This is a genomic window from Streptomyces sp. NPDC053367 (genome assembly GCF_044545925.1).
Classification (GTDB): Bacteria; Actinomycetota; Actinomycetes; order Streptomycetales; family Streptomycetaceae; genus Streptomyces.
The window spans coordinates 344,247-459,589 of record NZ_JBITYN010000006.1 but is presented as its reverse complement, the minus strand read 5'-3'; the positions used below and the strand labels follow the sequence as shown (position 1 = coordinate 459,589).

The following is a 115,343-nucleotide window of genomic DNA, read 5'->3' as shown; positions in this document are numbered from 1 at the left end:
GGTCGTAGGCGAGGTCGAAGCCGAGGCGTTCGCCGTGGTAGGCGCGCAGCACGAGCGGGTAGTTGGTGGCGTCGCGGGACGACACGTCGGCCAGGCGGATCCCGGACCCGGCCGTGCGGGCCTCGTCGAAGGGGTAGTTCTCGAAGGCGACCATGCTGTGGAAGAGCGGGCTGCCGGACGGCACGTCGCTCAGCTGGGTCAGCTCGGCGAGCGAGGCGGCGGCGAACCGCCTCGACTCGGCCTGCGCGTCCTGCAGTTCGCGCAGCCAGTCCCCGGCGGGGCGGGCGGGATCGACGCGGACGCGGGTGGGCACGGTGTTGATGAACATGCCGACCATCGACTCGACGCCCGGCAGGTCGTCGGGCCGCCCGGAGACGGTGGTGCCGAACAGCACGTCGTCCTGGGCGGCGTAGCGCGACAGCAGCAGCGCCCAGGCGCCCTGGACGACCGTGTTGAGGGTGAGTCCGGCCTCGCGGGCGGTGCGCGCGAGACGGGCCGACGTCTCCGCGTCCAGGCCGGCCGTGTGCAGAGCGGCGGAGCGGGCCTGGTGGGCGTCGTGCAGGGGACGGTCGGCGGGCAGCGGGGTGGGTTCGGCGAAGGCGGCGAGGACGCCCTGCCAGTGGGCACGGGCGGCGTCGGGGTCTTGCTCCGCGAGCCAGCGCACGTAGTCGCCGAAGGGCCGCCGCAGCGTCGGCCGGGCCCCGGTGCCCGCGGTGAGCGCCGCGTACTCCTCGCACACCTCGGTCAGCACCTGGGCGAGGCTCCAGCCGTCCAGGACGAGGTGGTGGGACGTCCACAGCAGGTGCAGCCGGGCGTCGGGCAGCCGGACCAGGGTCAGCCGCATCAGCGGCGCCGCGGCGAGGTCGATGCCCCGGGCCAGGTCGTCGGCGCGCAGCCGGGTCAGGCGCTCGGCGCGTTCCACCTCGTCCAGCTCCCGCCAGTCGAGGTGGGTGACCGGCACCCGCACGTCGCGGCGCACGACCTGGAGGGGTACGGGCACGTCCTCCCACACGACACAGGTGCGCAGGGCGGGCGTGCGGTCGGTGACGCGCTGCCAGGCGACGGCGAAGGCGTGCGGGTCGGCGACGCCGTCCAGGAGCAGGCCGGCCTGGTCGACGTAGACGTCGTCGGGACCGCCGACCAGCCGGTGGAAGAGCATGCCCTCCTGGAGCGGGGTGAGCGGCAGCACGTCCTCCACGTCGCGGCCGTCGCCGACGAGCCGGTCCAGGCGCTCCTGGCCGAGGCGGGCCAGCGGGAAGTCGGACGGGGTGCGGCCGCCCGCGCCGGGCCGGGCGCAGTGCTCGGTGATCGCGGCGAGCGCGCCGGTCATGCCGTCGGCGAGGGCGCGGACGGTGGCCTCGTCGTGCACCTGGTCGCTGTAGTGCCAGGTGAGGTGGAGTTCGCCGTCGGTGACCACGGCGGAGACGTCCAGCAGGTGGTCCAGCGGTGTGTCCAGGGCGATGTCACGGCCGGGCGTCTCGCCCGCCGGGGCGAAGTCGCCGCCGTCGGTGGCCTCCCACTGGCCGTGGTAGTTGAAGCTGATCTGCGGCAGCGGTACGTCCTTGAGGGCTCGGGCGGCCGGGTCGGGCGAGCCGAGGCGGGCCAGGGCCTCGTACGTCAGGCCGTGCCGGGGCACGGACCGCAGCCGCTCCTTCACCGCCTTGAGGGTGGCGCCCCAGTCGGGCGCGCCGGACGGTCCGGCGGGCGCGAGGGTGACGGGGTACTGCGCGGTGAACCAGCCCACCGTGCGGGACAGGTCCAGCGTGTCGTCCTCGCGGCCGTGGCCCTCCAGCAGGACGGTCACCCGCTCGGCGCCGGTCCAGTCGGCGAGGACCCGGCTCAGCGCGCCGAGCAGCACGTCGTTGACCTGGGTGCGGTAGACGGCGGGCACCCGGCGCAGCAGCGCCTCGGTGGTGGCGCGGTCCACGCGCGCGTCGAGCGTGCGGACCGAGCCGGCCAGCGGGGTGCCGGGGCGGTCCACGGGCAGCGGGGTGCGGGGCTCGGCGGCCTCGGCCGTCCAGTGCGGCAGGTCGGCGTCGAGGTCTCCGTCGCGGACCCGGCGTGCGAGGTGCGCGGCCCAGTCGGTGAACGGCGTGGCGACGGGCTCCAGCCGGACCGCCGCTCCCCCGGCCGCCTGACGGTAGGCCTCGGCGAGGTCGGCGAGCAGGATCCGCCAGGAGACGCTGTCCACCGCCAAGTGATGTGCGGTGACGAAGAGTTGGGGCCGCTCGCCGGAGCGGGTGAACAGGGCGGCGCGCAGCAGGGCTCCGGTCTCGGGGTCGAGTGCGGCGCGCGCGGGCTCGGCGGCCCGTTCGCGCTCGGCCGCCGGGTCGGCGGCGCCGGAGAGGTCGTGGCGAGTGAGCAGCCCGGTGGCCGGGCCCTCGCCGGGGTGCTGGAGCCAGGTCTCGCCCGAGCGGGCGAACCGGGTGCGCAGCGCCGGGTGGTGGGCGGCCAGCGCCTCCAGGGCGCGCTCCAGCGCCGGGGCGTCGAGGTCGTACGGCAGGTCCAGCAGCATCGACATGCTGAAGTGCTTGAGCGGGCCGTGGGTGGCGAAGAACCACTCCTGTACGGGGGTCAGCGGCGCCGGCCCCTCCCCGGCGGGGCGCCGGGGCGCGGGCACCTGCGCGGTGCGCGCGGACGCGGCGGCGGCCAGGTCGGCGACGGTCTGGTGGCGGAAGACGTCCCGCGAGGTCAGGTGCAGTCCGGCCGCGCGGGCGCGGGAGACGGCCTGGATGCTGAGGATGGAGTCGCCGCCCAGCTCGAAGAAGTTGTCCGTCACGCCGACCCGGCGCGCGCCCAGCACCTCGGCCCAGATGCGGGCGAGGGTCTCCTCCTCGGGGGTGCGCGGGGCGACGAACTCCCTTTCCTGCTGGGCGCCTTCGGAGTCGGGCGCGGGCAGGGCACGCCGGTCGACCTTGCCGCTGACGGTCATCGGCAGGGCGTCGAGCACGGTGAAGGAGGACGGCACCATGTGGTCGGGCAGCACCTGCCGCAGGGCCGTCCGCACCTCGCCCGTGGCGGGCCGGGCGTCCGGGCCGGCGGGGACGAGGTAGGCGGCGAGCCGGACGTGGCCGTGCGGGTCGGTGACGGCGACGACCGCGGCGGCGGCGACCTCGGGCAGGTCGGTGAGGGCCGCCTCGACCTCGCCGGGCTCGATGCGGTGGCCGCGCACCTTGACCTGGTCGTCGGCGCGCCCCAGGTAGTCCAGGCGTCCGTCGGCGCTCCAGCGGGCCAGGTCGCCGGTGCGGTACATGCGGGTGCCGGGCGGGCCGAACGGGTCGGGCAGGAACCGCGCGGCCGTCAGTCCGGGCCGCCCGCTGTAGCCGCGGGCCAGTTGCACACCGGCCAGGTACAGCTCGCCGCCGACGCCGGGCGGGACGGGCCGCAACCGGTCGTCGAGGACGTAGGCGCGCACGTTGGGCAGCGGCCGGCCCACGGTCGGCCGGCCGTCGCCGGTTATCCGGCCGGCCAGCGCGTCGACGGTGCACTCGGTGGGGCCGTAGAAGTTGTACGCGGCCACGTCCCGCCGCGCCGCCAGGTCCCGCCACAGGGTGGGTCCGACGGCCTCGCCGCCGAGCATGAGGACGCGCGGGTGGTGGCGGGGGTCGGTGAGCAGCCCGGCGGGCAGCAGCTGGCGCAGGTAGGTGGGGGTGAGGTCGAGGAAGTCGACGCGGTGCTCGACGACGTACTCGACCAGGGCGGCGGCGTCCAGCCGGGTCGTCTCGTCGACCAGGTGCAGCGGGTGGCCGTCGGCCATCAGCAGCACGCCCTCCAGGGAGGTGTCGAAGGAGAACGACGCCGTGAGCGCCACCCGCAGCGGCCCGCCACCCGCCTCCGCGACGAAGCCCTCGCGGTGGCCCGCAAGGAGGTTCGCCAGCGAGCGGTGCGCCACGGCGACGCCCTTGGGGCGGCCGGTGGAGCCGGAGGTGTAGATGACGTAGGCGGTGGTGTCGGGGTGCGGGGGCGCCGGGGCGTCGGCGGCGCCGTCTTGCGTGTCGTCGGCCTGCCGCAGCGCGGTCTCGCCGGCGACGGTGCCTTGAGCCTCGTTCGCCTCCCGCAGCGCGGTCTCGTCGGCGACGGTGCCTTGCGCGTCGTTCGCCTGCCGCAGCGCGGTCTCACCGGCGACGGCGTCCTGAGCGTCGTCCGCCTCCCCTAGCGCGGTCTCACCGGCGACGGCGTCCTGAGCGTCGTCCGCCTCCCCTAGCGCGGTCTCACCGGCGACGGCGCCTTGCGCGTCGTTCGCCTGCCGCAGCGCGGTCTCACCGGCGACGGCGTCTTGCGCGTCGTCCGCCTCCCGCAGCGCGGTCTCGTCGAGGACGAGCGCGGGGCGGGCGTCGTCGAGCAGGAACCGCACCCGGTCCTCGGGCAGCGCCGGGTCCAGGGGCAGGTAGCCGGCGCCGGCCTTCCAGACGGCGAGGATCGCCACGATCATGTCGGCGGTGCGCGGCAGCCGGAGGGCTACCAGGCGTTCGGGGCCCGCGCCGCGCGCGACGAGGTGCCGGGCGAGGCGGTCGGCGCGTGCGTCGAGCGTCGCGTAGTCGAGGCGTACGTCACCGGCGACGAGGGCGGTGGCGTCCGGGGTGCGGGCCGCCTGCCGGGCGAACAGCTCGGGCAGGGTCTCCTCGGGGACCGGGCGCGCGGTGGCGTTCCAGTCGTGTGTCACCTGCCGCTCCTGCTCGGGCGAGAGCAGGGGCAGGGCGCCGAGCGGACGGCCGGGGTCGGCGGCGGCGCCGTCCAGCGTGCGCAGCAGCTGGTCCGCCATGCGTGCGGCGGTGGCCGCGTCGAACAGGTCGGTGCGGTACTCCAGGAGGCCGGTCAGCCCGTCGCCGTCGGGTACGAACTCCACGCTCAGGTCGAAGGTGGCGGCCCGCCGGGGCACGGCGACCGGGGAGGCGGCCAGGCCGTGCGGGTCCGGTGCGGTGGGCGGTGCCGGGTGCAGCAGGACCATCACGTCGAACAGGGGGTTGCGGCCGGCCTCGCGGGTCGCGCCGACGGCCTCGACCAGCCGCTCGAACGGCGTGTCGCCGTGCGCGAAGGCGTCGTTGACGGTGTCCGCGGCGGCGGTGAGCAGCTCCCCGAAGGAGCCGCCGGTGTCGACGCGGGTGCGCAGCGCGACCGTGTTCACGAAGAACCCGACGGCCCGCTCCAGGTCGGTGCGGCCACGCCCGGGGGTGAGCGAGCCGACGGTGATGTCGTCCTGCCCGGACCAGCGGGCCAGCAGGGCCTGGCAGGCGGCGACCAGGGCGGTGAACAGGGTGGTGTGCCGGTCGGCCGCGAGCTGCTTCAGGCGGGCGGTGGTGGCGGCGGGGACGGTGAAGGTGTGCACCGCGCCCGCGCCGGACTCCTCGCCGCGGCGGGGCCGGTCCAGCGGCAGTTCGGGGGCGACGGCCCCGGACAGCTGCTCCTTCCAGTACGCCAGGTGGCGGGCCGGCCGGGCGCCGGAGAGCTGCTCGCGCTGCCAGACGGCGAAGTCCGGGTACTGCGTGGCGACCGGCGCTAGGGCGGGCTCGCTGCCCTGGGCGAGGGCGTCGTAGGCGGTGCACAGCTCGTCGAGGACGACGCCCATGGACCAGCCGTCGGTGACGATGTGGTGGGCCGTCAGCAGCAGGACGTGCGTGTCGGGTGCCTCCCGCAGGAGCAGCGCGCGCAGCAGCGGCCCGGCCTCCAGGTCGAAGGGCCGCTCGTACTCGGCCAGCAGGGCCGCCTCCAGGTCGGCGCCGGCCGCTCCCGTGAGGTCGTGGACGGGCAGCGGGAGCGGCCCGGCGGGGTGCACTGTCTGCGCGGGGGTGCCGTCGTGCTCCTCGAACGTGGTGCGCAGGGCGTCGTGCCGCGCCACCACGTGCTCCAGTGCGGCGGCCAGGGCCGTGTGGTCGAGGGCGCCGGTCAGGCGCAGCGCGACGGCGCTGTTGTAGCGCGGGTCGCCGGGGCGCAGCCGGTCCAGGAACCACAGGCGCTGCTGGGCGAAGGACAGCGGCAGCGGGCGGGTGCGGTCGGCGCGCGGGATGGCCTGCCGGGCGGTGCCGGGGGCGCCCGCGGCGGCCCGTCCGGCCAGCCTGCGGCGGAGTGCTTCCTGGAGGTCCTGCGGGAGGGCCTCGGCACGGTTTCGCTTCGAAGACGTCATGGTCGTCCGGTCCTCACCGTTCTTCGTGGTCGCTGTCGCCGCGTGCGGCGTCTTCGAGTTCGCTCAGCACCTGTTCCTCCACCAGGTCCGCCAGGGCGGCGACGGTGCGGCCCACCAGGACGTCCCGGGGCGTGAGGTGCACGCCGAAGGTGTCGTTGGCGCGGGAGGCGATGAGCAGGGCGCGCAGGGAGTCGCCGCCCAGGGCGAAGAAGTCGTCCTCGGCGCCCACGGTGGTCTCCAGGGCCTCCTCCCACAGGGCGGCGACGGCCTCCTCGGTGGGTGTGCGGGGCGGTACGTGCGCGGCGTCGGGCTGCCGCGTCTCCGGGGCGGGTGCCGGCAGCGCGGACCGGTCGGTCTTGCCGTTCTCCGTGAGCGGGAAGCGGTCCATCGTCACGAACGCCGAGGGCACCATGGGGCCGGGCAGGGTGCGGGCGGCCAGGGCCCGCAGCTCGGCGCCGGCGGGCGGCTCGGCGCCGGGGGCGACCAGCACATGGGCCACCAGGCGCGGCAGCCCCGGCTCGTCCTCCCGCACGCTCACCACGGCGTCCAGGACCGCCGGGTGGCGCACCAGGGTCGCCTCCACCTCACCGGCCTCGATGCGGTGGCCGCGCAGTTTGAGCTGGTGGTCGGTGCGGCCCAGGTAGTGCAGTTCGCCGCGGGCGTCGCGGCGGACCAGGTCGCCGGTGCGGTACATGCGGGTGCCGGGCGGGCCGAACGGGTCGGCGGTGAAGCGCGTCGCCGTCAGGCCGGGGCGGTGCAGGTAGCCGCGGGCCAGGGCCGGTCCGGCGAGCCACAGTTCCCCGGGCACGCCGTCCGGGACCGGGCGCAGACGGGTGTCGAGGACGTAGGCGGCGGTGACCGGCAGGGCGCGGCCGATGGGCGGTGCCTCGCCGTCCGGTGCGAGCGGGTCGGACCAGGTTGCGACGACGGTGGCCTCGGTGGGCCCGTAGGAGTTGATCATGCGGTGGTGCGGTGCCCAGCGGGCGGCCAGCTCGGCCCGGCAGGCGTCCGCGCCGACGATCAGGGTGTGCAGGTCGGGCAGGGTGCCGGGGGTGTCCGGCGGGAGGGTGGCGAGCGCGGCGGGCGGCAGCAGGGTGTGGGTGATGCGCGCGTCGCGCAGGACACTGGCGAGTTCGTCGCCGAGCAGCGGTCCGGGCGGCGGTACGACGAGGGACGCGCCGTGCGGCAGGGACATGCACAGCTCCAGCACGGAGGCGTCGAAGCTGGGCGTGGCGAACGCCAGGACGCGGTCCCCGGCGCCGACCTGGTAGTGCGCGGCCTCGGCGGCGGCGAACGCGGCGAGGCCCCGGTGGGTGACGACGACGCCCTTGGGGGTGCCGGTGGAGCCGGAGGTGTAGATGACGTACGCCGGGTCGTCGAGGTGGAGCGGGCGGACGCGGTCGGGGTCGGCGGGCCGGTGGTCCGGCGCGCCGTCGGGAGGTGCGGCGAGCAGGCCGGCGACCTCCTCGGCGGTCAGGGTGACGGCGGGCCGCGCGTCGCGCAGCATCAGCGCGACCCGCTCGGCCGGGTAGCCGGGGTCCACCGGGAGGAACGCGGCGCCCGCCTTGGCGACGGCCAGCTGGGCGAGGACCATGTCCGCCGAGCGCGGCAGGACCAGCGCGACGAGGTCGCCGGGCCCCGCCCCGCGGGCGATGAGCCGGTGCGCCAGCCGGTTGGCGCGGGCCTCCGCCTCCGCGAAGGTGAGCGTCGACTCCCCCGACTCGACGGCGAGTTCGCCGGGCCACCGGTCGACGGCCGCCTCGATCAGCGCGGGCAGCGTCGCCGGGGACGGCGGCTCCAGCTGCGGGCGGGCGGGTCCGTGCAGCAGCCGGTGGCGTTCGGCCGGCGGCAGCACGTCCACGGTCCCCAGCGGGGCCTCGTCGCCGGAGGCGGCCAGGGCGGTCAGGGTGTGCATCAGCCGGGCGGCCAGTGCGTCGGCGGTGGCCTCGTCGAAGTACCGCGGGTCGTAGCCGAGTTCCACGGTCAGCTCGTCGCCGGGCGAGATCACCACGGTGAGCGGGTAGTTGGTCGCCTCGCGGGCGTCGAGGCCGTGCACCCGCACGCCGTGCGCTCCTGCGGTGGCGTCGCCGACCGGGTAGTTCTCGAACACGAGCAGGCTGTCGAACAGGGGTGTGCCGGCGGGCAGTTCGCTCCACTGGTGCAGGTCGGTGAGCGGCACGTGGTCGAAGCGCCGGTCCTCGGCGCGGGCGGCCTGCACCTCGCGCAGCCAGGCGGGGCACGGCGTGGAGTCGTCCACGGTGACCCGCGCGGGCAGGGTGGTGATGAACAGGCCGGTGATGGTGTCCGCGCCCGGCAGGTCGGCGGGCCGCCCGGAGACCGTGGTGCCGAAGCACACGTCCCGCTCGCCGCCGGAGCGCGCCAGCAGCAGCGCCCAGGCGCCCTGGACGAGGGTGTTGAGGGTGAGCCGGTGGCGGCGGGCGAAGTCGGTCAGGCGGGCGGTGCCGGCCGCGTCGAGCCGTTGCGACAGCCAGGTGCCCGACCGGGCGGCGGCGCCGGGCGCGGGCCTGCGGTCGTACGGCAGCGGGGTGGGCGCGGCGTACCCGGCGAGGGCGGCCTTCCAGTGCTCCTCGGCGGCGGCGCCGTCCCGGCCGGCCAGCCAGGCGGCGTAGTCCGCGAACGGCCGCCGGGCCGGCAGGCGGGGCTCGGTCCCGGCGGCGAGTGCGGCGTGCGCCTGGAGGACGTCCGACAGGACGTGGAAGACGCTCCAGCCGTCCAGCAGGACGTGGTGGAAGGTCCACACCACGCGCACCTCGTCCGGGCCGAGCCGGATCAGGGTGACGCGCAGCAGCGGGGGGCGGGCCAGGTCGATGCCGCGGGCGCGGTCCTCGTCGAGCAGGCGGCGCAGTTCGCTCTCCTGCTCCGCCGGGCCGAGGCCGCTCCAGTCGAGCCGGGTGACGGGCAGGGGGACGTGGCGGTGCACGGTCTGCAGCGGCACCGGGACTCCTGTCAGGGCGACGGCGGTGCGCAGCACGGGCGTGGCGTCCACGACGTGCTGCCAGGCCTGCGCGAGCAGCGCGGGGTCGCGCACGCCGTCGGCGACGAAGGTGATCTGCTCGACGTAGAGGCCCTCGCCGGGCTCGTCCATGCCGTGCACGACCATGCCGGTCTGGGTGGGGGTGAGCGGGTAGACGTCCGTCACGTCGTGGCCGTCGCCGACGAGCCGGTCGACGGCGGCCTGGTCCAGGGCGGCCAGCGGGAAGTCGGACGGGGTGCGGCCGCCCGCGCCGGGCTCGGCGCAGTGCGCGACGATCCGGCGCAGTTCCTCCGCCGTCTCCTCGGCGAGGCGGGCGACGGTCTCCGGCCGGTGCACCGCCCGGGAGTACGACCAGGTGAACTCCAGGCGCCGGTCGGTGACCCGGCCGAGCACGTCGATGAGGTGAGGCCGCTCCGCGGAGCGGTCCATGCCGCCGGTCAGGCCCTCGTGGGGCGCCCGCAGCAGACCGCCACCGCCGACGCCGCCGTCCTGCTGGCCGAGGTAGTTGAAGCCCACCTGCGGCAGGTCGGGGAGGTCCGGGCCCGCGGGGTGCAGGTGGCGCAGCGCGCCGTAGCCCACTCCCCCGCGCGGTACGGCCCGCAGGTTCTCCTTAACCGTCTTGAGCGCGGTGCCGAGGTCGGCGTCGCGCGGCACGTCAAGGCCGACGGGGAACAGGGTGGTGAACCAGCCGACGGTGCGGGAGAGGTCGACGCCCTCGAAGAGGTCCTCGCGGCCGTGGCCCTCCAGGGCGACCACCACCCGGTCCTGTTCTGTCCAGCGGGCGAGGACCCGGCCGAGGGCGGTCAGAAGGACGTCGTTGACGCGGGTGCGGTAGGCGTCGGGGACCTCCGTCAGCAGGCGCCGGGTCTCCTCGGCGCCGAGGCCCACGGTCACTGTCTCCTCGTCGGCGGCGGTGTTGCCGCCGGGGAGGTCCGCCGGCAGGGCGGTGGGGTGCAGGGCGCTCCAGTGGGTGACCTCGTCGTCGAAGCCGCCGTCGGCGGTGTGCGCGGCCAGGCGCCGCGCCCAGTCCCGGAAGGACGTGGTCTTCGCGCCCAGGTCGGGGGTCTCGCCGGCGCGCAGCGCCCGGTGGGCGGCCTCGAGGTCCTCGAGGATCACCCGCCAGGACACCGCGTCGACGACCAGGTGGTGGGCGGCCAGCAGCAGCACGGGCGGCCGGTCGCCGTCCCGGTGGCACAGGGCGGCCTTCAGCAGCGGCCCGTCCGCCAGGTCGAACGCGGAGCACAACTCGGCGATCACGTCGCCCGGTTCCTCGGGGGCGCGGTGCACCTGAAGGTGCGGTGCGGCGCCGGGCGGGGTGCCGACCTGCCGCCACCGGCCGTCGCCCGCGGGCTCGTACCGCATGCGCAGGGCGTCGTGCTGCTCCAGGACGGCGGCGAGGGCGGCGCGCAGCAGCGTCTCGTCGGTGCCGGGCGCGACCTCGAAGGAGACCGCCTGGGTGAAGCGGGCCGGGTCGCCGGTGAGGTCGTCGAACAGCCAGTGCTGTACGGGCGTGAGGGGCACGTCGCCGACGACGGGGCCCTGATCTGCGGTGGCGGTGGCGGGGCCGGCCGGTGAGGTGTCGACCGCGGCGGCGAGCTCGGCGATCGTCTGGTGGGCGAACAGGTGACGGGGCGTCAGGGTCAGTCCGGCGCGGCGGGCCGCGGAGACGATCCGGATGCCGAGGATGGAGTCCCCGCCGAGCGCGAAGTAGTTGTCGGTGGCGCCCACTTCGGGCACGCCGAGCACCTGCGCCCAGATCGCGGCGAGGGTCCGCTCGGTCGCGGTGCTCGGCGGGCCGGTGTCCTGCGGGGTGGCGGCGGACCACACCGGTTCGGGCAGCGCGCGCCGGTCCAGCTTGCCGGTGGCGCCCAGCGGCAGCCGCTCCAGCGGCACCACGGCCGCCGGGACCAGGTGGTCGGGCAGGGTGCGGGCGAGGAACGCGCGCAGTTCGGCCGGCGCCGGGAGGTCGCCGGCGCGGGGCACGGCGTAGCCGACGAGGCGCTTGTGGCCGTCGTGCTCCACGACGCGGGCGGCCACCGCGGCGACCTGCGGGTGCCGGGCCAGCGCGGCCTCCAGCTCGCCGAGTTCGATGCGGAAGCCGCGCACCTTCACCTGGTCGTCGGTGCGGCCCAGGTACAGCAGGTCGCCGTCGGCGGACCAGCGGACCAGGTCGCCGGTGCGGTACATGCGGCTGCCGGGCGGGCCGAAGGGGTCGGCGAGGAAGCGGCCGGCGGTGAGACCGGGCCGGTTGAGGTAGCCGCGGGCCACCCCGGTCCCGGCGAGGTACAGCTCGCCGGGCGCCCCGACGGGCACGGGCCGCAGGCGGGCGTCGAGGACGTAGGCGCGGGCGCCGCCGACGGGCCGGCCGATGGGCGGCACCCGGTCGGGGTCGGCCGGGTCGCAGGTGAAGGCGGTGGCGTAGACGGTGGCCTCGGTGGGGCCGTAGATGTTCATCACCCGGCAGCCGGGGACCGCCGCGCGCACCTGCCGCACGGCGCGGGCGGGCAGCGCCTCGCCGGCCAGGACGACGGTGTCGGCGCCCACGTGCACGGTGTCCTCGGACAGCAGCCGGCCGAGGGCGGACGGGACCGCGCTGAGCAGCCCGGCCCGCCACGGTCCGGACCGCTCGGCGAGGGCCAGCAGGTCGCGGACGACCTCCACCCGGCCGCCGGCCAGCAGCGGCGAGAAGATCTCGAACACCGACACGTCGAAGTTGAGCGAGGTCGACGCCACGACGTGGGCGAGTCCGCGGCCGGTGAACTCGGCGGCGGCCCAGTCGGTCAGCGCCACCACGGAGGCGTGCGGGACGACGACGCCCTTGGGCCGGCCGGTGGAGCCGGAGGTGTGGATGACGTAGGCCGGGTGGTCCGGCAGCAGCCTGCCGCGCCGCTCGCGGTCGCCGACGGGCGCGGCGGACGCGGCGGCCAGCCGGGCCGTCCAGTCCGGGTCGTCCAGGGCGATCCGCGTGTACGGGCCCTCCGGCAGCCGTGCGGAGGTCTCCGCGCTGGTGATCACCGCGTCGGGGCGTACGTCCTCGAAGAGGAACGCGATGCGTTCCGCCGGGTAGCCGGGGTCGACGGGCAGGTAGGCGGCGCCGCTCTTGAGGACCGCGAGGAGCGCCACGATCAGGTCGGCGGTGCGGGGCAGGGCCAGGGCGACGAACCGCTCCGGTCCGGCCCCGGCCTCGATCAGCAGGCGGGCCAGCCGGTTGGCGCGCCCGTCGAGCTGACGATACGTCAACTGCTCGGCGCCGCAGGTGACGGCGGGCGCGTCGGGGGTGCGGGCTACCTGGTCCGCGAAGGCGTCCGGGAGGGTCCGCCGCGGCAGCGGCGCCCCGGGTCCGGCGAGGCGGTCCAGCAGGCGGCGTCCGTCGTCCGGTTCGAGGGGGTTGAGGTCGGCGAGGGTGCGGTCGGCGTCGGCGGCGAACTGGGCCAGCAGGGTGCGCAGGCTCGCGCCGATCCCCTCGACGGTGGCCGCGTCGAAGGCGGCCGGGTCGTAGTCGAGGCTCACGGTGACGTCGTCACCGGGGGCGACGACCACGCTGAGCGCGTAGCTGGTCGGCTCGACGTCGCGTTCCTGCTCGACGGCGAGTCCGTGACGGGCCAGAGCGCCCGCGTCGAACGGGTAGTTCTCGAAGACGACGATGCTGTCGAACAGGCCGGTGCCGCCGGGGACTTCGCTCCACGACTGGAGCTGGGCGAGGGACACGAAGTCGTGGCGGCGCGACTCGGACTGGGCGGCCTGCAGTTCGCGCAGCCACTCCAGCAGGGGGCGGCGCCGGTCGACGCGCAGGCGGGTGGGCAGGGTGTTGATGAACAGGCCCACCATCGAGGTGACGCCGGGCAGTTCGGCCGGGCGGCCGGACACGGTCGTGCCGAAGACGACGTCGTCGCCACCGCCGTAGTGGTGCAGCAGCAGGCCCCAGGCGCCCTGGAGCACGGTGTTGACGGTCAGGCCGGCCCGCTGGGCGGTGTCCCTGAGCCGGGCCGAGACCTCCTTGCCGAGGGCCACCCGCACGGTGCCCGACGAGGACGCCCCGCGACCGGCGGGGCGCCGGTCGCGGGGCAGCTCGGTGGGTACGGCGAACCCGGAGAGGGTGTCGCGCCAGTGCCGTTCCGCGCGGGCGGTGTCCTGGCCGCCCAGCCATTCCAGGTAGCGGACGAAGGGGGCCCGGTCGGGCACCTGCGGGCGGCGGCCGGCGGTCCGGGCCGCGTACCGCTCGCACACCTCGTCGAACACCTGGGCCGCGCTCCAGCCGTCGAGCAGCACGTGGTGGAACGTCCACACCATGCGCACCCGGTCGGGGGCCAGCCTGATCAACGCGAGCCGCGTCAGCGGGGCCGCGCCGAGGTCGATGCCGGCCTCGCGGTCCGCGGCGAGCAGGGCGTCCGTCTCCTGCGCGCGGCGCTCGGCGCTCCAGCCGGTCCAGTCGTGGTGGGTGACGGGCACGGCGGCCCGCTTCTCCACCACCTGGAGGGGTTCGGCGGTCTCCTGCCACACCAGGCGGGTGCGCAGGATCGCGTTGGCGTCCGCGGTGTCCTGCCACGCCGCGGCGAGGGCGTGCGGGTCGGTGACGCCGTGCAGGACGACCTGCACCTGGTTGACGTAGGTGCGGCCCTGCGGGTCCAGCAGGCTGTGGAACAGCATGCCCGCCTGCATCGGGGTCAGCGGGTACACGTCCTCGACGCCGCGGCCGTCGCCCACGATCCGGTCCACGGCCGCCTGGTCGAGCCGGGCGAGCGGGAAGTCCGAGGGAGTGCGGCCGCCGGCCCCGGGGGCGGCGCAGTGCGCGACGATCTCCTCCAGGGAGCGCAGCATGCCCCCGGCGAGGGAGGCGACGGTCTCCTCGCGGTGGCGGCCGCCGCTGTAGTGCCAGGTGATCTCCAGCTGGTCGTCCTCGACGCGGGCCACCACGTCCAGCAGGTGCGGCCGGGGCGCGCCGGGGTCCTCGGCGCCGTCCAGGCCGCCGGGCACGGCCCGGACCAGCTCGGCGTCGGCGGCGGACCAGTCGAACCGGCCGAGGTAGTTGAAGCTGATGCCGGGCAGCGGTGCCCCGGCGAGGTGTTCGTCGCCCGCGAGGTGGCGCAGCGCGCCGTAGCCGATCCCGCGGTCGGGCACGGCCCGCAGCTGTTCCTTCACGGCCTTCAGCGCGGCGCCCCAGTCGCCGCCGGGCAGGGCGAGGGCGACCGGGAAGAGGCTGGTGAACCAGCCGACCGTGCGGGACAGGTCGAGGTCGTCGAAGTGCTGGTCCTCGCGCCCGTGTCCTTCCAGTCCCACGGCGACGGTGTCGCGTCCGGTCCAGTCGGCCAGGACGCGGCCGAGGGCGGTCAGCAGGACGTCGTCGACGCGGGTGCGGTACACGCCGGGGACCTTGCGCAGGAGGTCCTCGGTGCGCCGGCGGTCCAGGCGTACGGTCACGGCGCGCAGGTCGGCGACGGTGTTGCCGCCGTCGAGGTCCACCGGCAGGGGTGCGGCGCAGTACCGGGAGACGTCGGCCCAGTGGGCGCGCTGCGCGGCGAGGTCCGCCTCGCCGGTGCGGGCGGTGAGCCGCCGCACCCATTCCCGCACGGACGTGGTGCGCCGCGGCAGCCGCACCGGCTCGCCGGTCCTGGCCTGCCGGTAGGCCGTCTCCAGGTCCTCCAGCAGGACGCGCCAGGAGACACCGTCGACGATCAGGTGATGGGCCGTCAGCAGCAGGCGCGGGGGCCGGCCGCCGCCGGTGAACAGGCGCGCGGCGATCAGCGGCCCGGTGTCCAGGCGGAAGCCGGTGTGGGCCTCGTGGGTGAGGCGGGCCTCGGCCGTCGCGGCGGCCTCGGTGTCGTGGCCGCCCAGGTCGTGGGTGCGCAGCAGCTCCGGCACCTCGGTGTCCGCGGCGGTGTACTCCTGGCGCCAGGTGCCGTCGGCGGCGCGGGTGAAGCGGGCGCGCAGGGCGTCGTGGTGGGTCCACAGCGCGGCGAGGGCGGTGTGCAGGGCGGCGGGGTCGACGTCCTCGCCGGTCTCGACGACCACCGACTGGTTGAAGTACTCCGGGCGGGGCGGCTCGGCGTCGAGGAACCAGTGCTGGATCGGGGTGAGGGGCACCTCGCCCGTGACCGTGCCGGTGCCCGCGACGGTCGCGGCGGCGCCGGTCGAGGCGGCGGCCAGGGCGGCGAGCGTGGGGTGGCGGAAGAGGTCCCTCGGGGTCAGCGCGAGTCCGGCGGTGCGGGCCCGGGAGACGACCTGGATGCTGACGATCGAGTCGCCGCCCAGCATGAAGAAGTGGTCGTCGAGGCCGACGCGTTCCACGCCCAGCAGGTCGGCCCAGATGCCGGCGAGCACCTGCTCGGCCTCGGTGCGCGGCGCGCGGTGGGCGGTGTCTGCGGCCGCCGACCACTCGGGGGCGGGCAGCCGGCGCCGGTCGACCTTGCCGTTCGTGGTCAGGGGCAGCTCGGCGAGGGGCACGAACGCGGCCGGGACCATGTAGTCGGGCAGTTCCGCGGCCACGTGGGCGCGCAGCTCGGCCGTCTGCGGCACGGCGGCGCCGGGGGCCGGCACCAGGTGGGCGACCAGGCGTTTGCGTCCCTCGTGCCGCGACACCGACACCACGGCCTCGGCGACCGCCGGGTGGGCGGTGAGCCGGGCCTCGATCTCGGCGGGCTCGACGCGGAAGCCGCGGATCTTGATCTGGTCGTCGGCGCGGCCCACGAAGTGCAGGTCGCCGTCGTCGCTCCAGCGCACGATGTCGCCGGTGCGGTACATCCGTCCGCCGGGCGGTCCGTAGGGGTCGGCCAGGTAGCGGGCCGCGGTGGCGCCGGGGCGGCCGATGTAGCCGCGGGCCAGTCCGGCGCCCGCGAGGTACAACTCCCCCGGCACACCCGGCGGCTGCGGCTGCAGGGCGCCGTCCAGGACGTAGACGCGGGTGTCGTCGAGGGGGCGGCCGATGGGGAGCGCCGCGGGCAGGGTGTCACCGGCGCGGAAGGGCCGGCGGGTGGCGAAGGTGGTGGTCTCGGTGGGGCCGTAGACGTCGACGACGGTGAGGTCGGGGCAGGCGTCCAGCACGCGCCGTACGGCGGCGCCGGGCACGGCCTCGCCGCCGGTCCACACCTCGCGGGCGCCGCGCAGGCAGCCGGGGTCCTCCTGGGCGAACAGGCGGAACAGACCGATCGTCAGGAACACACAGGTGACGCCCTGTTCGGTGATCGCGTGGCGTACGGCGGCGGCGTCCAGCTCTCCCGGCGGGGCGAGGACGGCCGTGCCGCCGCGCAGGAGGGGCACCCACAGCTCGTAGGTGGACGCGTCGAAGGCGTGCGGGGAGTGCACGAGGACGCGGTCGTGGCTCGCGAAGGCACGGTCGAGGGCGAGCGCGGCGACGTCCCGCTGCCGTGCGGCCACGCCCTTGGGGTTGCCGGTGGAGCCGGAGGTGAACATGAGGTACTGGACGTTGTCCGGGTGCACGCGCGGCACGGTGGCGAGGTCCGCGGTGGGCCCGTCGGTGTCCTGGTCCGGGCGCAGGACGTGTCCTGCGGGGAGGAGGTCCGCGGCGGTCGCGTGCCACTCGGCGTCCGTGAGGAGCAGGCCGGCGCCGGCCTCGGCGAGCATGGTGCGCAGCCGGTCCCCGGGGGCCCGGCCGTCGAGCGGGACGTACACGCCGCCGAGGCGGGCGAGGGCGAGCTGGGCGACGACGAGGGCGGTGGAGCGGTCCATGAGCACGCCGACGGCGACCTCCGGGCGCACCCCGAGCGCGGCCAGCCGGCCGGCCAGGGCACTCGCCCGGGCGTCGAGGTCGCGGTAGGTCAGCAGCTCGTCGCCGGCCAGCAGGGCGACGGCGTCCGGGGTGCGTTCCACCTGCGCGGCGAAGAGGTCCGCGGTGGTCGTGACGGGCGCGTCGGTGGCCGTGTCGTTCCAGGCGTGCAGCACCTGCTCGCGGCGGGCGGCCGTCAGCAGGGACAGCCGGGCGGGGGTGGACCGGGGGGTGGCGGCGAAGCCCTCCAGCAGGACGGTGAGGTACTCGGCCATCCGCTCGACGGTGGCGGCGTCGAACAGGTCCGGGTCGTAGCCGAGGCGCAGGGTGAGCTCCGCGCCGGGGTAGGCGACCAGGCTGAGCGGGTAGTTGGTGGTCTCGATCCCCTCCAGGCCGGTCAGCCCGAGGCCGTGCGCGGCGGCGAGGTCGTCGTCCACCGGGTAGTTCTCGAACACCACGATGCTGTCGAACAGGGCGGCCCGCTCGGGCAGGTCGGTGTACGCCGTCATCCGGTGCAGCGGCACGTGGTCGTGGCGGCGGTCCTCGCTCTGCTCCTGCTGGAGCCGGGCCAGCCAGGTGAGCAGCGGCTCGTCGCGCGGCACCCGCACGCGGGTGGGCAGGGTGGCGATGAACAGGCCGGTGATGGCGTCGGAGCCGGGCAGCTCGGGCGGCCGCCCGGAGACGGTGGTGCCGAACACCACCTCGTTGCGGGCCGCCTGACGGCTCATCAGCAGCGCCCAGGCGCCCTGGACAAGGGTGTTGACCGTCAGGCCCGCGGTCCTCGCCACGTCCAGCAGGGACTTGGTGACGGCCTCGGGCAGGTTGACGCGCACCGCCGCCGTGGACTCCGCGCGGTGGCTCTCGCGGGGCTCGCGGTCGAAGGGCAGCGCGGTGGTCTCGGCCAGGCCGTTCAGGCGGGCGCGCCAGTGCCGTTCGCCCTCGGTGCCGTCGGTGTGCTCACGCAGCCAGGCGACGTAGTCGCGGAACGGGCGGCGCTCGGGAAGTGCCACCGCTGCGGTGCCGGACAGGCCGGCGTGGCAGGCGAACACGTCGGAAAGGACCTGGAACAGGCTCCAGCCGTCCAGGATCAGGTGGTCGAAGGACCACACGACGCGCACCGCGGCGTCGGAGACCCTGGCCAGGACCAGGCGTTGGAGCGGGGCGCGGGTCAGGTCGACGCCCCGGGCGCGGTCCCGGTCGAGCAGGTCGCGCAGCCGCTCGTCCTGCTCGGCGGCGGTCAGGCCCCGCCAGTCGGCCGACTCCACCGGTACGGCGGCTCGGCGCTGCACCACGAGCAGCGGCTCGGGCACGTCCTCCCACACCACCCGCGCGCGCAGCACCGGGGTGCGGTCGGTGACCCGTTGCCAGGCGTCGGCCAGCACGGCCGGGTCGGGCACGCCGTCCAGGACGAACGTCAACTGCTGGAAGTACACGCCCCGGTCGGCCTGCGAGAGCCGGTGGAAGAGCATGCCGGCCTGGGTGGGCGTGAGCGGGTGGACGTCCTCCAGGCCCGCCGGGTCCTCCCCCGCGATCCGGTCGACGTGCTTCTGGTCGAGCCGTGCCAGCGGGAAGTCCGAGGGGGTGCGGCCTGCGGCGCCGGGACGGGCCGCGTGCCGGGCGAGACCGGCCAGCGCGTCGGCGTAGCGTTCCGCGAGGTCCGCGACGGTCTCCGGCAGGTGCAGCCGGTCGGAGTAGAACCAGGTGAACTCCAGGCTGTCGCCGTCGAGCCGCCCCACCACCTCCAGGGGGTGCGGGCGCGTCGAGGCGGGATCGGCGTCCAGCTCCAGCGGACGGGCCAGCCCACGGAACAGGCCGTCGGCGGAGGTCTCGGACAGGCCGAACCGGCCGAGGTAGTTGAAGCTGATCTGCGCGCTGGTCGCCGGGAGCGGTGCGCCGTCGCGGCCCGGCAGGGTCAGCGCGCCGTGGCCGATGCCGTGCCGGGGCACGGCGCGCAGGTGTTCCTTGACCTGCTTGAGCACGCCGTCCCAGCCGGCCTCGGGCGGGACGGCCAGGGCGACGGGGTGGCGGGTGGTGAACCAGCCGACGGTGCGGCTGGTGTCGACGTCGGCGAACAGGTCCTCCCGGCCGTGCCCTTCGACGTCGACCAGGACCCGCTGGTGCCCGCTCCAGCCGCACAGCACCCGGCCGAGTGCTGCGAGCAGGACGTCGTTGGCCCGGGTGCGGTACGTCTCCGGGAGGGTCCGCAGCAGCAGGTCGGTGTCCTCCGGGCCGATCCGCACCGTCACCGAGCGCTGGGAGGCGTAGGTGTTGGCGCCCTCCAGGTCCACGGGCAGCACCGCCCGGGCTTCCTCGGTCTCCCGGGTCCAGTAGGCCTTCTCCGCGGCGAAGCCGCCCGCGGCGGTGTGCGCGGCCAGCCGCTCGGCCCACTGCCGCAGCGGGGAGGACTTGCGGGGCAGCGCGGCCGCGCCGTCGCGGCCCTCGCGGCGGGCGTCGTAGGCGCGTTCGAGGTCTTCGAGGAGCAGGCGCCAGGAGACGCCGTCCACGACGAGGTGGTGCACGGACAGGTGCAGGACGGGCGGCCGTCCGTCGCCCCGGTCGTGCAGGACGGCGCGCAGCAGCGGACCGTGGTCCAGGTCGTACGGGCCGAGGTGCGGGGCGTCGGTGTCCGGACCGGTGTGGCGGGTGAGGCGGCAGCGCGCGCCCGGGCCGTCGATCAGCCACCGTACGCCTTGGCCGTCGGCCAGGAAGCGGGACCGCAACGCGTCGTGGTGGGCGACCACGTCGTCCAGGGCGGCCTGCAGCGCGCTCTCGTCGACGTCGGCGGGCAGGTCCAGCGACAGCGTCTGGGCGAAGTGCCCGGCCCGCTCGGCGGCGCTGTCGAACAGCCAGTGCTGGATGGGGGTCGGCGGCGCGGTGCCGGTGGCCTCGGCGGGGGCGGCCGGGGCTGCCCCGCGCCGGGTGCCGGCCTCGTCGGCGCGGCGGGCCAGGGCGGCGAGCGTCTGGTGCCGGTAGAGGTCCCGCGAGCTGATCGTCAGGCCCGCCTGCCGGGCCTGGGCCACGACCTGGATGCTGAGGATGGAGTCGCCGCCCAGTGCGAAGAAGTTGTCGTCCGCGCCGACCCGCTCCATGTGCAGGACACCGGCCCAGATGGCGGCCAGGGTCCGTTCGGTGGCGGTGCGGGGCGCGACGTGACGGGCGGCGCGTTCGGCGGGTGCCGGGTCGGGGAGCCGGCCGCGGTCCAGCTTGCCGTTGGGGTTGAGCGGCAGGGCGGGCAGCACCACGACGGCCGAGGGGACCATGTGGTCGGGCAGGGTGCGCCCGAGGGCACGGCGTACGGCCTCGGGCTCCACGGTGGCGCCGGGGGCGGGCACGACGTATCCGGCGAGGCGGCGGTGGCCGTCGGCGTCGCGGACGGTGGCGGCGGCCTCGGCGACGCCCGCGCAGCCGCGCAGGGCCTCCTCGACCTCGCCGAGTTCGATGCGGAAGCCGCGCACCTTGACCTGCTGGTCGACGCGGCCCAGGTACTCCAGCTGGCCGTCGGCGCTCCAGCGCACCAGGTCGCCCGTGCGGTACATGCGCTCCCCAGGAGCGCCGAACGGGTCGGCGACGAAGCGGGTGGCGGTCAGGCCGGGCCGGTGCAGGTACCCGCGCGCGAGTCCGCCGCCGCCGAGGTACAGCTCGCCGGTGACGCCGGGCGGCTGGGGGCGCAGCAGGTGGTCCAGGACGTAGGCGCGGGTGCGGGCGACGGGGCGCCCTATGGGCGGGGCCTGGTCGGGGACGGTGCCGCCGGCGAACCAGGCGGTGGCGTAGACGGTGGCCTCGGTGGGGCCGTAGATGTTCGCCACCTCGGCGGCGGGCATGGCGTCCCTGATGTCCCGTACGGTCCGGGCGGGCAGGGCCTCGCCGGCCAGGACGACGGTGTCCGCCTCCAGGGCGCCGGCGCCGCCGAACACCCGGGACAGCGCGGAGGGCACACCGCTGAGCAGCCCGGCCCGGCGCGGGCCGGAGCCGTCGGCTGGAGCGGGGAGGCCGGCGAGGACGGCCAGGTCGGCGACGACGTCGACGCTGCCGCCGGCCAGCAGCGGGCACAGCAGCTCGAAGACGGACACGTCGAAGTTGAGGGAGGTGGAGGCGACGACGTGGGAGAAGCCGCGCGCTCCGAACGTGTCCCGGGCCCAGGCTGCCAGCGCGGCCACGCTGCGGTGGGTGACGACCACGCCCTTGGGCCGGCCGGTGGAACCGGAGGTGTAGATGACGTAGGCGGGGTGGGACGGGTGGAGGGGTGCCGTGCGGTCGGCGTCGGTGAGGTCGGCGGTGGCGTCGCCACCGGCCGCCTCGGTGAAGTCGGCTTCGGCGCCGGTCGGGTCCGCGAGGCCGACCGCGGTACCGGCCGGGGCGTCGGCTGCGGCGTCGGTGACGAAGGGTGCCACGTCCTCCAGCAGCAACGGCTCGCAGTCCTCGGGCAGCGCGTGCGCGGTCTCCCGGGTGGCGAGGACGAGGGCGGGGGCCGCGTCGGTGAGCATGAAGCGAATGCGCTCGGCCGGGTAGGCGGGGTCGACGGGCAGGTAGCCGGCGCCCGACTTCAGGACGGCCCACAGCACCGGCAGCAGGCCGGCGCTGCGCGGCAGGCACAGCGCGACGAGGGACTCCGGTCCCGCGCCGCGCGCGGCGAGCAGGCGGGCGAGACGGTTGGCGCGCCGGTTCAGGCCGGCGTAGTCCAGCCGGGCGTCGCCGCAGGTCACGGCGGTCCGGTCGGGCGTCCTTGTCACCTGCTCCTCGAACAGCGCGGGGAGCGTGGTGTCGGCGGCCGGGTCCGCGGCCGCCGCGGGCGGGTTCCAGGAGTCGAGGAGCGCGCGCCGCTCGTCGTCGGACAGCAGCGGGAGGTCGGCGAGCGTCCGCTGGGGGCCGTCCGCCATCCCTTCGAGCAGGTGGCGCAGTTGCCGGGCCATCCGGGCCACGGTCGCCGCGTCGAACAGGTCGGTGTTGTACTCGACCGTCAGCTCGTGGCCGCCGTCGGCGCGCGGCGCGAACTCCAGCACCAGGTCGAAGCGGGCGGCCGGGCGGGGCAGCGGGTGGTCCTCGATGCGCAGTCCGGCGGCGGCCGGCGGCCGGGCGGGGGCGGCCTGCTGGACCACCAGTGCCTGCACCAGCGGGGTGCGGCTGGGGTCGCGGGGCGGGGCCAGCTCCTCGACCACCCGGTCGAAGGGCACGCCGTCGTGGGCGAACGCGTCCAGCACGGTCGCGCGCATGCTCTGCACGAACCGGTCGACCGTGGCGGCGTCGTCGACCTCGCCGCGCAGCACGACGGTGTTGGCGAAGAAGCCGGTCACGTCCTCGAGTTCGCGGCGGTCCCGGCCGTTGGTGACGGTGCCGAAGGCGACGTCCCGCTGTCCCGAGTAGCGGGCGAACAGCACGGCCGCCGCCGCGGCGAACACCGTGAAGACGGTGGTGTCGCGGCCCGCGGCCAGCTGCCGCAGCCGGTCCACCAGGTGGCTCGGTATGTCCTGGCGGTGGGCGGCGCCCGCGGTGGTGCGCACCGCGGGGCGCGGCCGGTCGGTGGGCAGCTCCAGCTGCTGGAGGCCGGCGAGGTGGCGCCTCCAGTAGGCGAGGTCGTCGGCGTGGGCGTCGGCAGTGTGCCGCCCGCGCTCCCACAGCGCGAAGTCCGGATACTGCACGTCCTGTTCGGGCAGCCCGTCGGGTTCGCCGGCGGCCTCCGAGCGGTAGAGCGCGGCCAGGTCCCGGGTGAGGACGCCGACCGACCAGCCGTCGGTGACGATGTGGTGCTGGGCCAGCAGCAACACGTGGTCCTCGGGTGCCCTGCGGACGAGCAGCGCGCGCGTCAGGGGTCCGGTCGTCAGGTCGTGGGGGCGGCGCAGTTCCTCGGTCAGCAGGCGCTCGACGGCGCTGTCCCGCCGGTCGGCGGGCACGTGCCCGACGTCGGCGGTGCGCAGCGGCAAGGCCGGCTCGGGGGCGACGAGTTGGACGCCCTGCCCGTCGACCGTGGCGAAGGTGGTGCGCAGGGAGTCGTGGCGGGCGGCGAGCCGGTGCAGGGCGCGGTCCAGGGCCGGCGTGTCGAGGGGGCCGCGCAGGCGCAGCGCGACGCCGGTGTTGTACTCGGTGCCGCCGTCGGTGAGGTCGTCGAGGAACCACAGGCGCCGCTGGGCGCTGGAGAGCGGGACGGGTTGTGAGCGCGGGGCGGCGGGGATCGGCTCCGGCGGGGCGGCGGACGGCTCGGCGGTCAGGGGGGCGAGCGCGCCGACGGTCCGGGCGGTGAACACGTCGCGCAGGGTGAGCCGGGCGCCGGACGCCTCCCGGACGCGGGTCAGCACGCGGGCCGCGAGGATCGAGTCGCCGCCGAGGTCGAAGAAGTCGTCGTCGATGCCGACGGTGTCGACGCCGAGGACGTCGGCCCAGATCGCGGCCAGGGTCCGTTCGCCGTCGGTGCGCGGTGCGACGTGCCGCTCGGCCGGCGCCGCGCCGGGTGCGGGCAGTGCCCTGAGGTCGATCTTGTTCTGCGGGGTGAGCGGCAGCGCGTCCAGCACGACGATCGCGGAGGGCACCATGTGCGCGGGCAGCGCGGCGGCGAGGGCGGCGCGCAGCCGGGCCGGCTCGGGGCTGCGGGCGGGGTCGGCGGGGGTGACGTAGCCGATGAGCCGGCCGCGGCCGGGGTCCTGGTCACGGACCACGACGACGGCCTCGCGGACCTGCGCGTCCCGGGTCAGGGCGGCCTCGATCTCGCCGGGTTCGATGCGGAAGCCGCGCACCTTGACCTGCCGGTCGGCGCGGCCGAGGAACTCCAGCTCGCCGTCGTCGCGCCGGCGAACCCGGTCGCCGGTGCGGTAGAGACGGGCGCCGGCCGGCCCGGAGGGGTGGGCGACGAAGCGTGTCGCGGTCAGTCCGGGGCGGTCGAGGTAGCCGCGGGCCAGACCGTCGCCGCCCACGTACAGTTCGCCCTCGCCGCCGGGCGGCACCGGGCGCAGTGCCGCGTCCAGGACGTGGGCCTCGGTGCCGGGCAGCGGGCCGCCGATGGTGGGCGTCCCGGTGCCGGCGGTCAGGGGTCCGGTCCAGGTGGCGACGATGGTGGCCTCGGTCGGCCCGTAGGAGTTGATCATGCGGCGGCCGGGGGCCCACCGGTCGACGAGGGCGGCCGGGCACGCCTCGGCGCCGACGATCAGGGTGCGCAGCGACGGAAGGCCGCCGAGGTCCGCCGGGTCGGGCAGGGTGGCGAGGGCCGCCGGCGGTATGAGGGTGTGGGTGATGCGGTGTTCGGCCAGGACGGCGGCCAGTTCGTCGCCCAGCCATGGCCCGTGCGGCGGGACGACCAGCGTGGCGCCGGACAGCACGGAGATGAACAGCTCCAGCACGGAGGCGTCGAAGCTGGGAGAGGAGAACTGCAGCACACGGTCGCCGGGGCCGACGGCGTAGCGTTCGGCGGCCGCCGCGGCGAAACCGGCGATGCCCCGGTGGGTGACGGTGACGCCCTTGGGGGTGCCGGTGGAGCCGGAGGTGAAGATGACGTACGCGGCGTGATCGGGGAGTACCCGGGGCGCGGGCGCGGTCGCCTCCGGGTCCTCGTCGTCGTCCAGTAGTGCGCGGACCCGGTCGAGGTCGTCCAGGACGACGGCCGGTGCGGCGTCGGAGAGCATCAGTTCCCGCCGTTCGGCGGGGTAGCCGGGGTCGACGGGCAGGAACGCGGCACCGGCCAGGGCCACGGCCAGCTCGGCGGCGATCAGTTCCATCGAGCGCGGCAGGACCAGTGCCACCGTCCGCTCCGGTCCGGCGCCGTTCGCGGCGAGGTGGGCGGCGAGCCGGCCGGCCCGCCGGGCGAGTTCGCCGTACGACCAGGTGTGGCGGCCGTCGGTCACCGCGGGGGCGTGCGGGTCGCGCGTCACCCAGCCGGTGAACACCTCACCGAGCGGGACGTACCGGGGGGCGTGGTCGGCACGGGCCGGCGGGACGGGACCGGCCGCTGGGGAAGCGGGCGTGGCGGGGCGCGGGGCGTGCAGGTCCGTCATCGGGGAGCAGTCCTTCGGGCGGGTGGCGGCGCGCGGACCCGGCGAAGCCGCTCGCGGGCGGCGCGCGGGCACACCGGAGCGGTGCGGGGGTCCTTGCGTACGGGGCGGGTGCGTGACGGGTGGCGCGGGACGCGGTCGGACGGCGGCGGTAACAAGCGCGCGGTGCGGTCAATCGCATGCCGACGACGCGCGGTGCGGTCAATCGCATGCCGTACGACGCGCGGTGCGGTCGGACGGCGGCGGTGCGACCGCGGTGCGGTCAACCGGTGCCTGTTCGGCGCGCGGTGCGCCCGGATATCTGCAGCCGGTCGATGGCCCCGGTGACCGGGTCGCGGTGGAAGCGGCCGCCCGGTTCGAGCCGGCCGGTGGACGGGTCGACCAGGTCGCAGGACAGGTCCGCGTAGCACACCAGCGGGATGGGGTAGTCACCGTCGACGGACAGGGTCGGCTTGCCGTCCCCGTCCAGCTTGACGATGTACTCGATGCCCCCGTTGCGGTACGTCCCGGCGCAGTCCGGGAGGGTCACGGCGGGTCCGCGGCGTGTGCCGGCGGACGGGCCGGTGGGCACGCGGATGCCGGTGAGCCGGGCGAGTTCCGCGGCGATGTCGCGCCACAGGGCGGTGGCGGCACCGGAGTTGCCGGTGAAGGCGACCACGACGCCCGTGTCGGCGTCGGCCCGCAGGTGGCAGGAGGTGCCCTGGGCGTTGCCGTCGTGGCCCCACCACGCCCGGCCGTCCTGCTGGAAGAGGGCGAGGCCGAGGCCCCAGGAGTCCGCCAGCGCACCGGCGTCGGCGGCCGGTTCGGGGTGGCGCATCCGGTCGGCGACGGCGGCGGGCAGCGCGGCCGATCGGCCGATCAGGGCTCGGCCCAGGGTGACCAGGTCCTCGGCGCCGGCCAGCAGGGCTCCGGCCGGGGCCTCCACCGGGGCGAGGTTCTGGTGGGCCGGGCGCACCAGGCCCGTGGCCGTGTTGAGGGCGTGGCCGCTGGCGAGCGGCCGGGAGGGGGCGGTGTCACCGAGGAAGGCGGGGACGATGCCCAGGGGTTCCAGGACGAGCGCCGTCACCGCTTCCTGCCAGGTCATGCCCGTCACTTCGGACAGGATGCGGCCGGCGGCGACGTAGCCGGCGTTGGAGTACGAGAATCCGGTGCCCGGCGCGAAGAGGGCGTTCCGGGCGGTCCAGACGGTCGAGAGGTAGCGGGAGGCGGTGGCGCCGACGGCACTGTCGGAGTCGGGCCCGGTGGGGAGGCCGGCGGTGTGACTCAGGAGGTGACGGGCCGTCACGTCGGGTAACTTGCCAGGTAAGTCGGGCAGGAGGTCGCTGACGGGCTCGTCCAGGTCGATGTCGCCGTCGTCGGCGAGGAGCAGGACGGCGGTGGCGGTGGCGACCTTGGTGACGGAGCCCACGGGGACGGCCGTCCGCGCGGTGAACGCGGTGTTCGTCAGGGCGTCGGCCGTGCCGGTGTGCAGGCTGACGAGGTGGGTTCCCGTGTGGACGGCGAGCTGGGCGCCGGGCACGCGGTGGATGCGCGCGAGGGATTCGAGGCGACTGCGCAACTCGTGGTGTGAGGGGGCCGATGGCCGGTCGGTGGTCTGCGCGGAGGTCGAGTAGGGCATGGGGACGTGACTCCTGGTGAGAGCGGCTGGGGAGAGCGGACGCGCCGGCCCGCGGTGAGCGGTGCGGGGGTGCGCGTCGACGTGCTTTACGGCCTGGTGACGGCGATCGGCAGGTGGCGTACGCCGACGATGACGGCCGGGTTCTGGTACGTGACGTCGTCGTACGAGGGCACCGCGATGTCGGGGAAACGATCCATCATCATCCGCAGGGCGATACGGGCTTCCAGTCGGGCCAGGGGGGCGCCGAAGCAGAAGTGGATGCCGTGCCCGAAGGTCAGATGGGGGTTGGGATCGCGGGCCGGGTCGAAGACGTCCGGCGAGGTGAAGCGGGAGGGGTCGCGGTTGGCGGCCCCCAGGTGGACCATCAGCAGGGTGTCGGCCGGGATCTCGTGGCCGCCGAGCTCCACGGTCCGGGTGGTGCGCCGGCCCAGCTCGGGGAAGGGCGGGAGGCACCGCAGGACTTCCTCCACGGCGGCGGGCACCCGGTCCGGGTCCTTGCGCAGCGCGTCGAACGTGCCGGGGTGCCGGTCGAAGGTGACCACGGCGTTGCCGATCAGCGCGGTGGTGGTGATGTGCCCCGCGACCAGCAGCAGGGCGACGAAGCCGACGATCTCCTGGTCCTCCAGCCGCGTCCCGTCGACCTCGGCGGAGAGGAGTCTGCTGGTCAGGTCGTCACCGGGGTCGGCGCGGCGGCGGCGTATGTGGTCCAGCACGTAGCCGTTCATCTCGCGCACGGTCGGGGCGATGGCCTCCAGCGCCCGTTCCAGGTCGGCCATGTCGAGGCTGTCGCCGAGCTGGTCACCGCCGAAGAGGGTCGCGGCCCACTCCTGGAACATCCGGTGGTCCTCGGCGGGGACACCGAGGAGTTCGGCGATCACGATGATCGGCAGGGGGTAGGCGAGGGTGTCGACCAGGTCGAAGCGGTCGCGGTCGGCGACACCGTCGAACAGCCGCGCGCAGACGGCCTCGATGCGCGGTGCGAGTCCGTGGACGACGCGGGGGGTGAAGGCCTGGCTGACCAGGGTGCGGAGCTTGCGGTGCTCCGGCGGGTCCATGCCGACGAAGTTGCCCCGGGTGAAGGTCTCGAAGTCCTCCTGGGTGGGGGCGATCGGCGTCATGTCGGAGGAGTACGTCGCCGGGTCGGACAGGACGGCGGCGACGCCCTGGTGGTCCACGACGTGCCACTGCCGCCGCTCCTCGTCGTACGTCACGGGGCCCGCGTCGCGTAAGGAGCGCCATCTCCCGGGTAACGCGTCGAGTGGCGATTCCGCCCCGGTCAGTTCTGTGCTTGTCACCGTTTCTCCTTGGGTGAGAACGCGCAGGCCCGGCGGTGGGTCACCGACGATGCCGTGGTGCGACGGCGCCGTGGGGCGCCGCGGGCAGAGGTGGCCGTCATGCTCGCGGCCACCGGGCGTGGCGCCGCAGGGCGGCTCTCGCTCCGCGCCGGATGGCCGCCGCGCGGCCCGCACGGGGGCCGGGCCGGGAGCGACCGGCCGGTCCGCCGGCTCACGCCATGCCGGCCCAGGCGTCAGCGCACCTGAGGACGGCTTCCGGACGGCGGGGCTGCGGCTCCGAGCGGTCCGGACGCCCGACGAGCAGCGGACAGGCCCGCACCTGCGCGGCCTGGCAGCACACACCCCGGGAACCGAGCAGACATCAACACATCCCCCCGTGACTTCTCCCGCGCAGCAACCCTGCGCGGGAACTCCCGTGACCCACGATTCCGCACTTCACATGCCGAGAACGCGCCTTCGACACGATCTGTCCGGGCCGAGTGCGCTCACAGTTTTCACGTCGTGTGACCAGATGGCAACCCCCCGAAATCGAAGGGGAGAGCCATCAGGCGCCCCACTGAGGAGGGCGTGTATCCCGGCGTTTCACATTCAAACCGCGTGCTGCGGAAGAGAATTCACACGTCCTCGACACCGCGGGGCACGCCCCCTCATCCCCGCCTCCATCACACGGCCGTCCACCCCACGGGTTTCGGCCAGACCGGACGGCGGCCGCCGGGCCCCGCGGGGTCGTCCGGTCATCGGCGCGGCCGCGGCGCCGCGGCGGACCCGGCGCACGCGGGAAGCCGAAGACGCGCGCGATCGCCGACGTGCGTGGGCGCCACGTCGACAGGAGAGCGGCAGTTCGGCGCGGCCCCGGCGCACTGCGGGCCCACCGCCCGTCATCGGTCGCCGGCCTAGGCGCACTCGGCGCACTCGGCGACGAGGCGCACGACCGTGTCCGGGTGGTCCGAGAGGAAGAAGTGTCCGCCGCGGAGCATTTCCAGCCGGAAGCCGGCCGTGGTGTGACTCTTCCAGGCCGCGGCTTCCTCCGGCGTCACCTGCGGGTCCCGGTCCCCGGTCAGACAGAGGAGGGGCGTCTCCACCACCGCGTCGGGGACCGGCCGATACCGGGTGACCGCCCGGTAGTCGTTACGTAGGGCGGGCAGCGCCAGGTCCATCAGGTCCGGGCTGCTCAGGATCGCCGCGTCGGTTCCGCCGAGGCGTGCGAGATGGTCGAGCAGGTCCTGGTCGGAGTCGTATGCCTGGGTCTCTCGCGTCACCGACGGGGCGGCGCGGCCGGAGACGACCAGGCGGCAGTGGGCCGTCAACCGGGCGTGCCCGAGCCGGAGCATCGACTCGAAGGCGACGGACGCTCCCATGCTGTGGCCGACGAGGACGAGCGGCACGGGCCCTGCCGCCCATCGCCGCAGGGACGGCAGCAGCCGGTCGGCGAGCTCTTCCACGGTCGTCACGAACGGTTCACCCCAACGCTCCTGGCGCCCCGGGTACTGAACGGCCGCGACTTCGTACCCGTCGGGGAACCGCCGCGCGAACGGAGCGTAGAACGAGGCGGCGCCTCCCGCGTGTGGAAGGAACACCACGCGCGCCCGAGCATCCGCGGCACCGCGCAGTGGCCTGATCCAAGGGTCCTTGCCCACCATCGGCACTCCTCGCCCCTCGTCATGCGGCCGGGCCCGCCCACCGGCCTCCCGTGTGACCATCGCCGACCGTACGGTGCCCACCCGCCGACCGTCGAGGGGGCCGAGAGCACGGCAGCGCACCACCCTGCGAGCGCACCCGTCACCATGAGCTGCTCGCCCCCTGGGATCATGCGCCGAGTCCCCACGGCATCACCCGATCCAGACGGTCCAGCCGGGTGGCTGCTTCACGCCGTGCACCGCTGGGGTTGCCGGGCAAGTTCGCGCTCACTGGCCGGAGGACAAAGTGGCCCGCTGCCATGGTGAGGGTCCGCACCGTGCGGGACATGCGGCCTGTGGCCTCAGCTGAACGACAGGCCGGCGGGCACGGAGGAGGCCGCAGAGTCGGGCCTCGCCGTTCGACGAACGCCCGTGAGCGTGTCGGTCGTTGTGGGCCGGCGGCGTGGCAGCCGGCGCTGGGGCGGGATGACCCGCTACGGGCGCCGCCGCCGGCTGTCGCCCCGCTGAGACCGGCGCCCGAGCCTGCACACTGGCCGCCGGTCAGCCGAGGGCTCCAAGGAGTTCCTGGCACGCCTGCTCGCAGGAGCGACAGGCTTCGGCACACACACGGCAGTGCTCGTGCGTGTCCGCGTGAGAGGCGCACTCGTCGCCGCACGCCTTGCAGGCCACGGCGCACGCCTGGAGGATCGCGCGGGTGATGTTGGCGTCGTAGCCGGTGTGGCGAGAGAGGACCGCGGCGGCGGCGTTGCAGATGTCGGCGCAGTCCATGTCGGTGCGGATGCACTTGGTCAGCTCGCCCACCATGCCCTCGGACAGGCAGGCGTCCGCGCACGCCGTACACGCCTGCGCACAGGCGATGCACTGCTCGATGCAGCGGGTGAGCTTCTCCCGGTCGACGTCGCCGAGGCCGGCCGGGTAAGTGGCGAGCATGTCCTTGACGGTGCTGGACATCGTTACCTCCTTCTCCGTGGGACCGGCGGTTCGGGGCGGGCCGCCTTCCGAGTCCCTGGTACCAGGTAACGCCCCTCGGCGCGGTCGCGCCCGGCAGCAGGTGCCCCGCGCCCGTGCCCGGGTCAGTTCGTGCCGAGCATCTCCCTCATCCGGGTGATCTCCGCCTTCTGGGCGGTGGCGATGTCGTCGGCGAGGTCCTTGGCGGGGCCGTAGGCGCCTTCCTTCTTCTCCGTCTCGGCCATGGCGACGGCGCCTTCGTGGTGCTTGATCATCTGGGTCAGGAACATGGTGTCGAAGGCTTCGCCCGAGGCGCCTCGCATGTCGTCCATCTGCTGGTCGTTCATCATGCCGGGCATGGACGAGGCGTCGCCGTGGTCCATCCCGTCCATGCCGTCCATGCCCTGGGGGACCTCTTCGCCCCAGGCCGTCAGCCAGGCGGACATGGTCTCGATCTCCGGCTGCTGTGCCTGCTTGATCTTCTCGGCGAGGGCCTTGACCTCACTGGAGGAGGCCCGGGTCTCGGCCATGTCGGACATCATGACGGCCTGCCGGTGGTGCGGGATCATGCCCTGTGCGAAGTCGACGTCCGCCTGGTTGTGCTCGCCCGCCGGGACCGAGGCGGACGTGGCGGGGCCGGGAGAGGTGGCGGCAGAGCCGTTGCCGTCGTCACCGCAGCCGGCCAGGAAGAGCATGGGGGCGGCGGCGAGGGCGGCGAGGGCGGTACGGCGGTGCAGGGAGCGGGTGCGCTTCACGGGGGCTCCTCGGAGCGAAGGGATCGGGACACAGCGCGTCAAGGCGCCGCCGGTACTCCTCCCCGTCGGTCTCGCCGCGGGCGAACCGCTCGGCGAGCTGTTCAGGAGAGGGGCCGGCGGTGCTGTGCGTGGGCTCGGTGGCGCGGCCCAGGGTCCGGAAGAGAGAACGGCGGCGGTGGTGATCGGCGCCCAGGACAGGATCATGTCAGCCGACATCGTGAACAAGCCGAAGCCGCTGACCTCGTGGTCGGACCAGGACATCATCACGAGCACGTCCCTGGTGATCCGGACGCCGGGCGGGGCCCGCCGGCCCCCCCGTTGGTTACTTGAGGCCATGGTCGCGCGGTTCCCGTCGGTGGTGCAGCGTCCAGTGGTCCCCGTCCACCGGGCCGGTCAGCCCCACCCGGTACTGGTGGAGGCGAGGGACGCTGGAAGGGGGTGCACACGCAAGGAGGGCTGCCATGGGTGTCGCCGGTGTCGTGGTCGTGTGCTTCGCCGCGTTGCTGATCGGCGCACTGGGCTGGTTCTTCTTCGGCCCGCGCAAGGCCCGCACTGCGCAGCTGGAGGGCGGGGTGCAGCGGCTCGAGGTGACGGTGAGGGGCGGCTACAGCCCCAATGTCATCAAGGTCCGCCAGGGTGTGCCGCTGGAGCTGGTCTTCGACCGGCGGGAGAGCGGGGAGTGCACCAACCGGGTCGTCTTCCCCGACCTGCGGGTCAGCGCCGGGCTGCCGGCGTACGCCCGCACCACCGTGCGCCTTCGCCCTGCCGACGCCGGCTCCTTCGGCTTCGCCTGCGGGATGAACATGATCCACGGCACGCTGCTCGTCGAACCTGCGAACGGTCCCGGCGCCACGGAGGAGACCCGGGACGGCGGCGGCCGGGACACAGCTGCCGCCACCGCTGCGGCAGCCGGCCTCGGCGAGGAGAGCGGGGCCGGGGCGGAGGCGGCCGAGGCCGCCGAGCGCCGCGCGGAGATCACCGATCTGACCCGCCGGGTCGTGGTCGGTGCCGTGCTCACGCTGCCGGTGCTCTTCGCGGTGATGGCCCACGAACTGTTCGGTGCCGAGTGGGTGCCCGGCTGGCTGCTGAACCACTGGCTGCAGCTCGCGCTGATCACGCCGGTGATGTTCTACACCGGCCGGCCGATCCACTCGACCGGGTGGCTGGCCCTGAAGCACCGCGGCGCCGACATGAACTCCCTGATCACCCTGGGGACGACCGCCGCCTACGGGTACAGCCTGCTGGTCACCCTCGTCCCCGGCCTCCTCCCGGAGGAGGTCCGCGAGGTGTACTTCGAGGCGGTCGGGGTGATCCTCACCCTCATCCTGCTCGGCCGTCTGCTGGAGGCGCGCGCCAAGGCCGGCACCGGCGAGGCCATCCGCGCCCTGCTGGGCCTGCAGGCCCGCACCGCCCGCGTCGTACGCGACGGCACCGAGGCCGAGATCCCGGTCGAGGACGTCACGGTCGGCGACGAGGTGGTGATCCGGCCCGGAGAGAAGGTCCCGGTCGACTCGGTGGTGCTGTCCGGGTCCTCGGCGGTCGACGAGTCGATGGTCACCGGCGAGCCGATGCCGGTCACCAAACGGGAAGGGGACACGGTCGTCGGCGCCACCGTCAACACGACCGGATCGCTCCGGGTACGGGCGAGCAAGGTCGGGGCCGACACGATGCTCGCGCAGATCATCCGCCTGGTGCAGCAGGCCCAGGCGTCGAAGGCACCGATCCAGCGGCTGGCCGACGCCGTCTCCGCGTACTTCGTCCCGGCCGTCATCGCCATCGCCATCGCCGCGTTCGCGATCTGGTACACCGTCGGGCCCGCCCCCGCGCTCACCCTGGCCCTGGTCTCCGCGGTCGCGGTGCTGATCATCGCCTGTCCGTGCGCGCTCGGCCTGGCCACCCCGCTGTCGGTCATGGTCGGCACCGGCAAGGGCGCCCAAACGGGCATCCTCATCCGCTCCGCCGAGGCCCTGGAGACCGCCCACAGACTCGACACCGTCGTCCTGGACAAGACCGGCACCGTCACCGCCGGCAAACCCCGGCTCACCGATGTGCACTCCGCCGACGGCTTCGGGGACGACGAACTCCTGGCTCTGGTGGCGGCGGCCGAGGCGGACAGCGAGCACCCGCTCGCGGGTGCGATCGTCGCGGGAGCACGGGAGCGCGGTCTGACCCCGCCTGCGGCGAGCGCCTTCGGCTCGGTCACCGGCAAGGGCGTGCAGACCACTGTCGACGGGCACACGGTCCTGGTCGGGACCGCACGGCTGCTCAGCGATGTCGACATCGATGCCAGCGCCGCCGCCGCGGTCGCCGCCGGCTTCTCGGCCGAGGGCAAGACCCCGGTCCTCGCCGCGGTCGACGGCCGTCCGGCCGGGGTCCTCGCCGTCGCCGACACCATCAAGGACGACTCCGTCCAGGCCATCGCCGCCCTGCACCGGCTCGGCATTCAGACGGTCATCATCACCGGCGACAACGCCCGCACCGCCGCCGCCATCGCCGCCCAGGTCGGCGTGCGCCGGGTCCTGGCCGAGGTCCTGCCCGAACACAAGGCCGACGAGATCCGCCGCCTGCAGGCCGAAGGCCGCACCGTCGGCATGGTCGGCGACGGCATCAACGACGCCCCCGCACTCGCCGCCGCCGACGTCGGGCTCGCCATCGGCACCGGCACCGACGTCGCCATCGAAGCCGCCGACATCACCCTCATCTCCGGCTCCCTGACCGGCGTCGTCACCGCGATCCGGCTCTCCCGCGCCACCATGCGCAACATCAAGCAGAACCTGTTCTTCGCCCTGATCTACAACGCCGTGGGCGTGCCCCTCGCTGCCGGCGCCCTCTACCCGCTGTGGGGCATCCGCCTCAGCCCGATCATCGCCGCCGCCGCGATGGCCCTGTCCTCCCTGTCGGTGGTCACCAACGCCAGCCGTCTGCGCCGCTGGCACACCAGCCCACTGCCCGCCGCCACGGCGCAGCCAGTCGAGCCCCGGGTGGAATCGGCAGCCGACCGGACCCCGGCCCACGCCGCGGCCGCGGAACACGGACGGCACCGCTCAGCAGAGCCCACCACCGGCGAAGAGGCACGGCCTGGTCCCGCAGACAGTGCAGTGGACCCGGTCTGCGGCATGCGACTGGACCCGGCGACCGCCCCTGAACGACGCGACACCGACACCGGAAGCCACTTCTTCTGCTCCGCACAGTGCGCAGCCGCCTTCGACGGCGACCCCGACCGCTACTCCGCGCGGTGAACGGACCAGCGCCGAGGAGGGGTGAGCGGAAGCGCCCGCGTCCCGAGCCCGCCGACGGCAGGTGCAGGATCCATGAGCAGACCGCGGGCCCAGCGTGTACACGCTGGGCCCGCGAAGAAGGGCTACGAGGGTGACGGACCGGGGTCAGTGGCTGTGGGAATGGCCATCCTGAGCCGGCTCGGTGGGGGCCTCGGCCGGAGGAGCCTGCTCGACGGGATCCTGGTCCGGCTCTGCCGGGGTCCCGGTCGTGGAGCCGTGGTCGTGGCTGTGGCCGTCGGAACTGATGGTGCCGGCGAGAGCGGTCATGCCCAGCCAGGCCAGGGCCGAGACGACCACCACGACGGCCGCGAACGGGCTGACGAGGTGCCGCCAGCGGCCCTTGGAGTCCTTGGCGACGAACGCGACGTACGACATGAGCAGGCCGACGGGGGTCATCCAGGCGCTGCGCTCGGGGAACTGCTCGAAGTGCTGGATGCCGCCGCCGACCAGCCCGACACCGAAGGACAGCAGCAGGGAGAACGCGACCAGCGAGATCGCCTGGCTCAGCGCCGGACGCTCGTCCGCCAGTACGAACTCGTTGACGACGGTGCCGAGGAGGAACACGAAGGCGCCGACGGCGCAGATGATCGCGTAGAGCGGCGGATCGATCGGGTAGTGGACGACGGCGCCGGCAATGAGAGCGGCGCCCAGGAAGTAGAGCATCTGGCCGCTGTAGCGAGCCGGAAGCGACTTCTTGTCGAAGGCCGGGCGGCGATGTCTCGAGGCGGAAGGCTGCTGGAACTCGGGCTTGAGGGCGGTGGTCATGCGGGGTGAAGCCTTTCGGATCTTGGTGGGTGAGAGCAGGCGTGAGCGCGCCGGCACCAGTGGTGCGGCGTCACACTGACGCGGCTCTCAGCAGCGCAGGATCGAAAGTCGGTGCAGGCACGGTGCGTCGCCCGTGCGGCTGGTCCAGGAGCGCGGAGGTTCTGCACGCCGGCCCAGGACGCGGTTGCCGCCCCCGCACCTGAGGGCGAACGTGAACAAGGCAGCGACGATGCACAGCAGCGCCAGGCAGCTCTCTCCGACTCCGCCGTGATCGCAAGGGGATTCACCGTCCGGGCTGCTGTCCGGTGTCCTGGTGGCGTCCCCGGCGGCGACGTCAGAGTGCGCGTGGGGTGTTCTGTCCCCGGCGTCGACGAGCGGGAAGGCACCGGTATGCCAACTGTGCGCTGGCTGATGTGAGGCCAGGACGTGCATCCCGAAGAGGGCAAGCACCACCGCGAGGAGCGTTGCCCGCAGCAACGCTCCCGTGTGATGGTCGCGACGGAACTTGCCTGGGATCACGCTCACGACCGTAGGAGGGCTTGGTGGCGGGAATGCCGGGCGTCCACCCGGACTGGGAGGAAGATAGCACCGCATCGGGATGCCGCAGGCCCTGCGTCCGCGCCGCCGCCGCGGTGTCCCCGTTCCGCCAGGAGGGTCACCCACCCCGTACTCCCCCGTTGACCTGGCTGACCTGGCTGACCTTGCCACGGGTCGGGAACGGGCAGGGACCGTCCTGTCGGGGCCCATATCCGTTGGCGGAGGGTGAGTGCCGGCTGTGGAGGGCGGCGCCCACACGGCTTCAGCCGACGCGCAGGGTCGTCGCGGCGGGTGCGGAGCTTTCCTCCGGCTCTGGAACTGCAGGGAACAGCCGCCAGTCGCCCGCGGTGGGCAGCGCGGCGTGGAAGGTGAGATCCGGCCGCCGTTGTCGCCGGTGACCTCGGTGGTGGGGTCGAGGTGGGCGAACGCCTGGTCGCCTTCGCGGAGGACGGTCAGGGGGGCGATGCTGCCGACGCGGCATGTGTCGCACACCACCCGCACCAGCCGGCCGATGTCGTACCCGGCCTCGGCGATTGCCCGGTGATCCGTTCGTCGACGCGGAGGTGACCAGCACGCTGGTGGGCATGCTGGTCCGCCTCCTCTCACAGTTTGCGCAGCCAGTCGTCGGCGACGCCGTGCAGCGCCTGGGCGTCGGGCTGGAGACGCGAGTCGTCCAGCCGGTAGGTGAGCTTGTCGACGACGCCGACCACGCCGTCGATCTGGCGGGTCATGGACACGGCGATCTGCGTCTCGCTCTTGCGTTCCATGGGGCCGGTGAGCGTGACGACGCCTTCGGACACGGAGACGTCCACCGTCTGGGGCGCCAGCCAGAGCGTGCGGACCAGCACCTCGTCGATCACCTCCTGACGGATCTCCCTGTCGGGCCGCAGGAAGACCTGGAGCAGGTCGCGCCGGGTGACGATGCCGACCAGCCGTTGCTCCTCGTCCACGACCGGCAGCCGCTCGATGCGACGCTCGGCCATGGTCCGGGCGGCTTCGACGATCGTGGCGTCGGCGCGCACGGTGACGGCCGGTTCGGTCATCAGCTGTCCGGCGGTGCGGGCCCGGGCCTTCGCGGTCTGCCTCCGAGCGGTAGGCGTCAGCCCTGAGAAGGGGAATCGGCGCTTCGGGGGCTCGAACGGGTCGGGGGTCTCCGCCTGCCGGACCATGAGGTCCGTCTCGGAGATCACCCCGAGGACCTTCTGGTCCTCGTCGACGACAGGCAGTCCGCTGATCCGGTGGTCGGCCAGCAACCGGGCCACCTCCTTGAACGGAGTGCCGTACTCGGCACGGACGACCTCCATGGTCATCATGGAACCGACCTTGTTGTGCTTCATGGTTGTCTTCCCTCCTCAGCGGAGCCGGCGCAGGTACGGGTCCTGGGGCCTGCGCGGCAGCAGGCGTACGCGCGCGTCGAGCACGGAGACTCCGCCCGGTGTCGCGAGTACGGGGTTGAAGTCGGCCTCGGCGAGCTGCGGCAGGTCGGCCGCCATCCGGGACAGCCGCAGCAGCAGTTGCTCAAGGCCTTCCAGGTCGACCGGACCGCCGCCGCGCGCGCCGAAGAGCAGTGGGGCACAGCGCGGCGCGGTGATCAGGTCGTGCACGTCGTGGTCGGTGAGCGGGGCGAGCCGGGCGGCGTGATCGCCCAGGACCTCGGTCGCGGTGCCGCCCAGTCCGAACAGCACCAGCGGGCCGAAGACCTCGTCCTGGACGACTCCGGCGAACAGTTCGGTGCCGCGCGCCGCGAGCGGCTGCACGACCACGCCGGTCAGCAGGCCCGCGAACCGGGTGTCGAAGTCCCGGAAGGCGGCGCGCACTTGCGCGTCGCCCTGGAGGTCGAGGTGGACGGCGCGCTGCTCGCTCTTGTGGACCAGCCCCGGCCAGTGGGCCTTCATCACCACGCGGCCGTCGGGGCCGCGCAGGCGGTCGGCGGCCATGACGGCATCGTCCTCGGTCTCGGCCCAGGCCCACGGGAGCTGTGGGATGCCGTAGCACGACAGGAGGCTGGCGCAGGTGCGCGGGTCGAGCCAGCCGCCGTCCGGGTTCCCGGCCAGGAAGGTCTCGGCGACCTGGTGGGCTCGAGCCGTGTCGACCTCGGCGAGGTCGGGGACCGTCCCCGTCGGGCGGCTCAGCCAGGCGGCGCGGCGGGCCGCGTGGGCCAGAGCCCGTGCCGCCGCCTGGGGTTCGGCGTACGACGGGACCGCACCGCCGTCGGCGGCGGGCAGCAATGTGACGGGCAGGTCCTGCTCGAGCCGTATCGCGGCGACGGGCCGTGCCCGGCGGGCCGGGCCGTCGGTGAGGGCGTCGACAAGGTTGGCGCCGGTTGCCGCGGCGACGGCGGTCGGGACGAGGGCCAGCAGCACGGCGTCGGTGCCGTGGTGGCGCGCGATCCGGTCCACGCAGTTCTTGAGCTGCTCCTCGGTCACCGCGGCGGTCGCGTCGACGGGGTTGCCGACGGCCGCGCCCTCGGGCAGCACCGCGAGCAGGTCGTCGACCAGCTCGGGCGGGAACGGTGGAACGGCCAGTCCCGCCTCCGCGCAGGCGTCGGCGGCGAGGACTCCGGCTCCGCCCGCGTTGGTGACGATCGCGACGCGGGTGCCGGCCGGGAGCGGCTGGGCGTGCATCAGGGCGGCCGTTTCGAGGAGTTCGCCGACCGAGCGGGTGGCGGTGATGCCTGCCTGGGTGAACAGGGCCTGGCGGGTCATGGTGCGGGTGGCGGCGGCCGCGGTGTGCGAGGCGGCGGCACGGCGGCCCGCCTCGGTGCGGCCCGCGTCGACGGTGAGTACCGGCATGCGGCGGGTCACGCGGCGGGCGGTGCGGGAGAACGCCCGCGGGTTGCCGAAGGACTCCAGGTGCAGCAGCGCGAGGTCGGTGCGGCCGTCGCTCTCCCACCACTGGAGCATGTCGTTGCCGCTCACGTCGTACTTGTCGCCGAGGGAGACGAAGGACGACACCCCGATACCGAGGCGGGACAGCCCGTCCAGCAGGGCGATGCCGACGCCGCCCGACTGCACGGCCACGCCGGCGGTGCCGGGACGCGGGTGGTCTGCTGCGAACGTCGCGTCGAGGGAGAGCTCGGGGTCGGTGTTGGAGATGCCGAGGCAGTTCGGCCCGACGAGCCGCATGCCGTGCGTACGGCACGCCGACAGCAATGCTGCGGCCTCGTCGCCGTCGAGGCCGGCGGAGACGACGACCAGGGCCCGTACGCCCGCCTTGCCGCACTCCTCGGCGGTCGCGGGGATCGCCGCTCCGGGCACCGCGACGACCACGAGGTCGGGCGTCTCGGGCAGCGCGCTGACCGACGGGTAGGAGCGCACACCGAGGATCGCGGAGGCACCGGGGTTCACGGCGAACAGACGCCCGGAGAACCCGCCGGTGTGCAGGTGGTCAAGGACGGCCCGCCCCACCGACCCGGGCTTGCGCCCGGCACCGACGACGGCGACGGTGGCCGGGCGCAGCAGCGGGACCAGACTGGCCACGTCGGCTGCCCGGCCGCGGGCCTCGACGGCTGAGAGGTAGGTGTCGTCCTCGCCGAGCTCGACCGTGCACCGCACCTCCGGTCCCGCGAAGCGGCGGGTCGTGCGCAGGCCGAGGTCGGCGAAGAGTTTCAGCACCTCGTGGTTCTCGCTGAGCGCGTCGGCGGTGAACGAGGTGATGCCCTCCGCGCGGGCGGCCGAGACCAGGTGCTCGACGAGGAGGGTGCCGACACCGCGGTGGTGCAGTCCGTCGGCCACGGTTATGGAGATGTCCGCCGTGGTCGTGTCGTCACCACCGACGTACTCGGCGAGGCCGATCACCTGACCGTGCGTCTCGGCCAGCAGTGCCCGGTGGCCGGGGTGCGGCGGAGCACAGGCCCGGTCTGCGGCCGTCGCGGCCGAACGCCGGCTCACCGCGAAGAACCTCAGGCGCAGGTTCTCCGGGGACATCTCCTCATACAGCCCCTGCACCTGCTCGTGGTCGCCGGGCTCCACGGGGCGGATGCACACGGTGGTGCCGTCCGCGAGCAGGGCGTGGGCGGTGCGTGGGCCGAGCAAGTCGTGCGTCATGACGGGTCTCCTCCCCACCTCGTGACGCTTCGAGGATCCGGCGTGCGGGAGGGCCGTCCCAGGGGCTGTCCGGGGGCGAGTCTGGGGCCGGTCGGCCCTGATCCGGGGCTCTGGCACCCCCGTCGGCCTCCGGTCGGAGCCGGGCGAGCCCGGTCGGGCAGCACCCCGCCCTCCTGTGGTCGGTCAGGCACGGGCAGGCTGCTCTCGCACGGAGGACGGGATGCCGGTCCACGCCGAGGTCACGTCGAGGCGCGGCAGCTCGGGCAGTTGGTGGACTCCGTGGCCCGTTCGGGCCCGTCGCGGACCTCAGCGCCGTGACGGATGCTCGTCCGCGCCCGCCACCAGGGCGCCCGCAGTCCGGCGTACACCGTGGTGGCGGGCGCGGGGGTCTCGGCGTTCTGCTCTGGGACGAGCTGGATGCCTACGGTCCGGCGGAGCCGGTCGGCAGCGGCCTGATCTTTCCCACCCTGCCGACCGCCGTGACCGCGTGTCCGAAGTGGTACCGCGACCGCTGAGCCACCGAGCCGTCTGCCGGCCGGTGGGCCGAACGGCCCGCCTGCGTCATCGCCCTGGCACCGGGCGGCCCTTCGCTGCCGTCGGGTCGGCCCATCCCCGGGCGCACGCCAGTCGGTCGCTTTCTTGAGGGTGACGACGACAGGGAGCGGACCGATGCGCGGAGATCCCTCGGGGCATCAGGACGACTCTCCTGGCCCGCCAGTCGGCGTTGGGGCCGACCGGCCCGGCGACATGCCCGTTCAGCCCTTGGACCGTCCTGCTCACCGACGGGATGCTGGAAGCGCCCCCCACACAGCAACGGGACCCGGCGTTCAGGACCGGGCACAGCCGAGGAGGGCACCCATGGTTCCTCTCATTCTGATCGGTGCGGTCGTCCTGGGCGCCAGCCTGGTGTTCGGCCAGAGCTCGTTCATCGTCGGCTTCGTTCTGATGGCCGTCGGCGCCCTCGGTCTCATCACGTTCATCGCCACGCCCGGCCTGGTCCGGCGCCCCGGTGAGGGGGAGGTGGTGATCGAGAAGCACTTCATCGGCGACCACGACGACCACCGGCGCTACCGCACGTGATCACCAGACCCTTGCGAAGGGATCGACCCATGGCTACGGAAGCACTGCGCCCGGCCCACCCCGCCCGATTGACCGCGGCGCTCGATCCGCACCTGTCGCGCTGGCTGTGGCTGGTGAAGTGGCTGCTCGCCCTGCCCCACTACGTCGCCCTGGCCTTCCTGTGGGTGGCGTTCGTCCTGGTGAGCGTGGTGGCGTTCTTCACCGTGCTGTTCACGGGCCGCTACCCGCGCGCGTTGTTCGACTTCAACGCGGGTGTCCTGCGCTGGAGCTGGCGTGTGGCGTACTACGCGTACGGCGCCCTCGGCACCGACCGCTATCCGCCGTTCACGCTCGCCGACGTGCCCGACTATCCGGCCCACTGGGACGTGGCGTACCCCGAGGAACTGTCCCGGGGGCTCGTCCTGGTGAAGTGGTGGCTGCTGGCCCTCCCCCACTACCTGGTGCTGGGGTTCCTCCTCGGCGGGGTCCGGGTGGTCTGGGTCTCCGGCGGGCTGATCGGGTTGCTCGCGCTGTTCGCCGGCGTCGCGCTGGCCTTCACCGGCCGCTATCCGCGCGGCATCTTCGATCTGATCATCGGGCTCAACCGCTGGGTCCTGCGCGTGGCCGCCTACGCGGCCCTGCTCACGGACGTGTATCCGCCGTTCCGGCTGGACATGGGCGGCGACGAACCGAAGGCGCTGTCATGATCACCGCACTGGTCTCGGTCTTCCTGTTCGCGCACGGGCTGATCCATCTGGCCGTGTGGCTGCCGCACGACAGCACCGACCAGCCGTTCAACCCCCGGCATTCGTGGGCGCTGGCGTCGGCCGGCCTGCCGCAGGCGAGGGTCGTGGACAGGACGGCGATCGGCCTCGCGTCGTTCACCGCGATGCTCTACGTCATCGCGGGCGCGGCCACCGCGGCGCAGAGCAGCGGCTGGGCCGAGGCGGCAGTGCTCGCTGCCACGGTTGGCCTGATTCTGAAGTCCCTGTGGTTCAACGCCTGGCTGTCGCTCGGCGTGCTGCTCGACCTGGGCGTCCTCACCGCCGTTGCCCTGAGCTGGCCGGGCTCGCTGTACTGAGCCGGGCCCGTCGGCAAGGGACCGTTGTGCACGGCCCCGGAGCCACTCGGCCCACGCCTCGCCCGCCCGGTTCGCAGGAGGGTGGGAAGAGGGAACAGAGACCGTTCGAGGAGGAGGCCATGTCCGAGCACACCGGGGGAATCGTGGTGGGTGTCGACGGGTCCGAGGCGTCCGTGGCCGCACTGCGCTGGGCCGTAGGACAGGCGCGGGCCCTCGGCACGGAGATCGTCGTCGTGCACGCCTGGGAATCGGCCACGGCCGGGTTCGCGCCGTACGCGCCGGTGTCCGGCCGCCCGACGGTCGCGGAGCAGCGCGAGCGAGCCGCCGAACTCCTCGCCGCGGCTGTTCACAAGGCCTTGGGTCCACGCATCCGTCCTGGCGTGCGTGCCGTCGTTGCGGAGGGGCCACCCGCGCGGGTGCTCCTGCGGCAGGCGCGCGGTGCCCTGCTGCTTGCCCTGGGACGCACCGCCCACGGTCAGTGGGACCTGCCGGCCGTCGGCACCGTGAGCCGCGAGTGCCTGCGGCACGCCAAGGTCCCGGTGGTGACGGTGCCCGCCCCCGATGTACCCGCCCCGTACCGGCACACCTCGTCGGGCAGGGCCGTCGGCACGTCTTCCCTCGTCCGGAGCGGAGCCGCCTGAGCGTGCCGGGCGGGCGAGCTCTGCTGCGGTACGGCGGCGCCCTGAAGGCACGCACGCACGACGCCATCGGAGCGCTGCACGGGACCCCCGCGTGGCTCGTCCGAGCGCGCACGCAGAAACGGGACCGTCCGGCTGGTGAAGGAACCCAGGGGGATCGACGCACATCGAGGTGAACGCCATGGACGTACTGGTGGGATACGCGACCGCGCACGGCTCCACCCGTGGTGTCGCCGAACGACTGGCCGCCGGCCTGGGCCCAGCGGGGCTGAAGGCCGACGTACGGCCCCTGGAAACCGTCGTCGACGCCGACGCGTACGGCGCGTTCGTCCTCGGTAGCGCCGTGCACAACCAGAGCTGGCTCGAGCCGGCGAAGGCATTCGTGCGCGACAACGCGGACGTGTTGGGCGCGCGACCCGTGTGGATCTTCAGCGTCGGCATGCCGGGGGCGCTGCGCGGACCGTGGAAGCGGATGGCGCCGATGGAGGCCCCGGTGATCGTCCGGGGCGTGCCGGCCGGTCTGTCGTATCGGGGCCACCGGCTCTTCTCCGGTGTGATCCTCCGGTCCCAGCTGCCGCTCGGGGGACGGATCAGGTTTCGTCTGATGGGGGGCCGGTTCGGCGACTACCGCGACTGGGACGCCATCGACGCCTGGGCCGCTGAGATCGCCGGGGAGCTGCTCCACGTCTGACGGCCCGTGCCGCAGAGGAGGAGGCGGCCATGAGACGGCGGCGGATGACGCCGTATCACCCGCCAGGAGACGTGGCCAGGGCCGACGGGAGCGGCGGCAGGGACATCCGGTCCCGGCACGTCTCGGGGGACGTTCGGCTCCGAAGTCGTAGCACTCCCCAGAGGTGCAACCACGTCGTGACCCGGCATGCCCCCCGTCGCGCGCCCCGCACGCCACCGTACGACCGAGTCGCCTCGGGCCCGACCCACCGCTCGGCCGCCCGGGACCTCGGCCCGTGCCGGAGGCGTAGCACCGTACGAAAGCACCGAAGGGAGCCGACGCGGAGAATGCCCACGCTTCCTCGGGCCCAGCGGCGCGGGCGAGGCCACGACGATCCGCGTCCTGCTCGGGTTGCCGCGCGCTGATGCGGGCGAGGTCCGGCTGCTGGACGGCGATCCCCCGGCGCGACGCCGTCGCCCTGCACCGGCGGGCCGGCGTGTGTGCCGGGTGACCTCATCCTGCGGCCCAAGCGCACCGGCGGCGAGATCATCGACGTCTTCCGGCGGCTGCGCGGCGGGCTCGATCCGGTCCGGCGGGACGAGCTGCTCGATCGGTTCCAGCTGGACCGACCAGGAAGGCACATCTTGGCCGCGGTGGAGGCCCTGTGCGGCCGGGTGAGCATCGTCCGGCCGGCCGCGCAGCGGACAGCGGCACGCCGGCCGGACTGCTGCATGCGCACTTCGGCTCCTCGGCAGCGGGACTGACGACGCGGTCCGTGACGAGTTGTCGCTCTGCTCCTCGTCGGCACCGCAGTGCGCTGTGCCACAGCCGGTACATCCCGGCCGCGTGGCAGTGCGACCAGCGGCCGAAGGGCCGTTCGGCCCCGGTGCGGGCCCCGTCGGCCCCTGCCGGGGCCCGTGCCTGCCCGGCGATCCTGGTAGTGGAGAGCCCCACATCAGTGGCGGGAAACCGACCAGGGAGGTGTTGGCCGTGCTTCGTCCTGTGGTCGTGGGTCTGGACGGTTCGCGTGAGAGCCTCGCTGCCGCCGACTGGGCGGCCCGTGAGGCGCTCAGGCGCGATCTGCCGTTGCGCCTGGTGCACGCTTTGGAGGGCGGCATGGGGCCCGACGAGTCGGAGCTGCCGGAGCTCGAAGCGCCGCGCTACTGGGCCCGGCGCATCCTGCGCGAGGCGATGGATCGGCTCAACGAACGCTATCCGCGGCTCTATCTGGGCGCCGACCAGGTCTCCCGGCCCGCGGCCGACGCCCTGGTCGCGGCGGGCGACGAGTCCGAACTGCTGGTCCTGGGCAGCCGGGCGTTCAGCGGCATCGGCGGGTTCATGGCCGGTTCCGTGGCGCTGGCGACGGTGGCCCATGTGACGCGGCCCGTCGTGCTGGTACGCGCCGACCAGACAGTCGCGGACGAGCACGAGCGGGACGCCGAGCACCGGGCGTCGGCGCGCACGCCGTACCGAGCCGTCGTGGTCGGCGTGGACCCGGCGAGTCCGGCTGAGGAACTGCTCGGGTTCGCCTTCGAGAGTGCGGCGCTGCGTGCCGCTCCGCTGCGGGTCGTGCACGCGTGGCAACTGGGGTACGTTCCCCGTGCGCTGGAGGCGACGGCACGCAAGGAAGCCCGGCAGGCCGCCCTGCGGGCGTTGGACGCCGTGCTCGCGCCGTGGCAGGCGAGGTTTCCCTCGGTGGAGGTCCGCGCACTGGTCGAGGAGGGGCGTCCGGCGCAGCAGCTGCTGAACGCGACGCAGGATGCCGGTCTGCTGGCCGTCGGCCGCAGGATCCGCCCGGCCAGGATCGGTGCGCACACCGGGCCGGTCGCGCACGCCGTGATACACCACGCCCGCTGCCCTGTCGCGATCGTGCCGCACAAGTGAGTCCCGGACGGATCGTGCTGCCCAGTCCCACCTGGCCGGGGCCGGCCGGGAGGGGCTCGTCGGGGAGCGGGGCAAGGCGCTCCCGATCGGCCGGCCCCACCGCCAAGTCGGCCGGGGACCGCGTACAGAACACACACCAGGCGGTTTCCCCGGCCGACGCAGGCACGGCAACGACGGTTGCCGGCCGCCGCAGACCCCCGATCCGGGAGAAACCAGGCCGCTCGGCCCTGTTCGTCCCGCCCGGACACGAGAGGATCTCCTCGTGCAGGCCGGCCCTGTCCTGGAGCGGGTGTCGGCACGGAGCGCATGAGCGACGAGCATTCGACGGCGGTCCAGCGAGCAGCCCGGTCGGCGACACGCCGGTCCGGGTCTTCCTGCCGGACGACCACGAAGTGGTACGTCGGGGAGTGCACGACCTGCTGGACGACGAGCCGGACATCACCGTGGTCGGCGAGGCCGGCAGAGCTGAGCAGGCCTGGGCGCGGGTGCCTGCGCTCCGCCCGCGGGTGGCCGTACTCGACGCCCGCTGCCCGACGGCGACGGCGTGCCCGTGTGCAGCTGCGCTCGCGCATGCCGGAGCTCGTCTGCCGACCAGGGGCCGACCGGCTCCACGACCGGACCGTCCGGCAACAGGTGAGAGCCCTTCGGCATCCTGCGTCTTCGCAGGACCCGAGGTTCGATGAAGGGGGCACGGACTTCGCGGAAGGAGGCACATCGTGAGCAGGTCACCGATTTCCGGTCTGTGGCGGCTGTCCGCTGTTCTTCTGGTGAGTTCCGCAGCGGTCACGTTCTTGGTCAGCGCCGCGCTCGACTTGCTCGCGGAACGGGCCGCCCAAAACCGCCGCGCCCGTCAGCAGGCGTCGGTCGGACCGGCGAGCGATGTGACGGTCACTGAGGAAACGTCAACGCTCGAACGACAGGCGATACCAGAGCAGGTCACGCGCGGAGCGCGTCCGTCGGTCCAGCCGGTGGTCGCAGGTCGACAGGGCCGACAGGGCCCTTGAAAGGGCACTGCGGCCCCTGCGCAGGCGACTGCCACCGCACGATGCTACGAGTGAGCGGCCAGACCCCATACAGGAGGTACGCGTCATGCTTCGGCACGTCACCGCAGGAGTCGACGGATCAGCGGAAAGTCTGTCGGCGGCGCACTGGGCGGCCCGGGAAGCCCTGCGCCGAGGAGCGCCGCTGCGGATCGTGCACGCATGGCGGTCGCGCGCGCACCCGGCCGCGTCCGTTCCTGTGGACAGGACGCGGCAGGAGTGGGCCGAGAGGACCCTGGATCAAGCGGTGGCCAGCGTCCGTGCCGCGCATCCCGGACTGCGGATCGCCGGCCGACTGGTGTCCGGCCCCGCGACCACCGGCCTTCTGTCGATGGCCGGCGACGCCGAGTTGCTGGTGCTCGGCTCCCGCGGTCTCACCGGTGTCGCCGGGTTCCTGCTCGGCTCGGTGTCCCAACAGGTCGTCGCCAGGTCCTCGCAGCCCGTGGTGCTCGTCCGTGCCGGCGAGACTTCCACCGACGAACACCTGCCGGCGGTCGACGGCGTGTCGCCGGAGGAGATACCCGTGTCTCCGTACCGCGATGTCGTCCTCGGGCTGGACACGCGACGCCCCTGCGACGAACTGATCGAGTTCGCCTTCACGTCCGCCCGGCGCTGTGGCGGCCCACTGCACGTGGTCCACGCGTTCCGCGCCCCGTCGGCCGCCGCCCCCGAGGGCGGTCAGAATCCGACCTCCGGGCCCGGACTGCTCGCGGCACATGAACACAGCGTCGTCGCGGCGCTCCGCCCCTGGTGCGAGAAGTTCCCCGAGGTCTCCGTGACCGAGACCGTCGCCGAAGGGCGGGCCGCCACCGAACTCGTCCGTGCGTCGGCCCGGGCCGCACTTGTCGTCGTGGGGCGGCGCACACGGGACAGCCGCTTCGGTATCCGCATCGGGCCCGTCGCCCACGCGGTGCTCCACCACTGCGGCTGCCCTGTCGCCGTCGTACCGCACGCGTGACGCCGACCGCTGATGCGATGAAGCAGGACAGCCCAGTTGTCCGAGTGAGGGGGCGCTCAAGGGTCCGATGGGACCCGGCGCGGCAGCTGCGTGTCCGATGTGTCGGCGGCGTCGTCCACGCGGTGGTCCCGCTGGGCGGACACGGCGACGACGGTCCACGAAGTTCGTCGGCCAGGTGTATCCACGAGAGGAGGTGCGCAGGCTCGCCCGCTGACGTCGCCGGCACATCGCCAAGGACACCACCTCTCCCTCGCCGGAGCGCATCGTGGAGACCGTCACGATCCACGATCGGCCGCACCCCCGTCGTCGCCAGTACAAGAACCTGACGAAGCACCACCAGGTACTGGCCTGGCTTTCATGCTGTGTCGGTGGGTACGGACGAGATGTCGATCCCGAGGTAGCCCGAATCGGTTCCAGCGATCAGCAGCCCGCGATGCTCCGTGAGTGCGAAGACCCGGTCTGCCACGAACAGCGTGTGCGCGTTCCTGTTGCACGGGTTCAAGATCCGCACCGTCCGGTCGTCGCCGCCGGTGGCCAGACGTGGGGTGCCGTCGGGTGCGGTGAACGCCACGACCGCGTTCACCCTGCCGAGGTGGTCGGTGAGGGCCGGGCCCTCCCACGTGCCGGTGGTGGGGTTCCAGACCCGCACCGACCCGAATTCGCTGCCGGTGGCCACGCGCGGGGTGCCGTCGGGTGCGGTGAACACCGCCATCCCGTTCGCCCCGCCGTCGTGGTCGGCGTAACCGGTGACGGGCTCACTGTCCTGGGTGCCGGTGGCGGGATTCCAGATCCGCACCGGTCCGCGTTCGTTGCCGGTGGCGAGGCGTGGGGTGCCGTCGGCTGCGGCGAACGCCACCACCGCCTCCACCCTGCCCGTGTGGCCGGTAACGGCAAGGGCCGGGCCGTCCTGGGTGCCGGTGGCCGGGTTCCAGATCCGCACTGCCCCGTCGTGCCCGCCGATGGCCAGGCGAGGGGTGCCGTCAGCTGTGGCGAACACCGCCACCGCGGTCACCCCACCGGTGTCGCCGGTGAGGGGCCCACTGTCCCGGGTGCCGGTGGCGGGGTTCCAGATCCGCACCGTCCCGTCGTCGCCGCAGGTGGCCAGACGTGGGGTGCCGTCGGGAGCGGCGAACACCGCCACCGCGGTCACCCCACCGGTCATGCGGTCTCTGAGATCCGGGCCGTCCTGGGTGCCGGTGGCCGGGTTCCAGATCCGTACTGCCCCGTCGTTGCCGCCGGTGGCCAGGCGAGGGGTGCCGTCGGGTGCGGCGAACACCGCCACCGCGTCGACCCTGTCGGTGAGGGGCTCACTGTCCTGGGTGTCGGTGGCGGGGTTCCAGATCCGCACCGTCCTGTCGTCGCCACCGGTGGCCAGGCGTGGAATGCCGTCGGGAGCGGCGAACACCGCCACCGCGTGCACCCCGCCGGTGATGCCGCTCTGGCCGGTCAGGGTCAGGCCGTCCTGGGTGCGGGTGGCGGGATTCCAGATCCGCACCGTCCCGTCGTCGCCGCCGATGGCCAGGCGAGGGGTGCCCTCGGGTGCGGCGAACACCGCCACCGCGGTCACCCTGCTGTCGTGGCCGGTGAGGGCGGGACCGTCCTGGGTGCCGGTGGCGGGATTCCAGATCCGCACCTTCCTGCCTAAGCCGCAGGTGGCCAGGCGTGGGGTGCCGTCGGGAGCGGCGAACACCGCCACCGCGGTCACCCCACCGGTCTTGCGGTCTCTGAGGGCCGGGCCGTCCTGGGTGCCGGTGGCCGGGTTCCAGATCCGTACTGTCCCGTCGTTGCCGCCGGTGGCCAGGCGAGGGGTGCCGTCGGGTGCGGCGAACACCGCCACCGCGTGCACCCCACCGGTGTGGCCGGTGAAGAGCGTCGGGTCCTGGGTGCCGGTGACGGGGTTCCAGATCCGCACAGGTCTGTAGTCCTCGCCGGTGACGAGGCGTGGGGTGCCGTCCGGTGCGGTGAACGCCACCACCGCCCGCACCAAGCCGGTGCCGCTGCCGACGAGGGCCGGTCCGTCCTGGGTGCCGGTGGCGGGGTTCCAGATCCGCACCGTCCCGTCGTAGCCGCAGGTGGCCAGGCGAGGGGTGCCGTCGGGTGCGGCGAACACCGCCACCGCGGTCACCCTGCTGTCGTGGCCGGTGAGGGCCGGTCCGTCCTGGGTGCCGGCGATGGGGTTCCAGATCCGCACCGTCCCGTCGTCGCCGCCCGTGGCGAGGCGTGGAGTGCCGTCGGGAGCGGCGAACACCGCCATCGCCCACACCCTGCCGATGCGAGCGATGAGCTGCAGGTGCAGCCGTCGACGGCGGACGGCGCCGGCGACCAGAGTGGGGGGCCATGCGGTGGGTGTGCAGGTATGGGGTTCGGCCGGGGGCGCGGTGCCTTGGATGTAGGTGGTGCCGAGTCGGCGCCACCACCGACGCCCAACGAGCGTGTCGTGGTCGTGCTGGCCGAGATCGATTTCCTGGGCGTGGTGCTGGAGAAGGACGGTTCCGGCGATGGCGGGCGGTACTTCGCCGGGGGGCAGACCGTGTTGGAGGGCGGTGGTGGTGATGCCGGTGAGGTCGAGGGCGTCCAGGACGTCGGGGTGGTCGGCGAGCGCGCGGAGGGCTCCGGCGGCGTGGCCCAGCCGTGCGTGGCTGATGAGGTAGCGGCGGATGTAGGGATTGACGGCCTCGTGTCGTGGGGTGGTGCCGGCGCCCGGGCCGTGGCTGCGGAGGGTGCGGCGGGCGTGGCCGATGAGGGCGGTGGTGATGGCGGTGTGTGCGGCGGGGGTGTCGGGGGCGGCGGTGAAGTGTTCGGCGAAGGTGCGGTGGCCGAGGCGGTAGACGCTCTGGCCGTGCTCCTGGTCGAGGGCGAGGTAGGGCGCGGCGTCGTGGACCAGGTCGGTGATGCTCCCGTCGATGTCGCCCGCGTCGCCGGGGGTGAGGGCTTCGGCGGTGCGGGTCCAGATGCCGTCCCGGTCGGGCAGTCCGCGGCCCTGGGCGAGACCGAGGGCGCGCAGGAGCGGGGTGTAGTGCGGGTTGGTGCGGTGGAGGCGCTCCAGGGCGAGGGTGAAGAGCTGGCGGTGGGTGTGCCCGATCAGTGGCGTGGGGTCGGCCAGCAGGGCCGGGCTGTTGAGGAGTTCGTGGGCGGCGAGGCGGGCGTAGAGGAACTGCTGGGGCTCGGCGCCGTCCTGCTGGTGGTCGGTGACGAGGCGGTGCACGGCGGTGGCGATGGTCGTGTCGTCGGCGTCGATGGTGCCGCGGCGCTTGGCGGCGTGCAGTTTGGCGCGCAGGTATCCGGCAAGGGCTTCCTGGTCCTGCGTCACCTCGACGTACTGCGGGTCGGCCGCTTGACCGCCGTCGGTCTTGGCCGGTCGTGGCCGTAGGGCGTCGAGGAGGTCGGTGTCGTCGGGGGCGGGCTGGTCGGGGCCCTCCTCAGTGGAGCGCCGGGTGCCGACGACCAAGCGGACGCCCGGTAGAGCGGCGAGGGGGCGCAGGAGGCTGTCGGCGATGGCGAGTGGCTGTTCGGCTTCGTCGAGGGCGTCGAACAGCAAGGTCAGCGGTTCGGGCCGCCTGCGCTTGCGGAGTCGTTCGAGGAGCCGGGCGGCGAGGTCGGCAGAGGAATTGCCGTCGGCTGCTTCCCGGGCGAGGTCAGGCAGATCGGCTGCCTCGGCGACGAGTTGCAGAGTACGGCTGAGGGTGAGGCCCGCGAGGTGGGCGGTGAGGTCGAACGGGTCGTCGGGGCAGGGACTGCCGGGCGGCAACGGCGTCAGGTGGCCGTGGCGGATCAGGATGTCACGCAGACGGGTGCTGGTGCGGAGCAGGACGTGGCCGAGGAGGGCGGATTTACCGGCGCCGGCGGGCCCGGTGACGACCAGGATTCCGCTGCTGGTGGTGGCGAGCCAGTGCAGGATCCGGTCGCGCTGCACGGTACGGCCGTGGAAGTACCAGGCGACTTCGCCGAGTTCGGCGCCGCTGGCCTTGGGCAGGAAGTGACGCTGTTCGTCGGCGGGGAGTTGCTCGATGACGGCTTGGAGTTCGGCGATCTGGTCGAGCGGGCCTGAGACTGCCGTCGCTGCGCTGGGGACGAGGCTGACCAGTTGGTCGCGGCGGTCGTCCAGGGTGAGGTCGTCGACGAACCCGCCGAGGTCCTCGGCGAGGTGGCGTCCGAGGGTGGCCAGGCCGATGGCCCGCTGGGTGGGGAAGGTGACGTGCAGGGCCCTGTGAAGGGCGCTGGTGAAGGCGCCGAGTTCGGCGTAGCCCTCGGCGGCGGTGGACAGCAGCAGGTAGCGGCCCGCGCCGGGGTAGCGGGTGAAGAGTGCGAGGTGGACGTCTCTGGCGAAGTGCTTGGAGAAGCAGGCGTCGAGGACGACTACGGCCCAGCTGTCGGCGCTGTCCGGGTGGAGCTGGCGACTGCCGATCGCGTCGGCGATCACCTCCGCGGTGACGCCGTCCTCGATCGGTGCGGGAGTGCGGCTGTGGGCGAGATACTTCGCGCTGCCGTGGCCGACCCAGTAGAGGACCGTGCTGCCGGCCGCGGCGGGGCGTTTCCAGGTGCGGAGCCGGTCCTCGACCGCCTCCGCGTTCCGACCCTTCTCCGGAGCCCACTGGTTGACGTGCAGGCCGTAGGGGGCGAGGAGGTCGGCGATCGCCCGCACGTGCTGCTCGGTGTCCAGATCGGGCAGGAGGTGGTCCTGGTAGGTGGTGAAGTTGACCGGGAACAACTCGACCGTGCGCCCGTCGGCCGGGAGGTCCCCGGCCACGCTGCCGGCCGGGGACGGCTCAGCCGGGCCTGGGCGGTGGGCGGTGGCGTCGGAGGTGGTCATACGAGGGGTACCGGCCTCAGGCGTCGGGCGGGGTGACGAGGACGAGCTGGGTGACGGGCACGTGCCGGTGGGTGTCCAGGACCACCCGGTAGAGATCCGGGACGTCCGCGGTGAAGCGGGCCGACAGGGCGCCGTCCGTGCGCTCCGGGTCGGGGCGCAGGGTGAGGGGGTGGCCGGGGCGGCCGGTCGTGGCGGAGTGCACGCTCAGACTCACACCCGCCGGGCTGTCGAGGCCGGTGACCGTGAGGGCGAGCGGTGTGCCGAGACTGCCGCCCAGATCAGGAGTTTCCAAGCCCGGCCCGGTGCCGTCGCCGCCGAGGTTTGCGGGGTCCGGACGTTCCAGAGCGATGCGGCGGATCTGGCGCAGGACTTCGTCATGCCGCATCAGCGTGCCGTGCTGGCCGTACACATAGGTGATTGCATCCGTGCCGATCCGGGCGGAGGGGGTGTGGACGGTTCCGTCACCCAAGGAGTCGCGGCGGGCAGGGATGCCGGTGCGCGGGTCGCGCACGAGTTCAAGGTCGTCGCCGATGTCGAAGGCGTAGTGGCGGCCGGCGGCGACCGCGAGGCCGGCGTGAGGCCGCTCCTCCAGGCTCTGCACGGTCGGCTGGGCCTCGCCGACGATCGCCCGGTGTCCGGGCAGCGCGAACCCTTCCTTCCGGTAGCGGGCGCGCTCGTCGAGCGACCGCGTGGCCATGTCCTGGTCGCCGCCGAACCGGGCGACGTCGCCCGCGGTGAGGCGCTCCACGTCCATGCCGCGGTCCAGGCAGCGGTAGCCGGGCAGCAGGTCGTGGACACCGGGCAAAGTCGCCGCCATCGCCTGCACCCGCCGCACCAACCGGCCCGGCTTCCGCTGGGCGTGCAGGAGGTTGAGTACCAGCACGGACTTCACTGATCCCAGGAACGGCGTGCCCACGGTGACCACCGCCCGGGTGTCGGCCGCGAGTTCCGGGTCCTGCTCCAACGCGGCCCGCACCACCAGCCCGCCCATCGAGTGCGCCACGAACACCAGCCGAGGCCGCGCCTCGCCTGCGGTCAGCCACTCGGGCACGGCCGCCACCCGTTCCCGCCACCGCTCCAGGTGTGCACGAGCCGCACGGGCCAGCAACGCTCCGTTGTAGGAGACTGCCAGGCGCCAGTCATAGGGGAACGGCGCCACCGCCTCCCGTGCCGGCGTGACCTTCTCCAGAACCTTGATCGCCTTGCTGTAGGGGTCGAAGCCCTTGAGGACGGGCACCCACCACGGTTTGGTGAGCAGGCCGGTGGCGCGGATGCGGGTCAGCGGGGCCCGCCGGGCGGTGTCGCCGTCGGCTTCCCGCTCGCGAGCGTCGGCCTGGAGAGTGGTGAACAGGGCACCGCCGTGCAGCGCGTCGGTGATCGTCGCGAGATCGACGCCCCACAGCGGGCGGCCCGTGGCGGCGTCCTCGAGGACGCTGCCCATGATGCCCGGCACCACCACGCACGCGTCCCGGGTGCAGTCGTCGAACACTGGCGGCCTTCCCGTGAACGGGAACCCGCCTCCCAAGCCCTCATCCCCCACCGTCCCCATGCCGTCCGACGATAGAGGAGCACACCCGCCCGGGTACGGGCTTCCCCGAAGGAGACGCCCCGATCCGCAGAAATGCCGTCAGTTCCCTGCCGGACTCGCCGTCCAGACCGGTCGGCGAGGCGCGGGACGGTGCCGGGCGGTGGCGCCGCACCCGCCACGGCTGCTTCCTCGAGCACCTCTGCCCCGATCCGCCGGCAGCCCATCGTCGACGGGACCTCAGCCAGCTCATTCCGCGGGGCACCAGCGCCGGTCTGCATCCCGCGCAATGCCGGGCCCCCTTCCCTAGGCCCACACACCCAAGGAACGGGCCACCGCCGCGGCGGTGCGCGGATCGGTGGCTCGGCCGGCGCACCCCTCCCGCCGACGGGGACAGGCCCGCACCCGGACACCTCCCGCCGCAACAGCGGATTCCTGACAAGCTGGCCTCGGGTGACCCTCCTGATGGCCCATGACCACCCCCCTCGCTGGCGAGTTGCGCATCAGGCCGTGTCCCTCGGGTCGCCGCGGCTACGCTGTCGGTGATGAAGTCGCGGATCGTGCAGATCGTGCGGTGGGACGCCCCGCAGCCGCAGCGTGATGAGAGCGTGTGCAGCGCACACGGCGCACGCACCTGCACCCGGGACCTCGTCGCCGATGTCTTCCTCCGTGACGCGGGCAGCCCGCGCATTCACTGGACCGTGTGCCGGCACTGGCTCGATCACGAGCCTGACGTGGCCGCCCACGCGGCCGGCCGAGGCGGCCGGGGCCCGGATCCTGACCGGGCCGGCCTGCGCTGACGCCGCCTGCGGCGCAGGGTCCGCATGTGTACGCCGGTGTCGGCGCCCGCCACCTTGCTCATGGGTACCGAACGCCGGCGACGGCGCCGGGCTCGTCCGCCGCCTGCTTTCTGCGACGCGTCATGAACGAAGGCCGTGCCTCAGCGACGGCGGGCCTGTGCACATGCGGGGGAGACAGCGGCCTTCCTTTCGGCCTGCCCGAGGCCGCCGTGCTCCTGGCGACGCCGGAGGGCTGGCGCCACAACGTAGGACTCGCACGGGACTTACACGGCATCTCTTCGGCGTACGCTCGCTGGCCGACCCACTGCCGGTCGACACCGCCGATGTGGGCAGGGACCGCACCGCTCTCCTTGTGCCGGCCCGCGATGCCCCGTGGGCGCGGGTCAGTGCAAGGGGGCTGGTCTCGGCAGCCTGCTCCCCTCGGGCCCGTGCGAAGCAGTATCGCCCTGCTAGTCGGGAAGCCTGGGATCCATGTCGACCAGATCACCATACGAACGAAACCGGGGTCCGCCGAGACGATCCACGGCCTGGCGTAGCACCACCGGATCGGCATCGACGAAGCTCAGCTTACAGATCCCGATGTAACCGAAGTCACGCAGTTCCTGGTAATTGGCGGGCAGCAGGGAAAAGGTCTTGTCGGGGCGTGGGGCCGTCCGGCGCGGGCGAACCACCAGGACCTGGGACACGGTCTCGCTACTGGCGCCAGGGGCCGCACTGCTCACCGTGCGGGTGAACTGGCGCAGCACGCCGAGAGAGTCGATGTCCTGCCATGGGATGTGCCATGAGTTTCCGTCGTAGTCCAGGGTCAGTCCTGTCGTGTCGACGATGAGGCTCCGTGGACGCTTACGCGCCGCGATGGCCGCTCCCCAGGCGGCCAAGACCAGGAATATCAGTTCGAGGAGGAGCCCCTCGTCCACAGCGCTCGGCTGGAGCCACTTGGCGAAGTCGAGCCCGCAGGCCAGGAGAGTCATCACGGCGCTCAGACAGGCGTACCAACGGCGCTTGCCGGGGCTTGTCTGCTTGGTGAAGCGTACTCCTGTCGGGTCCGCCGCCCTTTGACTCACCGGGCGGTTTTCGACGGGACCGCTGACCAGAACGAGGTCACTGGCGGCGTTCACCGAACGGCGCTGCGGGCGGGGAAGTCCCCGCCCGGCCAGATCGCGGTCCACGTACACGTAGATCTCGTCCAAGGTGAGGGGGCCCGGCATGCGGAGCGCTCCCAACAGAGCTTCGGTGAAGGCGGTGTACGTGGCGCCCGGCGGTGCGTGCGAGGGAGCGGTGGCGGTCGTGGAGGTGAGGGTGAAGGTGCCAGTCGCTTCGAGCTGTCCGGCGACGAGGCTGTCCGGCGTGGTCATCGCTGCTACGGCCCGACCGGAGAAACAGCAGTCGAGCAGCAGGACCCTGGCTCGGGCGCGGGCGCGTGACATTTCACGCTTGACCACCTCCAGCGGTACAGCGGTGTAGGCGACATTGCCGGGCTCCGCGTCGGCCAAGGCAAGGTGCAGTAACCCGTCCTCGTCCAGCAGCCCGTGGCCTGCGTAGTAGACCAGCAGTAGATCAGTGGCCTCACGCCGTGCCACGGCCAGCGCGCTGCCCAGTGTCGCCTTGTCGAGCGGCTGGTCCCGGTCTCCCAGAACCTGGCAGTGGTCGGCAGGAAGCAGGCCGTGCTCCCCGGTCAGGACCTGCCGCAAGGCGGTGAGGTTGTCCCGCACGGCCGGTATCTCAGCAAGATCCGCGGACCTGTATGTGGGCACGCCGATCAGCACGGCGCGCGAGGCGCTTCCGTCGGGAACCCACGATTGCGGCATCGGCCTCAGGTGCGGGACTGGTCGAGCAGTGCTACGACCTCACCGATGACGTGCTCGGGATCCGCCGCCCGGCGCACATCCACCTCTACGCGGCGTCCGTCCGCTGCGACGACTGACACCTTGACATCAGCTCGGCGCTGAATCAGCCAGGTCGACAGTGACCGGGCGAGGACGGCACCTGCGCCGCCCGACCCCAGGGCCACCGCCACCACGTCGAGGGCCACCCCCATGTGGCCCGGCTCCGGCGTGGATCCCCGCAACTCCAGACGGCCACGGAGGGCGTCTTCCGCAGCCAGCCAGTCGCGCAGTGCCAGCAAATGTGTCTCGGCATCGTCGCCAGACACCGTCAGTTCCAGCTCAGGAGTCTCCACATCCGACTGGGTCATGCCGACCATGATGCCAGGCAGCCACCTCCTGATTCGGGGATCTCGACATGTTCCCTGCTGCGGGCAGGGATCGTCCCGTTCCGTCAACCGCCCTTGTCCGAGGCACATTTGGACCCCGTCGCCGTCCTGCCATCGGCGGCTCTCCAAGCGCTTCGTCCAGCGACAGCCGTGCTGTGATCTGCGGCTTCAATCGACCCGTAGATCGTTCCGACGGGCCGAGCAGCCTTCAGGAATCCCGGCTTCGATCACCGGGCTCGTTCGCTTCCGCCCCACGGTCGGGGTGTCGGATCGGTGCACCGGTGAGTGCGATGACAGTCGGCAGGAGCCGCTGGAGGACGCGATCCGGGCGGTGTCGACGTGCGGGCCGTGGCCCCTGGGTGGGTGGTGGGACGCCGTCTGCGTGCCGCTCGGCCTCGGGACCAGGGAGCTCCGGGACCTCGGCGAAGAGTCGGGAGCCGTGATGAGGGACGGCTCCGGCGGCTTCTGCACCGGCTGATTCCCCTGGCTCCGCCGCCGACCGGGACCTCCCGCGGGTGCGTGTCCCGGGCCGGGGCCGCCACAGTGGCGGTCCCCTCCCCCGCTCCACCGGGTCATCAGGCCTGGCCTGGCCTGAGCTGGCGGATCCCTCCGTCGCGCGACCGCGAGTGGACGACCACGCCCCGCCTGCACTCTGCCCTCCGTACGGCCCTCCTCGGCGAGTAGTCCCCCACCCCCCGATCACTTGCCCGGCCGCTCCTGCGCCGGCCCGGGGACCACCCCTTCCTTTTCGAAGCTCCGTCGGCCGGTTTCCTCTAGAGTCGGCCCCATGACGCAGGCACCGGCCCCGGACCGCGGAGCGCGGTCCCGTGAGGCAATTCTGCAGACCGCCGGCGACCTGATGGCGCGCCATGGTTACGCCGCCACGTCCATCTCGATGATCTCCGCCGCATGCGGTCTGCCGGTCAGTTCGATCTACTGGCACTTCGGCAGCAAGGACGGGGTCTACGTGGCAGTGCTGGAGCGAGCCAGGACCGCGCTGCTGGCGGCTCTGCCTCCGGCCGAGATGCCGGGCGCCGACGTCGTGCGGCGTCTTGACGCCTTTCTCGCGGAGGTCGAGCATGCCTTCCGGCGTCAGCCGCGCGGCGTCAAACTGCTGTTGGGGCTGGGTATGGTGCAGCAGGACGCGAGTGCGGCGGCCCTGGCCGAGGTGCGTCACTACCGTGACGCGCTGATGGACTGGGCCCGCGATGCGGTGATCTCCGTCTTCGCCCTGCGCGGCCGCCCGGAGGTGGCGGACGAGTTGGCGCGCTTCACTCTGAGGATGGCGAGCGGGACCGCCGTGGCCCGTTGGTTCGAGCCGGGTGCGGTCCTCGAGACCGGGCCGTTGCGCGTGGCGTTGCTGGCGCTGGCGGCCCATCACGGCCTGCCGGTGGGGGGCGCCCCGGGCGAGGACGCCCCTCCACGTGGCGTCACGAACAGGGAATGACGACCCGGTACTTGCCGCCGGGAGACTGTTCGGGCGGCTCGTCGGCACGCTCGACGCTCACCCGGTCCGCGCCGTGGGCGGTGAGCAGGGCGACCATCGCCTGGTGCACGGCCGTCCACTGCCGGTCCCGATCGGCGCCTGCGGCGGACCAGATCCGTACGCGGACACGGGCGGGTGCCGTCTGGACGACCTGGAACAGGTCGATGTCCGGAATGCTCTCCAGGAGTGTCTCGAAGGCCATGGTCACGATGCGGGCGGTGCCGCCGTCCCGGCGGGGGAAGGACAGCAGGTCGGCGGCGCGGCCGCGGACCCTGATCGCGGGGAGCGGGTCCCCGCAGGGGCACGGATCCGGGCGCAGCAGGATGCTGTCGCCGAGGTCGTAGCGCAGGATCGGCTGCGCCCACCGGTACAGGCTGGTCAGGAGCACGGTGGAGGACTCCTGGCCGGGCGGGGTGGGCTGGTGGTCGGCGTCGACGGGTTCCAGGATCAGCCAGTCGCTGTGGACGTGGAGCCATCCGAAGGCGCAGCCGTACGCAAGGGCGAGGCTCTCGTTGCAGGCGTAGGTGTCGACCACGTGGGTGCCGAAGGCGGACCTGATCCTCCTGCGGTCGCCTTCGCTGAGACCTTCGGCCAGTAGGGACACCATGGCCGGGGCGATGTGGAGTCGACCGGCCAGCTGCTCGCTCGCGAGCAGGGCGATCACGGTCGCGTAGCCGGACAGCAACGCCGGTTGGCAGCTGTTGAGTTGGGCGACGAGGTCGGGCAGCGGGCTGTGCGCCGACAGCACCCGGCTGCCTCGCGTGTGCAGGCGGCCGGCGGCGCGGGACCGGGCGATCACGGCGTAGGCGGCCAGATGACCGCTGGTGGCCACGATGTGCGCGGTCCGCCCGCGGCGTGCCAGCAACCGGGCCGTCACGGAAGGGGTGAGGGTGCGCCGGGCGGCCCGCAGCGACAGGGCCCTGACGACCGCCGCCGCGCGGTCGTCGAGGAGGAACAGCCCGCGGTGGCCGGTGGTTCCCGACGTGGTGGACACCAGGTACCGGCCCAGGAAGCGTTCACCGACCCGCCGGGGGTCGGCTACGAAGGCCCGTACGCGGTCGACGGTCACCTCCGGGTCGGTGACCCAGTCGTCGAAGCGGGCCATCAGGCTCTGCTTGCACGTCACCGGAAGCAGGGCGGGGTCCTCGACACGAGCGGGCAGGGTGCGGTACAGCTCCCGGTAGTACGGGGAGCTGGCCCGGGCGAAGTCGACCATCGCGGCCAGTCGCTCCCGCTGCCGGGCGGCCAGCGCGTCCGGGCCCTGCCGCAGTGTCCGGCGGTCGTCCCTGACCAGGGCCAGAGTCGAGGTCATCGCGCTGCTCCCTGGGAAGTGAGGGAGGGCTGCCAGAAGCCGCAGTGGTGGTCGGCCGCGAAACCGGTGGTGGGCCGGACGCGGTCCGGCGCGAGCACCTGGACGCGGTCGCCGTCGGCGGTGTGGCGCGGCCAGTGGGGAGTTCCGGGTGCGTTGGGGTCGCCGGTGGCGACGAAGCGGGCCCAGTAGGCGGTCATCGTGGCGGAAAGTCGCCGCTGGGCGGGCGTCAGGGGCGCCATCCCCTCCGTGGGGAAGAGATAGGCCAGTTCGGAGGCGTGGAAGGCGCCTTGCGGTGTGTGCGGCGCGGGGATGAAGGGTGGTGCGTCGGGGTCGGCGAACTCGTAGGAGTAGACGGGTGCGCGGCTGCCGTACAGCCGGTCGTCGGCCCGTGCCGGGCAGGCGAACCGCTGGTCGGTACCGACAGCGGAGTAGGCCAGGTTCGCGGACGCGTACGCCGAGGCGGGGTAGGTGTCGAGGACCGCGGCCGCGCGGCTGCCGTGCTGAAGCCTGATCAGGGCCGCGTACGCGTCCGGGGTCAGCGGGCCGCCGCCGAGCAGGTCCACATACAGCGCGGTGAAGTACCGGTATTCGTCGTGGGTGCTGCCGTTCAGCGTCGGGACGGCGTTGACACGTCCCTCGGCCCATGCCGTGTGCGGAGGGCGGGGAAGTATGCGGGGACCGGTGTTCGGGGCCCACAAGGAGGAGGCACCTGTTCCGGAGGCGCGGATGAGCTCAGTGGTCGGCACGGCACGCAGGCAGCCCGCCGCCGTTGTCGGTTCGGCGCAGCCGACCGAGGCCGCGAAGTCGCTTCCCCTGCGCTCGGCCGCGCCGAGCGTGAGGGGCGTGAGACCGCCGTCCGCGGCGCAGGCTCCGCTCTGCTGGATCGCCCGGTGGAACAGGTTTTTCGCGGTTGGCGAGGCGATGTGCAGACAGGTGTCGGCCGACCCGGCGGACTGGCCACCCAGCGTCACCCGGTTGCGGTCGCCGCCGAAGGCGCCGATGTTGCGTCGCACCCAGTGCAGTGCGGCCTGCTGGTCCATCAAGCCGTAGTCGCCCGAGGCGTGGTCCGTGCTCTGCGCCGACAGGGCGGGGTGGGCCAGGAATCCCAAGGCCCCGAGACGGTAGTTGACCGTCACCACGACCATGCCGTGCGCGGCCATCCTCGCGGCGTTGTAGTCGCTGCCGGCGCCGTAGACGTTGCCTCCGCCGTGCAGCCACACCAGCACCGGCAGGGGGCGGCCGCCGGTGCGGGCGGGCGTCCACACGTTGAGGTACAGGCAGTCCTCCGTGGTGCTGCCGGTGCGGTTGGACTCGCCGGGCAGGACCGGTCCGCCGTCGGGCAGCAGCGTGAGCGGCAGTTGGGCACAGGGGTGGGCCGCCGCGGTGGCGTTCCGTACACCGGACCACCGTGGCACGGGTCGCGGCGGGCGCCAGCGCAGTTCACCGGTCGGCGGGGCGGCGAACGGGATCCCTTCGAAGACGCGTCCGCCGTCGCGGTCCGCCGCGCCCCGCACCCAGCCCCGGTCGGTGCGCACCACCAGCGAGTCGGGGCCGGAGTGGGCGTGGGCGGCAGGCGGGGGCACGGTCAGTGACAGCAGCAGGGCGGCGACGGCGGCTGTGGCACGGGCCAGGATGTGGCACAAGCTCGGTGCTCTCATCGATCGCTCCGGGGTGGGAGGTGGGTTTACGGCGTGTGCGCGCAGGCGCCGACGGGGCAGGCGGTGCCCTGGGGTGCGGGTGACGCCGCAATGGCGAGGAGGACGGCTGCGCGTGCGGCTGCGATCGCTGTGACGTTCACGGGCGTGCACCCCTCTCGGCGAGAGACATGGGCGTGCGAGGACTTCGTGCGCAAGCGCGAAGCGCGGTTCGTTCCAGGAACGTGTTGGGCCCGGGCCGACGGGGCTGCGTCGCGGACGACAGGGCCACGGTCTGTAGGGAGCGTTCCATTCAGTGCGACGGCTGTCCAGGGACCGGCTCGGAGAATGGCCGGATGAAGGCTGCGGCGCGGCCGCGCGCACGACAGCAGTCCGCGGGACGCGGCGGCGCTGGAGGAGGAACTGCAAGCTGCGGGCTACGGTAACTCGGCGTTCCGTTCCGGGTCGTCGCGCAGCACAAGCTCGTATTCCAGCCCGACGAGCACGGTGCCGACGCGGACCAGGGCGACGGCTGTCGTCTCGTCCAGGTCGATGTTGTCGTGGGTCATCGCGGCTCGTTGGTCGCCGAGCTCCGGCAGGGGATCTCCGTCGCCTCGAAGCCCTTCGCGCTCAGCGCCGCGCTGGAACAGGACCACACGGTGAAATCGGCATCGACCATCGTTCCGTCACTGTCGCGCCCGTAGGCGGTGACGAAGCGCGCCTTCGGTGCGGTCCCGCCGAGACGGCGCCCAGGCCGAGGTCCGGTGACGCCCTGCCCCAGTCCTTCGAGAGGCCGTCGTCGGTGAGTGCCGCGCGGCCGGCCTCGTATCCCACCGCGAGACACGCCTGCGCGCCTCCCTCGGGCACACGGATCCCGTGCACCGGGCCCTGCTCCCGCAGCCGGGCATTGACGGGATACGGGTCGCGGTGCCTCTGTCGCGACAGCGGCCACCCGTGAACGACGCGCTCCGGCCCATGACGCCGATATTCGGCCGGAGATCTCTTCATCGGGGTTGTCTAGCGAAGACACTGCAACCGTTCGCCACCCTTCGGGAGAAAAGGTGATGAAACGCATAAGAAGGGAGAAGTTGTGAGGTTTCGCGATGAACTTCCCGTGGATCACCGACTGGCGTCCGTGTACCGGTACGGAGCGGGCCTGTGCGGTGTCGTTCTGCTGGTCTTCGGCTGTCTCGGCTTCGCGGACAGGCTCAGCCCCTTCGACACGGACGGCACGCGCATCGCGGGCCTGTCGACCAACGGCGTCCTCAGTCTCGTCTCGGTCGTGGTGAGTCTGGTCCTGATCGGCGGTGCCGTGGTCGGAGGGAACTTCGCGTCGACGCTGAACATGACCGTCGGAGTGCTGTTCGTCCTCAGCGGCTTCTTCCATCTGTTCGTCCTGGACCGCCCCGCGAACGTTCTGGACTTCGGCATGGCCAACGTCCTGTTCAGCTTCGGGATGGGACTGCTCGTGGCCTGCTTCGGGATGTACGGGCGGGTCTCCGGCGGGTTGCCCCATGACAACCCGTACTGGCGGCGCCGCCACCCGCGCCAGGCCGCACGTGAGTCCCTCGCGGCACGCCGACGGGCGCGCCAGGCCGCGCTCGCCGCCACCCCCACGGTGACGTCCGGCCAGGACTGACACCGCCCGCCGGCCGGCGTACGTCGTCCCTGCGGGGAGTGCTCGAGAGGAGCGGGCTTGTGAAGGTGAACGGTGCACGTGTCCTCGTCCCCGGTGCCACCGGGGCCATCGGTGCCGCGCTCGCCGAGCGGCTGTACGCTCTCGGCGCACGGGTGGCCGTGGCGGGCCGTGACCCGGCCTCGCTGGCGCGGGTCCGTGCGTCCTGCGCAGGCGCGCCGGCCCGGCGCTTCGACGCCTACGACCTGGACGGCTGCGCCCGCACGATTCCCTGGGCGGCCGGCCGGCTCGGTGGTCTGGACGCGGTGGTGGCCTGTGTGGGAGCCGCGGGATTCGGTCCGGCGGAGGCGGTCGGCGACGAGGTCGCCGAGCACCTCGTGACGGTCAACGCCCTCGCTCCCGCCGCCTTCCTCCGCGCGGCGCTGACCGTCGTGCCGCCCGACGGCACGCTCGCCGCCGTCACCGGTGCCGTCGTGGACGCCGCGCCGGCCGGTATGGCCGACTACGCCGCTTCGAAGGCGGCGCTGGCCGCCTGGCTGACCGCGGTTCACCGGGAGCGGCGGCGTACCGGACCGGCCGTCCTGGACATCCGGCTGCCGCACGTGGAGTCGGGCTTCGCGCAACGCGCCGTGGCGGGCCGTGCGCCCGCCCTGCCTCGCGGCCGTACGGTGGACGAGGCGGTGGAGATGATCGTCGACGCCCTGACGGCGTCCCGCGCTCCGTCGGCCGGGTGAGGGCGACGGTGTCGGTGACCTAGCCGTGGTGTTCAGAGGCGGGTAATACGGCATGGGTGCATCCGCTCCCGGGTCCGGAGGTGAAGCAGTCCTTGCAGGGGAAGAGGGCTCTCGTTGCGAACCCCGAGCCGCAACGGGAGCCCGACTCCGTGCCCGGCGGGAGACGCGGTCGCCGAGCGCCGGGTCTCCTCACACAGGTCGCTGCATGCACACCAGCTGATCCCGCGCGCCCCAGGACTCCGTGACGCCCCGGCCACGGAGGTCAGGGTCCGTCCAGAGCTTCTTGATCTCCGACTGCCCATGGTCGGATCGGTCACCACAGCACAGCCCGCCCCGGAGTCCCCCGCCAGGGGCACCAGCACGACGTCACCGGCGAACGCGCTCCGGCATCGGAGGTTTCCGGTCCGACAGCGGTCCGGCAGCCCGTCGAATCTGCAGCGGCCTGGCCCTTCTCGGCCTCCGTCCGCGGATGATGCCGCGCAGCAGGTGGAGGTGCAGGCCGCACACGGTGCGCGGGTGCTCCTGGGCGAGGGCCGTCCGGGTGTGGCCGCACTGGGTCTCGCACTCGGCCTCGACCGCGTCGAGCCATGCGAGCAGCTCGGCGGACGGCGGGGTCCTACGGCGGACGTTGGTGCGTGCGGCGACCATGCGCTCAACGGCCGCGTCCCGGTCACCCGCCCAGGCAGGGCTGCACGCTGTGTGTGCGACGCTGCCCAGCCCGGCGGCGTCGGCCTCGTCTGCCGCCCCCAGCGTGCGCGGGAGCGTCTGCTGGGCACGGTCTGCGTCACGGAGGTCGAAGAACTCGATACGCCCGGCCAGAGACAGGTCTCCGCCAGGGTCCGCGGCGACGCGCTGCCATGTCTGCCCAGCCGTCTCGGACAGCGGCACACAGCCGAGGGTGGCACGGGACAGAGCAGCGGGGTGGAGAGTGGCCGACGCGACGGACCGGTACAGCCGCCGGTGTGACCGGGTGACCGCCTCGTGGTCGGCAGCGACCGAGGCAGGCTGCACGGCGACAGCTTGCGCGGGGACGAGGACGAAACGAGGAGGAAGATCGACTTCGGGGGTTCTCGCAGAACTCTCGCAACCGGTCAATGGTGAGAATCGGACAGGAGCGGATTCTCACTCAGCCAACGACGGACTGCCTCCGCCTCCGCCTCACGCCCGAGCCCCTCGAGCAGATCCGCCTGTAGGCCCAGCAAAGCATGAAGTCGCGGGAGTACGGACGGCGCCGTGACAACGTGATTGCGGTAGAGCTCCACAGCCTCCCCCGTCACGCGTAGCGCCACGGAAAGGTCGCCCTCCGCTGCCAGAAGCATCGCGAAGACAGCGAGCGAGGTGGCGAGGTCGGGTTCGTGGGCGGCCGGGTTGCCCTCCGCCAGCCGACGGTAGATCCTTACCGCCTCCTCGGTCGCCGTCAGAGCCTCGCCCCGCCGCCCGGCCTGCGCCAGCTGGGCACCGAGGTTGGACAGCGATGTGGCGAGGTCCGGTTCGTGGGCGGCCGGGTTGCCCTCCGCCAGCCGACGGTAGATCCTTACCGCCTCCTCGGTCGCGGTCAGGGCCTCGCCCCGCCGCCTCGCCTCCGCCAGCTGGACACCGAGGTTGGACAGCGAAGTGGCGAGAGCGGGTTCGTGAGCGGCCGCGTTGCCCTCCGCCAGCCGACGGTAGATCCTTACCGCCTCCTCGGTCGCCGTCAGAGCCTCGCCCCGCCGCCCCGCCTCCGCCAGCCGGTTGCCGAGGTTGGACAGCGAGGCCGCGAGGTCGGGTTCGTAGGCGGCCGCGTTGCCCTCCACCAGCCGACGCCGGATCTCCACCGCCTCCTCGGTCGCCGTCAGAGCCTCGCCCCGCCGCCCCGCCTCCGCCAGCTGGATACCGAGGTTGGACAGCGAGGCCGCGAGGTCGGGTTCGTAGGCGGCCGCATTGCCCTCCGCCAGCCGACGATAGATCCTTACCGCCTCCTGCTCGGCGACCAGGGCCTCGCCCCGCCGCCCCGCCTCCGCCAACCGGACACCGAGGTTGGACAACGAGGCCGCGAGAGCGGGTTCGAAGGCGGCCGCATTGCCCTCCGCCAGCCGACGCCGGATCTCCACCGCCTCCTGCTCGGCGACCAGGGCCTCGCCCCGCCGCCCCAACTCCGCCAACTGGACACCGAGGTTGGACAACGAGGCCGCGAGAGCGGGTTCGTGAGCGGCCGCGTTGCCCGCCACCAGCCGACGCCGGATCTCCACCGCCTCCTGCTCGGCGACCAGGGCCTCGCCCCGCCGCCCCAACTCCGCCAACCGGATACCGAGGTTGGACAACGAGGCCGCGAGGTCGGGTTCGTGAGCGGCCGCGTTGCCCGCCACCAGCCGACGCCGGATCTCCACCGCCTCCTGCTCGGCGGCCAAGGCCTCGCCCCGCCGCCCCAACTCCGCCAACCGGATACCGAGGTTGGACAACGAGGCCGCCAGGGTGGGTTCGAAGGCGGCCGGATTGCCCGCTGCGAGTTGCTGGTGGGTGTGGGCGAGGACAGTGGTGAGGCGAAGTGCGAGGGGGGCGATGACGCGGGACGGGTAGGGGAGGGCGTCTGCTGCGGTCAGAACCCCTTGATAGGTCAGCGGAGTGGTGTCCAGAGCCGTGTGCAGGGTGTGAAGGACTTGTTCGCTGGCGGTCGTGCGGCCGGTGTTGTAGTGGGCCATGGCGGCGCGGGCCAGGACGGTGATGAGCTGGGCCTGTTGTCCGGGCGTTGCCGCGCCGAGCAGGGCGGGCAGCAGGATGTCGCCTTCGGTGAGGGTGCGGGAGGCGTGGTATTCGGCGACGCGGTCGGGCTGGAGGGAGCCCCAGTAGCGGTCGCCGTCGGCCGGGTACAGGGAGGCGAGCCACGCGGCGGCGGGTGCCGTCTGGTGGGCGGGCAGGCCGGGCAGGGTCGTGATGACGCGCAGCGCCTCGTCCTTCGTGGCGGCGCCGCACAGGGCGGCCACCGCCACGGCGGCGCCGAGGGTGGGGGCGGGCAGGCCGAGTCTGTAGGCGGGTGAGTTGGCGCTGGCTTCCCAGAAGCGGTCCTCGTGTTTCAGGAGTGTGCGCTCCGGTGGGGTGCCGGGGGCCGCGTCGACAGGTCGCGGTCCGTGCTGCAAGAGGCCGACCAGGACGGTCATCTGCAGGGTGAGGACGTTGTCGTAGCGGTGGTCGTGCAGGTCGGCGGGGGGCCGGAGTTCGCCGGCCAGGGATGTCCACTCGTGTGCGGGCAGATCGGGGAGCAGCGGCAGCAGGAGGGCGAGGTCATGGGCGGCGCGGTGGAAGGCGTCGCGCCGGTCCTGGGCGGCCTGGCTCGTGGGGATGAGCGGGGCGAGCGGGATGACCGGGGCTTCTTCGAGAAGGTCTCGTACGTTGGCGACAGCTTGGAGGGATCCGGTGCGCCATTGCCCGTCGGAGCGTGCGAGCAGCAGCAAGCGCACGCGATGGCGGGAGCGGTGCAGGTGGGTGATGAGGCGGCGGAGCAGGCGGGGGCGGGTCTCGGCGTAGTCGACGACCAGCAGCAGGGGCAGGGATGTGGCCAGGGTGGTGAAGTCGGGCGGGGCGGCGTCCGGGGTGGGGTCGTCGGTGAGGTCCGGGCTCAGGTGTCCGGTGACCCAGCCGCGCCAGCCGAGGGTGTCGGTGAGCCGGCGGGCGAGGCGGGTCTTGCCCTGTCCTCCGGGGCCGGTCAGCACGCGCACCTGGATGGCGGGCGGGCCGTTCTCGCACCACGCGTGCAGGTCGGCGAGTTCGCTCTCGCGTCCGTGGAAGGCGACGGCTTCGGCGTCGGCCCGCAGGAGCGCGGCGGGAGAGCGGAGGTTGCGGTCGACGGCGGCGGGGGTGAGCAGGGCGGCGGGTTCGACCGGTTCGAGTACGGGTTCCCAGCCGGTGTGCTCGGTGATGAGGGCGCGGAAGGCGTCGTCGTCGAGGAGACGGGCGGCGGGAGTGGCGGTCAGGCGGGTACCGCCGTCGGCCCGGCGGTCGCGGCGCATGACGCCGCACAGCAGGTCCGAACCGTAGCCGTCGTCGGTGAGAACGGCGGCGCCGGACATGCCCGACCACCGGCTCCCGCCGTCGGAGGTGTCTGTCGCGGCGCCGGGGGTGGGGGTGGTGCTGGTGAGTTCGTAGCGGCCGGCCAGGGAGCCCGTGCCCGGGGCGATACGGCCGGCGAACTGCTCATCGAGCCGCCGGCCGTCCGTGGTGCCTTTCTGCAGGCGGGGGAAGCCGCTCGCGGTGACCGGGTGGGGGCGGGTTCCGATGATGAGGCCGTAGCGCTGGGGCGGCCGGGTGAGCAGGTCACTGAGGGACTGCGGCACCTGCCAGCCGTGACCGTCGGCAATCTCGATCAGTGCGGCGTCCACGGTGGCGTCCTTGCGTCGCCAGCGCACCACCGCAGGGTACTTCTCCTCCCCGGTGTCGGGCAGACTCACCGTCACCGCCCTGCCGGCGTCCGGGTCCGCGTGGTCCAGAACGTGCGCGGCAGTCAGCACCAGTCGCGGCCCCACCAGGTAGCCCGAGCCGAACCCCTTCTTCCGCTGCCCCCTCTCCAGCCGGTCCACCCGGATCTGCACCCGCCGGTCGAACTCCACCCGCCCTTCCCCTCCCCCGCTTCCTTGCTGCCGCCTCCGCCTGGTGCCGGGAGTGTCTACTCCTCGTCGCTGACGTCGACGTCGCCGCCGTCGGGCCGGTGCGGGGTCAGCTTCACCGTCACCGTGTGAGTGGCCTTGCTGCCGCTTTCCTTCCTGCCGCCCAGGCTGATCACGCTCCAGCGCAGTCCGCCGTCGACACCCTTGGTGCCGGTCAGCTCCAGGCCGAGATCCAGCGTGATCTCCCCCAGCGTGAACATCACCCCCCGGTCTCCCCGGCCCGCAGGGTCGGCGATCCGGTCCTGGGCCTCGGCGACCTGGTCACGCAGCAGCGTGATCGCATCCGCCAGATCCATCCATTCCTGATCCGAACCGCTCGCGTCACCCACCACAGTCCCCCTTCCCCTCTCCCCCTTGTCCCCTGCCGTACGGCAGGGGACGTACCCGGCTACTTCTCCCGGCGCGAACCAGCGGAAACCACGTCACGGCCTCGCCTTCCCGAGAAGCTGCCACACTGCGGCCCCTGCGTAACCCGGGTGATGCCGGCCCGGAGAGGGAGGACGACCTGTAGGGGGCAACGCCTCGGGGGCTTGGCCGGGAGCGTCGGCGTGTTTCAGCGGGACAGCCGGGCGACGTCCTCGTCCCTCACCTGCGCGCCGGCCCACCTACCGACCTGATCGGCCGTCATGTCGCGCGGGTCTGCTTCGCCGTGGGTGCAGCGCTTACCGAGGGGGGAGCCGGTCCGAGGCGAAGGCCTCGACGCGAAGCGGCGCCGCGGTACCGGCGGGCGGGTCCGGGAACAGCCCGGCGTCGGCTCCCTCATGGCGATCGTCGGCCTCGTCCTCGCGATCTGGTGTCGGCGTCCGAATACGGGCGGCGTTCATGCGCACGGCGAACGCGGCCCACGACGTGCGCGAGAGCCGCGCGGTAGGAAGGTCCTCCCCGTGCGGATCGCCGCGACGATCACCCTCCTGATCCAGGCCTAGGTCAGCGCGGTCATCGTGGTCTTTCCCGGCGGCCCGGCTAGCCGGAGCGGGAACGCGCTCGGACTGGGGGACACCGCTCCGACGGCGTGGTCCCTCGCCGAGTGGCCCGCTCGTCGTCCTGGTCGTCATCCTGATCGCGACTCTTTACCGGGCCGGCCCGGGCGCGAAGGCAAGGGAAGACCGCCGCCCGGACAACTGCTGACGGCCGGCAGGGGCCCCGCTGCGGAGCGGGCCGGACGGCCGGGTTATCGTCCGGCTGCTCGTTTTGTTTTCTCACAGGAGCCTCATGCGTCTCAAGCAGGTCTCCCTGGTCGCGGCCCTTTCGGTCGTGGTCGGCCTGACCACCGCCACCGTCGGAGCCGTCGGCCCCGTCGCGTTCGCCGACGACGTGGCCACGCTGCCGCTGTCCGGGTACGCGCACCTGGCGGTCGACCGCGCCCACCAGCACGTCTTCATCAGCCAGGGCGCCGGCTCGACCGGCATCCTCGTGACGGACCTGTCCGGCACCCCGGTCACCACCCTCGCGGGGGAGCAGGGCGCCACCGGTCTGGCGCTGTCGCCCGACGGCGGCACGTTGTACGCGGCGCTCTCGGACGGCGACGCGATCGTCGCGATCGACACCGCGACACTGGCGGAGACCGCCCGCTGGTCCACCGGCGCGGGCAGCTCCCCGGTCTCCGTCGCGGTGGCCGGGGGCCGTGTCTGGTACGGCTACTCGGCCGCCGGCAAGGGCGGCATCGGCTCGATCGACCCGTCCGCGCCCGCCCCCGCGGCGACCCCGCAGCCGTCCCTGTCGCAGTGGACGACCGCACCGCTGCTCGCCACGGGCGGCGACGTGCTCGCGGCCGAGGAACCGCAGGGCAACCTCAGCCACGTCGCGACCTTCGGCGTCGCCTCGGGCACGGCGTCCGTCAAGGCGGACACCCTGGTCTACGGCGGCACGGCGACCGGCCTCGCCGTCACCGGCGACGGGTCGCGGCTGCTGCTGGCCGCCCCGGAGCAGCTCGCCCTGCGGGCCTACCGCAGCGCGGACCTCGCGGCCGCGGACCCCGCTGCGTACTTCACGGGCGGATCCGGCTCCGCGCCCGGCTCCGTGGCCGTGGACACCGACGGCACGGTCGCCGTCGCCGGGGCCTCCGGCGTCTACCTGTACGCCGGCACGAACAACCTCGCCGAGAACCACTTGACCCTGCCGTCGGGCGATGTCGCCCCGGACGGCCTGGAGTGGGGCGCCGACGGCACCACCCTCTACGCCGTCACCAGGGACTACACGGGCGCCTACAGCCTGAACGTGCTGGACGCTCCGAAGCTGGCGGACACCGAACTGGCCTTCCGGCCCCCGCAGTACGCGGTGCCGACCGAGCGCTACACGGTCGGTGGCTCCCTGAGCACCCGCGGCTTCCTGCCGGCGGGCGCCGCGCTGAAGGTCAGCCGCGACGGAACCGCCCTGCCCGACGTCACGCTCGGCGCCGACGGCACGTTCAGCTTCACCGACGTCCGGCAGGACGAAGGCGCCTACACCTACCAGGTGGCGTACCCCGGTGACGCCACCCACCGCCCAGCGACGGCCTCACTGACCGTGCCCGTGGCGAAGCTCCCGACCGATGTCGTGGGAACCGACATCACCTCGGCGAACCCCGGCTCGGTCGTGTTCACCGGCCACCTCTCGGCCCAGCTGGGCCTCGGCACCTTCCCGCAGGGCACCACCGTGCAGGTGGCCCGGCGCGACGAGGCGACGCAGCAGACCGTGCCGCTCGGGTCCGTCCCCGTGGACCCGGCCACCCTCCGCTTCACCGTCACCGACGCCCCGGGCGCCGCCGGCACCTTCACGTACATCCTCACCTACGCCGGTGACACCACCCACCAGCCGGCCGAGAGCGGCATGAGCTTCGTGGTCGCCCCGTACGCCCCGGCGCTGACGCTGAGCGCCCCGACGAGCGCCACCCGCGGCGCCGCCCTGTCCTTCGGCGGCAAGCTCGGTGACGGCCCGTACGCCGCCGGCCGGACGGTCACCGTCTCCCGCAGGGACGCCGCCCACCCCACCCCGGTGACCTGGACGGCGCCGGTGGCCGCCGACGGCACGATCACGGTGAAGGACACCCCGGACACCGGCGGCGCCAACACCTACACGGTGACCTTCCCCGGCGACGCCACCCACAAGGCGGCCACCGCTGTCGCCACCGTCCAGGTGTCCCGCGCAGCGACCGCCCTGACCGTCACCAGCAGCGCCCCCGCCTACGCCTACGGCGTGACGGCCACCGTCACCGCGCACCTCGGCACGACGTACAACGGCCGCACGGTGTCGATCCACGCCACCCCCTACGGCGGCACGAAGACCCTCGTCACGACGGGCACCGTGGACGCCAACGGCAACCTGAAGGCGACCTACAAGGTCACCCGCAACACCACCTTCACCGCGTCGTTCGCGGGCGACCACCGCTACGCGCCCGCGACGGCCACCCGCACCGTCAACGGCTACGTGAAGGTCGCGACGGCGCTCAGCGGCTTCTACACGAGCGCCACGTACAGCGGCATCAGCTACCGCGTCTTCCACAAGACGGTGAAGCCCACGGTGACCGCGACCGTCACGCCGAACAAGGCCGGCCAGTGCGAGCGCTTCCAGGCCCAGCAGTACTACAGCGGCGCCTGGCACACGCTCACCACGTCGGGCTGCTACGCCCTGTCGTCCACGAGCAGCGCGAAGGCCCAGCTCAGCCTCACCAACGCGCTCAACCAGAAGTTCCGCGTCCGCTCCGAGTACGAGCGCTCCACGAAGGACCTGAGCAACGTGAGCACGTGGGGCGGCTGGCTGTACTTCGTGGTGCGCACATGAGGCCCGCGTCAGCGAGGTGAATCAGCGGCACGACCCGGATCGCAGGGCGATGAGCGAGCCGGGCAGATCGGGCGGCGTCTGTGCACCTCATCCTCACCGGGGGCCGCTCGGCGAGCAGCCCCCGGTGAGGCGCCGAGGACGAGCTCGCCCCGCTCGGCAGGTGCCCCCGAAGGGCGGTCCCACGGCTACGACCCGGGAGCGGGAACTTGAGAAGCGGCGCAGACCAAGGTGAGCCAGACAGCGACCTGAACACGTGGACACTCGACCGGCTTGAGGCATTCATCCTCGGCACCCGCGGCCCGCACCTCGAGTCGGCGCGCGTCGTCGCGCAGGGGCAGGCGTACCACGACGGCCGGCCCGGGCACGTCCGTCGCCAGTGGGCGAAGTTGTCGCTGCTGGCGAACCGGCGCATGCTCGACGGCACCGGGGGCTGCTCGGTGCGGGTGGCCCATCAGGACTTCATGCTCCGGATGTGGGTGATCGACCAGTTGGGCCCCGACGACGGGGACCGTGACTGGAGCCCCGAGGCGCTGGCGTCCGACACGCTCGACGCGCTGACCTTTTCTCCCGCGCAGGCCGCTGATCTCGCCGGCGGCTGGCGCGACCTTCCTGTTGAGCGGATCCGCGAGCTGAGGTGGCACAAGAACCTGACGGCCCATGTGGAGCGGTTGGTCGGTCACCTGGTTCCCGGCCCTGTCCGTGAGCTGCTGGTGGCCTGGATCGGCGTACGACGGCTGCTGCCCTGACCAGACGCGGCGTGTTCCGTAGTGGTCATGGTGCTGCCCCAGCCTTGGGGATCCGCCTGGGCCTGGCGCAGCGGATGCTTCGAACTACTTCGAAAGGTGTGGACCTCGCTCATGGAGGAGCCGCAGTCTTGCGCGCACGACAGGGACACGACTTTTCGAGACCCCGCGGCGTTCGGCACTCGGCTCGGCGCCGCCGACGCAGGACCGCCCAGCGCACCTGCGGTGCTCGGAGAGTCGGCGGTGTGAGGAGGGTCGTCGCTATGACGGGCGTGGAGGAGCGGGACGTCGTGCGGACGTCGGCCGCGCAGGTCCTGAACGCGGTGAGTGGCGGGCGGCACGCCTCGGCAGTGGTGCGGCGACTGTTCGAAGGGCCGGGCGGACGGATCGCCCCCGGCCCTTTGTCCGCGCCCCGTTCAGGGAGCGCACACTGCGAAGTCCGTCGACACGCCGGGGATCGGCTGCCAGTTGTCGCCCGTGCTGATGTAGACCGCGCTGATCCAGCCGCGCGGTCCGCCGGCGTCCACCTGTACCCACCAGTTGTTGGCGTAGGGACCGTCGGTCACAGGGTCGCCCTGCCGCTGGCAGTGTGCGTCCACCGTCCGCCAGCTGATCGCCATGCCGCTGTAGACCGCGCAGGAGAGGTGGGGACAGCTGCGTATGTTGACGTCGGTCGCCCACACGTAGACAGGGACGTTCTCGTACGCCTGCGCCGGTGCGGCGCTGAGCACCGTCGTGGCGGCGCCGCACGCGGCGGCCGCCGAGACGGCGGCACGGCGCAGGCGGCGGGTTCGCTGGGACATGGGAGTTCCTCCGGTGCGTGTCGTCTGTGGTCCCGACCGGTGGTCGGCCTCGAGAAATTGACGGAACCAGCGCTGGCGCCGTATGCGCACGGCCGGAGCCGAATCATGTGCGCGTGCGGTCATACGAGCCGTCCCGCCGCTCCGTCTCCTTCTCGAACCCCGGGCGCGTGCCCCTTGCGCGGTCGGGCCGACGGAGAGGAGAACCAGCCACAGCAGGCGCGATTCTGGTCGGAATCCGACCTCGGCGGATCGCCATGGCGGCGAGGCGGTCCGTTCCTCGGCATGCCCGGGCACCGCACGCCGTATCGTCGGTGCCGATGACCGGGCACATAGGTCGGGGGACGACGATGGACGTGCGCCTGCTGGGCCCCGTCGAGGTGTGGGACGGGCCACGAAGAGTTCCGTTGAACGGTTCCAAGCCGACCGCGATACTCGCGGCCTTGGTGGTGCACCTGGGCGAGGTGGTCTCCGTGGACCGTCTGGTGGACATGGTCTGGCAGGACCAACCCCCGGCGACAGCACGGGCGTTGGTCGCCACCCACGTCTCCGGACTGCGCCGCGCCCTGGCGTCGGCAGGCTTCGAGGAGACCGTCCGCACCCGTTCCCCCGGCTATCTCGCGGACCTTCCCGCCTCCCGCGTCGACGCACGTCGATTCGAGGAGGGGCTGACCCGGGGCAGGCGCCTGACCGCGCAGGGCAGGGCCGCGGAGGCCGCGGGCGTCCTGCGGGACGCGCTGGCGCTGTGGCGCGGGCCTCAGGCGCTGGAGGGGCTCGGCCTGTCCTTCGCCCGGAACGAAGCCACGCGCCTGGCGGAACTGCGGCTGACCGCGCAGGAAGAACGCTTCGCCGCAGACCTGGCCCTCGGCTGCCCGGCGGATCTTGTCGCCGAACTCCTCGCGCACGTGTCCGCCGACCCGCTGCGCGAACGGCCGCGCGGGCAGCTCATGACCGCCCTGTTCCGCACCGGCCGGGTGCCGGACGCGCTGCGCGTCTACGAGGAGGGCCGTCGGCTGTTCCGCGCCGAACTGGGCATCGACCCGGGCCCGGAGCTGCGCGCCCTGCACCAGGCCGTGTTACGGGCGGACACCCGTCTGCTCGGGGAGGCCACTCCCCCTCCCGCGCCGGTCCCGCCCGCCCCGGACCTGCCCGCCCACTCCGGAGCCCGGCCGTCCTCACCGGCCGGCCCAGCCCGGGACAGCCTCGACGCGAGGGCCGCGCTCGTGCCCGGCCCTCGCCCTTCCCGGAAGGACACCGGCCGGCCCGCGCCCTCTCATCTGCCGCCCGACGTGGCGGACTTCGTCGGACGCGCCGAGCAGATCGCCTGGGCCGTACGTCTGCTGGACCGCGTCGACGAGGCGTCGCGGACGGCGCCGCCCATCGGCGTGATCTCCGGGCGCTCCGGGATCGGCAAGACCGCGCTGGCCGTGCACGTCGGCCACCGGGCGGCCGCCCGCTTCCCGGACGGCCAGTTGTTCCTGGACCTGCGCGCCTCCGACTCCGCCCCGCTGCCGACCGCAGACGCGCTGGCCAGACTGCTGCGGGCACTCGGCGCGGACCCCGAGGAACTGTCCGGTGACGAGGACGACCTCGTGAACCTCTACCGTACGCACACGGCCCGCCGCCGGCTCCTCCTCGTCCTCGACAACGCCATGAGCGAGACCCATCTGCGGCCACTGCTGCCCTCGGGCGGTGGGTCCGCCGTACTGATCACGAGCCGTCGGCGACTGGTCGCCCTGGAGGGCGCGAGCCGTCTGGAGCTGACCGCGCCCTCCGAGGCCGAGGCCCTCGACCTGCTGACCCGGGTGGCCGGGGGCGGGCGGGCGGACGCGGAGCCGGCGCACGCCGCCGAGATCGTCTCCCTGTGCGGTCAGCTCCCCCTCGCCGTCCGGGTCGCGGGCGCCCGGCTCGCGGCCCGGCCCCACTGGACGCCCGCCCGTCTCGCCGCCCGACTGCGCGACGAACGCAGGCGGCTGGACGAACTGCATGCCGGAGACCTGGAGGTACGGGCCAGCCTGGGGCTGGGCTATGCCGATCTCGACGAGCAGGAGCGGCGGGCCCTGCGCAGGCTGGCGCTGATGGACCTGCCCGACTTCCCCGCCTGGATCGCGGCACCGCTGCTCGACATCCCGGTGGACGAGGCGGAGGAGGCGGTGGAGCGGCTGGTGGACTGCCACTTCCTGGACGTGACCGGCGCTGACGACACCGGCCGGATTCGGTACCGGATCCACGGCCTGGCGCGGGAACACGCCCGGGAGCGCTGTCTGTCCGAGGAGCGCCCGGCCGACCGGGACGCGGCCGTACTGAGGCTGACGGGCCGCTGGCTGTCGATGGCGAAGGCCGCCGCCTCCCGCGGTCCGGCGGAGGCGGCCCGCCTGCTGGCCGCCGCCCAGGACGCGGGCCCCCTCGACACCGACACACGCGAGGAGCTCATGGCCCGGCCGGCCGCCTGGTTCGCCGCCGAGCAGCCCTGTCTCACCGCCGCTGTCAGACACTGCGCCGAGCACGGACTGTCCCGGGCCGCACGCGATCTGGCCGCCGCCGTGGTGGCCAGCTCGGCAGCCCAGTACAACCAGTTCGACGCATGGTCCCGCTCGCACACCGTGGCTCTGGACGCGGTGCGCCGCACCGGGGACCTCGAGGGCGAGGCATGGCTGCTCAACGGCCTGGGCGAACTGCGTCTGCAACAGGACCGGTTCGAGGAGGCCCACGCCTACTTCGCCGAGGGACTGGCCCTGTTCGACCGTACCGGCGAGCCCAGGGGCGTGGCCGCCGCGCTGGCCGGCATGGGGGCGGCCCGGCGCGAACAGGCACGCTTCGGCGAGGCCCTGGAACTGATGGGCCGGGCGCTGCCGTTGTTCCGGGACCTGGGGGACAGCACCGGCGAGGCGCATCAGCACTACGGCATAGGCAGCGTGCACCGCGACCGGGGCGCGTACGACGAGGCTTGGCAGGAGCTGGACCGGGCGCACCGGTTGTACGTGACCGCGGGCAACCGGCACGGCGAGGCGCTCACGCTGCGCGGACTGGCGCTGTGCCACCGTGCCCGCGGGGAACTCGCCGCTGCGGAGGCCAAGTTGGCCCGAGCACTCGACCTCTTCGAGGAGACCGGGGACTCCTTCGGCGTCATGTACGCGGGGCAGTCGCTGGCGAAGGTGCACATCCGGCAGGGCCGGCTGCGGGAGGCGCGTGAGCGGCTGGAGCGGTGCCTGGAGGTCACCCGCGAGCGGCAGGACCGCTTCGGGCAGGCCCTTGTGCTCAGGACGCTGGGCGAAGGCCAACTGGCAGCCGGTGCGCGGGGTTCGGCGGCGGAGCACCTGCGGGCGGCGCTGTCGCTGTGGGAGGAACTCGACCTGCCGCTGTGGCGCGCCAGGACGCTCAGGGATCTGAGCAGCGTCGCCGCGGCACAGGGCGAGCGGCAGACGGCACGCGCCCTGCGGGAGGAGGCATGCGGCGTGTTCCGCGCGCTCGGCAGCAGGGAAGCCGGTGAGTGCGGTGCGGCGGACGGCACCGAGGGTGGGCACGACCACGGCCGGGAAACCGGCCAATGCCGTGCGGCGGACGGCGCCGAGGAGGCGAGCGTCCGCTGAACCGCGCACCGCTGCGGGGCCCCTGCACCCGTCCGCAGGGGCCCTGCAGAGGATCTGCATCGGATCTGCAGAGCCCGCGCGCACGCTGTGAGCGTGACAGAGATAATCCTCCTTTCGGACCCGCGGGTCGCCGCCACCCCGGTCGCCGAGACCGGCGAGCCGCTGGTCGACGCCCGCCGGGTCCCGGCGCTGCGCGTCGACCCGCGTCAGGCCGACGCGGACGGGTCGTACGCTCATGTCCGGGCGGACGTGCTGCGCAGACTCCTGCTCGCCCAAGCGGCACTGCCCGCCGGTGTCCGCCTGTTGATGGTGGAGGGCTTCCGGCCGCCGGCCCTGCAGAGCAGCTACTTCGACAGTTACGCCGACGAGGTGCGCCGGGCCAACCCCGGCGTGTGCGCGGAGCGCATACGTGAGCTCTCCAGCGCCTACATCTCGCCGCCGGAGGTCGCACCGCACGTCAGCGGTGGCGCCGTCGACCTGACTCTGTGCACGCGAGGCGGCGTCGAACTGCCTCTCGGGACTGCGGTCAACGCCACTCCGGAGGAGAGCGACGGCGGTTGCCGCACGGCCGCCGTCAACATCGACGCCCACGCCCGGACCAACCGTGAGCTGCTGAGCCGGGCGATGACGGCCGCGGGGTTCGTCAACTACCCGACCGAGTGGTGGCACTGGTCGTTCGGCGACCGGTACTGGGCGCTGCTGACCGGCGCGCCGGCCGCCAGATACGGGCCCGTCGACCGGAGCACCCCGTAGCGCTTCCTCGCGCGGACCGACCGCACCGTCCACCGTCACACGCCGTTCCGACCGACCTGACCGACCCGGGGGAAACACAGTGACAAGCAACTGCGCCGCGATCACGCCCTCAGCACCCCTGACAGCCCACGGCGAACGGACCCCGGCCGGGCCCGGCGCCGCCGCGGACCACATGACCGCCGCGGAGTTCGACGAGGCGTTCACGGCCGCGATGCCGCGGCTGCGCAACCGGCTGCTGGCTCTGACGGGCAACCCTTACGACGCCGACGACCTGCTGCAGGAGACGTATCTGCGGCTCTCGCGCCGGGCCCGCGCCCAGGTGCTGGCGCGCCAGGAGCATCCGTACGCCTACACGTGCGCGGCCGCGCTGAATCTGCTGCGCGACTCCTGGCTGCGTCCCTCCCGCCGGGAACACTGCACCGACCGTATGCCCGAGCCGAGCTGGGACGGCGGTTTCGCGGCACGGGAGGCCGCGGTGGTGACGGTGGCACTGCTGCGCGGGCTGTCGCCCAAGGAGGCGGCCGCGGTGATCCTCGTCGACATCGAGGGACTGACCCACGACATGGCGGGTGAGCGGCTCGGCACCCACCGGGGGACCGTCCAGCGCAACCGGATGCGCGGACTCGCCAAGATTCGCTCGGCGCTCAGCGCATACGAAACCGCGCCCGAACCGGTCTCCACGACGAAGAACGACGAGCGCGCGACGCGCGCCCGAACCGAGGGGGAGACCACATGCGCCGCATGAACCGCAGACTGGCGACGACGGCGGGAATGCTGCTCGCCACCTCGATCGCCTGCGCCGGTACGGCGACCGCTCACGCGCCACGGCCCACCGGGGCGCCGGCCGCGACCGCGACCACCGACTGCCGCCCCCTGGCGAGCGCCTCCGCCCAGGCCCAGGCCATCGTCGACGCCGCCTGTTCGCAGATCGGGGTGCCGTACTCGTGGGGCGGCGGCTCCATCAACGGGCCGACGTACGGGCAGGACTACCCGGGCGGCGGACCGGGCGCCCACGACAGCCAGGTGCGAGGCTTCGACTGCGGTCACCTGGTGCAGTACGCGGCCTGGCAGGGAGCCGGCATCGCCCTGCCCGAGGGCACCTGGAACCAGGCCCGGTTCAGCGGAGCCACCGCCCGCTTCACGCCCGGTCAGGGCCTGGCCCCGCTCCAGCCGGGCGACCTGGTGATGTGGGGTTCCGACCCCGCCAACCTCTCCAGCGTCGACCACATCGCCATCTACCTCGGCAACGGCAAGATGGTGGAGGCCCGCGAGTCGGGCACCACGGTGATGGTGAGCGACGTACGGCTCGACTCCCGGTACGCCGGAGCACTGCGCATCACCGGCGGCGAACAACCGCCCACGGGCACCAAGCGGTTCATGAGCTGGGGCACCGACGTGGCGCTGCGTGCGCGGCCCGACACCGTCAGCCCGGTGGTCATCCGTCTGCCCGGCCCCACTCCGCTCGACGTGCAGTGCCAGGCGCACGCACAGATGGTCCACGCCGAGGGCTACGCCAACGACGCGTGGTCCTACATCCCCAAATACAACGCCTGGATCTCCAACATCTACATCGCCGATCCCGCCGCCTGGCTGCCCGGCGTCCCCGCCTGCTGACCACCGGCCCTCAGGCTCCCTCGTTCCTCACCACCCACACCATCGCACGGAGGAGAATCCGACATGCGCGCACGCAAGCGCACCCGCTCCATCGGCATGCTCGCCGCCACGATCGTCGCCGGCGGCCTGGTGCCGCTCGCGGCCGGCTCCGCACAGGCCGCGCCGACCGGATTCACCGGGTTCTGCCCTACGGCGGGCCAGGTGACCCAGTGGTGGGAGCCGTATCCGGGTCACGATGGCGTCGACATCGCCAACGACATCGGCACCCCGATATATGCGGCGGGCGACGGCACTGTCATCGCCGCTGGCCCGGCCACTGGCTACGGCCTGTGGATCCGCATCAGGCACGACGACGGCACAGTGACCGAGTACGGCCACATGGACACGATCGGCGTGTCGACCGGCCAGCGCGTGAGCGGGGGCCAGCAGATCGCCCGCATGGGCAGCAGGGGGCAGTCCACCGGTCCCCATCTGCACTTCGAAGTACAGTCCAACACGGCCGGCGGCCGCGGCATCAACCCCGTCCCCTACATGGCCGCGCGCGGCGTGAGCCTGCCGTGCACGCCCGGCAGCGGCGGTGGCGGTGGCGGCGGCACTCCGGGCGCCAACTTCACCACCTGGGGCAGTTCCGTCAACGTCCGCGCGGACGCCCGGCTGAGCGCGGCGGTCGTGCGCACGCTCAGCGGGCCGACCCCGGTGTACGTGGAGTGCCAGAAGCACGGCGACGTCGTCAATGCCGAGGGCTACTCCAACGACGCCTGGTCCTACATCCCGGCGCTCGGCGGCTACATCACGAACATCTACATCGACGACCCGGCGGCCTGGCTGCCGGGGGTGCGGGAGTGCTGACCTGCCTCCGGGCCGGCACCAAGGGCGCCGCGACGGCTGTTCTCGCCGCCGCGGCGCCTTTTTTGCCCGGCACTCGTCCCGTCCGCGCAGGCGGCCGACTCGGTGCCCTGCACCCCGGACCCCGGCTACCCGCGCCTGTTCCGGTGCCCATCTGGGGAACGGACATCAACATGCGTCTGGCGCCCGACCCGACCGCCGCGGTCGCGGCCAAGGCGCCGGGCGACGGGTTCCTCCAAGTGCAGTGCCAAATCCGCGGGGGCCGCGCCGACTACGACGGCCACTGGCACGCCTGCTGGGTCCGGACCCAGCCGACGGGCATGGTTCCGGCCCTTACATGAGCGAGATCTTCCTCGTCGGCGGCGGGAACGACGAACCGGACTCCGGCCTGCCGGTCTGCTGACCCGAGGACGGACACAAGGCCGCGCCCCCCGAGACCCTGTCCGATCCCGGGGGCGCGGCCTTGTGTCCGTGCCGAACCTCAGCAGGGGTCGACGGAGTCGGAGGGGTCGGCGCCCACGTTGACGTTGCCGCCCCAGACGTAGGAGTTGCTGTACTGCGGGCCCAGGCTGTCGAAGACGTGGCCCTTGTACCAGACGGCCGTGGTGTAGCCGCCCGCCGTCACCGTCTCGCCGTACACGTAGCAGAGGCCCTCGATGTAGTACCGGTCGACGGTCGGACCTGTGTTCACGCGGATCTGGCTCTGCGTGGTGGGAGCGGTGCGGACGTTGCTGTTGGGCTGCAGTGAGACGTAGAAGCCGTCGGGGCGGGCCTCGGCCGCTCCGGCGGAGGCGAACAGGGCGAAGGCGGCGCCGGCGGCGATACCGGCGGCGGCGACACGGGTGCTGAGCAGGGACATGGGCACAAGCTCCGTCTGACGAGGGCGGTCGGAAGGGACGGCGCGACGCCGCCCCGTCTCGTGGACCGATGCGAGGGCCGCGCGGTATGAGCGCTGCGGTGGGCGGTTTTCCTCCGGGCCGGTCTCATACGGGGCGGGCCGCGATCCCGTCCCGGTGGTGAAGTCCACTCCCCCGCCGGCCCGTCCGGTCGGCGCGCACTCGACCCCCTGAAGGGAATCCCTCATGAATACGGCACTCCGCCGCGCCGCGCGTCTGGGCGGCAGCGCAGCGCTGCTCGGTACGCTGCTCCTGGGCGCCGGCACGGCGTCCGCGCAAGCGTCCCTTCCCACCCGGCCCGCCGGGCAGACGGCCTCCGGCGAGCAGGCTGCGGGCTCGTTCTTCACCACGTGGGCGACCGACGTCAACATGCGGCACGACCTGAACCATGTGAACGGATGGGCCTGCCCGGAGAGCCCCTCCACAACCAACTGCCCGGACATCACCGGTCAGGCACAGCCGGGCGACCAGCTCGAGATCACCTGCCAGACGCTGGGCCAGACGATCGGCGGCAACCCTTACTGGGTCTTCGCCATCAACCACACCCGCGGCACCGACGGCTGGATGGCCGGCTACTTCATCGCCCATCCGGACAACAAACTCCCCGGTGTCCCTTCCCCCTGCATGGGTCCGTGACCCCACGACCCGCCGACCCCGCCCCGGTGCCCGCAAGGACGACTCACCCGTTGAAGGAGCCGACATGACACTATTGCGCACTTCCCCGTCCCCTCGCGCCGTGAGGAGGCGAGCGGGCCTGCTGTGCGGAGCGGCGACGGCCCTGCTCTGCGCCCTCACCGGCGCCGCTCCCAGCGCGACCGCCGCCGTACCGGATCCCGCTCCGCCGGCGGCCGTGACGCAAGTGGACATCCCGGCCGGGGTGACCGCCGGTGTCGCCGTCTTCGACCGGCAGACCGGCACCTTCACCGAACAGGTCAACAGCGCCGCCCAGTTCCGGTCGGCATCCGTGGTCAAACTGCTGATCGCCCTCGACCTGCTGTGGAACCGTACGCCCGACTCCCTTTCCGCCGCGGACAGGTCCCGGGTGGACTCCATGCTGCGCAGCAGCGACGACAACGCGGCGAGCTACTTCTGGTCGGTCAACGGCTCCGGGGCCATCGTCGACCGTATGGTGGCGCGGCTCGGCCTGACGGACACGGCCCGGCCCCCCTCGACGCACCCCGGCTACTGGGGCTACACGGCTCTGTCGGCACGTGCCACCGTGCGGATCTACCGCTGGCTGCTGGACTCCTCCCCCGCCTCCGTGCGCGACTACGTCCTGGGCAACCTCCGGCAGTCCACGCGCTGCGCCACCGACGGCTACGACCAGCACTTCGGCATCGCGGGCTCCTTCGACCGCCCCTGGGCGGTCAAGCAGGGCTGGTCCGGGTTCAGTTCCGGCGGGTGCACGGCGACAGCGGGGGTCGTCGCCGCCCGGAGCGGGGACGGGGAGCGCGCGGCGGACGCCGCGTCCGTCGACCTCGCGCGCCCGGCGCTGCACACCACCGGCGTCGTGGGCGCGGGTGACCGTTCGGTCGTGGCGGTCCTCACGCTGCACCCGACCGGGACGGCGTACGGGAAGGCCTACTCCGACGTGGGCCGGCTGACCCGCTCACTGGACGTCCCCGGCGCCACCCGTCCGACGGGCACCTGGATCGGCACCTGGGGCACGGGCGTACGGGTCCGCGCCGACGCCACCACGTCGGCGACGCCGCTCACCACGTTGCCCGCCGGAGTGGAGGTTCTCGTGCGGTGCCAGAAGCGCGGCCAGGAGGTCAGCGTGCCGCCGTACACCAATGACTGGTGGGCGTATCTGCCCCAGTACGGCGGTTACATGAGCAACATCTACCTTGCGACGCCGGAGAACCAGGTGCCAGGGCTGGAGGTGTGCTGATGGTGCCGCGGCATGCTGGTCGGTCGCGGATCATCGCCGGTGATGCCGACGAGGCGGGTTTCTGCCGGCTTTGGCCTCGGTGAGCAGGCGCAGCTGCGCGACCCAGGTGTCGGTGAGCAGAGGTGCGCAGTCGGGGGTGTGCCGGATTCCGATGCGATGCACTGCGTAGCCTTGGCTCATCAGACAGCGCTCGAATTCTTTCGACAGGCGTCACTGTTGCCGGGCCCCGGGCACCATGTTGCGTTGTCCGATCTACCGGCTGCGCAGCATCGAAAACGTCCCACATCAGCCCGACGGATGACTTCCTGGGCGATGCCGTCGAGCATGAAGGAGTCGACGAACCGCCACAGGCCTCCTGCTCCGCCGCGCGGCGCCGCAAGAAGTTGCAGCCTCCGTCCGCTGTCGAAGGAGGTTTCAACGGCCTTGTCTGCACGGATTGCCCTCCCACGGGCCACCCGTGCTTCTCGCGGCAACGGCATAGTAGTAGGAGCCGTTTTGCCGCCAGCCGCCACAGACAGGTGGCCGGCGGTGAAGAGGAGGACTTGACTGCTCTTCGTCGAAGGGGCGATCCCTGCTTGGACGGAACCCCCGTGATGCTGATGGAGCAGTCGGCGTGTGGCGAAGTCGCCTTGAGCGGCAGTCTCGGAGCGAGAGTTGCCGACCCTGCGGGAACAGGTGCGGGAGTCTTCGAACGCGATGTGGCACATGACGTCGCAGGGCCGATACCGCGATTCGGCGTGGGCTCCGCTTCGACGGCCCGTATGGCGGGTCGGATGCCTGTGGAGTGGACCACGCTCCCCCGGCGCGGTCTCCAGGGGAAAGGCCCTACTCCCTCGATCGACAGCCTTGGAGACCGGTACGGGCAACGACCGTTTATGTGTCGGGATGCTCCGGCAGGGCGAGCCAGTCCGACCAGGAGATCTCGCGGCCGAGGAAGCGCGGCTGCTGGAACGGCCAGTCGGCAGCGATCCACTGCGGCACCAGCATGTCGAGGGCCTGCTCGACCTTGCTGCCCACCAGCTCGTCCACCACCCACCAGGAGATCTCGCCGTCCGCACCGGCCCTCTGCGGCGGGTCGATGTAGACACAGCCGAGCAGAGCAGTCTCCGCCGCGTCGAACAGCGCGTAGTTGAATGACTGGTGTGCGGCGATCTCCTTCTCGTGCCGCAACAGGTCGGCTCTGTCGGCCTCGTAGGTCATGGTGGCCGCGGGCCAGCCCCAGGCCGGGCCGAAGATGGTCCACAGCCGCTCGCGCGAACCCATCACCGCCGGATAGTCGAGCGGGGTGTCCGCCTCCCGGATCGGCCGCAGGTGGTGACCACCGCCCGGCAGCGGTACCAGGACGGGGTGGACGAAGTATTCGGGAAGCCAGCTCATGGCGCCCGACCGTAGCAGCGCACGGCCGTGCGCTGCGCCGGATCATCCCCGCATACCGCCGGGCCTTGCTCTCGTCCCGGGCAGGGCATGCGAATCACCCGGTCGACACTCCGGACTATCGGCAAGGCCGATCGCGTCGGAGGGTGCCGCGCCGCATGATCGACGGGCAGCCGCGTCGCCGCGAACCGAGGAGAAGCCGATGCAGCACGAGCCGAACAGCGGGATCCGCCATCGCACCGTCGAGGCCCCGGCCGGGCGCCTTCACCTGGTCGAACAGGGCACCGGCCCGGTGGTCCTGCTCGTGCACGGCTTCCCCGAGTACTGGTACTCCTGGTGCCACCAGCTCCCGGCCCTGGCCGCGGCCGGCTACCGGGCGGTGGCGATCGACGTGTGTGGCTACGGCCGCTCCTCCAACAGGAACCCGGCCGCGCCGAGGCGGAGATCGAGCCCGACGTCAGGGGCTGGCTCGCGGGCTTCTACGCGGCCCTGTCCGCCGACACCATGCCCGCCCACGGCGAGCCCGACCCGCACTTCGTCACCCGCGGCGGCGGCCGGCTGCGCGACCGCTTCCCCACCGGGGTTCTCCCGGCCTGGCTGAGCCAGGACGACCTCGACGCCTACGCCGGGGAGTTCGAGCGCACCGGGATCACCGGAGCTCTCAACCGCTACCGCAACATGGACCGCGACTGGGAGGATTTCGCCCCGCACCGCGGAGCCGCGGTCAAGCAGCCGTCCCTGTTCGTCGGTGGCACCCTGGACGCCTCCACCACCTGGATGTCCGACGCCGTCGACGCCTACCCCACCACCCTCCCCGGCCTGTCGGCCTGCCACCTCCTGGACGGCTGCGGTCACTGGATCCAGCAGGAGCGCCCCGCCGAGGTCAACCGCCTGCCGACCGACTGGCTCGCCGGTCTCCGGAACTGAACCCGGCGATCCAGGGGCATCAGTCCGCGCACCGGCCCGGTACCCGATGTGCAGCGGCGCCTCAGCCGTGAGGGAGGGGGCGCGGCCGGCCGGCTGGAGCGGCGTACGGCGCCGGCTCCCTTCACGGGGACAGCAGGTCACCCAGGAGAACGGTCGGCTCCGGGGACGCCCGGGGCCGGCGGACCCGTCCCGGTCCCCCGCTACCGGCAGCAGTCGTTCACCGGTTGGAACAGTGTGCGCGGACGGCTGCGAAGCGAACGGTGCGGGAGTCGGGGCAGTGCCGGGGGCAGCCGATGCGGCCGAGGGCCCTGCGCGCGGGAGCGCTTGGGGCCGTGGCGGCCGGCTGCCCGGACACCGTCGTCGGGTACGAGCCCGCTGACCGTCCCCATACGCTTTCCACCTCGCCCGGCAGGCTGACCATGCGAGTGCGAGGCTTACTTGGATTCGACTCGTCCTACCGGGTCGGGGCCGGTCGTCAGTGCCTCGCACGCGTTCGCCCACGCAGAGGTGCCGGGGTGCAGCTGGGTACTGAGGTAGGCGGCGGTGAGCCGGGCGAGTGCGGCGACTCGCTCGGGGTTCTCGTCCGTGGTCTCGGCGGCGTCGTATCCGGCGATCCCGCCAAGTCCGTGCTCCGCGTCGAACAGGGTGAGCAGGGTCTTGGGGCCGGGGGCGAGGGTGTAGGGGTCGGCGTGCCAGTCCGGCCCCATGTCCGTGAAGTGCCGGGAGTCGTCCTTGTCGCCGGCGACGACCAGCGCGGGTGCGGTCATGGTGGAGAAGTCGACGGCCCCGATGATCGGCCACTGTTCGGCCATGGGCCCGTTGAGGACTTCGCCCCCTCTGCCGGGCGCGGCGAGCAGTACGCCTGTCTTGATCCGGGGCTCGACGAGGTGCACCGTGCTGCCGGTGTCCGGGTCGTTGAGCCCGGCGCCCAGCAGGAGTGCGGCGGTGAAGCCGCCGAGCGAGTGTCCGGCGACGGCGATCTTGGTGGGGTCGATCCGCCCCGCGAGCTGCGGCACGGTGCGCTCGATCACGTCGAGCCGGTCGAGGATGTGGGTCATGTCCTCGGCGCGGGAGCGCCAGAAGTCGGGTGCGCCGGGTGCGCCGGCGACCAGGTGGCTCAGTGTCCGGGAGGTGAGATGGGTGGGCTGGACGACGGCGAATCCGTGAGCGGCCCAGAAGTTGGCGAGCGGCGCGTAGCCGTTGAGCGAGGACAGGTTGTTCGAGGGGCCGTGACCGTGGGAGAGGAGGATGACGGGAAGCCCGGTTCCGGTCGCGGGTGCGGAGACGCGCACCTGGAGGTCCACGGGACGTCCGGGCACGGACAGGACCACGGGGCTGAAGGAGAGGACCGGGACGGACGCGGCCAGGGCGTCGGGGCTGGGGGCAGTGGATGTGCTCACGACGTGGGTTCCTTTCGGTGGCACATGTTCCCGTCGGCCTCCTGCGACCGGCGACGGACATGGCGGTCAGGAGCGGCCGTTTCCGCTAAGCTGAAACGGAACGCCGCTCCACTTAGTATTCGGAGCGCCGCTCCGTTTTGTCAATCGGCCTGGAAGGACCACATGTTGGCCACCGAGAGCCCGGCAGGGGATGCACCGTTGCGAGGCAAGCGAGCCGACGCCCAGCGCAACCGGCAGACGGTGCTCACCGCCGCCGCCGAAGTGTTCGTCACCTCCGGCGTCGATGCGCCGATCCGCCAGATCGCGGCACGGGCGGGCGTCGGAATGGCCACCATCTACCGCCACTTCCCGACCCGGGCGGATCTCGTCACAGCCGTCTACCGCCACCAGATCGAGGCCTGCGCCGAGGCCGGCCCGAACCTGCTGGCAAGTGCCGACTCCCCGTTCGAAGCACTGCGCCAGTGGATCGACCTCTTCGTCGACTTCCTGGTCACCAAACACGGACTCGCCGACGCCCTGCAGTCCGACGACGACCGCTTCGCCGCGCTGCACGCCCACTTCCTCGACCGCCTGCTGCCCGTCTGCACCCAACTGCTCGACGCCGCGGTCGAGTCCGGCGACATCAGGCCCGGCACGCAGCCGTACGAGCTGATGCGCGGCATCGGCAACCTCTGTGTCGGACGCGACAACGACCCCCGCTACGACCCCCGACGCCTGATCGCTCTCCTTCTCCAGGGACTTCAGCGACCTCATACGCCCTGACGCCGACGAGCGACGTCGCCACCCGGCCCCTCCACGACGTCCACGACGTCCACGCGAGCCGAGCAGCCGCCCTCAACAGCCGCCGACGCCGGTAGCCGGCAGCACCGTACGGTGATCCTGCCGTCGACGCTGGAGATCTGCGCGTGGTTCTTGTCGTGCCAGGACCCTTGCCCTCGACGGCGAGCGTCCAGCAGGACAAATCGGCCGCCGCGGGTGCGTCGAGCGGCGCCCACGGCAGCCAAGGCCGACGCTCCAGATGCGGTGATCACGAGCGTTGTTGACGCCGTCGGGCCGAAGGCGAACAAGGGCCGGCTGTACGACCCCGGGCAGCGAAGGGCCCGCCTGCGTCACGCGCCCTGCGTGATCGTCCGGGCAGGTCCTGGCCGACGAGGACGGACCAGCAGTCCGACAGCTGGTCCGCCGCGGGGCGCACGGCCAGACACTGCACGGAGTTGGTTGTAGGGCAGCTCACGGGTGCAGTGGCTCTCCCGAACACCTCGCGCACCTCCCCCACCAGGCGGGCGACGACACGCCAGGTCATCCAGTCCGGCCAGACGCCGGGCCTGCTGTGAGCGGAAGGGGCTCAGCGCAGCCGTCGGGCACGCAGCACCAGGTCGTCGGTATGGTGCGCTCCGGCCCCGCCTTCGGGTGCTACGCGAGGTCGCTGCTCGTTCACCTCCACCTTCCAGTCGTCGGTGAGCAGGTCGGCGACCATCGCGGGCCAGACGTAGTCCGCCGGGTCGAAGCCGCTGTCGTGCGCCTGCCGGGTGTCCATCCCCGCGTGGTGCACGAGCAGCAGTACGCCGCCGGGTGCGACTGCCGCGAGCAGCGCTCGCTCGGCTGCGGCCTCGGGGGTGCGCAGCAGTACTGGATACTGCGCGGAGACCAGCTCGAAGCAGGCCGGCGGGAGCGCCGCTTCCGTCAGCGCGGCGTGTACCCAGCGGATGGCGACACCTGCGTCCCGCGCGTGCCCGGCCGCCCGTTCCAGCGCCACACCCGAGACATCGAGGGCGGTCACGTCCCAGCCGCCGCGCGCGAGCCAGACGGCGTCCGCGCCCTCGCCGCAGCCGACGTCGAGCACCCGACCGGGCGTGAGCCCCGCGACCTCGGCCACTAGCGCACCATTGGGCCGGCCGCTCCACAGCTGTCGTCGGTCGGCGTACCGGTTGTCCCACTCTGCCCGCACCGCGGGATCTCCGAGATATCCGTCGCCAGGAAAACGGGTGTCAGATGCGGGCGATCCCGCTGTGATGTTGTCGGTCACCGGCCCAACGTCACTCACCGCGGTACGGTCACGCCACTCGTGTTGCCGTTCTGGCAAAACGGCGTCCGCTGGCATGACCGGATCACTCACGCGAGGCCGGTCCGTCACCGGTGCCCACCTCCCCACCCACGCCGCCGCTGTGTTCATGCGGCAGCAGGCGCGCGGCGACGCCACGGATACCGGACCCTCCCGACCACCAGCACCCGAGCAGCCCAAGCCCGCCCCGGCACAAGCACTGATCCCCTGTCCTGCGGTGGTCCGGCCCGCAACTGGCCCCGGCCCATCGGACGGTTCAAGACGCCGGCGCGGGAAGACGGCCCGACTCGGACGCCTCGCACAACAGAGGTCACGCCCGCGCCGGGTCCCTGGAATCTCTTCGATGAAGCAGACGCACCGTGACGATCATCCCCGAGGTTGCTATCCGTCCGGCGGTGCCGGAGTTCCTCGAACTGGATGTCACCGGCAAGTGGCAGCTCACCCGCGGGCTCGGCGCCGACCGGCCCCTGCCGCGCTGCCCGGAGTTCCGTGCGCTCAGGCGGTCGGCGCGGCTGCGCGCCTCGGCGTTGGGCGTGTCAGCAGCGTACGACGCTGCCCGCCGGGACTGCACGCGCCCTCGCTCCGGCGCACTGTCGGTTTGCGTTCCGTGTGAGGCGCAGCCGATGGCTCTAGAGGGGCCGGCGCCCGCAGATGGCGCCGCCGGGATCGTCGGCCAGGGCGATGCGGGCGGTGATGCGTTTGCCGACCGGCTCGCGCTGCACTTCGAAGCCCTGGGCGACGGCCATGACGATCTCCAGGCCGTGCTGGCCGACACGGCCGGCGTCCGCGGCGCGGGCGACCGGGAGGACCGGGTCGGTGTCCCACACGACAACCTCGACCGTTGCGCCGGTGATGCGAAGGTCCAGCAGCGCCGGCCCGGGGGCGTACTTGCGGGCGTTGGTGACCAGTTCGCTGACCACCAGCTGGGTCAGGTCCTTGGCACGCTGGGAGACGGGCAGGCCGTGCTCGGCCTGGGCCCGGGCGAGGAAGCCTGCGGCCAGGTGGCGGGCTTGAGCGATGTCCTCCCCGTCTCCGATCAGGGCCACGCTGATCTGTATCTCGGGCCTGTCCGGCGCCGCGCCGCCCGCCGCCGGGTTTGCTTCCATCACAACCGCCATTCGCTCCCCCTCAAGAGAATCTCCCCGCTCATACCCCCGCAGCTTCGGATCACGCCATGCCGTTTCTGTCGGATAGGCCACATACCGGCAGCGCCCTTACCATGCCCGACGGCACTACGCGCGAGGGGTCTGAGTGTGCCAGGATCATCGGCATGTCTGAGCCAGAGATGACGGGAATCGAACACGCCGGGCAGGCCGGTCAGCTCACGGTCGTGACCACCGTCACCGACGGCATCCGTGTGCTGACCCTGTCCGGAGAGATCGACCACGACACGTGCGACACGCTCCGCCATGCCTTGGACGCTGCCGGGACTCCCCGTCCCCGCGTCATAGTCGACATGCGCCAGGTCACCTTCATGGACTCAAGCGGCATCAACGTCTTCATCGCCGCACACCGCACCCTCGACGAAGCCGGCGGCTGGCTGCGCCTGGCCGCTGTCGACGAGTCCGTCATGCGGACCCTGAGCATCGTCGGCCTCGACGCCGTCATCGACTGCCGCGAAACCCTCAGTCAAGCCCTGACCAACTGAGGGAAGGTGACGATCTCGAGGTCGTTCGCCCGTCTGTCCTTACGGGTGCAGCAACTTGAGAACCGCAGGCGTCGTGGCGCTCTGGCAGGTCGACGTGACGATGGGGTCAGGAGTTGCGCGGGGACACCAGGCCGGATTCATAGGCAAGTACCACGAGCTGGGCGCGATCACGGGCGTGGAGCTTGGCCATGGCGCGGTTGACGTGGGTTTTGGCGGTCAACGGGCTGATGACCAGGCGGTGGGCGATCTCGTCGTTGGACAGGCCCTGTGCTGCCAGGGCGACCGCCTCGCGTTCGCGGCTGGTCAGCTCCTCCAGCCCGCTGCCGGCGCGGGTGAGGGGCGGCTGGGACACGTACCGGTCGATAAGCCTGCGGGTGATCACGGGCGCGAGCAGGGCGTCGCCGCGGGCGGCGACACGTACGGAGTGCAAAAGGTCTTCAGGCATGATGTCCTTGACCAGGAAACCGGCGGCGCCGGCTCGCAGCGCGTCGAAGACGTACTCGTCCATGCCGTAGTTGGTCAGCATGACGACGTGCACCCCGGCCAGGGACGGGTCCGCGGCGATGCGCCGGGTTGCTTCGATGCCGTTCATGACGGCCATCTGGATGTCGATGAGCGCAACGTCAGGCAGGTGCTGCCGGGCGAGCGCCAAGCCTTCTTGACCGTCGGCGGCCTCGGCCACCACCTCGATGTCGTCTTCGAGGTCGAGCAGCGCGCGGAACCCGCTGCGGATGAGCGGCTGGTCGTCGACCAGCAGGACACGGATCACAGGGCTCCGTTCGTGGGGAGTTCGGCCTGGACGGTGAAGCCGCCAGTGCTGCGCGGCTCGGTGCGCAGTTGGCCGCCCAGGGCCGTGACGCGTTCGCGCATGCCGAGCAGCCCGAGGCCGGGCGTCGGCGCCGGGTGCGGGGTGGCCTTTCCGTTGTCGTCGACGCGGATCGCGAGGGCGTCCTGCCGGTAGTCGATGAGCACCGCGGCGGTGGTCGCGGCGGCGTGCCGGGCGACGTTGGTGAGCGACTCCTGAACGATCCGGTAAGCGGTCCGGCCCACTGCGGCCGGCACGTCGTGCGGATGTCCCTCGACCGTCAACGTCGTCTCCAGGCCGGTGGTCTGAAAGCCTTTCACCAGTTTGGGGATGTGGTCCAGCCCGTGCGGCGGGGTGGTGTCGTCGTCGCGCAGCGCCTCAAGCGTCGCGCGCAGCTCCCGGCTCGCCTCCCGGCCGGCTTCCTGGATCGCCGACAGCGCCTCCGGCACCTGCTCGCCCCGCCGCCGGGCCACGTGGACGGCGACCTCGGACTGCACCTTGATGACCGAGATCTGGTGGGTGAGAGAGTCGTGCAGCTCCCGCGCGATGCGCAGCCGCTCCTCGTCGGCCCGGCGCCTGGCGGTCTCCTCGCGGGTGCGCTCGGCTTCGTCCGCCCGGCGTTCGGCCTGCCGCACCGCCTCTCCGGCGGCGAAGGCGGCGATCAGCCAGGCCATCTCCAGGGTGTTCCGGGCCTGCGCCACGACCTCGAGCGGGGGTCCGCTGTGGAAGATCAGGGCAGTGAGGTGGAGCACGGCCACCAGGGCCACGGAAGCGGCCAGCGCGACGGTGCGGTGCCCGGCACGTACTGCGCCGTAGACCGCGACCAGGTAGGAGACGGCGAGCACGTCGAACCCGGCCCCCAGGTAGCCCACCGCGGACAGCCCGGTGACGGCCAGGACCACGAGCGGTGCTCGGCGGCGCCCGACCAGCGCCAGCCCGCCGGCGGCCAGCAGTGCGCATCCGAGCAGCTCGCGGCCCCCGGCCGGGTGGGCACCGGACAGTCCGGTGCCAAGCAGCAGCGCCGCCACCCCTACGGCGATCACCCAGTCGGTGACCGCCGCCGGGACAGCCAACCGTCCATTGTCCATGGGTGCACCGTAGCCCGATGCGGCTGGGGGCGAGTCCGGCTCATGAACGAGCGGTCGTCTACCGCATGTGCGGTACTGGCGCGCCGCCTGCCGCATCCGCGGTATCCGGATGCCGCCGCGGCGGCAGTGAAGAGTTCCTGCGTCCGCCGGACGATCGGCACAGGGCCGTGCACGCGTGCTCAAGGCGCATCGAACCTCGCAATCACCGACGGAGAAGGCGGAGAGGGGCATGAGCACTTCAGCAGCGCTGAGGGTGGCAGTCGAGGGCGGGATCATCGGCGACGGGCAGACCGGGGCCAACCTGTCCTCCTTGGGGGCAGGGCTCCTCAGCCTGGCTGTCGGCTGGCCGGCTCCGGCCCGTGCCGGCGGCCGGGCCGACATCGGCAACGCACGCATCGAGGTTCGGCAGACAGGGGCGGGTGAAGGCGATCCCTCGTTGCCGGGCTTCCTCTCCCAGAGTTCGGTGGTCGGCAGCGCGGATGGCGTCTGCCAGTCCTCTGCGTCGGCCTCGGCGGGAAGCGCGATGCCCGCGCTTCCTCTGGCTTCGGGGATGCCGTCGCTGTCGGTGCCGATGCTCGGGGTGGCGTGCAGGGCGGCCTTGCTGATCACGCGGAGGAAGGCGTCGTCCAAGGCGGCGGTCGAACCGGGGCGACGTAGCAGGCTTGCAGTAGCGTTCCGGCATGACGTCGATACAGACCCTGTTTCCGCCGCGTCCGATACGCGGCGTACGGGTACTGCATCAGAAGCAGAACTGCGCGCCGCATTTCGCGGAGATCGAGGTCGATTTCGAGCCCGCAACCGAGGGCTTCGCCTTCGAGGTGGCGCCAGAGCTGACGGTGGACCACGAACCGGCTGAGGCCGTGCCCCGCTTCTTCGCGGCTGCCGCCGCCGGGATCGAGGAGCAGCTGAGTTTGCCCGAACACGGCGTCGTGATCGCCACTCGGGTGGTGCTGCGGCGCGCCCGCGTCGATTCCTTCGGCTCTCACGAACTGGCTTTCAAGATCGCTGGCTACCTTGCTGCCCGCAAGGCGCTTGAACGTGCCAGGTGCCCGCGCCTCTGAATGCCGCCCCTCGCTACGCGATAGCGGTTGCCTTCCGTCGGCCAGGGTCGTCTTCGCCGGTGTGCCCAGCGAGGCCGGCGACCAGGACGCTACCCGTGTCATCGCCATCAGCACCACGGGCCACGACCTGCGTCCGGTACTGAGAGCCACAGCGCACGGTCCTGTTGCTGCCGGAGCTTGTGGACCAGGACGAGCAGGTCCCGGCCCGGAGCGCACGATGCCCACCACCGCCACCCACCACCGCCACCCACTCCGCATCGTCGCCCTCCACGGGACCCACCTCCATGAAGCCGTCGGCGCCCCGGCCCGGATCGGCGCCTTCGGGTTCGGCCTCCGCAGCCACCTCACCCACCTCGGCCAAGCCGAGGCCGGACAGCTCGTGTACGAACACCACCAGGCCGCCTGCCTTCGCCTGGTTCGGCGCGGACGTTGCTGGGACAGGTTTGGCCTTGCTGGTCGATTGCGGCTCCCGGCTCACGTCTGTGGCGGCCCGTCAGCACCCGCTGGCCGCCGCCCCTGTCCACTCGGCGAAGTGGCACCCACGCCTGCTGCCACCGATCGTTCAGGAATCCGGTCACCCGGCCCGTTGGATTGTCTCCCCGGCCGGGGCGGGTACCGCGGGCAGGGGGGCGGTGCAGGAGGCGCAGCGTCGGGCCTGGGCCGGGACGGGGCTGAGGCACTCGGGGCAGTCCCGCTTGGGGGCTTGGACGTCGTGGTGGGGAGCGAGGCGCTCGTGCAGCTTGTTGATCGGGAGTACGACGAGGAAGTACAGGGCGCTGGCGAGGAGGAGGAAGCTGATCGCCGCGTTGACGAAGGTTCCGTAGGGGAATTTGGTGGCGCCCACTGTGAAGGTCTTGCGGGTCATGTCGCCGGTGGCACCGGTGGCCAGTCCCACGAGCGGGGTCAAGAAGGCGCTGACGAAGCCGTTGACGACGGCGGTGAACGCCGCTCCGATGACGATGCCGACCGCCAGGTCGACCACATTGCCGCGCAGGATGAAGCTGCGGAAACCCTTCACCTTTCACCCTTTCCAGCCCATGACGTCGACGGGCGGCACCCCGACCCTTCACCCCGGGTGCCCTACCACGTCTCACCCATTCCCGCTGGGCAGCGGCACCACGGCCGCCGTCGACTCGCCGAGGCTATGGTCGGTGCCGTCACCGGGTCCCTCACCGCGTCTTGCACCGCACAGAGCGACGCTGCCGGCCTCCACCGCCTGTGCGCCCCCGGCGGCTGCGACCGCAGGACGGCCGTCACCGCACTGGCAGCGGACGGCCGAGCAGAGCCAGTTGCCCCGGACCGGGACGGTCGTGGGCGCACCGGCTACATGTCCCCCGAACAGGTTCCAGAAGCGCGGCGGTTGACCGGGGCCGTCGACGTCTTCGCCCTCGCGTCCGTCGTCGCCTTCGCCGTGAGCGGGCGGCCGCCCTTCGGCGAGAAGTCCGGGCACGCAAACGCCCCCAGTGGCTGCGCCTACTGCCCCTGGCCGCCGATGTGCACCCGAACGCCTTCGGCCTCTCCTGCCTGCTGGCCGACAGACTCGGATGCCTGGGCGAACCTGCGCAACAGGGGCAGGCAGAAGGGTCACCGGCACCGCGACCGTGCAGGAAGCCATCACCCGGGCACACGCGCTCGACGCTGCACCCCACCCGCGCACCCCGCCGGCCGAGGCAGAAACCGCCTGATCCGCCCTCGCGGCTGCCGCTCTCCAGTACGGAGGCCGACTCGCCGACGAGCGGCGAAAAGACGGTTGGGCCGGGCGGCGAGGGTACCCGCAGCGCATGGCGAAGCTGCATCTCCCCGGACGAGAAGGCGACCACATGCAAAACCAGGCCGCGACGGCAGACGAGGCGGGACCGGATCCGGAGGTGGAGCGGCGTGCGCCGGATGCGCCCACGAAACTGCCCAAGGGGGCGTGGCGTGCGGTGCTCAAGGGCAGCCTGCGGGAGTTCAAGGACGACGAGCTGACCGATCGCGCGGCGGCGCTGACGTACTACGGCATCCTGGCTCTGTTCCCGGCGCTGCTCGCCGTGGTGTCCTTGCTGGGCCTGACCGGCAGGTCGACAACGGACAAGCTCCTGGACAACGTCGAACAGCTCGCCCCCGGCCCCGCCCGCGACATCCTCACCGACGCGGTGCAGCAGCTCCAGGGCAGCGCCGGCGTCGGCTCGCTCATGGCTGTGGTAGGCCTCGTCCTCGCGATCTGGTCGGCGTCCGGCTACGTGGCGGCGTTCATCCGCGCGGCGAACGCGGTCTACGACATGCCCGAGGGCCGCCCGGTGTGGAAGATCCTCCCCGTGCGGCTCGGTGTGACGATCACCCTGCTGGTGCTGGCCGTGGTCAGCGCGGTCATCGTGGTCTTCACCGGCGGCCTGGCCCGCCGGGCGGGCGACGCGCTCGGACTGGGGGACACGGCCCTGACGGTGTGGACCATCGCCAAGTGGCCCGTGCTCGTCGTCCTGGTCGTCATCATGATCGCGATCCTGTACTGGGCCAGCCCGAACGCGAAGGTGAAGGGCTTCAAGTGGATCACCCCGGGCAGCTTCCTTGCCTTGGTGCTCTGGCTGATCGCCTCCGCCGCGTTCGCGTTCTACGTCGCCAACTTCTCCTCGTACAACAAGACCTACGGCACCATGGCCGGCGTCATCGTCTTCCTGATCTGGCTGTGGATCAGTAACCTCGCCGTCCTGCTGGGCCTGGAGTTCGACGCGGAGGCCACCCGTCAACGGGCGATCGCCGGAGGACACCCGCCGCAGGCCGAGCCCTACACCCAGCCGCGCGACACCCGCACGTGGGACGAGGAAGACCGCCGCCGCCTGGACAACGACTGACGCACCGTTCCAGGTGCAAGCCGGTGATCCGGGGGCCGGCAGTGCGGGAAGCTGTCGGATCAAGCGCACGATGCCGACCGGATCATGGCCCAAGGGACGGCTTCCCGCATCCCGACCCAGGGTGGCGGAAGGGCTGTCGGCGGTCGAGGAGGCCGCAGAGGCACGAAGCCGGGTGCAGTGCGGCCGGGGTGATGGCGTGAAGGGGCGGCTGGCGCGGTCGCAGGGCGGCATCCGCGGACGTCGCCGCGTCGTGGTGGCGCAACTGGTGTCCAGCGGCGTACGCAAGCAGGCGACCGGGCGGCGTCGGCCGCCCGAGGAGTGGACTCCGCACGACGAGTTCGAGGACCGCCCGGACTCCACGTCCTCCTCCTCCCCCCCGGGGCACACCGCGGGGCCTCCGTGGCGTCCACCGGGGCCGTCGCACCCACCGGGCCGCCGGCGACAGATCGGCCGGCGGCGCACCGCTGGCCGGCGGCAAGGGACGGGACGCACCCGAAGCGCCCGCGTGCCGTTCACCGATGAGTGCGGGTGCGTGGCACGGTCGTAGCAGGTACATGCACCCGGATACGGAGGACACCACGCCGCGGGAGATCGTCACTCGTCCATGATCTCGTCGAGCCGGTCACCGTGCCGAGCGGTCAGCCGTCGCCACGCCGGCTGCTCGGCGGGATCGCTGTTCGCGCCAACTGCGGACTGGTGATCGGCCGCAACCGTCTCCGAGTTCCGCTGTCGGTGCGGCAATGGTGGCAACGGCCCGGAAGTCCTCGGAGCTTGATCGTCCGCTCGACTTCGTTCCTGAGCTCTTGGATCGTCTTGTCGAAGCCGGTGTGCCGTCCACCCCGGCTGCCGCGCGTTCCATGACGGGGATGAGCTGCGGGGTGTCGCCCCACTGGCCCGGGGTGATCAGCAGGGCCAAGGGGCGGCGCCCACCTTCCTTGTGTGCCACTGGTCTCGTCGCAGGCGACCGCCGAGGCCCGCTTCGGGCTGAGGACGGACACGTACTCGGACGGTGGTGCGGCGGAGCGGCGGATCACACCCCCGTACGGCGCGGCTGCGCCTAGGCACTTCACGACCGCCTTCCTCGCCGCGTCGCGCGCGGCCTCCGCAGGTCGCTGGCGGAGCCGGCCCTGTTCCAGGACGGGTGATGCGCGCTCACCAGCAGGGTGTCGGCGGTGCGAGGCCCGCCGGTGACGGCGGGCAGCACGTCGATGGTGATGTCGGCAAATCCGGCCTCGTCGAGCAGTTTGGTCCACACAGGCTCCTGGAGGACCCATCGGCGCATCGTGGTGGCCTCGCCGGCCGGTGTCCTTGCCGGAATGTCGGCAGCCACGGCGTCCGGATGGGCGGGCGCCCCGTTCAGGTGGTGGGCGAGGGTTGCGAACACCAGTCGCCCGCCCGGTCCGAGAGCCGCCGCCGCCGCGGGCAGCAGCTCGCGCGGGTCGGTGAAGTCCACGGCGCCGAAGACGCTGTAGAGCACGTCGTACATGCCGGTCATCGCATGCAGGTGGGGCACCGCGCAGGACCGCACGATGCGCAGGCGCGGGGCGAGGTGAGCGTAGAGGTCGGTTGCCATGGCGTGCTGGGCGGGCGAGGCGTCGACGGCGACGACCTGTGCCGGCTGATGGTGCGTCGCCAGGTGTGCTGCGTGCCGGGCTGTTCCGGCGCCGAGGTCGCCCACGCAGCGGCCGGTCAGGTCGCCGAGGGCCTCGGGGCCGGGCCCGGTGTCCTGGCTCCAACTCCACTTGAAGGTGCCGGGAACGGTGCGGTCACTGGTGGCGCGGGCGCGCCCGTAGTGGTGCCAGAGGTCTGCCGTGCTGGTGGTCATGCGGCCCATCCTGTCGGCCGTGACCGGGCTGCTGGCCGGTTGGCTCAGATCTCACCCGGGCGTGCTCTCGGGCCCCAGCCCTATGGCGGGGGCCCGAGGAGCTCGCCGTTGCCGGGTGGTCGGTGCGAGTCGTTGCCGGGGTGGCAGGGGCCGCACTCTGCGGCGTCCGTCCACCATGGCAGGTCGACCTCCCAGCCGTCGGCGTGCGGCGGCGGCGATGTGGGCCGTCTCCACGACGGGGCGGGTGGGATGACGGGAAGCCGCGGGGCGGACCGTCGTGCCGAGCGGTCAGCCGATGATGGCGACCGGGGCGTCCCAGGCGTTGCGGTCGACGGTGATGGTGTAACCGCCCCTGGTCTCCTTGCTGTTGGCCTTGTACTGGTGGCCGCGGCTGTGGTCGGTGTACAGCTTCGGGTCCCAGGGCCAGTCCCGGGTGGTGGTCTCCTGACCGTTCCACCGGGCGTACCAGAGGTTGCCCGGCAGGTTCGTGCGGTCCTTGGCGGTGGCGATCGCCGCGGCGCTGGAGCTGCTGAAGCCGTAGAGGCCGGCGCGGTAGGTCTTGGCGCGCAGGGTCTTCGAGAAGGACCGTACGTAGGTGAGGGTGGCCTCGTTGCACGCCTTGTCGGCGATGTCGTAGGACTCCATGTTGAGGTAGATAGGGCTGCCGGCCCTCATGCCGAGGGCCGCTGCCTTGGCCACCGCGTCGTTGGCGTTGCTCACCCCGACCGAGGCCGCGGTGGCCGCGGTGAACCTCTCCTTGTTCCCGCTCCTCTGGCAGGGTGGCTGGGCGCCGACGTACAGGGGGATGACCCGCCAGCCGAGCGTGTCGACCGACTTCACCCAGGACCTGGTCAGGTTGGGCTGGGCGCAACCGCGGTTCCTGCCACCGACGTAGACCGCGACGCCGCCGTAGTAGGCGTCCCTCTTCCATGCCTTCATCGCGGTGAGCGAGGGCGCCGTGCAGGCGTCGAACGCCCGGCCGGTGTACGTCTTCTGCGCCGGCCACGCCGCGGCGGCCATCGAGGTCTGCGCCGCGATCCCGGCACCGGCCACGACGACGGCACCCGTCGCCGCCAGGGCGACGTAGCGGCTTCTCCTGGACAACCTGTGCTTCGGCATCTCCCACCCCATGCGACATGTCAAGACGGGCTCCGGTACGCCGGAGCCGGACCGCGATCGGTTCCGGCCCAGTCTCGCAGGTCGCACCAGCGGTCGTTCCCTCGGCCGGCGTGCGGTGCTGTCGCGACCACGCGACAGGAACACGGGCGTGGCCGTACAGCACGGCTCGATCCCGGCCGGGGCGTGGCGCCCGGGCGGTATCGGTCCGGCGTGGCTGACGGCCCTGGCCCGGCGAGGCCGGCCGGTGGCCGAGCGCACCACCTGACCCCGATTCAGCTGCCGGGCAGCCCGGTGAGCACGGCACCGATCGAGCTTGCCCCGGACGGGCGCGGGCCGCTGCGGGTAGCCGCCGGTGCAGGGCTGCGGGTGATGGCGTCGGCTCCGCCGCACCGCGGGGAGCTGGTGGAGACGGTCCGCAAAGAACTGGCCAACCACACTGGCTGTCTGAAAATGCGCGGTCCCGTGCTCCGGATCGTCTGTCCCCCGAAACCCAGTGGGAGGATCACGGAGGGATGACGAAGGCTCCGTGGAGGTGTTGAGTGACGATCTCGATCCGGCCCGCTCGGGATGAGGAAGCGAGATTCTTGTCTGATCTGGCGCTTCGCTCGAAGGCTCACTGGGGATATGACGCTGCGTTTCTCGCGTCTTGTCGTGAGGAACTCACGCTCAAGGCAGCGGAGTTGGCCAGCCGTCGCACGGCTGTCGCGGAGCGCGATGGCAGCATCGTGGGCTTCACGACCTTTGAGGGTGAGCCGCCGCAGGGGGTTCTCGGCATGATGTTCGTCGATCCGGTCGTGATCGGGCAGGGCATCGGCCGTCTGCTGTTCACGCATGTGGTGGAGACTGCCCGGTCGCTGGGGTTCACTCGGTTCACCATCGACGCGGACCCGAACGCCGAGCCCTTCTATGAAGCGATGGGAGGCGTCCCGGTCGGCCGTGTTCCGTCCGGGTCGTTCTCTGGTCGGACCCTCACGCAGTACCTGTGCAACATTCCGGGGTGAAGTGCTGTTCCTTCGCCTACTCGGTGTGAGGCCCCCGCCGTGTGAGTCGACGGGTCATGAGCGGGTTGAATGCCGCGCTTTCATGATCCAGCCCAGGGTGTGTCCGACCTCCAGCGCCGGGGCAGCACGACGAAGCCTTTGGCTCCGCGGGGCCGGGTGAGGGAGAGGCCGCTCTCGCCGGGCAGGTAGGACGACGGGCGCGGTTGACCACAGGCACCGCTGTCACACAGTGGGCGCCGCGGGTGCCGCGTCCGTGCCCGGGTGCTCGGCAAGATCGTTGACGAAGGCGTGCGCGGCCGCCAACTCGGCGCGGCCGGCGGCCTCGACTGCCTCCAGGAAGTCGTAAGCGTCCGCGCCGATCGGTACGCGCAGTGGTGCCGTGGGCGACGCCACCAGGCGCAGGACGTGGTGAGCGAACACTTCGGGCCGGCTCAGCCCGGGGTTGCCGGCCATGCCCCGCACGCCCGCCTCGACGTCTCCCGTGCTCTGCGCGTAGGCCGGGATGCGGCCTACGGCCTCGGCCAGCGAGGTGCCGTAGTGGGTGGCGAAACCGCCGGGCTCGACGGCGTGCACCCGGATGCCGAAGGGGGCGACTTCCGCCGCCAGAGCCTGGCTCATCCCTTCCAGTGCGTACTTGCCCGTCACATAGGCGGACAGGCCCGGCAGCCCCATCCGTCCGGCGATCGAGGAGACGTTGACGACGTGACCGAAGCCCTGACGGCGCATCAGGGGAAGCACCAGGCGGGTGAGTCGCCATGGCGCCACCGTCAACACCTCTAGTTGCGCGCGTAGTTCGTCGTCGGACACCTCTTCGACCGCGCCGAACAGCCCTGCCCCGGCGTTGTTCACCAGCACGTCGACGCCGCCGAAGCGATCGACCGCGTGGGCGACCGCTGCTTCGCACTGCCCGGCGTCGCACACGTCCAAAGCCACCACCGACACCCGGTCCGGGTACCGGTCAGCCAGGTCATTCATGGTGGCGGGCCTGCGGGCGGTGGCGATCACCAGGTCGCCGGCCTGGGCGGCGGCGTCTGCCAGCGCCCGCCCGAGCCCTGAAGAGCACCCCGTCACCAGCCATCGCCGCGTCATGCGTCCCCCGTCACCGTGTCCGTGGCTGTGACTGTAAGCCGCGCGAGGCGGAGGTGGCAGATTCGCGCTCCGGCCAGTAGGGGCGCGCGGAAGCACAAGCGGCGCGCATCCAACCTCATCACACAGCCCCCCGTGTCTTGACGTGCGCGCCGCGCGGGTGCAGGAACGGGTGACGCCATCGCATCGGCTGCCGACCGAAGGCTTCCGGGACCTCGGGTGCGGGACAGGCGCTTACGACGAGGACGGCCGGAGCGGTGGAGGCGGGGAAGAAGGGGCCGATCCAGCAGGACAGCGGCAGCACGCTGCCGCTCCAGACCAGAACGGCGGGAGTGAGCACGAGGGCCTCGTCGTGGTCACGGTACGCCGGGTCTGATCACGGTACGCCGGGTCTGCTTGCCTGCTCAAACCCGGCGCAGGCATCCGGGCGGCACCTGCTCAGCAGGCACGACCCGCCACGGACCATCCCGCCGGCACGGTTCAGGCGCCTGGAAGGAACAGGCAGAAGAGATGACCGTGAGGATCGCGGAGGACTCTCACGTCCTTCTGGGGCTGATGGTCCTCCACCGTCGCACCCAGGGCACAGGCCCGTGCGGTCTCCGCCTCCAGGTCGTCGACCTGGAGGTCCAGGTGCGCCTGCATCTGCTGGGTTCCCGGGCCCTGCGGCCACACCGGCGGAGTGTGGTCCGCCTCCAACTGGAAGCTGAGACCGGGGCGCTCTCGCTCCGGATGCCTCAGGCGGACCCACTGCGGTTCGCGTTCGACTTCCTCCCAGCCCAGCAGAGCCCGGTAGAAATCGGCCAGGGCGGGAGGATCGGGAGTGCCGAGCACGAAGGCACCGAGTGTTGTCGTCATGCCTCCGCTGTGCCCCCGGGGCCCGATCTCATTCATCCGTACGCCCCTTCGTCCGGTGATCGGTGACGCGCCGGCTGCCCCTGGGCGTGGACCCGCCCCGTCGGCGCTCCGCGCGACGGCGCCGACGCCACCTCGCCGGCGATCGCGAGGGGGACCGTGGCTACAACAGTGGCGGTGCGGATGCGCCGGATGCGCGCTCTGGCACAGGGCTGTTCTCCTGCGGACGCGCCTGCTGCCCGGGTGATCAGCAGACCCTGGAGGGCACTGGGACATGGTGGGGGACGACAGTTTTCGCGTGGGTCGTCAGCCGTACAGGATGCCTTTTCGGCGACGGTGCCGGACTCGGCCAGGCGCATCGCCTCGGCAGCCTGGGTGAGGGGGCAGCTCGGGCGGCGATCCGGGCGGTGATCTCGCCGCGCCGCAGCGCTTCGAAGACCTCGGTGAGGTCGGCGCGCAGCCGGGCCCTGAAGCGGCTGCGGCCGAGCGCGCGGCCGGCGACCCAGTACGGCAGAAGCCACTCTCGCTCTGGCCACCATCACCACCCGATGGCAACTCCGCCGCGCGCTCGGCACCCGCGTACGCCCTGCCGCGAGAATCAGCCTCGCTCTCCACGGCCTGAGCATGATCGCGACCGCGCGCAGGCACTTGCGCCCAGGCCGCCGCGGAGAGGGCGTCGCGAGCAGCCGAGGAGTGGCCGACCACTTCGTGGCGTTCGCTCTGCTCAGGTTGTCCGGGACGGACACCACCTGGTGGCCGTACCAGTGGCGGCGGGCAGCCCTGGAGCCGATGTTCACCGCTCGCCGACTTCTCCGCGCCGTGAGTCGTGCCCGCCGGCCACCGACCCGGCCACCGTGCGCGAGTGGCTGTCAAGGGGGTTCGCCGGGACGGAGGGTGTGGTCTTCAAGCGGCTCCCGACGCCTGCGAGCCGTCGGTTCGGGGTTCGTCCCGAGGGGCCGGGACGTTGTCGGTGGCGGCCGCTACGTTGGGATCATGGGTCTCTATCTGGTGAGTGTCACCGCGCAGGACTGGTCGCGGCCGGGGGAGGACGGGTACGGGGACGTCGCCGCCGCGCTGAACACCGAGCTGGAGCGGCGCGGGCTGCCCCCTTACGAGCTGCGGCAGGCCGCACGGGAGACGCAGGGCTGGTTCGAGGAGAAGGTCAGCCCGTCCATGGACGGTTTCGTGGAGCTGTGCAGGAGCCGGCTGACCGACGCGGAGATGTCGGCCCTCCTCGACTGGTGCGTGCTGGTGCCGTTCGCGCTGGAGGAGGAGATCGTGCTCCCCGTCGGCACCGCGTACTCCGGCGAGGAGACAGTGGTCGCCGGAGCCCCACGGGTGCTCGCCCTGGCCGAGCGGCTGGCCGGTGCCGTCGGACTGCCCGTGGACGCGATACCGGCGGGCGAGAACCTCACACTGAGCCTGTGGTTCCTTCAGGGCGAGGCGGAGCGGACCGCCCGGATGTGGCCGGGACCGTGGGCCGAGGACCGGGACGCGGCCTTCTACGTCGCGCTCTACCTGCGCGCCGCGCAGTACTCCCTGCGCTACGGCTGCCCGATGACCTACTCCTGAGCCGCGGCGGCGGCCGACCGGCCGAAGAGGCCGTGTACGGGTCCGGGCCGGGGCCGTGTCCGCTCGCGCGCCCGAACCCGTGTACCACCTGCGGGTGCGCCCCGACCCCGGTCCGCGCGCACCCGCCCATGCATGTGCTGGCCAGGGTCGCCCGACTACGCCGGAGCCCCGGCCCCTGCGCTGGGGGCGAAACCGCTCCCCCGCTCGGCGAACACCTTGATCGCGTCGCCCAGGAACTCCACCAGCCCAGGGTGGTAGGAATCGTGGAACGCCTTCATGCCCTCGTCCTCGGCGTAGAAGAGCGACATCCCGACGTAAGCCTCCCTGGAGGGGGTGTAGAACCGGGAGACGATGTCGAAGTGCCTGCGGACGAGTTCCTGGATCTGCTCGTCCCCGGGCAGGGAGCCGCCGTCCAGGAAGGCCGTGATCTCCCGGTACAGGACGTCCCAGTCCTGGTGGACCCGTTCCCTGTCCACATGTTCCCAGTCGTTGGTCTCGGCAAGGCTCTTCGCCTGCTCCTCGGCCATCGACCGGCGACACTCGTCCTCGTAACTGTTCCCCACGGCACCGGTTCCCCTCGTTTCGTCGCCTCTCCGGTGGATCCCCGAGAGGCCGCCGACATGTCGGCATCGACCGGCAGCCGATGATCAACTTCCGGTCCAGGCCGAACGGTGACACACACCCACTGGGTCGGCAAACCAATTCTTGAACCCTGCAACGCTCCGTCCCGGTCAGCCGGGGGCGCAAAGGCGCAGCTCGAACGGCCGGCCGGTGCCGGGTGAATGGCCCCGGTGGCACCTTCGTGCACAAAGGCCCTGACACAAGGAGTGCTTACGCCTGTGGCGTGGGGCACGGCTTCGATACTCATGTGCGGGTATGGCTCACTCCGGTCCGCACGGACGTGCTGGTACCCGTTGATCCACATCCAGAGCGGGTAGACGGGTCGGCATGGCTGAAGTGGTAGAGGCTGGACTGTGGGGATTGGTGGCGGGTTCGGCGCTGCTGCTCGGCGCCTCGCTGGGGTACGGGCTGCGGGTGCCGCAGAAGGTGATCGCGACCGTCATGGCCTTCGGTGCCGGGGTGCTGATCTCAGCGGTGTCCTTCGAGCTGGTCGAGGAGGCGTACGAACAGGCGGGACTTGCTCCTGCGGCCGTCGGCACCCTCGTCGGCGCAGTGGCCTACACCGGGGGCAATGTGTGGCTGGCCCGCCGGGGTGCCCGGCACCGTAAGCGTTCCGGGCACGGGCGTGCGGAGGCGCAGCCTTCGGAGGCCGAGCAGGGCGGGTCGGGGACGGCGCTCGCGCTCGGCGCCCTGCTCGACGGGGTGCCGGAGTCTGCCGTCATCGGAGTCAGCCTGCTCGACGGCGGCGCGGTCAGCCTGGTGACGGTGGCCGCAGTGTTCATCAGTAACGTGCCCGAGGGGCTGTCCAGTTCGGCGGGGATGAAAAAGGCCGGCCGCACGAAGGGGTACGTCTTCGGTGTCTGGGCGGCGATTGCCGCAGCCGGCACGGTGTCAGCCGTCCTCGGTTACACAGTGGTCGGTTCCTTCTCCCCTGCCGTGATCGCCGCGGTGACCGCGGTGGCGGCCGGGGCGATCCTGGCCATGATTGCCGACACGATGATCCCGGAAGCCTTCGACGACGCCCACTTGGCCATCGGGCTGATCACCGTCAGTGGCTTCCTCGTCTCCTTCGCGCTCTCCCACACCTGACCGTTCGGGTCAACGGCGGGTCGTCGAAGTGCTGTGTGTGGCAGGGGTGCACGGGTCTCGTCCGAGGCCCTGGCCGCCAGGCACCGTGCGGGGCCCCGGGACCAGTGTCCCCGACAACGTCGGGCCCCCGCACGGTGCCGCGAGCGTTCCCGATGACGACTCGACGGAACGGCAGGTCACGGCGCCGCAATACCGCCGAGGTCCGTGGGCGAACCACCGTTGACGGAGGTCGGAACCTCCATCGGCCCCGTAGTCAACGTCGCTACTGGGACGGTGTGTGAGGCGGGAAAGTCGCGCAGCCCGGTGCCGCTTGCCCCCGTCGATCTCCGTGAGGGTGCCCACAGGGGCGCATCTGTCGGTGCCGGTGTGGCACTTGCTGTGCCATGGAGTGGACGGATTGGGCGACAGGGGCGGTTCGGCGTCACGGCGGGGCTGCTGTACGGGCGGTGCGGCGGGCGTGGACGGAACCGGGCCGTGAACGCGATCTGACGGTGCAGGCCGGCAAGGCCGCGCTGGCTGCCTGTGTGGCGTGGGCGGTGGCGGGGTGGTGGTTGCAGGCTCCGATGGCATTCGTCGCTCCGTGGGTGGCGGTGGTGCTGGTGGAGTCCACGGTGTACCGGTCATTCGTGCACGGTCTGCAGCAGCTGGCGGCGATCACGGTGGGCACCGTGGTGGCGACGGTCGTCGCGTTGCTGCTGGACAGCACGATGGCCGCGATGGTCGTCGTGCTTCCAGCGGTGCTGCTGCTGGCGCAGTGGCAGCGCCTGGGCAGCCAGGGCGTCTACGCCGCCACCGGCGCGCTGTTCGTCCTGACCAACGAGCAGGTCTCCCTGGCGACTTCGGGTGCGCGCATCGCGGAGGCCGTCTTCGGAGCGGTGGTCGGCATCGCGGTCAACGCCCTGGTCCGGCCCCCGGTGTACCTGCGTGACACGCGCGCCGCCCTGACGGACGCCGCCCGCGAGGCGCAGGAGATCCTGGAAGTGGTGGCCGAGGGACTGGACGACGGTGAGTGGAACAGTTACGCAGCCGGGGAGTGGCAGGAGCGCGCGCTGCGACTGGGACGCCTGGTCGATCAGGCCCGCTCCTCGATCGGCTGGAGCCGCGAAAGCATGCGGGGCAATCACCGCGGGCGCGGTACGCGTGCCGTCGCCCCGCCCGGCAAGGCGTACGACGACGCGCTGGCAGTTCTGGACCATGTCGCGGTGCACACCGCAGGCGTGACCCGCACCGTGCTGGAGACCGCTAACCACAACGACAAGGAGGCCCGCCCGGGCCCGCGGATCACCCGGCCCTACGCCGACTTCCTGCGCCACACCGCACGCGCCATCGGTCTCTACAGCCAGACGCGGTTCGCCGGCACTGATCCACTTACCGACGGGGATCTGACTGAGGCTGTCAGGGAGCTGCGCCGCAGCCTGGACGAGCTCCACCGGAGGCTGCCGGATGCCGTGGCAGACGATCCGGATGCACTGGCGACACACGGCGCGCTGCTGGCCCAGGCCCGGCGTCTGGCCGATCAGCTCGTCCGGGACTGACGCCCCTTCGGGGGCGGCCGGCAGTGGTGCAGCCGTGCCTCCGCCGATCGACGCAGGTGCCTGACCTCCCGGCGCCGAGGGTCGGGGTGGCCAGGATCGCGGCCCAGGCAGAAATGCGGCGCATGCCGTCGCTCTGTCAGGTATCCATCCGTGCGAGGTGGGCGTCGAGGGCGGAGTTGCGCCGCGTCCAGGAGCCCACCTCGGCGTCGGTGCCGTGCATGTGGTCGGCGACGTGACGGAGGTACGGCAGCATCGCCACGGGCCACTCGGCGTGGGGCCTGACAAGTCCTGCCGGGCAGGGACCAGGGGCTGGACGGCGTCGTGGAATTCCAGGACCTCGCGTTCCAGGGAGTAGCTCGGCTCAGTGAAGTCCTCGCGCACCGGGCAGAACACGCGGCGCTCCAGCGCGGTCAGGTCGGGTCGGACCTGGCGGTGGCCTCGGTGTGGGAGTCGACCGCCACGCCCGGGACGGGGGCAGCGACGACCATCTCGCCTGTGCCGATGCCTCCTGACCCGCCCCCTCCATCGGATCTCGGCGGGGGCCGGGATCGGTCACCAGCGGGTCAGTACCAGTTCGATGGCGAAGCCGGGGCCCATGGCGGAGATCAGGCCGGGTGCGCCGGTGGGTGGTGGGGTTTGCATCGCCTCGTGGAGGACGTGCAGCACGGCGGAGGAGGAGAGGTTGCCCTTGGCGGCCAGGGAGTTGCGTGTCGCGTCCAGTGCCTGCGGGGGCAGGCCCATGGACTTCTCGAAGGCGGTCATGACCTTGGGGCCGCCGGCGTGGACGGTCCAGGTGGCGATCTCGTCGGGGGTGAGGCCATGGCGGCCGAGCAGTGCGTGGACGGCCCTGGGCAGGTATTCGGCGGTGAGGTCGGGTACTTCGGGGGCGAGCAGGATGCGTAGGCCGTGGGAGCCGATGTCCCAGCCGAGGACCTCCTCGGTGCCCGGCACCAGGTAACTCAGACTGTCGACGAGTTCGGGGCCGGACAAGCCCTGGGCACGCTTCGCTCCCATGCCGACCACGGCGGCCGCGCCGTCGCCGAAGAGGCTGCCGGCGACGATGTTGGTCATCGAGGTGTCCTGCATCTGGTACGCCAGCGAGCACAGTTCGACCGAGAGCAGTACCGCGGTGTGGTCCGGGTGGCCGAGCAGGTACTCGCGCAGGCGGGCGAGGCCTGCCGCGCCGCCCGCGCACCCGTTGCCGAACAGGGGGATCCGGCGCACGTCGGGGCGCATGCCGATGCGGTGGGCGAGCCGGGCCTCGAGGGAGGGGACGGCCATGCCGGTGACCGTGGTGCTGATCACCGCGTCGACGCCGTCGGGGCGTAGGCCCGCCTGTTCCAGCGCTTCGGTGACCACCTTCTCGCCGATCTCCAGGGCGGTCTCCAGCCACACACGGTTGGCGTCGGAGAAGTCGCTGAGCTCACGGAGTTCATCGAGCGGCCGGGCGAAGTGGCGCACGTCGACCCCGGCGTTGGACTGGATCTGCTGGAGCATGGCCGCGCCGGTCACCGAACGGCCCAGTGTCGTGCCCGCCAGGAAGTTCATGATCTGTTCCTGCTGGAACCGGTGCGGCGGCACGGCGGTCGCGATCGACGTCACCCTCGGCGCTGACGCACCCGGTGCACGGCACTCGCGACCTGCTTCCGAGTGCTCTGCCGTCGCTTGCTCTGTGGTCAACTCGCCCTTGGACCTTTCGGGATTCCGGTGGGACCGGCGGATGGTGGTCATGCGGTCGGTCACGCGTCGCTGAGCAGCAGAACGGCGTTCTGCCCGCCGAAACCGAAGGCGCAGCTGATGGCCGTTCGCTTGGGGACCGGGCGTGGTTGCCCGGCCACGATGTCGAGCTTGTGTTCCCCGTCCTGTCCCTGGAAGTTCGCGACGGGTGGGACGGCCCCGTGGCGCAGCGCGAGGACCGTGTACGCCGCCTGGATCGCCGCTGACGCTCCCAGGGAGTGGCCGATCACTCCCTTCGACGCCGTGACCGGGGGCGGCTCGTCGCCGAAGACGCGTGTCAGGGCGGCGGCCTCGGCCGCGTCGCTCAGCGGCGTGGAGGTGCCGTGCGCGTTCACGTGCCCGATGTCCTGCGGACGGCATCCCGCGTCCTCCAGTGCGGCCACGACGGCGCGGGCGGCACCTTCGCCCTGTGGGTGCGGGGCCACGGGATGGTGGGCGTCGGCGCCGGCGCCGTAACCGCGCAGCAGCGCCAGGATCGGTGCCTTCCGGGCGCGCGCGTCGGCAGCCCTTTCCAGGACGAGGACGGCGGCGCCCTCGCCGAGGACCATTCCGTCCCTGCCAGCGTCGAACGGCCTGCTGGCCAGTGCGGGTTCGTCACGGCGCCTTGACAGCGCGCGCATCTGCGTGAAGCAGGTGGCCGTCATCCGGGACCGGGCGGATTCGCTGCCGCCGGCCAGGACGATGTCGCAGGTACCGGACCGCAGCAGATCGCGTGCCACCCCGAGCGCGGTGGCACCCGAGGCGCAGGCGCTGGCGGTGGTGAAGTTGGGGCCTTGTGCACCCAGGTCGATGGCGACCTCGCCTGCCGCCATGCTGGGCACGCTGCGCGGCAGTGCCAGCGGGGAAACGCGCTGCGGCCGGTCCGCGCCGAGGTGTCCGAACTCGGTGACGTACGTGCTCAGGCAGTTGGAACCGACGCCGAGAACGACTCCGACCCGCGGGCCGAGTCCGCCCTTCGTGGACAGGCCGGCGTCGTCGACGGCCCGACGCGCTGCGACGAGCGCGAACCGGGTGAACGGGTCCACGCGCCGCGCCAGCGGCCGGCCGAGTTCTCCCACTGCGTCGAGACCGGTGACCTGGCAGGAGAAGTCGACCGGCAGGCCCGTGAGTTCGGGGTCCGGCGCGGCCAGCGAACGCCCCCGGCACAGGGCCGCCCAGTTCTCTTCCGGCGTGTGTCCGGCCGGCGTCACGAGCCCGAGCCCGGTGACAGCGACGTCAGCGGGCATCGGCGAAGACACGGGCGGCGTCACCCAGAGTGGCCGACGGGGACAGGTCCAGGGCCTCCTCGGACGGCACGATCCCGAACCGTTCCTCCGCTGCGACGACCATCTCCATGAGCGCCAGCGAGTCCATGCCGAGACTCGCGAACGTGGTGGACGGGGTGAGGGCTTCGGGTTCCGCCTCGACCTTGAGGTACTCCGTGAGCAGGGCGACGAGCGGTTCGGGAAGGGCGCCCTGTGTTTCCTGCCTCATGCCTGTGTCTCCTTGGTGGGTCACGCGGTGATCGCGGGATTCTTGTGGGGGGTCATGCGCTCGAACAAGTCGCGTGAGCGGGCCGCGCGTTCGCCGAGCTGCTCCAGGTACGTGCCCAGACGTTCGCGTGCCTGCTCGCCGACCGGTCCGAGGCCGGGCAGGGACATCACCTTCAGCGCACGCACCAGCGGTGCCACCACGTACTCGCGGTGCACGTCCAGGTTGTAGATCCCGGACGCGGCGATACGCGCGGCGCGTGAGCGGAATCCGGGGATCGCCGCACCGGGCATCGCGAAGTCCTGCAGCACGTCCGCGAGGGCGGTCATCGCCTCGTCGGGGAACATGGCGAGGGCGTCGGCGAACAGCCCCCGGTAGAAGAGCATGTGCAGGTTCTCGTCCGCCGCGATCCGTGCCATCAGCAGTTCGCCGGCCTTGTCCTGGCAGACGGCCCCCGTGTTGCGGTGCGCCTGGCGGGTCGCCAGTTCCTGGACGGTGACGTAGGCCAGCGAGTGCAACAGCGTCGGCAGCCCGGTGTGGAATCCGGTCCCGACGTGCCGCATGCGCAGCTCCTCCAGCGTGACGGGGTCCACGGCGCGCCGGGCGTGGACGTAGGCGCGCAGGACCGAGGCGTGCCGGTCCTCCTCCGCGGTCCACCGGTGCACCCATGCGCCCCAGGCGCCGTCCCGGCCGAACCGGCTGGCGATCTCGAAGTGGTAGCTGGGCAGGTTGTCCTCGGTGAGGAGGTTGACGACCAGTGCGTCCCGGACGGCCTGGGGCAGTGGTGACTGGTCCGGTGACCAGGGCGTGCCGCCCAGGGGGCCGTCGAAGTCCAGGGACGCGGTCCATGGCACGTACTGGTGGGGAAGCCAGTCACGGGCGGCTCCGAGATGCTGTGCCATGAGCCGTTCCACCGAGGGTTCCAGTTCGTGCAGGACGTGCTCCGACGCGGCTGGGGACTCAGCCATTCACCCTTTCCCCTCCTGATGTGCGCAGGACATATCTGCAGGACATATCTGTACGACTTCCTGTGAACGCATTTCACGTTCGGGGGAAACGATCTATCACCCGATCGATCACCCTCGGTCAACAAGCAGCCTGCGACGCGCGGCTTTCGCGGGACGGTGACCGATCGAGCACGCTCGGACCGGTAGTTCTTGTCGGGTGATCGCCTCAGCCTCTTCCCGTTCGTTCCTGCCATCGACGCGCACGCCTTCACGAGGGACGTGTGTCCGATGACCGACATCGTCGATTCCGGTTCTGGTTCCGACTCCGTCGCCGGTCCCTCGGGGCCCGGCACCGAGGACGACGGCGGGGTGCAGACCGGTGGCGTGCTGTTCGCGATGTGCCTGGCCCTGGTCCTGGTCACCGCGTCCATGTCCAGCCTGTATCTCGCGCTGCCCGACCTGGCCGTCGACCTGGACGCGTCCACCACCTCGCTGACCTGGATCGTCGACGGTTACGTGCTGGCCCTCGCCGGGTTGGTCCTTCCGCTCGGCGCGCTCGGCGACCGGCTCGGCCGGCGTGCGGTGCTCCTCGCGGGCGCGGTCGTGCTCGGGGCCGCGGCGCTCGCCGCCTCCGAGGCGTCGGGGACGACCGCGCTGATCGCCTGGCGTGCCGTGATGGGTCTCGGCGCGGCCATGATCATGCCCGGCACGCTGTCCACGATCACCGCCGTACTCCCGGACGCACAGCGGCAGAAGGGTGTCGCCGTCTGGTCCGCGTGTGCAGCGGTCGGCGTGATCGTGGGGATGCTCGCCACCGGGCTGCTGCTGCATTGGTTCAGCTGGCGGTCGATCTTCGTCTCGGGCGCCGTGGCCGCGCTGGGCGTCGCACTCGCCGCGGTGTTCCTGGCCCCGGAGACCAAGGGCGGGGAGCGGCACCGGTTCGATGTCGCGGGTGCGCTGTGCACGGCGCTCGCGCCCGCCGGTCTGGTGTACGCGCTGATCGAGGGCAACGAAGCCGGCTGGGGACGGCCTACGGTCCTTGCGGCGTTGGCCGTCACCGTGGTGGTCGGTATCGCGTACGTGGTGCTGGGGCTGCGCACCGAACACCCGCTCCTGGACCCGCGGCTCTTCCGTAACCGGGGCTTCAGGGCCGGGGCCGTGACCATCGCCGTGCAGTTCATGGCCGTGTTCGGGTTCTTCTTCGTCGGGCTGCAGTACCTGCAACTGGTGCTCGGATACAGCCCGTTGAAGTCCGCCCTCGCTCTGGTGCCGGTGGCGGTGGTCGTCGCCGTCGTCTCGGAGGTGACACCTCGTCTCGCCACGCGACTCGGCATGCGCACGATCATGATCTGCGGACTGCTGCTGCTCGGAGCTGGGCTGTGCACGCTGTCCCTGATCGACGTCGATTCCGGCTACCCGCCCTTCCTGGGCAGCCTCGTGCTCGCCGGGCTCGGGATCGGTCTCACCGGAGTCGTCGGCACCTCGGCGATCACCGGTTCGCTCCCCCGCGAACAGCAGGGCGTCGCCTCCGCGATGAACGACGTCACCCGCGAGGCGGGCGCGGCGATCGGGATCGCGCTGATGGGCTCGCTGTTCGGCAGTCACTACCGGTCCTCGTTGCCCGACCTCTCGGGCCTGCCCGAGCCCGCCGCGGAGGTCGTGCGCCACACCGCGGTGGGCGGCCTCGAGGTCGCCGACCGCCTCGGCCCGCAGGGCGCGATGCTCGCCACGAACGTCAAGGAGGCGCTCGTGCACGGCATGTCGGTGGCGCTCGCCTCGGTCGCGGCGATCACCGCCGTCGCCGCCTGTCTTCTCGTACGCACCCCGCAGCAGCCGGCATCGCCGGAATGAGCACCTCGGAAAGGACCCCTTGCCGTGAACTATCCGGGCTTCGCACACCTGCCCGCCGGACTGCTGGTCCTCGTCGCGGCTCTCGTCGGCGAGCGGCTGTTCGAACTCGCGGTGGCCCGCCGTAACGCGCGCTGGGCCGCCGCCCGCGGAGGCGTCGAGTACGGGCAGGGGCACTACCCGGTGATGGTCGTGCTCCATGTGGGCCTCGTCGTCGGGATGCTGGCCGAAGTCGCCCTGCTACCACGGCCGTTCATCCCGGCGCTCGGCTGGACCGCGCTGGCCGCGGTCGTCCTGGCGAACGTCCTACGGGCCTGGTGCATGCACGCGCTCGGTCCGCAGTGGAACACGCGCGTGATCGTCGTACCGGGCCTGCCGCTGGTGAGCGACGGACCGTATCGCTGGATGCGTCACCCCAACTACCTCATCGTGATCGTCGAGGGGGTCGCGTTGCCGCTGGTCCACAGCGCCTGGGTGACCGCCCTGGTGTTCACGGTGGCCAACGCGGCCCTGCTCACCGTGCGCATGCGCCTCGAGGACCGTGTGCTGCGGCCGGTGACCTGACGCCACCCGGTCGAGGTTCACGCCGTCAGGCCGGGGCCGGACACCGACCGGGCCAGACAGGTGCGGGTGATCGGCGACGACGCCACCCGGAGCCCTGCTTCGGCGAGCGCGTGAGTCCCGTACGACGGGCGCTGACGCAGCAAGCGGAGCCCACTTCCGGAGCGAAGTCCCGCAGCCGTCCGCCATCCACGACCAGCCGGCGCCCGTCGGACAGCGGGACAGGCGCAGCGGCGTGGCCGGTTCGTGGCCGAGCGCCGGAGGAGTAGGCCGGCAGGCGGAGGCGGGCCCCGTGGAGGATCCGGGACGGACGCTCCACCGGAGGCAGGAAGCGCCGGCCAGGACCCGGCGCCGCTCGATGTGGACTCCCCTCCTCGCCCTCGGGATCCGTACGACGGAGGTTGACCTGGAGCGCGCTCCAGATCCGAGGATGGCGGGCATGGACATCACACCTCCGCAGATCGTCCTCGGGACGATGGACTTCGGTACCCGTGTCGAGGCCGACCGAGCCTTCGAGATCCTGGACGCCTTCGTCGGCGGCGGCGGTGTCTGGCTGGACACCGCCAACTGCTACTCGTTCTGGGCGGACCCCAGTGGCGTCGGCGGCGCCAGTGAGCGGGTCATCGGCGCCTGGCTCCGGGCGCGCCCGGGCGTACGCGAGACCGTGCGCATCGCGACGAAGGTGCGGCACAACCCTCTCGTGGCGCACTCCTGGCCCGAAAGCGCCGAGGGACTCTCCGCGCGGGCCGTCCGCGCCGGCGTGGAGGAGAGCCTGGAGCGGCTCGGGGTCGATCATGTGGACCTGCTGTGGGCTCACGCAGAGGACCGTGAGGTGCCGCTGACGGAGACGGTCGGGGCGTTCGGCGAACTGGTCGCCAGGGGAGTGGCCCTGCGGGTCGGGGCGGCCAACCACGCCACCTGGCGGGTCGAGCGGGCGCGGGAGCTCGCCCGGCAGCAGGAGGTGGAGCCCTGGACGGCCCTGCAGCTGCGCCACTCCCTCCTCCAGCCCCGTCCGTTCACCCCCCTCGCGGAAGCCGGCCATCGCCTGCTCACCGCCGACGACCTGGACCTGGCCCGCTCGGAGGGGCTCGCGGTGTGGTCGTACACATCGCTGCTCTGGGGTTCCTATGAGCGCACGGACAAGCCGCTGCCCTCGACTTACGATCACCCCGGCACCCGTCAGGTGCTCACCGTTCTGGACGACGTCGCCGGCGACCTGTCCGCCACACGGAACCAGGTCGTCCTGGCGTGGCTGATGCGGCAGGGCATCGCTCCCATCGTCGGGGCCAGCGGGGTGGAGCAGATCGAGCAGGCGCTCGCCGCCCGCTGTGTGCGGCTCGACGACGAGCACCTGGCACGGTTCGCCGAAGCCCGGTAGGCCCGCGACGTCGTCCCAGGAGAACTCGTGACCACATACACCCCGGCGCAAGCCGTCGAACGCAGCGGCCTCACACTCGACACCCTGCGCTACTACGAACGCGAAGGACTCATCGGCCCCATCCGGCGCTCCCCCGGCGGGTTCCGCGAGTACACCGAGGACGACATCTTCTGGATCGGCCTGATCACCTGCTTCCGCGAGGCCGGCCTCGGCATCGGAGATCTACGCGACTTCGTCGCCATTCTCCGTTCCGAGCGGCCCGCCCAGGACCGGGTCGCCTTCCTGCGGGAGCACCGCGCCGCCCTTGAACAGCGGGTGGCGGCACTGTGCCGGGCCCTGGAGGTCCTCGACGACAAGATCGCCTACTACAGCTGACCAACTCCGCGGGCTCGTGGGCCGGGAACAGCGGAAGCGGGCATCCCCGGCGGACCAGGACATCAGGTGGGGCCGCGCACGTCCCCGGACTGCGTCCTCGACGGCCGGCGCCCGCTGAGGGGGCCGGGCGCCGCGAGGCCCGGGCCGCCGAACAGGCTCAGACGCAAGCGGAACGTCGCCGCTCCGGCGGGCCCTGTCGCGCGGCTCTGACGACTCGCCATGTCGCTGTGCAGCACGGGCCGTTCGAGATCTCCGGATCTCCGGGCCCGGCTTTCGCGCGGATCCCGTCGACCACCTCCCCTTTCCTCGCAGCCGCCCACCCCCACCAGTCCGATCGGGGTGGCGGGATCGCGTCGTGACGCAGGGGCACCGCGAGGCAGCCGTTCAGAGCCGCACGATGACGAGGGCGGTGTCGTCCGTCGCGCCTGCGGCGGG

Annotated in this window: 74 protein-coding genes and 5 pseudogenes (2 of these 79 cut by a window edge); 38 read left to right on the top strand and 41 right to left on the bottom strand. The window is 72.7% G+C overall.

Annotation, left to right across the window (positions count from 1 at the left end; translation table 11 throughout):
• The 7 genes from ACIGXJ_RS19725 to ACIGXJ_RS19695 form a co-directional block, all read right to left on the bottom strand.
• Positions 1-6,121, bottom strand: the start of a protein-coding gene (locus ACIGXJ_RS19725; RefSeq protein ID WP_399646842.1) for a non-ribosomal peptide synthase/polyketide synthase. Its footprint begins 14,123 nt before the window's first position; 6,121 of the gene's 20,244 nt are visible here — the first part of the coding sequence; the start codon lies at positions 6,119-6,121; the stop codon falls past the left edge of the window.
• 13 nt (positions 6,122-6,134) lie between these two features.
• Positions 6,135-24,812, bottom strand: coding sequence for a non-ribosomal peptide synthase/polyketide synthase (locus ACIGXJ_RS19720; protein WP_399646839.1), 18,678 nt, complete (start codon positions 24,810-24,812; stop codon positions 6,135-6,137).
• A gap of 259 nt (positions 24,813-25,071) precedes the next feature.
• Positions 25,072-26,427, bottom strand: a complete 1,356-nt coding sequence (locus tag ACIGXJ_RS19715) for a serine hydrolase domain-containing protein (RefSeq protein WP_399646837.1) — start codon at positions 26,425-26,427, stop codon at positions 25,072-25,074.
• Between the two features lie 86 nt (positions 26,428-26,513).
• The gene (locus ACIGXJ_RS19710; RefSeq protein WP_399646834.1) at positions 26,514-27,722 is read right to left on the bottom strand and encodes a cytochrome P450; all 1,209 of its coding nucleotides are present in this window, start codon (positions 27,720-27,722) and stop codon (positions 26,514-26,516) included.
• Between the two features lie 893 nt (positions 27,723-28,615).
• Positions 28,616-29,362 carry a thioesterase II family protein gene (locus ACIGXJ_RS19705; RefSeq protein ID WP_399646832.1) on the bottom strand — a complete coding sequence of 249 codons (747 nt, stop codon included), beginning with the start codon at positions 29,360-29,362 and terminating at the stop codon, positions 28,616-28,618.
• Positions 29,363-29,899: 537 nt separating this feature from the next.
• Positions 29,900-30,310 (bottom strand): four-helix bundle copper-binding protein, encoded by a 411-nt coding sequence (locus tag ACIGXJ_RS19700; protein WP_399646830.1) that lies wholly within the window; start codon positions 30,308-30,310, stop codon positions 29,900-29,902.
• Between the two features lie 122 nt (positions 30,311-30,432).
• The gene (locus tag ACIGXJ_RS19695; RefSeq protein ID WP_399646827.1) at positions 30,433-31,062 is read right to left on the bottom strand and encodes a DUF305 domain-containing protein; all 630 of its coding nucleotides are present in this window, start codon (positions 31,060-31,062) and stop codon (positions 30,433-30,435) included.
• 461 nt (positions 31,063-31,523) lie between these two features.
• On the opposite strand from ACIGXJ_RS19695, the gene ACIGXJ_RS19690 reads away from it, so the two are divergent.
• Positions 31,524-34,301, top strand: coding sequence for a heavy metal translocating P-type ATPase (locus ACIGXJ_RS19690; RefSeq protein WP_399646825.1), 2,778 nt, complete (start codon positions 31,524-31,526; stop codon positions 34,299-34,301).
• Between the two features lie 144 nt (positions 34,302-34,445).
• On the opposite strand, the gene ACIGXJ_RS19685 is transcribed toward ACIGXJ_RS19690, so the two are convergent.
• The 3 genes from ACIGXJ_RS19685 to ACIGXJ_RS19675 all read right to left on the bottom strand — a co-directional run bounded on the left by ACIGXJ_RS19685 (position 34,446) and on the right by ACIGXJ_RS19675 (position 39,688).
• Positions 34,446-35,105: a hypothetical protein gene (locus ACIGXJ_RS19685; protein ID WP_399646822.1), complete on the bottom strand. Its 660-nt coding sequence runs from the start codon at positions 35,103-35,105 to the stop codon at positions 34,446-34,448.
• Positions 35,106-36,244: 1,139 nt separating this feature from the next.
• Positions 36,245-36,979, bottom strand: coding sequence for a CBS domain-containing protein (locus ACIGXJ_RS19680; RefSeq protein WP_399646820.1), 735 nt, complete (start codon positions 36,977-36,979; stop codon positions 36,245-36,247).
• Between the two features lie 15 nt (positions 36,980-36,994).
• On the bottom strand, positions 36,995-39,688 hold the full coding sequence (locus ACIGXJ_RS19675) for a GNAT family N-acetyltransferase (protein WP_399646817.1): 2,694 nt from the start codon (positions 39,686-39,688) through the stop codon (positions 36,995-36,997).
• 858 nt (positions 39,689-40,546) lie between these two features.
• Here ACIGXJ_RS19675 and ACIGXJ_RS19670 point away from each other — a divergent pair.
• The 10 genes and pseudogenes from ACIGXJ_RS19670 to ACIGXJ_RS19625 all read left to right on the top strand — a co-directional run bounded on the left by ACIGXJ_RS19670 (position 40,547) and on the right by ACIGXJ_RS19625 (position 47,018).
• A complete protein-coding gene (locus tag ACIGXJ_RS19670) occupies positions 40,547-40,768 on the top strand; it encodes a hypothetical protein (protein WP_399646814.1) in 222 nt (73 codons plus the stop codon).
• Between the two features lie 29 nt (positions 40,769-40,797).
• Positions 40,798-41,454, top strand: a complete 657-nt coding sequence (locus tag ACIGXJ_RS19665) for a DUF4389 domain-containing protein (protein ID WP_399646811.1) — start codon at positions 40,798-40,800, stop codon at positions 41,452-41,454.
• A complete protein-coding gene (locus ACIGXJ_RS19660; protein WP_399646807.1) occupies positions 41,451-41,828 on the top strand; it encodes a hypothetical protein in 378 nt (125 codons plus the stop codon). The genes ACIGXJ_RS19665 and ACIGXJ_RS19660 overlap by 4 nt, the downstream gene beginning before the upstream one ends.
• Positions 41,829-41,947: 119 nt before the next feature.
• Positions 41,948-42,469, top strand: coding sequence for a universal stress protein (locus ACIGXJ_RS19655; protein ID WP_399646805.1), 522 nt, complete (start codon positions 41,948-41,950; stop codon positions 42,467-42,469).
• A 178-nt stretch (positions 42,470-42,647) separates the two neighbouring features.
• Positions 42,648-43,157, top strand: a complete 510-nt coding sequence (locus ACIGXJ_RS19650; RefSeq protein ID WP_399646803.1) for a flavodoxin domain-containing protein — start codon at positions 42,648-42,650, stop codon at positions 43,155-43,157.
• 321 nt (positions 43,158-43,478) lie between these two features.
• Positions 43,479-43,902: pseudogene (locus ACIGXJ_RS19645) on the top strand (ATP-binding cassette domain-containing protein); the annotation flags it as partial.
• 224 nt (positions 43,903-44,126) lie between these two features.
• Positions 44,127-45,020 carry a universal stress protein gene (locus ACIGXJ_RS19640; protein ID WP_399646800.1) on the top strand — a complete coding sequence of 298 codons (894 nt, stop codon included), beginning with the start codon at positions 44,127-44,129 and terminating at the stop codon, positions 45,018-45,020.
• A gap of 374 nt (positions 45,021-45,394) precedes the next feature.
• Positions 45,395-45,608, top strand: a pseudogene (locus ACIGXJ_RS19635) (response regulator transcription factor); the annotation flags it as partial.
• 128 nt (positions 45,609-45,736) lie between these two features.
• Positions 45,737-46,024: a hypothetical protein gene (locus ACIGXJ_RS19630; protein ID WP_399646797.1), complete on the top strand. Its 288-nt coding sequence runs from the start codon at positions 45,737-45,739 to the stop codon at positions 46,022-46,024.
• 85 nt (positions 46,025-46,109) lie between these two features.
• Complete coding sequence (locus tag ACIGXJ_RS19625) at positions 46,110-47,018, top strand: universal stress protein (RefSeq protein ID WP_399646795.1); 909 nt, start codon at positions 46,110-46,112, stop codon at positions 47,016-47,018.
• Between the two features lie 355 nt (positions 47,019-47,373).
• On the opposite strand, the gene ACIGXJ_RS19620 is transcribed toward ACIGXJ_RS19625, so the two are convergent.
• Together ACIGXJ_RS19620 and ACIGXJ_RS19615 are read right to left on the bottom strand one after the other, a co-directional pair.
• Entirely contained in the window at positions 47,374-51,828 is a 4,455-nt protein-coding gene (locus ACIGXJ_RS19620; protein WP_399646793.1) for an AAA family ATPase, read from the bottom strand.
• Positions 51,829-51,844: 16 nt separating this feature from the next.
• The gene (locus tag ACIGXJ_RS19615) at positions 51,845-53,317 is read right to left on the bottom strand and encodes a hypothetical protein (protein ID WP_399646791.1); all 1,473 of its coding nucleotides are present in this window, start codon (positions 53,315-53,317) and stop codon (positions 51,845-51,847) included.
• A 581-nt stretch (positions 53,318-53,898) separates the two neighbouring features.
• Here ACIGXJ_RS19615 and ACIGXJ_RS19610 point away from each other — a divergent pair.
• The gene (locus ACIGXJ_RS19610; protein ID WP_399646789.1) at positions 53,899-54,153 is read left to right on the top strand and encodes a hypothetical protein; all 255 of its coding nucleotides are present in this window, start codon (positions 53,899-53,901) and stop codon (positions 54,151-54,153) included.
• 449 nt (positions 54,154-54,602) lie between these two features.
• On the opposite strand, the gene ACIGXJ_RS19605 is transcribed toward ACIGXJ_RS19610, so the two are convergent.
• Both ACIGXJ_RS19605 and ACIGXJ_RS19600 read right to left on the bottom strand, forming a co-directional pair.
• Positions 54,603-55,961: a caspase domain-containing protein gene (locus ACIGXJ_RS19605; RefSeq protein WP_399646786.1), complete on the bottom strand. Its 1,359-nt coding sequence runs from the start codon at positions 55,959-55,961 to the stop codon at positions 54,603-54,605.
• Between the two features lie 5 nt (positions 55,962-55,966).
• Positions 55,967-56,347: a hypothetical protein gene (locus tag ACIGXJ_RS19600; protein WP_399646783.1), complete on the bottom strand. Its 381-nt coding sequence runs from the start codon at positions 56,345-56,347 to the stop codon at positions 55,967-55,969.
• Between the two features lie 805 nt (positions 56,348-57,152).
• Here ACIGXJ_RS19600 and ACIGXJ_RS19595 point away from each other — a divergent pair.
• A complete protein-coding gene (locus ACIGXJ_RS19595; RefSeq protein ID WP_399646781.1) occupies positions 57,153-57,812 on the top strand; it encodes a TetR/AcrR family transcriptional regulator in 660 nt (219 codons plus the stop codon).
• Here the strand turns inward: ACIGXJ_RS19595 and ACIGXJ_RS19590 are convergent.
• From ACIGXJ_RS19590 to ACIGXJ_RS19580, 3 genes are all read right to left on the bottom strand, one after another.
• On the bottom strand, positions 57,796-59,163 hold the full coding sequence (locus tag ACIGXJ_RS19590) for a phenylacetate--CoA ligase family protein (protein ID WP_399646778.1): 1,368 nt from the start codon (positions 59,161-59,163) through the stop codon (positions 57,796-57,798). The two genes, ACIGXJ_RS19595 and ACIGXJ_RS19590, sit on opposite strands and share 17 nt — an antisense overlap.
• Complete coding sequence (locus tag ACIGXJ_RS19585) at positions 59,160-60,821, bottom strand: carboxylesterase/lipase family protein (protein ID WP_399646775.1); 1,662 nt, start codon at positions 60,819-60,821, stop codon at positions 59,160-59,162. The genes ACIGXJ_RS19590 and ACIGXJ_RS19585 overlap by 4 nt, the downstream gene beginning before the upstream one ends.
• A gap of 413 nt (positions 60,822-61,234) precedes the next feature.
• The gene (locus ACIGXJ_RS19580; RefSeq protein WP_399646773.1) at positions 61,235-61,366 is read right to left on the bottom strand and encodes a hypothetical protein; all 132 of its coding nucleotides are present in this window, start codon (positions 61,364-61,366) and stop codon (positions 61,235-61,237) included.
• A gap of 521 nt (positions 61,367-61,887) precedes the next feature.
• Here ACIGXJ_RS19580 and ACIGXJ_RS19575 point away from each other — a divergent pair.
• Together ACIGXJ_RS19575 and ACIGXJ_RS19570 are read left to right on the top strand one after the other, a co-directional pair.
• Entirely contained in the window at positions 61,888-62,436 is a 549-nt protein-coding gene (locus tag ACIGXJ_RS19575; protein WP_399646770.1) for a DUF4383 domain-containing protein, read from the top strand.
• Between the two features lie 65 nt (positions 62,437-62,501).
• A complete protein-coding gene (locus tag ACIGXJ_RS19570; RefSeq protein WP_399646768.1) occupies positions 62,502-63,167 on the top strand; it encodes an SDR family NAD(P)-dependent oxidoreductase in 666 nt (221 codons plus the stop codon).
• Between the two features lie 366 nt (positions 63,168-63,533).
• Here ACIGXJ_RS19570 and ACIGXJ_RS19565 read toward each other — a convergent pair whose 3' ends face one another.
• The 3 genes from ACIGXJ_RS19565 to ACIGXJ_RS19555 form a co-directional block, all read right to left on the bottom strand.
• Positions 63,534-64,178: a hypothetical protein gene (locus tag ACIGXJ_RS19565; RefSeq protein WP_399646766.1), complete on the bottom strand. Its 645-nt coding sequence runs from the start codon at positions 64,176-64,178 to the stop codon at positions 63,534-63,536.
• An 80-nt stretch (positions 64,179-64,258) separates the two neighbouring features.
• Positions 64,259-67,747 (bottom strand): tetratricopeptide repeat protein, encoded by a 3,489-nt coding sequence (locus ACIGXJ_RS19560; RefSeq protein ID WP_399646764.1) that lies wholly within the window; start codon positions 67,745-67,747, stop codon positions 64,259-64,261.
• Positions 67,748-67,803: 56 nt separating this feature from the next.
• On the bottom strand, positions 67,804-68,133 hold the full coding sequence (locus ACIGXJ_RS19555) for a trypco2 family protein (RefSeq protein ID WP_399646761.1): 330 nt from the start codon (positions 68,131-68,133) through the stop codon (positions 67,804-67,806).
• Between the two features lie 417 nt (positions 68,134-68,550).
• On the opposite strand from ACIGXJ_RS19555, the pseudogene ACIGXJ_RS19550 reads away from it, so the two are divergent.
• The 3 genes and pseudogenes from ACIGXJ_RS19550 to ACIGXJ_RS19540 form a co-directional block, all read left to right on the top strand.
• Positions 68,551-68,905, top strand: a pseudogene (locus tag ACIGXJ_RS19550) (YhjD/YihY/BrkB family envelope integrity protein); the annotation flags it as partial.
• 111 nt (positions 68,906-69,016) lie between these two features.
• Positions 69,017-71,563 carry a hypothetical protein gene (locus tag ACIGXJ_RS19545; protein ID WP_399646758.1) on the top strand — a complete coding sequence of 849 codons (2,547 nt, stop codon included), beginning with the start codon at positions 69,017-69,019 and terminating at the stop codon, positions 71,561-71,563.
• 206 nt (positions 71,564-71,769) lie between these two features.
• Complete coding sequence (locus ACIGXJ_RS19540) at positions 71,770-72,309, top strand: hypothetical protein (RefSeq protein ID WP_399646755.1); 540 nt, start codon at positions 71,770-71,772, stop codon at positions 72,307-72,309.
• 413 nt (positions 72,310-72,722) lie between these two features.
• On the opposite strand, the gene ACIGXJ_RS19535 is transcribed toward ACIGXJ_RS19540, so the two are convergent.
• Positions 72,723-73,109 (bottom strand): hypothetical protein, encoded by a 387-nt coding sequence (locus tag ACIGXJ_RS19535; protein ID WP_399646752.1) that lies wholly within the window; start codon positions 73,107-73,109, stop codon positions 72,723-72,725.
• Positions 73,110-73,426: 317 nt separating this feature from the next.
• On the opposite strand from ACIGXJ_RS19535, the gene ACIGXJ_RS19530 reads away from it, so the two are divergent.
• The 5 genes from ACIGXJ_RS19530 to ACIGXJ_RS19510 all read left to right on the top strand — a co-directional run bounded on the left by ACIGXJ_RS19530 (position 73,427) and on the right by ACIGXJ_RS19510 (position 79,912).
• Entirely contained in the window at positions 73,427-76,696 is a 3,270-nt protein-coding gene (locus tag ACIGXJ_RS19530; protein ID WP_399646749.1) for an AfsR/SARP family transcriptional regulator, read from the top strand.
• A 93-nt stretch (positions 76,697-76,789) separates the two neighbouring features.
• The gene (locus tag ACIGXJ_RS19525) at positions 76,790-77,449 is read left to right on the top strand and encodes a M15 family metallopeptidase (RefSeq protein ID WP_399646746.1); all 660 of its coding nucleotides are present in this window, start codon (positions 76,790-76,792) and stop codon (positions 77,447-77,449) included.
• A gap of 79 nt (positions 77,450-77,528) precedes the next feature.
• Entirely contained in the window at positions 77,529-78,194 is a 666-nt protein-coding gene (locus ACIGXJ_RS19520) for an RNA polymerase sigma factor (RefSeq protein ID WP_399646743.1), read from the top strand.
• The gene (locus tag ACIGXJ_RS19515; RefSeq protein ID WP_399646740.1) at positions 78,182-79,063 is read left to right on the top strand and encodes a C40 family peptidase; all 882 of its coding nucleotides are present in this window, start codon (positions 78,182-78,184) and stop codon (positions 79,061-79,063) included. The genes ACIGXJ_RS19520 and ACIGXJ_RS19515 overlap by 13 nt, the downstream gene beginning before the upstream one ends.
• A gap of 63 nt (positions 79,064-79,126) precedes the next feature.
• Positions 79,127-79,912, top strand: coding sequence for a peptidoglycan DD-metalloendopeptidase family protein (locus tag ACIGXJ_RS19510; RefSeq protein WP_399646737.1), 786 nt, complete (start codon positions 79,127-79,129; stop codon positions 79,910-79,912).
• A gap of 478 nt (positions 79,913-80,390) precedes the next feature.
• Here the strand turns inward: ACIGXJ_RS19510 and ACIGXJ_RS19505 are convergent, their stop codons facing one another.
• Positions 80,391-80,768: a hypothetical protein gene (locus ACIGXJ_RS19505; RefSeq protein ID WP_399646734.1), complete on the bottom strand. Its 378-nt coding sequence runs from the start codon at positions 80,766-80,768 to the stop codon at positions 80,391-80,393.
• A 223-nt stretch (positions 80,769-80,991) separates the two neighbouring features.
• Here ACIGXJ_RS19505 and ACIGXJ_RS19500 point away from each other — a divergent pair, with 223 nt between their 5' ends.
• Together ACIGXJ_RS19500 and ACIGXJ_RS19495 are read left to right on the top strand one after the other, a co-directional pair.
• Positions 80,992-81,441, top strand: coding sequence for a hypothetical protein (locus tag ACIGXJ_RS19500; protein ID WP_399646731.1), 450 nt, complete (start codon positions 80,992-80,994; stop codon positions 81,439-81,441).
• A 100-nt stretch (positions 81,442-81,541) separates the two neighbouring features.
• A complete protein-coding gene (locus ACIGXJ_RS19495) occupies positions 81,542-82,696 on the top strand; it encodes a hypothetical protein (RefSeq protein WP_399646729.1) in 1,155 nt (384 codons plus the stop codon).
• Positions 82,697-83,569: 873 nt separating this feature from the next.
• On the opposite strand, the gene ACIGXJ_RS19490 is transcribed toward ACIGXJ_RS19495, so the two are convergent.
• Positions 83,570-84,073: an N-acetyltransferase gene (locus ACIGXJ_RS19490; protein WP_399646726.1), complete on the bottom strand. Its 504-nt coding sequence runs from the start codon at positions 84,071-84,073 to the stop codon at positions 83,570-83,572.
• Between the two features lie 199 nt (positions 84,074-84,272).
• Between ACIGXJ_RS19490 and ACIGXJ_RS19485 the strand changes: the two are divergent.
• A pseudogene (locus ACIGXJ_RS19485) lies at positions 84,273-84,997 on the top strand (alpha/beta fold hydrolase).
• Positions 84,998-85,431: 434 nt separating this feature from the next.
• Here the strand turns inward: ACIGXJ_RS19485 and ACIGXJ_RS19480 are convergent.
• Positions 85,432-86,397 carry an alpha/beta hydrolase family protein gene (locus tag ACIGXJ_RS19480; protein WP_399646723.1) on the bottom strand — a complete coding sequence of 322 codons (966 nt, stop codon included), beginning with the start codon at positions 86,395-86,397 and terminating at the stop codon, positions 85,432-85,434.
• A 162-nt stretch (positions 86,398-86,559) separates the two neighbouring features.
• Here ACIGXJ_RS19480 and ACIGXJ_RS19475 point away from each other — a divergent pair, with 162 nt between their 5' ends.
• A complete protein-coding gene (locus ACIGXJ_RS19475) occupies positions 86,560-87,159 on the top strand; it encodes a TetR/AcrR family transcriptional regulator (protein WP_399646720.1) in 600 nt (199 codons plus the stop codon).
• A 583-nt stretch (positions 87,160-87,742) separates the two neighbouring features.
• Here ACIGXJ_RS19475 and ACIGXJ_RS19470 read toward each other — a convergent pair.
• Together ACIGXJ_RS19470 and ACIGXJ_RS19465 are read right to left on the bottom strand one after the other, a co-directional pair.
• Positions 87,743-88,423: a class I SAM-dependent methyltransferase gene (locus ACIGXJ_RS19470; protein WP_399646717.1), complete on the bottom strand. Its 681-nt coding sequence runs from the start codon at positions 88,421-88,423 to the stop codon at positions 87,743-87,745.
• A 665-nt stretch (positions 88,424-89,088) separates the two neighbouring features.
• Positions 89,089-89,565, bottom strand: a complete 477-nt coding sequence (locus ACIGXJ_RS19465) for an ATP-binding protein (RefSeq protein ID WP_399646980.1) — start codon at positions 89,563-89,565, stop codon at positions 89,089-89,091.
• 164 nt (positions 89,566-89,729) lie between these two features.
• Here ACIGXJ_RS19465 and ACIGXJ_RS19460 point away from each other — a divergent pair, with 164 nt between their 5' ends.
• Positions 89,730-90,107 (top strand): STAS domain-containing protein, encoded by a 378-nt coding sequence (locus ACIGXJ_RS19460; protein WP_399646714.1) that lies wholly within the window; start codon positions 89,730-89,732, stop codon positions 90,105-90,107.
• Positions 90,108-90,213: 106 nt separating this feature from the next.
• On the opposite strand, the gene ACIGXJ_RS19455 is transcribed toward ACIGXJ_RS19460, so the two are convergent.
• On the bottom strand, positions 90,214-90,876 hold the full coding sequence (locus ACIGXJ_RS19455; RefSeq protein WP_399646711.1) for a response regulator: 663 nt from the start codon (positions 90,874-90,876) through the stop codon (positions 90,214-90,216).
• Entirely contained in the window at positions 90,873-92,000 is a 1,128-nt protein-coding gene (locus tag ACIGXJ_RS19450; RefSeq protein WP_399646708.1) for a sensor histidine kinase, read from the bottom strand. Before ACIGXJ_RS19450 ends, ACIGXJ_RS19455 begins: the two co-directional genes overlap by 4 nt.
• Positions 92,001-92,680: 680 nt before the next feature.
• On the opposite strand from ACIGXJ_RS19450, the gene ACIGXJ_RS19445 reads away from it, so the two are divergent.
• Positions 92,681-93,061, top strand: a complete 381-nt coding sequence (locus ACIGXJ_RS19445) for a hypothetical protein (protein WP_399646705.1) — start codon at positions 92,681-92,683, stop codon at positions 93,059-93,061.
• Positions 93,062-93,635: 574 nt separating this feature from the next.
• On the opposite strand, the gene mscL is transcribed toward ACIGXJ_RS19445, so the two are convergent.
• Positions 93,636-94,079 carry a large conductance mechanosensitive channel protein MscL gene (gene mscL / locus ACIGXJ_RS19440; protein ID WP_399646702.1) on the bottom strand — a complete coding sequence of 148 codons (444 nt, stop codon included), beginning with the start codon at positions 94,077-94,079 and terminating at the stop codon, positions 93,636-93,638.
• An 802-nt stretch (positions 94,080-94,881) separates the two neighbouring features.
• Here mscL and ACIGXJ_RS19435 point away from each other — a divergent pair.
• On the top strand, positions 94,882-95,892 hold the full coding sequence (locus ACIGXJ_RS19435; RefSeq protein ID WP_399646699.1) for a YihY/virulence factor BrkB family protein: 1,011 nt from the start codon (positions 94,882-94,884) through the stop codon (positions 95,890-95,892).
• Positions 95,893-96,958: 1,066 nt separating this feature from the next.
• On the opposite strand, the gene ACIGXJ_RS19430 is transcribed toward ACIGXJ_RS19435, so the two are convergent.
• Both ACIGXJ_RS19430 and ACIGXJ_RS19425 read right to left on the bottom strand, forming a co-directional pair.
• Positions 96,959-97,717: a class I SAM-dependent methyltransferase gene (locus ACIGXJ_RS19430; protein ID WP_399646696.1), complete on the bottom strand. Its 759-nt coding sequence runs from the start codon at positions 97,715-97,717 to the stop codon at positions 96,959-96,961.
• A 288-nt stretch (positions 97,718-98,005) separates the two neighbouring features.
• The gene (locus ACIGXJ_RS19425; RefSeq protein ID WP_399646693.1) at positions 98,006-98,836 is read right to left on the bottom strand and encodes a glycoside hydrolase domain-containing protein; all 831 of its coding nucleotides are present in this window, start codon (positions 98,834-98,836) and stop codon (positions 98,006-98,008) included.
• A gap of 539 nt (positions 98,837-99,375) precedes the next feature.
• On the opposite strand from ACIGXJ_RS19425, the gene ACIGXJ_RS19420 reads away from it, so the two are divergent.
• Positions 99,376-99,837: a GNAT family N-acetyltransferase gene (locus ACIGXJ_RS19420; RefSeq protein ID WP_399646690.1), complete on the top strand. Its 462-nt coding sequence runs from the start codon at positions 99,376-99,378 to the stop codon at positions 99,835-99,837.
• Positions 99,838-100,059: 222 nt separating this feature from the next.
• Here the strand turns inward: ACIGXJ_RS19420 and ACIGXJ_RS19415 are convergent, their stop codons facing one another.
• The 3 genes and pseudogenes from ACIGXJ_RS19415 to ACIGXJ_RS19405 all read right to left on the bottom strand — a co-directional run.
• The gene (locus tag ACIGXJ_RS19415) at positions 100,060-100,926 is read right to left on the bottom strand and encodes an SDR family oxidoreductase (protein WP_399646687.1); all 867 of its coding nucleotides are present in this window, start codon (positions 100,924-100,926) and stop codon (positions 100,060-100,062) included.
• 477 nt (positions 100,927-101,403) lie between these two features.
• Positions 101,404-101,778, bottom strand: coding sequence for a VOC family protein (locus tag ACIGXJ_RS19410; protein WP_399646684.1), 375 nt, complete (start codon positions 101,776-101,778; stop codon positions 101,404-101,406).
• Positions 101,779-102,098: 320 nt separating this feature from the next.
• A pseudogene (locus ACIGXJ_RS19405) lies at positions 102,099-102,274 on the bottom strand (zinc-binding dehydrogenase); the annotation flags it as partial.
• 494 nt (positions 102,275-102,768) lie between these two features.
• Between ACIGXJ_RS19405 and ACIGXJ_RS19400 the strand changes: the two are divergent.
• Complete coding sequence (locus ACIGXJ_RS19400; RefSeq protein ID WP_399646681.1) at positions 102,769-103,347, top strand: hypothetical protein; 579 nt, start codon at positions 102,769-102,771, stop codon at positions 103,345-103,347.
• Between the two features lie 155 nt (positions 103,348-103,502).
• On the opposite strand, the gene ACIGXJ_RS19395 is transcribed toward ACIGXJ_RS19400, so the two are convergent.
• Complete coding sequence (locus ACIGXJ_RS19395; RefSeq protein ID WP_399646679.1) at positions 103,503-103,910, bottom strand: TipAS antibiotic-recognition domain-containing protein; 408 nt, start codon at positions 103,908-103,910, stop codon at positions 103,503-103,505.
• Between the two features lie 385 nt (positions 103,911-104,295).
• Here ACIGXJ_RS19395 and ACIGXJ_RS19390 point away from each other — a divergent pair, with 385 nt between their 5' ends.
• Both ACIGXJ_RS19390 and ACIGXJ_RS19385 read left to right on the top strand, forming a co-directional pair.
• Positions 104,296-105,057, top strand: a complete 762-nt coding sequence (locus tag ACIGXJ_RS19390; RefSeq protein WP_399646677.1) for a ZIP family metal transporter — start codon at positions 104,296-104,298, stop codon at positions 105,055-105,057.
• Between the two features lie 383 nt (positions 105,058-105,440).
• Positions 105,441-106,592, top strand: coding sequence for an aromatic acid exporter family protein (locus ACIGXJ_RS19385; protein ID WP_399646675.1), 1,152 nt, complete (start codon positions 105,441-105,443; stop codon positions 106,590-106,592).
• A 136-nt stretch (positions 106,593-106,728) separates the two neighbouring features.
• Here the strand turns inward: ACIGXJ_RS19385 and ACIGXJ_RS19380 are convergent, their stop codons facing one another.
• The 5 genes from ACIGXJ_RS19380 to ACIGXJ_RS19360 form a co-directional block, all read right to left on the bottom strand.
• Positions 106,729-106,851 (bottom strand): hypothetical protein, encoded by a 123-nt coding sequence (locus ACIGXJ_RS19380; RefSeq protein WP_399646673.1) that lies wholly within the window; start codon positions 106,849-106,851, stop codon positions 106,729-106,731.
• 293 nt (positions 106,852-107,144) lie between these two features.
• Positions 107,145-108,194 (bottom strand): type III polyketide synthase, encoded by a 1,050-nt coding sequence (locus tag ACIGXJ_RS19375; RefSeq protein ID WP_399646671.1) that lies wholly within the window; start codon positions 108,192-108,194, stop codon positions 107,145-107,147.
• A gap of 137 nt (positions 108,195-108,331) precedes the next feature.
• A complete protein-coding gene (locus ACIGXJ_RS19370) occupies positions 108,332-109,555 on the bottom strand; it encodes a beta-ketoacyl-[acyl-carrier-protein] synthase family protein (RefSeq protein WP_399646669.1) in 1,224 nt (407 codons plus the stop codon).
• The gene (locus tag ACIGXJ_RS19365; protein WP_399646666.1) at positions 109,545-109,802 is read right to left on the bottom strand and encodes an acyl carrier protein; all 258 of its coding nucleotides are present in this window, start codon (positions 109,800-109,802) and stop codon (positions 109,545-109,547) included. Before ACIGXJ_RS19365 ends, ACIGXJ_RS19370 begins: the two co-directional genes overlap by 11 nt.
• A gap of 20 nt (positions 109,803-109,822) precedes the next feature.
• A complete protein-coding gene (locus tag ACIGXJ_RS19360; RefSeq protein ID WP_399646663.1) occupies positions 109,823-110,767 on the bottom strand; it encodes an acyl-ACP desaturase in 945 nt (314 codons plus the stop codon).
• A gap of 267 nt (positions 110,768-111,034) precedes the next feature.
• On the opposite strand from ACIGXJ_RS19360, the gene ACIGXJ_RS19355 reads away from it, so the two are divergent.
• The 4 genes from ACIGXJ_RS19355 to ACIGXJ_RS19340 all read left to right on the top strand — a co-directional run bounded on the left by ACIGXJ_RS19355 (position 111,035) and on the right by ACIGXJ_RS19340 (position 114,908).
• Positions 111,035-112,597 carry an MFS transporter gene (locus ACIGXJ_RS19355; RefSeq protein ID WP_399646661.1) on the top strand — a complete coding sequence of 521 codons (1,563 nt, stop codon included), beginning with the start codon at positions 111,035-111,037 and terminating at the stop codon, positions 112,595-112,597.
• Positions 112,598-112,621: 24 nt separating this feature from the next.
• Entirely contained in the window at positions 112,622-113,158 is a 537-nt protein-coding gene (locus ACIGXJ_RS19350; RefSeq protein WP_399646659.1) for an isoprenylcysteine carboxyl methyltransferase family protein, read from the top strand.
• Between the two features lie 427 nt (positions 113,159-113,585).
• A complete protein-coding gene (locus tag ACIGXJ_RS19345) occupies positions 113,586-114,533 on the top strand; it encodes an aldo/keto reductase (protein WP_399646977.1) in 948 nt (315 codons plus the stop codon).
• 27 nt (positions 114,534-114,560) lie between these two features.
• Positions 114,561-114,908: a MerR family transcriptional regulator gene (locus ACIGXJ_RS19340; RefSeq protein WP_399646657.1), complete on the top strand. Its 348-nt coding sequence runs from the start codon at positions 114,561-114,563 to the stop codon at positions 114,906-114,908.
• Positions 114,909-115,292: 384 nt separating this feature from the next.
• Here ACIGXJ_RS19340 and ACIGXJ_RS19335 read toward each other — a convergent pair whose 3' ends face one another.
• Positions 115,293-115,343, bottom strand: the final stretch of a protein-coding gene (locus ACIGXJ_RS19335; RefSeq protein ID WP_399646655.1) for a PP2C family protein-serine/threonine phosphatase. The gene runs 1,176 nt beyond the window's last position; the window shows 51 of its 1,227 coding nt (coding positions 1,177-1,227); its start codon lies beyond the right edge, outside the window; the stop codon is at positions 115,293-115,295.

Coding starts and splice junctions, on each gene's coding strand:
- ACIGXJ_RS19720 (WP_399646839.1), bottom strand. CDS start 24,812: ATGACGGACCTGCACGCCCCGCGCCCCGCCACGCCCGCTTCCCCAGCG.
- ACIGXJ_RS19715 (WP_399646837.1), bottom strand. CDS start 26,427: ATGCCCTACTCGACCTCCGCGCAGACCACCGACCGGCCATCGGCCCCC.
- ACIGXJ_RS19705 (WP_399646832.1), bottom strand. CDS start 29,362: ATGGTGGGCAAGGACCCTTGGATCAGGCCACTGCGCGGTGCCGCGGAT.
- ACIGXJ_RS19700 (WP_399646830.1), bottom strand. CDS start 30,310: ATGTCCAGCACCGTCAAGGACATGCTCGCCACTTACCCGGCCGGCCTC.
- ACIGXJ_RS19690 (WP_399646825.1), top strand. CDS start 31,524: ATGGGTGTCGCCGGTGTCGTGGTCGTGTGCTTCGCCGCGTTGCTGATC.
- ACIGXJ_RS19685 (WP_399646822.1), bottom strand. CDS start 35,105: ATGACCACCGCCCTCAAGCCCGAGTTCCAGCAGCCTTCCGCCTCGAGA.
- ACIGXJ_RS19680 (WP_399646820.1), bottom strand. CDS start 36,979: ATGAAGCACAACAAGGTCGGTTCCATGATGACCATGGAGGTCGTCCGT.
- ACIGXJ_RS19675 (WP_399646817.1), bottom strand. CDS start 39,688: ATGACGCACGACTTGCTCGGCCCACGCACCGCCCACGCCCTGCTCGCG.
- ACIGXJ_RS19670 (WP_399646814.1), top strand. CDS start 40,547: ATGGTTCCTCTCATTCTGATCGGTGCGGTCGTCCTGGGCGCCAGCCTG.
- ACIGXJ_RS19665 (WP_399646811.1), top strand. CDS start 40,798: ATGGCTACGGAAGCACTGCGCCCGGCCCACCCCGCCCGATTGACCGCG.
- ACIGXJ_RS19660 (WP_399646807.1), top strand. CDS start 41,451: ATGATCACCGCACTGGTCTCGGTCTTCCTGTTCGCGCACGGGCTGATC.
- ACIGXJ_RS19655 (WP_399646805.1), top strand. CDS start 41,948: ATGTCCGAGCACACCGGGGGAATCGTGGTGGGTGTCGACGGGTCCGAG.
- ACIGXJ_RS19650 (WP_399646803.1), top strand. CDS start 42,648: ATGGACGTACTGGTGGGATACGCGACCGCGCACGGCTCCACCCGTGGT.
- ACIGXJ_RS19625 (WP_399646795.1), top strand. CDS start 46,110: ATGCTTCGGCACGTCACCGCAGGAGTCGACGGATCAGCGGAAAGTCTG.
- ACIGXJ_RS19620 (WP_399646793.1), bottom strand. CDS start 51,828: ATGACCACCTCCGACGCCACCGCCCACCGCCCAGGCCCGGCTGAGCCG.
- ACIGXJ_RS19610 (WP_399646789.1), top strand. CDS start 53,899: ATGAAGTCGCGGATCGTGCAGATCGTGCGGTGGGACGCCCCGCAGCCG.
- ACIGXJ_RS19605 (WP_399646786.1), bottom strand. CDS start 55,961: ATGCCGCAATCGTGGGTTCCCGACGGAAGCGCCTCGCGCGCCGTGCTG.
- ACIGXJ_RS19600 (WP_399646783.1), bottom strand. CDS start 56,347: ATGACCCAGTCGGATGTGGAGACTCCTGAGCTGGAACTGACGGTGTCT.
- ACIGXJ_RS19595 (WP_399646781.1), top strand. CDS start 57,153: ATGACGCAGGCACCGGCCCCGGACCGCGGAGCGCGGTCCCGTGAGGCA.
- ACIGXJ_RS19590 (WP_399646778.1), bottom strand. CDS start 59,163: ATGACCTCGACTCTGGCCCTGGTCAGGGACGACCGCCGGACACTGCGG.
- ACIGXJ_RS19585 (WP_399646775.1), bottom strand. CDS start 60,821: ATGAGAGCACCGAGCTTGTGCCACATCCTGGCCCGTGCCACAGCCGCC.
- ACIGXJ_RS19580 (WP_399646773.1), bottom strand. CDS start 61,366: ATGACCCACGACAACATCGACCTGGACGAGACGACAGCCGTCGCCCTG.
- ACIGXJ_RS19545 (WP_399646758.1), top strand. CDS start 69,017: ATGCGTCTCAAGCAGGTCTCCCTGGTCGCGGCCCTTTCGGTCGTGGTC.
- ACIGXJ_RS19535 (WP_399646752.1), bottom strand. CDS start 73,109: ATGTCCCAGCGAACCCGCCGCCTGCGCCGTGCCGCCGTCTCGGCGGCC.
- ACIGXJ_RS19530 (WP_399646749.1), top strand. CDS start 73,427: ATGACCGGGCACATAGGTCGGGGGACGACGATGGACGTGCGCCTGCTG.
- ACIGXJ_RS19515 (WP_399646740.1), top strand. CDS start 78,182: ATGCGCCGCATGAACCGCAGACTGGCGACGACGGCGGGAATGCTGCTC.
- ACIGXJ_RS19510 (WP_399646737.1), top strand. CDS start 79,127: ATGCGCGCACGCAAGCGCACCCGCTCCATCGGCATGCTCGCCGCCACG.
- ACIGXJ_RS19505 (WP_399646734.1), bottom strand. CDS start 80,768: ATGTCCCTGCTCAGCACCCGTGTCGCCGCCGCCGGTATCGCCGCCGGC.
- ACIGXJ_RS19500 (WP_399646731.1), top strand. CDS start 80,992: ATGAATACGGCACTCCGCCGCGCCGCGCGTCTGGGCGGCAGCGCAGCG.
- ACIGXJ_RS19490 (WP_399646726.1), bottom strand. CDS start 84,073: ATGAGCTGGCTTCCCGAATACTTCGTCCACCCCGTCCTGGTACCGCTG.
- ACIGXJ_RS19475 (WP_399646720.1), top strand. CDS start 86,560: ATGTTGGCCACCGAGAGCCCGGCAGGGGATGCACCGTTGCGAGGCAAG.
- ACIGXJ_RS19465 (WP_399646980.1), bottom strand. CDS start 89,565: ATGGAAGCAAACCCGGCGGCGGGCGGCGCGGCGCCGGACAGGCCCGAG.
- ACIGXJ_RS19460 (WP_399646714.1), top strand. CDS start 89,730: ATGTCTGAGCCAGAGATGACGGGAATCGAACACGCCGGGCAGGCCGGT.
- ACIGXJ_RS19450 (WP_399646708.1), bottom strand. CDS start 92,000: ATGGACAATGGACGGTTGGCTGTCCCGGCGGCGGTCACCGACTGGGTG.
- ACIGXJ_RS19445 (WP_399646705.1), top strand. CDS start 92,681: ATGACGTCGATACAGACCCTGTTTCCGCCGCGTCCGATACGCGGCGTA.
- ACIGXJ_RS19435 (WP_399646699.1), top strand. CDS start 94,882: ATGCAAAACCAGGCCGCGACGGCAGACGAGGCGGGACCGGATCCGGAG.
- ACIGXJ_RS19430 (WP_399646696.1), bottom strand. CDS start 97,717: ATGACCACCAGCACGGCAGACCTCTGGCACCACTACGGGCGCGCCCGC.
- ACIGXJ_RS19425 (WP_399646693.1), bottom strand. CDS start 98,836: ATGCCGAAGCACAGGTTGTCCAGGAGAAGCCGCTACGTCGCCCTGGCG.
- ACIGXJ_RS19415 (WP_399646687.1), bottom strand. CDS start 100,926: ATGACGCGGCGATGGCTGGTGACGGGGTGCTCTTCAGGGCTCGGGCGG.
- ACIGXJ_RS19410 (WP_399646684.1), bottom strand. CDS start 101,778: ATGACGACAACACTCGGTGCCTTCGTGCTCGGCACTCCCGATCCTCCC.
- ACIGXJ_RS19400 (WP_399646681.1), top strand. CDS start 102,769: ATGGGTCTCTATCTGGTGAGTGTCACCGCGCAGGACTGGTCGCGGCCG.
- ACIGXJ_RS19390 (WP_399646677.1), top strand. CDS start 104,296: ATGGCTGAAGTGGTAGAGGCTGGACTGTGGGGATTGGTGGCGGGTTCG.
- ACIGXJ_RS19385 (WP_399646675.1), top strand. CDS start 105,441: ATGGAGTGGACGGATTGGGCGACAGGGGCGGTTCGGCGTCACGGCGGG.
- ACIGXJ_RS19370 (WP_399646669.1), bottom strand. CDS start 109,555: ATGCCCGCTGACGTCGCTGTCACCGGGCTCGGGCTCGTGACGCCGGCC.
- ACIGXJ_RS19365 (WP_399646666.1), bottom strand. CDS start 109,802: ATGAGGCAGGAAACACAGGGCGCCCTTCCCGAACCGCTCGTCGCCCTG.
- ACIGXJ_RS19360 (WP_399646663.1), bottom strand. CDS start 110,767: ATGGCTGAGTCCCCAGCCGCGTCGGAGCACGTCCTGCACGAACTGGAA.
- ACIGXJ_RS19355 (WP_399646661.1), top strand. CDS start 111,035: ATGACCGACATCGTCGATTCCGGTTCTGGTTCCGACTCCGTCGCCGGT.
- ACIGXJ_RS19345 (WP_399646977.1), top strand. CDS start 113,586: ATGGCGGGCATGGACATCACACCTCCGCAGATCGTCCTCGGGACGATG.